Consider the following 100,911-nt stretch of genomic DNA (forward strand, 5'->3'; position numbering starts at 1 on the left):
GGCGCGCCCAGCCCCCGCTGACCGGCACGGGGCGTCGCACGGTGTTGTCCCGGGGTGCGGGGAACGGCGCGCCCAGCCCCCGCTGACCGGCACGGGGCGTCGCACGGTGTTGTCCCGGGGTGCGGGGAACGGCGCGCCCAGCCCCCGCTGACCGGCACGGGGCGTCGCACGGTGTTGTCCCGGGGTGCGGGGAACGGCGCGCTCAGCCTCCGCCCACCGGCACCGGACGTCGCACGGTGTCGTCCCGGGGGTGCGGGGAACGGCGCGTCCAGCCCCCACGCACCGGCACCCGACACCGCAGCCCCCGGGGACCTGGGGCGAAGCCCCGGAGCCGGCGCCCGAGGCCCCCTGAAGGCCCCCCGAAGGCCCCCCGCAACAAATCACCGCCGGACGGCCCCCGCACGCAACGATTCGTTCACCGGCACGCAACGGCTCCTCCTTGTCCACGCCGGCCCGGCGACCGTACCGTCTACCTGGCCCCCCAAACCCGTCCGTACCGGTGAGGAACACGCATGCGCACAGCCCTGCTCCAGAGCTCCGGCCGACCCGGCTCGGTCGTCGAGAACCTCAAGGTCCTCGACGCCGCCGCGGGCCAAGCCGCTGCCGCCGGCGCCGGGCTGCTGGCCGCACCCGAGATGTTCCTCACGGGCTACGCGATCGGCGACGACATCGGGCGGCTGGCCGAGCCCGCCGACGGCGAAGCAGCCGACGCGATCGCCGAGATCGCCACCCGGCACGGCGTGGCCGTCGTCTACGGCTACCCCGAGCGTTCCGGGGAGAAGGTCCACAACTCCGCGCAGCTGATCTCCGCCGACGGCACCCGGCTCGCGAACTACCGCAAGACCCACCTCTTCGGCTGCTTCGAGCGCGACCACTTCACCCCGGGCGACCAGCCGGTGGTCCAGGCCGAGCTGAACGGCCTCCGCGTCGGCCTGATGATCTGCTACGACGTGGAGTTCCCGGAGAACGTCCGGGCGCACGCCCTGGCCGGCACCGACCTCCTCGTCGTACCGACCGCGCAGATGCACCCCTTCCAGTTCGTCGCCGAGTCCGTCGTGCCGGTACGCGCCTTCGAGAACCAGATGTACGTCGCCTACGTCAACCGGGTCGGTGTGGAGGGGGAGTTCGAGTTCGTCGGGCTGTCCACGCTGGCCGGACCCGACGGAGTCGCCCGCACCCGCGCCGGGCGCGCGCAGGAACTGGTCCTCGCCGACGCCGACCCCGCCTTCCTCGCGGCCTCGCGCGAGGCGAACCCGTATCTGGAGGACCGCCGCCCCGGCCTCTACGGGTCGCTCGTCTGAACCCTCAGTCTTCCCCCCGAAGCTTTGTCGCAAGGAGCCCGTACCCCATGACGTCCACGGTGCCCACCGCCGTCCAGCACACCGACGCGCAGCAGCCGCCGATCACCATGTTCGGCCCGGACTTCCCGTACGCCTACGACGACTTCCTCGCGCATCCCGCGGGCCTCGGCCAGATACCCGCGACCGCGCACGGCACCGAGGTCGCTGTCATCGGCGGCGGCCTGTCCGGGATCGTGGCCGCCTACGAACTGATGAAGATGGGCCTCAAGCCCGTCGTGTACGAGGCCGACGAGATCGGCGGCCGGCTGCGCACGGTGGGCTTCGAGGGGTGCGACCCCGCACTGACGGCCGAGATGGGCGCCATGCGCTTCCCGCCGTCCTCGACCGCCCTCCAGCACTACATCGACCTGGTGGGACTGGAGACCCGGCCGTTCCCCAACCCGCTCGCGGAGACCACGCCCTCGACGGTGGTCGACCTCAAGGGCGAGTCGCACTACGCGACCACCGTCGACGACCTGCCGCAGGTCTACCGCGACGTGATGAACGCCTGGAACGCCTGCCTCGAAGAGGGCGCCGACTTCTCCGACATGAACCGGGCCATGCGCGAGCGCGACGTCCCGCGTATCCGTGAGATCTGGGCGAAGCTCGTGGAGAAGCTCGACAACCAGACCTTCTACGGTTTCCTCTGCGACTCGGACTCCTTCAAGTCCTTCCGGCACCGCGAGATCTTCGGACAGGTCGGCTTCGGCACGGGTGGCTGGGACACCGACTTCCCGAACTCGATCCTCGAGATCCTGCGCGTCGTCTACACCGAGGCCGACGACCACCACCGCGGCATCGTCGGCGGCTCCCAGCAGCTTCCGCTGCGGCTGTGGGAGCGCGAGCCGGTGAAGATCGTCCACTGGGCGCCCGGGACCTCGCTGGCCTCGCTGCACGACGGCGCCCCGCGTCCGGCGGTGACCCGGCTGAACCGTACGTCGGGCAACCGGATCACCGTGACGGACGCGAACGGCGACATCCGCACCTACCAGGCGGCGATCTTCACCGCGCAGTCCTGGCTGCTGCTCTCGAAGATCGCCTGCGACGACTCGCTCTTCCCGATCGACCACTGGACGGCGATGGAGCGGACCCACTACATGGAGTCGAGCAAGCTCTTCGTGCCCGTCGACCGTCCGTTCTGGCTCGACAAGGACGAGACGACCGGGCGTGACGTCATGTCGATGACGCTCACGGACCGGATGACCCGCGGCACCTATCTCCTGGACGAGGGCCCGGACAAGCCCGCCGTCATCTGCCTCTCGTACACGTGGTGCGACGACAGCCTGAAGTGGCTGCCGTTGTCCGCGAACGAGCGGATGGAGGTCATGCTGAAGTCGCTCGGCGAGATCTACCCGAAGGTCGACATCCGGAAGCACATCATCGGCAACCCGGTGACCGTCTCCTGGGAGAACGAGCCCTACTTCATGGGGGCGTTCAAGGCCAACCTGCCCGGCCACTACCGCTACCAGCGACGTCTGTTCACGCACTTCGTGCAGGACGCGCTGCCCGAGGACAAGCGGGGCATCTTCCTCGCCGGCGACGACATCTCCTGGACGGCCGGCTGGGCCGAGGGCGCCGTGCAGACCGCGCTGAACGCGGTCTGGGGCGTCATGCACCAGCTGGGCGGAGCGACCGACCCGACCAACCCCGGGCCCGGCGACGTCTACGACGAGATCGCGCCGGTGGAGCTGCCCGAGGACTGAGGGGCCACGGCCGCGGGCCGGGCGGGGCGACCGGGGTTCTCCGACCCCGGCCGCGGTGCCCGGACCTCGGTGGCGGTCCGGACCCCAGTGGCGGTCCGGACTTCGGCGGCGGTGCTCAGACCCCGGCCGCGCGGGCCAGCCCGTACACCTCCGCCGCGACGTCCACGAGTTCCGAGGCGTCACCGAGCGGTGCCTGGAGATCGAGCAGGAACTCCCCGACCCCCTCCACCCTGTGCGCTGCCAGGTCCTCGGCGATCTGTGCCGCGCTGCCCGTGAACAGCGGACGATCGGCGCCCTCGTAGGGCTTGGCCGAGTACTGCGCGTTCACCCGGACGCAGACCTCGATCGGCCGTTGCCTGTCGCGCTCGGCGGCCAGTTCCTGGAGCCGGGTCCACTCCTCGGTGAGCCGGTCGACGCCCTGGGCGACCGGCATCCAGCCGTCGGCGCGGTCGACCAGCCGGCGCAGCGCCCGCGGGCTGTTCGCCGGCAGGTACACCGGGATCGGACGCGCGGGCTTCGGCCCGACCACGGACGGGGCGATGGTGGTGATCTCGCCCTCGTACGACACCGGGTCCGGTCCCCAGACCGCCGCGCAGACGTCCAGGATCTCGTCGAGGACCTTGCCGCGCTTCTCGAAGGGCGCCACGCCCGCCGCCGCGTACTCGTCGTGGGACCAGCCCGTACCGATGCCCGCCACCACGCGTCCGCCACTGGCGGCGTCCAGCGTGGCGAGCGAGCGTGCCAGCTGGAAGGGGATGTGCAGCGGCGCCACCAGCACACTGGTGCCGAGCCGGGCCCGCCCGGTCGACGCGGCCGCCAGGGCCAGGGTCACCAGAGGGTCGGCGACCGAACGGTAGCCGTCGGGCCAGGGCAGCCCCGCAACCCCGTACAGCCCCTGGGTGGCGGGTTCGGGGTAGAGGATCCGCTCGAACACCCACAGGCTCTCGTAGCCGGTCTCCTCCGCCGCGCGGGCCACCGCCGGCACATCGCGCCCGATGTCGTACTGCTTCATCTGCGGAAGGCCGAGTCCGAGCCGGATCGCCATACCAGTCGCTCCTTTGCGCATCGGTGAGCCGTCCGGTCAACGTACAGCGATCACCGGGAGGTTCACCGGCTTACCTTCCACAGTGGCCGGTTCGGTCCCCCAGGGGGGTCAGCATCATCCGTCCGGTCAGGCCCACCGCCGCGTCGAGACGTTCCTCGAACTCCCGGGCGAGGCCGGGGAGTCCGCGCAGCGCCCACAGCGCCCGTGCCGCCGACCAGCCGGCGTCGCGCGCCCGTTCCAGGCTCCACGCGCCCAGCAGGTGGGTGAGCGGGTCGGCGACCTCCAGGAGGTCGGGCCCCGGCATCAGTTCCTCGCGGACGCGCTCCTCCATCGACACGAGGAGGTCGCCCACGCGCTCGAACTCGTCCTCCAGGTCGGCCGGTTCGCAGCCGAGCGCGCGACAGCTGTCCACGACGGCCAGCGCCAGATCGTGTCCGACGTGCGCGTTGACGCCCGCGAGCGCGAACTGAAGGGGGAGTACTCCGGGATGGCGCCGGAACTGCAGCAGCGGCCGCCAGCAGGCGGGCGGGCACCCCTCCTCGGCCACGGTCAGATACCGCTCGGCGAAACGGACGTCCAGGGTGACCGCGGCCGCGGGATCCGGGAACTCCCCGGCGCCCAGACGCCGGTCGATCTCCTCGGTGACGGTGAGGTAGACACGGTTGAAGACCGCGACCCCGTCCCGCTCCGGCAGGGTCGCCTCCAGCGCCCGCATCCGGGAGACGACCGTGTGCACGGGAGTGGTGAACTGTTCCAACTGCGCCATGGGGGAAGGGTCCCAGCCGGGGGCCGGTGGGTGTGCCGCCTGGCCGGGCACGTCCCCAGAACGGGGGAATACGCCCCCGCCGGGAGTGTCGCGAGCGGGAGAGCGACGGGTGTCCGGCGTACGTGTCCCGCGGCGGGCCGCGCACCGGGGGAGCGGGCACGTACGGCCCGGCGCGCGCCGTGGCGGCGGGCGGCCCGGACCGTCGCGGCCGCCTACGAACCGGCGCGCTGGTCCGGGCCGTCGGAGGAACTGTCGTCGTCGTAGGCCGACGTACCGGAGTCGAGCAGCGGCTCCCGGGTCCTGAGATGGGCCGGCGCCATCGCCCGCAGCGCGTGGTACCCGGTGATCACGACGAGGGTGCCGAGCGCGATGCCGCTGAGCGAGAAGGTGTCCGTGAACTTCAGCGTGACGCCGCCGACGCCGATGATGATGCCCGCCGCGGTCGGCACCAGGTTCAGCGGATTGCGCAGGTCGACCCGGCCGTGCAGCCAGATCTGGGCGCCGAGCAGGCCGATCATGCCGTAGAGGATGACGGTGATGCCGCCGAGGACGCCGCCCGGGATCGCGGCGACGACCGCGCCGAACTTGGGGCAGACGCCGAACAGCAGGGCGAATCCCGCGGCGGCCCAGTAGGCGGCGGTCGAGTAGACGCGTGTCGCGGCCATCACGCCGATGTTCTCGGAGTACGTGGTGTTGGGCGGCCCGCCCAACGCCGTGGAGAGCATCGAGGCGGCGCCGTCCGCGGAGATCGCGGTGCCCAGCCTGTCGTCCAGCGGGTCGCCGGTCATCTCGCCGACCGCCTTGACGTGGCCCGCGTTCTCGGCGACCAACGCGATCACGACCGGCAGCGCGACGAGGATCGCCGACCACTGGAACGAGGGGCCGTGGAAGTGCGGCAGCCCGATCCAGTCCGCCCGGCCGACACCGGAGAGGTCCAGTCGCCAGTGGTCGGTGACCTTGCCGCCCGCGTCGACCGAGTGGATCTTTCCGAAGATCCGGTCGAAGAGCCAGGAGATCACGTATCCGAACACCAGGCCGAGGAAGATCGCGATCCGGGACCAGAATCCGCGCAGGCAGACCACGGACAGCCCCGTGAACAGCATCACGAGCAGCGCCGTCCACTGGTCCTGCGGCCAGTACGTGGACGCGGTCACCGGAGCCAGGTTGAAGCCGATCAGCATGACGACGGCGCCGGTGACGACCGGCGGCATCGCGGCGTGGATGATCCGAGCCCCGAACCGCTGCACGGCGAGCCCCACCAGGAACAGGACGACGCCCACGACGAACACCGCGCCGGTCACCGTCGCGCTCGTGCCGCCCTGCGCGCGGATGATCGCGGCGACACCCACGAACGAGAGCGAACAGCCGAGATAGCTGGGCACCCGGCCGCGGGTGGCGAGCAGGAAGACGACCGTCGCGACACCGGACATCATGATCGCGAGGTTCGGGTCTAGCCCCATCAGTACGGGCGCCACGAAGGAGGCCCCGAACATCGCCACCACGTGCTGGGCGCCGAGCCCGACGGTGCGCGGCCAGGAGAGGCGTTCGTCGGGGCGGACGACGGCTCCTGGCGCGGGGTTGCGCCCGTCGCCGTGAAGTTTCCAGCGCACGCCGAGATCCATGGTGCGACTTCGCTTTCTCTGTACGTGAATCGGTCCGCACCATTGTCATGGCTATCTGGCGGTTCTACGCTCGCACGGTCCCACTCATGAACAACGTTCACATGTCTGATCGGAGTGTTCGATGGGTAGAAGACCCCGTGCGGGTGTGGTCCTGGCGGCCGTGGTCGCCCTCGCGGCCGCCGTCGTCCCGACCACCGCCTCGGCCCACGCGGGCCGTCCGGCACCGAAGGCCCCCGCCACCGCGGTCCTCGACGGCGCCCGGCTGCAACGGACGAAGATCCGTCTGGACCACGGCGACGCCGGACTCCGGCACGCGGTCGCGAACCTCACGGCCCGCGCCGACGGCTGGCTGGACCAGGGCCCCTGGACGGTCGTCGACAAGCCGAAGCCCGCCCCCGGCGGCGACGTCCACGACTACCTCAGCCAGGCCCCGTACTGGTGGCCCTCGCGGCCCGCGACCGCCGACAACCCGTGGGGCTGCCCCTATGTCCAGCGCGACGGGCAGCGCAACCCCGAGGTCGACACCGGCACCGACCGCCAGGACGTCGAGAAGGTCTTCGACTCGACGTACGACCTGGCACTCGCCTGGTACTACACCGGCAGGAAGCAGTACGCCCAGAAGGCCGCCACCGTTCTGCGCACCTGGTTCCTCGCCCCGACCACCCGGATGAACCCGAACCTGGACCACGGGCAGTTCATCCCCTGCAAGTACGACGGCCGGGCCATCGGCATCATCGACTTCTCGCAGTCCTACACCAGCGTCCTGGACGCCGTCGCGATCCTCGACACCGGCGCCCCCGGCTGGTCGAGGACCGACCGCACGGCCATGCGCTCCTGGAACACCGACTTCCGCGACTGGCTGGTGGACAGTCCCTTCGGTGTCGAGGAGGGCGCCGCCGCGAACAACCACGGCACCTTCTACGACATGCAGCTCGCCGCCCTGGCGTACGCGACCGGCGACCGGGAACTGGCCCGGCGGACCGTGCTCGACGCGCGGTCCAGGCGCATCGACCCGCAGATCGCCGCCGACGGCACCCAGCCCCAGGAACTCGCCCGCACCCGCAGCTGGCACTACTCGACCTTCGACCTCGTCGCCTACACCCGCCTCGCGGCCATAGGCCGGCACGTCGGAGTGGACCTGTGGGCGTACCGGGGGCCGGACGGGCAGAGCCTGTTCAAGGCGGTCGGCCAACTGCTGCCGGCCGCCACGGGAGCCGCCCCGTGGCCCTACCCGGAACTGGAGTTCCACCGCTTCGCGGCGAGCGACGTCGTGCACGCGGCGGCCGACGCGGGCGACCGGGCGGCGCGCGCCGCCGTGCCGCGGCTGGAGGCACCGCCCGGCGGCGACCTCTGGGCACTGCGGCCGGCGGCGGAGCAGCTCGACTCCATCGCGGGCTGACCCGGCGGTCCGGGCGCGGGCCGACCCGGCGGCGTACGAACACCCTGATCAGGGGCTCCTGAGCGGCTGCTTAGGATGGGGTGCCCCCACCGCCCCTCCCGGCACCCTCAGGAGCCCCGCCCGTGACCGCCGAAGCCCCCGTCGCCCCCGCCCTCCCGTACGGGAGACTGCTCCCCGTCACCGTCCACTTCGACGACCTCGACGCGCTGGGGCTGCTCCACAACGCCCGCTATCCCGTGCTGGTCGAACGCGCCTGGACGGCCCTCTGGAACGAGCACGGCTTCGGCTTCGAGGGCGACTGGGAGGCCGCGGGCGACTTCTGCAACGCGGTCAGGGAACTGCGGATCAGTTACGAGGTGCCGGTCGACCGGCCCGGCGCGTACGCCGTCCACCTGTGGCTGGAGCGGCTGGGCGACACCGGACTGACGTACGGCTTCCGCTTCTGCTCGTCGGACGGCGCGGTCACCTACGCGCGCGGGACCCGGGTCCTGGTCCGGCTCGACGCCGGCACACTGCGCCCGACGTCGTGGAGCGACCGCTTCAGGACCGTGGGCCGGGAACTGCTGCGTTCGGACGACTGACCTTCGGACGGTCGCGCTCGCCCGCGCGCAGCACACCCGCGAACACGGCGAGTCCGCTCGCCAGGACCGTGACCAGTCCGAACGACACCACCAGACTGGTCGCCTGGGCCAGCGAGCCGATCGCGCTCGGCGCGACCAGGCCCGAGGTGTACGTGATGGTGGCGACGCCCGCGATGGCCTGGCTGGGGTTGGGGCCGGCGTGGCCCGCCGCGGCGAAGCAGAGCGGGACGACGACCGCGATCCCGAGGCCCAGCAGGGCGAAGCCGCCCATCGCGACCGCAGGGTTGCCCGCGACGACGACGAGCAGGCCGCCGAGCACGGCCAGCGCACCGCCCGCGCGCACGGTGCGTACCGCGCCGAACCGGTTCACCACGGCGTCTCCCGCGAGCCGGGCCAGCGCCATGGTCAGCATGAAGCCGGTCGTCGACGCCGCCGCGAGCCCGGCCGAGGTGCCGAGTTCGTCCTTGAGGTAGACCGCCGACCAGTCCAGGCTCGCGCCCTCGGCGAACACGGCGCAGAAGCCGATCGCGCCGATGAGCAGCGCCGACTTCGGCGGCAGCGCGAAGCGCGGCGGGGGTACCTCGTCCTCGGTCGGCCGCAGGTCCAGGACCCATCGGCACGCGGTGAGTCCCAGGACCGTCAGGACCCCGGCCGCCAGAACGTGATGCAGACGCGCGTCCGAACCGAGATGCGCGGCGAGGGTGCCGCCCGCCGATCCGACCAGCGCGCCCGCGCTCCACATGCCGTGCAGCCCCGACATGATCGACCGGCCGAGGCGGTTCTCGATCTCGACGCCGAGCGCGTTCATCGCCACGTCCGCCATGCCCGCCGTCGCGCCGTAGACGAAGAGTGCCAGGCACAGGGTGTAGAGGTTCGGCGCGACGGACGGCAGGACCAGCGCCAGCGTCCACAGGGAGATCAGTCCGCGCAGCGCGGCGCGAGCACCGAAGCGGTGGCTGATCCGGCCCGCCAGCGGCATCGCGAGGGACGCCCCGATGGCCGGGAAAGCCAGGGCCAGTCCGAGCTGGCCCGTGCTGACGGACGCGTGGTCCTGGATCCAGGGCACGCGGGTGGCGAACGAGCCCGTCACCGCGCCGTGCACCGCGAACACGGCGGCCACGGCGTACCGGGCCCGCCTCACCTCGGCCGCGTCCTGGACCACGGCACCCGGTGTTCCCGTCGTCCCTGTCATTCCCGCCCTCCCGGCTCCGCTCTCCATGCTGCCGCCGTAAACTATCAGGGACCCTGCCTGATAGACAGGTGAGTTCCCGGCCGTCCGGGCCGGCAGCCGTACGCCCCGGGTCCCGCGCCGGCGGGCCCCGCCGATCAGGGAGGACTCCGTGATCTGGGAAGATCCCGGCATGCCCGCATCTCCGAGCACGGCCCGGGCCATCAACGACCGGCTCGCCCTGCGGTTGCTGCAGCAGGAGGGCCCGCTGACGGCCGGACAGCTGAAGCAGCTCACGGGCCTGTCCCGGCCCACCGTCGCCGACCTCGTCGAACGCCTGACCGCCGCCGGACTGATCTCGGTCGTGGGGGAGTCGGGGGAGCAGCGGCGCGGCCCGAACGCCCGGCTGTACGGGATCGTCGCGGACCGGGCGCAGCTGGCCGCCCTGGACGTGCGCACCGAGGGCGTCACGGTCGTCGTCGCCGATCTGCTCGGCGCGGAGCTCGCGCGGGCGTCGGTGCCCATCACGGACGACGCCGGCACGGGGCCCGCCGTCGAGCAGGCGGTCGCCCTGGTGGAGCGGGCCGCGAAGGAGGCCGGGGCCGAGCGGCTGCACACCGTCGGCATCGGGGCACCGGGTCTCATCGACCCCGCCACCGGTGAACTCCGGGACTCCTCCGGTCTGCCCGAATGGCACCGCCGCCTGGTCGCGGCCCTCCAGGAGCGCCTGCCCGCCCGGGTCATCGTCGAGAACGAGACGAACCTCGCCGCCCTCGCCGAGCAGCGCGAGGGTGCGGCCCGGGACCGGGACACCTTCGTCCTCCTCTGGCTCGGCCACGGCACCGGTGCGGCCGTCGTCCTCGACGGCAGACTCCGCCGCGGGGCCTCGGGCGGCACCGGCGAGATCGGGTTCCTGCCGGTGCCGGGAACCACCACGCTGCCGTCCGCGACGGACTGCGAGGGAGGCTTCCACTCGCTGGCCGGAGCCGCCGCGATCGCCGAACTCGCCGCGGGTTTCGGGCTGGAGGCGGCGGAGTCACCCGGTGAACCACGGGCGGCGGCACTGGTGCGCGCGGCGGTGGCGGCCGTGTCCCGCGCCGGCACCGAACGCTTCCCGCGCGACCTCGCGGACCGATTCCTCGCCGCCCTCGCCGACCGCCTCGCCGTCGGCGCCGCGTCCGTCGTGGCCGTCCTCGACCCCGGCTGCGTGGTGCTCGGCGGTGAGGTGGGGCAGGCGGGCGGGGAGGCGCTGGCCGGGCGGGTCGGCGAGAGGCTGGCCCGGATGTCCCCGCTGCCGGCCGAGGTGCGGGCCGGCTCGCTGGGCGGAGGCGCGGTGCTGCGCGGTGCCCTCCTGACCGCCCGGGAGTCGGCCCAGGACGACCTGTTCGCACCGCATCCGCGGTGATCCACCGCGTCACGCCCCTCGTCCCGGGCGCGCGGCCGGGAGGGAGAAGTCGGGGGCCCGGGAGCGGAGTTCCCGGAGGCGCTCGGCGGAGCGTCTCTCCCCGGTGGGGAGACCCGGCGGCGGGGCAAGGGCCTCCGTCACCGCCGCCGGGTCGCTCAGGGGGCGAGTAGGCCACCTCGGCTTCTGCAAACCTTGATCGCCGACACTAAGAGGACTAGACCAGAGCGTCAATAGGTATGGACCAATATCAGCTCCGCCGTCAAGTATGCGCACCGTCGCGGGAGTTGAGCGCCCCTGCGCCGCGCCAGAAGTCCATTCGGACAACCTGTGAGGCACCCCACAGAACTTCACCCGCATGGGCATGGACAGGGCGTGGCACACTGATGCTGTACCAGAAGCAGCGCACTCCGGGGTCGGTGAAAGTCCGAACCGGCGGTTACAGTCCGCGACCCGGTCGCTTCCAGCGGCCGGTTGACCAGGTGAAATTCCTGGACCGACGGTTAAAGTCCGGATGGGAGGCAGTGCGCGGCGGGCGGGCATTCGTGCGCGCTGCCGGTTGTCGTGACGTGTCCTTCGGGACGGGTCCGCCTTCGGCATCGTTCCCGGTGCCGTAGTCCGTTTCATTCTGTCGTCATCGACAGGCCCCGGAGTCCGTGCCCCATGAGGCAGGAGGACCCGGGAAGTGTTCACCGGAATCGTCGAAGAGCTGGGTGAGGTCACCGCCGTCGAGAATCTCGACGAGGCCTCCCGCTTCCGTCTGCGCGGACCCGTCGTCACGCAGGGCGCACGGCACGGCGACTCCATCGCCGTGAACGGAGTCTGTCTCACCGTCGTCGACCACGAGGGCGACGAATTCACCGCCGACGTCATGGCGGAGACCCTGAACCGCTCCAGCCTCGGTGCCCTCGCCGTCGGCTCCCGCGTCAACCTCGAACGCCCCATGGCCGTGGGTGACCGCCTCGGCGGACACATCGTCCAGGGCCATGTCGACGGCACCGGCACGGTCCTCGAGCGCAAGCCGTCCGAGCACTGGGAGATCGTGAAGATCTCGCTGCCCGCGGACCTCACCCGGTACGTGGTCGAGAAGGGTTCCATCACCGTCGACGGCATCAGCCTGACGGTGGTCGACGCGGCTCCGGACCACTTCACCGTCAGCCTCATCCCCACCACCCTCGACCTGACCACGCTCGGCCGCAAGCAGCCCGGCGACCCGGTCAACCTCGAGGTGGACGTCATCGCCAAGTACGTCGAGCGGCTGCTCGGTGCCCGGGGCGAGCAGCCGGTCGCGCTGCCGGACACCTCCGGGAGCCGGCCGTGAACTGGCTCAACTCCGAGGCGTTCACACTCTTCGGACAGCACATCAAGTGGTCGGACATGATCGGCAACGTGATCGGTCTGATCGCTCTCGCGCTCGGCTGGCGGCGCTCCATCTGGAGCTGGCCCGTACAGCTCCTGTCCGGCGTCATCCTGCTCACCGCCTTCGCCTCGGCCCATCTCTCCGGCAGCGCCGGGAAGCAGCTCGTGGTCATCGTCGTCGCCCTGTGGGGCTGGTGGCAGTGGAACCGCGGCCGGGGTCAGGGCCAGGACGGTTCCATCGCCGTACGGTTCGCCACCTGGCGCGAGCGCGCCTGCCTGGCGGGCGCCGCGGCCGTCGGCACCCTCGCGGTGAGCGCCCTGTTCCACGCGTACCCGTCGCTGTCCTGGGACCCCTGGCCGGACGCCTACATCTTCGTCGGCACGGTCATCGCCATGTACGCCCAGGCACGCGGCGTGGTCGAGTTCTGGTTCGCCTGGCTGCTGGTCGACGTGGTGGGCGTCCCGCTCAACTTCGCCAACGGCTTCGCCTTCTCCGGTTTCGTCTACGTCGTCTACGGCGCGCTCGTCCTGTGGGGCATGCGCGACTGGTGGCTGCGCTCCCGCAAGGCCGGGCAGCCCCTCCTGGAAGGAGTCCCGGCATGACCGCCGCCCCCGTCTGGTACAGCACCGGCCACGAGCAGGACATCTCGGACTTCGCGCTCGACCCGGTCGAGAAGGCCATCGCCGACATCGCGGCGGGCCGGCCGATCGTCGTCGTCGACGACGAGGACCGGGAGAACGAGGGCGACCTCGTCATCGCCGCCGAGAAGGCCACCCCCGAGATCATCGCGTTCATGATGAGCGAGTGCCGCGGACTGATCTGCGCACCCATGGAAGGCGACGAACTCGACCGCCTCCAGCTCCCCCAGATGGTCGAGAACAACACCGAGTCGATGAGGACGGCGTTCACGGTCTCGGTGGACGCCTCCGGCGCCCACGGCGTGACCACCGGCATCTCGGCCGCCGACCGCGCCACCACACTCCGGCTGCTGGCCGGGGGCCAGGCCGGGGCGGGGGACTTCGTCCGGCCGGGCCACATCTTCCCGCTGCGCGCCAGGCCCGGCGGCGTCCTCGTCCGCAACGGCCACACCGAGGCGGCCGTCGACCTGGCCCGGCTGGCCGGCCTGCGCCCCGCGGGCGCCATCGTGGAGATCGCGGGGGAGGACGGCCGCATGCTCCGCCTTCCCGAACTGATCCCGTTCGCCCGCAAGCACGGCCTGACCATCATCTCCATCGAGGACCTGATCGCCTACCGCCGCTCCCCCCAGCTGCCGGCCCCGCTCGACCAGGGGGCACCCCCGGCCGAACCCGCGGTCCGCCGCGAAGCCAGGACGCAGCTGCCCACCGCCTTCGGCGAGTTCACGGCGTACGGCTACCGCTCCACCGCCGACGGGGTCGAACACGTCGCCCTCGTCCACGGCGAGATCGGCGACGGCGAGGACGTCCTCGTCCGCGTCCACTCCGAGTGCCTGACCGGCGACGTCCTCCACTCGCTGCGCTGCGACTGCGGCCCCCAGCTGCAGACCTCCCTGCAGCGCATCCAGGCCGAGGGCCGCGGTGTCGTCGTCTATCTGCGCGGGCACGAGGGGCGGGGCATCGGACTGCTGTCCAAGCTGCGCGCCTACGAGCTCCAGGAACGCGGCCGGGACACCCTCGACGCCAATCTCGAACTCGGCCTGCCCGCCGACGCCCGGGACTACGGCGCGAGCGCGCGGATCCTGGAGGACCTCGGCGTCCACAGCCTGCGCCTGCTGACCAACAACCCGGACAAGACCGACGCGCTCGTCCGGTACGGCCTCCGGGTCACCCGGCGGGAGCCGATGCCCGTCCAGGCGGGCGAGCACAACCTCCGCTACCTGCGCACCAAGCGGGACCGGATGGGGCACGACCTGCCCTGGCTGGAGACGCCCACCGCGTCCGCCTGAGGCAACCCATGACACCCGCGGGAGCCAACACCCGCGGAATCCAGTAACAGCCGGATCCAGCAACAGCCGGATCCAGTGACAACGGCACGACCGGCAACACGGCACAAAAGCACTGAGGAGAGACGTGAGCGGCAAGGGTGCACCCGAACTGTCCGTACGCAACTGCGGCGACCTGCGCGTCGCGGTCATCGCGGCGCAGTGGCACGAAAAGGTGATGGACGGCCTCGTGGACGGCGCGCTGCGCGCCCTGCACGAGCTGGGAATCGACGAGCCGACCCTGCTGAGGGTCCCGGGCAGCTTCGAGCTCCCGGTCGTCGCCAAGGTCCTGGCGGGCCGCGGCTACGACGCCATCGTCGCGCTCGGCGTCGTCATCCGCGGCGGCACACCCCACTTCGAATATGTGTGCCAGGGCGTCACCCAGGGCCTCACCCAGGTCTCCATCGACACCGGCGTCCCCATCGGCTTCGGCGTACTGACCTGTGACACCGAGGAGCAGGCCCTGGACCGGGCGGGCGTCGAGGGCTCCCGAGAGGACAAGGGGCACGAGGCGGTGACGGCCGCCGTGGCGACCGCGGCCACACTGCGCTCAGTATCCGAACCCTGGCGCTGAGGCACCGGCTCGGGCGCGTAGGGTGGGCAGCACCATGTCCAAGAAGACGTTCGAGGAGCTCTTCACCGAGCTCCAGCAGAAGGCCGCCAACGGCGACCCCACCACCTCACGCACCGCCGAGCTGGTGGGCAAGGGCGTCCATGCCATCGGCAAGAAGGTCGTCGAAGAGGCCGCGGAGGTCTGGATGGCCGCCGAGTACGAGGGCAAGGACGCCGCCGCCGAGGAGATCTCCCAGCTCCTCTACCACGTCCAGGTGATGATGGTGGCGCGCGGAATCTCCCTCGACGACGTGTACGCCCACCTCTGAGCCGAGTCCCTCACCCAGCCGGCGTACGAACCAACAGACGTACGCATCAACAAAGGAAGCCGACCTCATGCTGCGCATCGCCGTCCCCAACAAGGGTTCCCTGTCAGGACCTGCGGCGGAGATGCTGCATGAGGCCGGCTACCGGCAGCGCCGGGAGTCCAAGGAGCTCAGGATCGTCGATCCGGGCAACGAGGTCGAGTTCTTCTACCTCCGCCCCCGCGACATCGCGATCTACGTCTCCTCGGGCCGACTCGACATCGGCATCACAGGACGAGACCTGCTCGTCGACTCCGGAGCCAAGGCCGAGGAGATCCTCCCGCTCGGCTTCGCCCGCTCCACGTTCCGTTTCGCCGGCAAGCCCGGCACCGCCAAGAGCGTCGACGATCTCGTCGGCCTGACCGTCGCCACCTCCTACGAGGGCATCGTCGCGGGCCACCTCGCCGCCAACGGCATCGACGCCTCCGTCGTCCACCTCGACGGCGCCGTCGAGACCGCGATCGAGCTCGGTGTCGCCGAGGTCATCGCGGACGTCGTCGAGACCGGCACCTCGCTGCGCAACGCGGGCCTCGAGGTCTTCGGTGAGCCGATCATGAAGTCCGAGGCCGTCGTCATCCGCCGTGTGGAAGCCGACACCGCCGAGGACGCCGAGCCCAAGGTCCAGCAGTTCCTGCGCCGCCTGCAGGGCGTCCTGGTCGCACGCACGTACGTGATGATGGATTACGACTGCCGCGCCGAGCACCTGGAGCAGGCCGTCGCGCTCACCCCCGGCCTGGAGTCGCCGACCATCTCGCCCCTGCACAACGAGGGCTGGGTGGCCGTCCGCGCGATGGTGCCCGCCAAGGAGGCGCAGCGGATCATGGACGACCTGTACGCGCTCGGCGCGCGGGCCATCCTGACCACGGCCATCCACGCCTGCCGCCTCTGAGGACCGCCCGAACCATGCCCGACCTTCCCGAACTCCCCGTCACGTTCCGGCCGTCCCGGACCCGGGCCGTCCTGCTCATCGCGGGCGTCGCCATCTTCGTGGTCATCACGACGGTCGCGATGCTCCTGGAGCAGCTCAGCCCGGGGGAGCGCGTCAGCTTCGTCTTCACCGCCGCGCTGCTTCTCGGCGTCCTCATGCTCCTGTCCCGGCCCAAGGTCGTCGCCGATGAGAGCGGAGTCACAGTCGTCAACATCGCCAGCAGCCGGCACCTGGACTGGGCGGAGATCCTCCAGGTCAACCTGCGCCCCGGCGACCCCTGGGTGTTCCTCAACCTCAGTGACGGCACCAGTCTTCCGGCGCTCGGCATCCAGCCGGGCATCGCCCGACAGCGCGCGATCGACGACGCCCGCACCCTGCGGGCACTGGCCGAAGCCCGCTCGATCGGCGACCCGGAGCAACATCACGGCTGACTCTCGGCCTTCCACCCTGCCCCGCGGGCCCATGTCTTGATTAACCTGTTGGCGGAGGCGTTTTCGTTGCGCCTCCGCCACTGACGTGCCACCCGGTACTCAGAGGCCCCCTGCTACCCGAGGAGTGACTCCCTCCAGCGATGGACGGATCGTCCTGTAGTACCTGCGCCGCCCCCTCCCGACCCATCGAGGCGGCGGCATGACCATCCCCCTGCTGCTTCTCGCGGCTGCGTTCCTGCTGATCCTCGCCAACGGTTTCTTCGTGGCGGCGGAGTTCGGCCTCGTCACGGTCGAGCGACCGGACGCCGAGAAGGCGGCGGCCGAAGGCGACCGACGGGCCCGTACCGTCGTCAACTCGCTCAAGGAGCTGTCCTTCCAGCTCTCCGGCACCCAGCTCGGCATCACCATCACCTCGCTCGTCGTCGGCATGCTCGCCGAACCGGCGCTCGCCGAGCTGCTCCACGGACCCTTCACCGCGCTCGGCCTGCCCGAGGGCGCCGTGTCCGGCGTGGCCGTGGTGACCGGCATGCTGCTCGCCGCGGCCGTGCAGATGGTCGTCGGCGAACTCGTGCCGAAGAACTGGGCGGTCTCCAAGCCGCTGCAGGTCGCCCGCTTCGTGGCGGGCCCGCAGCACGTTTTCTCCAGCCTCTTCCGGCCGGTGATCGCCGCGCTCAACACGGTCGCCAACCGGCTGGTACGGGCACTCGGCGTCGAACCCGCCGACGAGCTGGCGTCCGCCCGCACCCCCGGCGAGCTCGTCTCCCTGGCCCGGCACTCGGCCCAGGCCGGTGCCCTGGAGCAGGACACCGCGGATCTCTTCGTACGGACCATCTCGCTGGCCGGTCTCACCGCGCAGCACGTCATGACACCGCGGGTGAGGGTCAGCGCCCTCCAGTCGACGGCCACGGCGGAGGACGTCGTCAACCTCACCCGGGCCACCGGCCTGTCCCGCTTCCCCGTCTACCGGGAGCGGATCGACGAGGTGGTCGGCATGGTCCATCTCAAGGACGCCCTCGCGGTGCCCTCGCACGACCGGCTGCGCACCCCCGTCGGCCGGATCGCCCAGCCCCCGCTGCTCGTCCCGGAGACGCTGCCCGTGCAGCCGCTCCTGGAACGGCTGCGCAGCGAGCAGCCCATCGCCGTCGTCGTCGACGAGTACGGCGGTACGGCGGGCGTCGTCACCCTGGAGGACATCGTCGAGGAACTCGTCGGCGAGGTCCGCGACGAGCACGACGGACAGGACCTGCCGGAGCTCGCCGTGGCGCCGCCCGAGGAGGGACGGCCCGCCTGGGACGCCGACGGCAGCTGCCGTGTCGACGTCCTGCAACGCATAGGACTGGATGTGCCCGAGGGGCCGTACGAGACCGTGGCGGGTCTCGTCGCCGATCTGCTCGGCCGCATCCCGGCACCCGGTGACAGGGCGGAACTTCCGGGCTGGCGCCTTTCGGTGCGCCAGGTCGGGCACTACCGCGCCGAGCGGGTCCGGCTGGTCCGGATCGCGGACGCGGCCCTCGCCCCGGAGGCCGTCCGATGAGCGTGCTCCAACTCCTCTTCGCCGTTGCCCTGGTGCTCGCCAACGGCTTCTTCGTCGGCGCCGAGTTCGCGCTCGTCTCCGTGCGACGCAGCCAGATCGAGCCGCTGGAGTCCGCCAGGGCCCGCCAGGTCCTGTACGGGTTGGAGCGGCTGCCGCAGATGATGGCCGCGGCCCAGTTCGGCATCACCATCTGCTCACTGACCCTCGGCGCGGTCGCCGAGCCGACCGTCGCCCATCTGCTGGAGCCCGTCTTCGAGGCGGTCCGTCTGCCGGACGGCGTGATCCACCCCCTCGGATACGTCATCGCGCTCGCCCTGGTGGTCTTCTTCCACCTCGTCATCGGCGAGATGGTCCCGAAGAACCTGGCGATGGCCGCGCCGGAGAAGACCGCGCTGTGGCTGAGCCCGGGGCTGGTCGCCTTCGCCCGCCTGTGCCGGCCGGTCACGGTGGCCCTCGGCGCGTGCGCGCGACTGATCCTGAAGCTGTTCCGGGTGGAGCCCAAGGACGAGGTCGAGGCGGTCTTCACGAGCGAGCAGCTCAACCGCCTGGTCGAGGACTCGGGCCAGGCCGGCCTGCTGGACCCGGAGGAGCAGGAGCGCCTCGAGGACGCCCTGGAGCTGGGTTCCCGGCCGGTGACGGACGTCCTCCTGGACCGCGAGTCCCTGGTCACCGTGGGCGCCTCGGTCACCCCCGGCCAGGTCGTCGCCCTCACCGCGCGCACCGGGTACTCCCGTTTCCCGGTGGTCGCGGAGAACGGTGCCTTCATGGGCTATCTGCACGTGAAGGACGTCCTCGACGTGGAGGAGTCGGAGCGCGCGGTGCCCCAGCAGATCTGGCGGCACATGACGACCCTGCGGTCGGAGCTCCCCCTCGACGACGCCCTGACCGTGATGCGCCGCGCCGCCACGCACCTCGCGCAGGTCGCCGACGCGTCGGGGAAGGTACTCGGGCTCGTGGCGCTGGAGGACGTGCTGGAGCTGCTGGTCGGCGAGGTACGCGATCCGGCACACCGGAATGTGACGGTGGTGACCACGGCACCCCTCAGGACGGTGGCGCGCAGCGACGCCACGGAGGAGGCACTGGCGACGTGACCCGGCGGGGGCACCCGGGGGCTCCGCCCCGGGACCCCCGTATCGGCCTGGATCCCGGTATCGGCCTGGATGGCCTCGTCCTCAAGCGCCGGACGGGCTGAAACGCCTGACCTGCCGTCGGCCCTTCGAGGCGCGGGCGCACATCTCCGGTCCGTCCGGGCCCACCGGCGCGGGCGCACATCTCCGGTCCGTCCGGGCCCACCGGCGCAGGCCGGTATCTCCGGTCCGTCCGGGCCCACCGGCGCAGGCCCGGATATCCAGCCCGTCCGGCGTTTGAGGACGAGCCCTTCGGGCGACGGCGGAGATCCGCGCAGGCCCGCATCTCCAGCCCGTCCGGCGTTTGAGGACGAGCCCTTCGGGCGAAGGCGGGGGTCCAGGGGGCGCAGCGCCCCTGGCGGGAGTCCGGGGGCGGAGCCCCCAGGGCAGGGCAGGGGCGACGGGGCACCCCCGGGTCACAGGGCCGAGGGGTCCTGGGGCCCGCGCCCCGACAACACCTCCCCGTACGCCTGCATGAGATCCGGCAGCCGAAGCGTGGACAGATCGTCCCGCGACGGCGTGTTCGGATACCCGGACAGCCGCAGATCCCGGTACGCGCAGCTCTTCTCGTACAGCGTCCGCAGAAACCGCCCGTTGCCGAGCTCGTCGATCCACCCCTGATCGACGACGTGCCCGGCGATCGAGCGCAGCTCGTCCAGCGCCTCCTCGTCCCAGATGTCACCGTTCTCCGCGGCCAGCACCTCGCCGATGGAGGTGAGTTCGAGGGGGCGGTAGGACGGGAAGTCGACGCGGGTGGTGAAGCGCGAGGACAGTCCGGGGTTGGCGGCGAGCAGACGGTCCATGCCCTCCGGGTATCCGGCGAGGATGACGACCAGGTGGTCGCGGTTGTCCTCGGCCCGCTTCAGAAGCACCTGCAGGGCCTCGTCGCCGTACGCGTCGCCCTTGCCGTATCCCGAGTTGGACAGCGAGTACGCCTCGTCCACGAAGAGAACCCCGCCGATCGCGGAGTCGATCAGCTCATTGGCCTTGACGGCGGTCTGGCCCAGATACTCGCCCACCAGATCCGCCCGCTGCGCCTCCACGAGGTGGTCGCCGCCGAGCAGACCGAGCGCGTAGAAGACCCGGCCGAGAATGCGGGCCACGGTGGTCTTGCCGGTGCCCGAGGGGCCGGAGAAGACGAAGTGCCGCTTCGGCGGCTGGACCGGCAGCCCCTGCCCGGTCCGCAGCCGCGCCATGTTCAACTGTGCCGACAGCGCCTTGACCTGGCGCTTCACGGGCTCAAGACCGACCATGCGCTCCAGTTCGGCGAGCGCCTCCTCGAGCAGTGCCGGGTCGGTCGGTCCGGCGGGCAGCGGCCTGACCGGCACCACGGCCTTCTCCCGCACCATGTCGGTCTCCGGTGACACCGCGCCGGGCGGCAGCGGGTCCGCCTCGGGGAGCCGGAGGTCACGGCCCTCTCCTCCCCACAACGGATCCAGGCCGTCCGGGCCGTCCATGACGTCCTGCCCGATCCCTGTGAGCGTGATCGCCGCCAGGTCGGCGGCGGCATCGTCGTACCCGTCGCCCTCGGAGATCGCGGCGAGCCGAGCCGAGGTGTCCATGAAGGCGGGGTCGACTCGGTGCACGGCCCGGTACAGCGGCAGCGCGGCGGCCGACCGGCCGGTGCCCTCGTGTGCCCGGGCCAGCCAGTACCGCAGCTCCTTGCGCTGGGGCTGTTCGCTGCGGCAGCGCATCAGCGCCGATGCCAGCAGCGGCTCCGCCTGCCCGAACATCTCCAGACGGACCCGGGCCATGCCGCCGAAGAGACCGGCCTCTATACCCAGCATCGGATCGTCGATCAGCGGGTCCGTGTGCCGGACCAACTGCTCCCAGTCCTTGACGAGATAGGCCCGGCAGGCGTGCAGGAAGCGCACCTGGGGATCCGCGTCCACCGGCGGCAGCCCGGCCAACGCCCGGTCCAGCTCGGGGACATGGCGGCCGTCCAGCCAGTGCGAGGCGTGCGCGAGCAGCAGATCGCGCGGGCTTTCGAGCACCGGTTGCACCCACCAGCCCAGCCAGTACCAGGAGTTCAGCGTGCGCCGGTGCCGGGAGCGCTGTTCGCCGAAGCGGTCCCGGTGCCGGAACATGCGCAGCAGCGCGGTCGTCGTGTCCACGCGCAGCGCGTGCAGTCCGAGCCAGCCGTCCGCCATGCCGGGGTCCATCCGGACCGCGGTGCGGAACTCCTCCTCCGCCTGCGGATAGGCGCCCATCGTGTAGGCGTCCACACCTCGCATCCAGGCGAGGTCGGCCGGGGCCTCCGGGCCCTGCGTGCCGAAGTCCATCACGTCCCCCACAAACCGTGCCCCCGATGGTTCTCCGAGCGGGCCGGTGCCCGTCGGCAGCTTGGTCGAACCGCTGCGCCGCGGACGGGAGTTGCACCGGTGCGCAGAGCAAGCCGTCCGAAGGTCGCACCGAGAGGCATGGTACCTGCGCCGCATGGGCCTGCCGAAGGGTGCCGACAGCACCGTTGCACGAGGTGGGAGCAGACGGGGCGCACTTCACCCGGTGACCCAGGGTGAGCGAATCGCGGCGCGCGGCGCCCGAAAAGAAAGGGTGTGGGCAGAACGAAGCCCCCGATCACGGGGGAACAACCGGGGGCTTCGCGTCTGCGGGGCGACCCCGGGGGGCCGCACATTCAGAACGTAAGTCCTGTACGGCCCCCCGGTCAAGCCGAGTTGAGGCACTGGCGGAACTTCTCCCGCAAGGGTCTTCACGACTTCAGCACATTGCGGATGGTCCGTCACCGTGCGTGAGGAACTGGTCCGGTCCAAGAGTCCCGGCAGGCCCCGAAAACACCTCGTATCCCTCGGAACACTGCCGCACCAGAAGATCCGCGAAGGGCCTTGAGGGATCCTCGGCGAAATGCCGACGTTCCGCCGCGACCCACTCGGCCCAGAACGCGCTCTGCGCGTCTCCGTCCCGCCGGCGCCCGCGCGTCCAGGCCTCGTCGTGAGGCAGTTCCATCCACAGCAGCCGCGCGAGATGCGGGCGCAGCGCGCGGCGTCCGGCGCCGACGCCCTCCAGGAGGACCACGGGCGCGGGCGTCAGTTCACGCACCGGCCCGAAGGCCCTGGCCGTCCAGTCGTACGGGGCGTAGCGCGCCGCCGTGCCCCGGCCCAGCGGCTCGATCACCTGCTCCAGCAGGCGTGCCGTCCAGTCGAAGAGTTCCCCGTGCGTGGCGATGTCGTCGAGGTGCAGTACGGGCGCGCCGCCCAGCGCCGTGGCCAGCCGTCCGGTGAACGTGGTCTTCCCGGAGCCCGCGTGCCCGTCGACGCCGATCAGGCGGACGGGGCCGGCGGAGGGGGGCAGTCGGCGCAGGTGGGAGGCGAGCTCGTGAATGGGGGGTCCCGGGGTCTGGTGAGGTGTGTGCGGGTATATCCGGGATCATTTTAGGTCGGGTCGATTTCTTCCGGATCAGTGGGCGGAAAGCGCGTGGAGAAGGCGCACGGGACCGGTTGCCGGAAATTCGGGGACAGGCGTGGAAGAGGCGGAGAACAGGCGGAAAAAGAAGAGGGGGAGCTTTGGGCGAAGTCCCGAAGGGCGCCCGGGAAAAGCGGTCGGGAATCCGCGCCGAAAGGGCCGATTCCCGGCCGTTCGGTATGACCGGCGTCGGATCGTCCGTCGGTCTCGCAGGTCACGCCAGTGGTACCGACCAATATTGGTGGGCGTGGCACGGGCCGAAGTGCTGGCAGAAGTCGTCTCACCCTGTCCATAGTTGGGAATTGCCGCATCCGGACGAACGGGGGTCACCCACCCATGACCAGAGCTTCAGAGCCGTCCCGCAGAACCATTCTGGCCGCGGCGGTGGCCGCGGCGGCGACCGGTGCCGCGGCCACTCCGGCCGAGGCGACGGAAGCACGCTCCCGGGAGGCACGCCGAGGGCACGCGCCCGCGCGCGCCGTGGACAACCGCGCCTGGACCTCGTACGCGGACTGGCGCTCCGGTACCGCGAAGGGCGCGCGGGCCGTATCGGGCACCCGGCCGGGTCTCGTGATCGCCTCCCCGGCCGGCACCGTCGCCTACACGGACCCGCACACCGGCAGGACGGCCACCTGGGAGTACGCGACCTGGACCTCACCGGTCCACCGGCTGGCCGTCCCCGCCACCGAGGCCATCGCCTCCTGGAACGCGCGCACCCCCGCGGGCACCTGGCTCCAGGTCGAGCTCACCGGTACCTACTCCGACGGCACCGCCACGCCCTGGTACGTGATGGGACGCTGGGCGTCCGGCGACCAGGACATCAGGCGGACCTCCGTCGACGGCCAGAAGGACGGCAGAAGCAGCGTCTGGACGGACACCTTCGCCATCGACGACGCGGCCTCGGGCCTGCGGCTCGTCTCGTACCGGCTGCGGCTGACGCTGTACCGCGCCCCGGGTTCCGGGGCCACGCCCACCGTGTGGCGGCTCGGCGCGATGGGCTCCGACATCCCCGACCGTTTCACGGTCCCGGCCTCCGCTCCCGGGCTCGCCCATGAGCTGACGGTGCCGCGCTACTCGCAGGAGATCCACGCCGGCCAGTACCCCGAGTACGACAACGGCGGCGAGGCATGGTGCAGCCCCACCTCCTCACAGATGATCATCGAGTACTGGGGGCGCAGGCCGACAGCGGAACAACTGGCCTGGATCGAACCGGGTCTGGCCGACCCGCAGGTGTGCCACGCGGCCCGCTGCACCTACGACTACCAGTACGACGGCTGCGGCAACTGGCCCTTCAACGCCGCCTACGCGGCGACGTACAAGGACCTCCAGGGTGTGGTCACGCGACTTGGCTCGCTCACGGACCTGGAGACCCTGATCGCGGCCGGTATCCCGGCCATGACGTCCCAGTCCTTCCTCAAGTCGGAGCTGACCGGGGCGGGTTACGGCACCTCCGGCCATCTCATGACCGTCGTCGGCTTCACCGCGGGCGGCGACGTGATCGCCAACGACCCGGCCTCGCCCGACGACGCCTCGGTGCGCCGCGTCTACCGGCGGTCCGAGTGGGAGACGATCTGGCTGCGCACCAAGCGGTACAACGCCTCCGGGAAGGTCGTCTCCGGTACCGGGGGCGTCTGCTACCTGTACTTCCCCGCGCAGCCGACGGAGCGCCAGCGCCGGGCGCTCGCGGCGGTCGGCGTCCGGTGAGGAGGGGGCGGCCCCGAAGCGGGCCGCCCCCCCCGGTTCAGCCCTGCACCGGGTCGACCCGCCAGTCCGGGTGGTTCGGCATCGGCGGGGTCCTCGAACCGTGGAGCCACGGGTGCAGGAACCCGTCCAGGTCCTGGCCCGCGACCTTGGAGGCCAGGTCGATGTAGTCCTGGGTGCCGGCGACCCTTCCGCGGTACCGGGTGGCCCAGGCCCGCTCGATCTCGCCGAAGACCGTCCGGCCGACCTTCTCCCGCAGGGCGTACAGGACGAGGGCCGAGCCGTCGTACCGCATCCGCTTGAAGAGGTTCGGTTCGGTCGGCTCGGCCGGGGCGCCGTAGTCGTGCCGCCACTGGTCGTGGGCGGCGTACGCCGTCCTCATCGTGGCCTCGAAGCTGTCACCGCCGTGTTCCTCCGAGTACAGCCGTTCGTAGAAGCGGGCGTGTCCCTCGCTCAGCCACAGGTCGGACCAGGTCCTGATGCCGACGCTGTCGCCGGTCCACTGGTGGGTGAGCTCGTGCACCAGGTCGCGTTCGGCGCTCACCCGGTCGCCGAGCAGGTCGGCCTTCGGGATCAGGGAGAGCGTCTGGGTCTCCAGGGCCACCCCCAGGTCGGTGTCGCCGACGAGCAGCCCGTACCGGTCGAAGGGGTACGGGCCGAGCCGCTCCTCCAGCCACGCGATGTGGTCCGCGGTGAGTTTGCGGTACTGCTCGGTGGCCGCGACCAGGCCGTCCGGGACCACGTCGCGCAGGGGCAGCCCGTGCGGGCCGGTGCTGTCGACGAAGGTGAACCTGCCGATCGCGAGCTGCGCGAGCTGGGTCGCGATCGGCTGTCCGGAGTCGTACGTCCACCGCACGCGCCCGTCCGCCTGTTCGGTGCGGCCGGTGAGCTTCCCGTTGGCCACGGCGGTCAGACCGGGCGGCGTGGTGATGTGGAAGGTGATCGGGGCGCGCCGGCTCGGGTGGTCGTCCGAAGGGAAGATCATCTTGGCGCCGTCGGGCTGCGGATAGAGCACGGTGCCGTCGGGCGTGGGAATCCAGCCGTAGTCCTCGATGGCGTCGTCCCGGTGGCGCAGCTGGGTCGGATCGGCGGTGTAGGTGACCTCGACCGTGAACGGCTTGCCCTGCGCGAGCGGCTTCGCCGGGGTGATCACCAGCTCGTCACCGTCGCGCACGGCCCTGGCCGTCGTCCCGTTCACGGTCACCGAGTGCAGGGTGTTGCCGGCGAAGTCCAGGTCGAAGCGGGACAGGGCCTGGGTGGCCGTCGCCTTGACCGTCGTGGCCGCCTCGAAGGGTGTGCCGGGTGCCCGCCAGTCGAAGTCGAGGAGATAGCGGCCGACCCGGTAGCCGCCGTTGCCGTCGAGCGGGAAGACCGGGTCGCCGAGGCCCGCGGCACCCGGGGAGGGCGCGGCGGAGGGGGAGGGGACGGCGGACGAGGAGGTCGCGGCCTGTGAGACCGGACCCGTCAGGGCTGCTGCCACCGTGATCGCCGCCGCCAGAGCGAGGCGGGCTCGGTGGCGAGGCGTCCGGAACGTGCTCATCGAGGACCTTTCGGTTGGCTGACCACTGTCCTGTGAGGAGACCCACACCTGTGGCACACCGTTGCGGGGATCGGGGCGATTCGACGGTGGTCGAAGTGTCCGGAGCGGCGGGGGGTGACCAAGGTCTCTACCGCTGGAACCCGTTCCGGTGGCAAGGTGGTCGGGTCGGTGGGGAGCCGGTGAGGGGCGGGGACCCGACCGCACCCCTACGTCTGCGAGAAGCCATGACCGCGACCTCCGCCACCGACCCCCGTGTCCGCGCCCGCACCGGCGGCCCCAAGGACGACGGTCCCAAGATCCTCGAACACGTCGTGGGCTGGATCTTTGTCGTGGTCCTGGCGATGCTCGTCACGCAGCTCGGCCTGCTGTGAGCTGATCGCTCCGGCGCCCCGCCGACAGCGGGTCCGGCCAGTCGATCCGAGTCGAACGAGCAGGTGGCATCGTTCTGTCATACTGCCAACGTCCCGCTGGCAGTCGGAGACTAGGGCCGGAATTGAATCATAGTCAACAGCGTGCTGTCGACCGCCCCCGGGCGCGCGGCACCGATCGTTCGCTGGCGCGCCGCACCGAACTGATCGCCATCGGGCGGAAGTTGTTCGCGGACACGTCCTACGACGCACTGTCGATGGACGACATCGCGCGGCAGGCGCACGTCGCCAAAGGGCTGATCTACTACTACTTCAAGTCCAAGCGCGGCTATTACCTCGCGATCGTCGAGGACTCCGTGGCGGACCTGGTCTCCCGGGCGGCGGGCGGCCTCGAACTGCCCCCCGCCGAGCGGGTGCACCGCACCATCGACGGCTATCTCCGCTACGCCGAGCACAACCAGGCCTCGTACCGCACGATCATCACGGGCGGGGTCGGCTTCGACACCGAGGTGCAGGCCATCCGCGAGGGCGTGCGCGAGGTCATCGTCGAGACCATCGCCGAAGGGGCCTACGGCAGGCGCAAGATCGCGCCGCTGCCCCGGATGGCGCTGCTCGCCTGGCTCTACAGCGTCGAGGGCGCGACCCTCGACTGGATCGGCCACCCGACCCTGCCCCGCGACACCATGCGCGAGCTGCTGGTGAAGACGCTGGGCGGCGCGATGCGGGCGGTCGAGGAGATCGACCCCTCCTACCGGGCCCCGCAGTCCGCCCGCCGGGACTCCTGAACAGGGGGCGGGGGCCGGGGGCTCCCGCCCCGGGTCTCCTTGCCCCGACGGCCGGTTGAGCGACCCGCTCGGCTCACCGTTGCGGGTGTAGCCGTCGCGCTCCCGCGCGAGCGTGCCGCCCGGACCCCGCCGGTTCCTGTACGTCAGCCGCGCGGACGGCGCCGTGCTGATCACCGAGGAGGCTGTCCAGGTGACCGGCGGCTCCGGCCGCACGCTGTCGGTGAGAGGGCAGGAGGCCGCAGATCGTCGAGGGCGCCCATCGGGTCCGGCGGACGGTCATCGCCCGTCATCCCGGGGGTCTTGGCCCGCGCCGAACTGGTACGGGCCGGCCGGAGGCGTCGCCAGCCGGACCCACTCCGGGTCGTGCAGTCCCGGCAGCGTGCGGCCGCGATCGGCCCATGTGCGCAGCAGGGCGCGGTAGATGGGGGGATCCGGGACCGGTGGGGGCGGGGGGACCTGCCGAACCGATTCTGCCGACACGGGGGCGAAGATCTGGCGCCCACGCCCGGTCGCCGTATGGCTGAGGGTCATGCCGGGGCAACGTGCGGGTGGCCGGACAGGTCACCGGCCCACGCAATCGGGCGTGAGTTCGCGACCGGCTCGTACGGGGTGCCGCGGCGGGCCGGCGCGGGGGGCGCCGCCTGCCGGTGTGGGTGTGCGGGTCGGGGTACGGCGTCTGGCCCCCGCGCCATATCTGACGTACCGTCAATTTCTCCGCTCTGGGACCGCACCCCCAGCGGAGGTCGACTGCCGTGCCCCCAGGGAGGCCTGACATGTCCGACGACCGCCCCGTCGCCCTCGACGAGTACCCCGTGCACCAGGTGCCCCTGTCCATGAAGCACGTCGCGACCGGCGACCGGAACGCCTACGACCGCTGCATCTTCCACGTCTTCGACCACCAGGGAAGGGCGTTGCTCATCCTGGGACTCGGTGTCTATCCGAACCTCGGGGTGATCGACGCGTACGCCACCCTGCGGCGGGGTGACCTCCTGCACGCGGTGCGGGCGTCGGACGCGCTCGGGGACGACCGGACGGAACTGGCCGTCGGTCCGCTCCGGATCCGCGTGGAACGCCCTCTGAAGGAGTTCGTACTGAGCTGTGCGGCCGATCCCGCCGACCCGGACGGGCTGTCGTACGAGATCACCTGGACGGCGGACTTCCCCGCGCTCTGGGAGCCGCACCACCTCCAGCGGCGCGGCGGCCGCCTCACCCTGGAGGGGAGGCGCTTCGTGCAGGCGGGCCACTGCGAGGGCTGGATCCGCCGCGGCGGCGAGGAGATCCTCCTGTCCCCGGGCCGGTGGACCGGCACCCGCGACCGCAGCTGGGGCGTGCGCCCGGTCCCGGGGGAGGAGGGCGGCAGGTTCGCGGAGGAGAATCCGGCGGAGGGCTTCCACTGGGTGTGGTGCCCGGTCCGGTTCGAGGACCGCTTCCTGATGGTCGTCGTCCAGGAGGACGCCGACGGCCATCGGTCGCTGAACGACGCGACGCTCGTACGCGACGGCGCGCGCGACCTCCAACTCGGCCATCCACAGACCGACATCACCTACCGGTCCGGCACCCGCCTGCCCACCTCCGCCGTCATCCACCTCACCGGCCCACGGGACCGGGAACCGCTGCGGCTGGACGTCGAGGTCCTCACCTCCTCGCCGCTCGCCGTGGGGGCGGGCTATCCGCCCGCCGACGACTGGCAGCACGGCACCTGGCGCGGGCGCGGCTGGACCGACCGCCGCACCTACGACCTCTCCGACCCGGCCGCGCACCCGCGCGCCGCGTACGGGGTCGTCGACCACGCCGCCCGCTGCACGCTGGACGGGCAGGTCGGACACGGGATCTTCGAACACGGCTCGTTCGGCCGGCACGACCCGAGCGGCTTCACCGGATTCGGCTCGGTCGCGCCCTGACACCCGGACGCGCCCCGAAGGGAGTGGACATGGCCACGGCACCCCGCCCGCGCACGACCACCCGCGACCGGGACGACCTCGCCCGGCGACTGACCGCCTGGCTCGGCACACGCCTCCCCGGCGCCAAGGCGGTGCGCGTCACCGCCCCCGCGTCCAACGGCATGTCCAGCGAGACCCTGCTGTTCGACATCGATCACCCCGAACCACCCATGGTCGCCTGTGCGTTGAGACTCGCGGCGGACCCCGCGGCGTACACCGTCTTCCCGGTGTACGACCTGCCCCGCCAGTACCGCACGATGCGGCTGGTCGCCGAGCACACCGACCTCCCCGTGCCCCGGGTGCTGTGGCTGGAGGAGGACCCCGGACCGCTCGGAGCGCCCTTCTTCGTCATGGAACGGGTCGAGGGGCGCGTACCGCCCGACGTCATGCCCTATACGTACGAAGGGAACTGGCTGCACGCGGCGAGCGACCGGGAGCGGGCGCGGCTGGAAGCAGCCTCGGTCGCGCTGCTCGCCCGGCTCCACGACCAAGTGCCCATCGCCGCGGCGGAGTTCCTGGCACTCCCGGGCGACGGCAGCCCCCTGCGCCGGCACGTCGTGGCCCAACGCGCCTACTACACCTGGGTCGTCGACGGACGCGCGCGCTCACCCCTCATCGAGAGCGCCTTCGACCGGCTCGACGAGCTGTGGCCGCGCGACGAGGGCGAGACGGTGCTCAACTGGGGCGACGCGCGCATCGGGAACGTCGTCTACGACGGCTTCGAACCCGCCGCCGTCCTCGACTGGGAGATGGCGGCGCCCGCCCCCCGCGAGGTCGACCTCGGCTGGACCGTCTATCTGCACCGCTTCTTCCAGGACCTCACCGTGAGCTTCGGCCAGCGCGGACTGCCCGGGTTCCTGCGCCGCGACCGGGTGGAGCGACGCTATGCCGAACTCACCGGCCACCCACCGCGCGACATGGACTTCTACACGCTGTACGCGGCCCTGCGGCACGCCGTCGTCATGCTGCGCATCGCCTACCGTCAGGTGCACTTCGGCGAGATCTCCGTCCCCCCGGACGCGGACACCCTGATCCTGCACCACGAGAGCCTGCGGGCCATGGTGCAGGGCGGCTACTGGGAGGGCCCGGAGGCCGGCCGCTGAAGGCTCGCGGGCTCAGGCGGCCTGACGCCGCATCTCGGGGACCCGCATCGGGCGCGAGCCCGGTCCACCGACGTGCGAGAACGGCTGCGTCCGCCAGTCGAGGCCCTGAGGGAGCGTCAACAGCAGCGCGGTGTCCTGCTCCTGAAGCTCCATGGACTCGTCGGCGGACCGGGCGTCCGCCGCGGCGCGGCCCGTACCGGCGCAGACCGTGAGCCCGAACGGGTTCCACGGCGAGGCACACAGCGCGTGCTCCGGCAGGACCTCCTCGTCCGCGAGGAGCGCGATGGGCTGCGCGCAGTCCGGGCAGATCACCCGGACCATCTCGAAGGTGTCGTAGGCGTCGAATTCCTCGCCGTCGACGACGTCCGCGTCGACGCCCTCCGGCTCCGGTTCGACGATGGCCTGCTGCCGCTTGAACGCGGTACGACCTGGGCGCTTGAGACTCTGCATGGATTTCTCCCCCTCGGGTGGGCCGACAAGGCGCTGCGACCTCGACCACAGCAAGCATTTCCCGTCCCGTCTCCGTGGTAATCACGAGAACATCACGGACCCGGTCGTGGCACTGTGTCCTTCGTCACAGACCGCCCGCAGACGCCCCGCACGGTGGATTTGTCCCCCCGAGCGGCCCGCCGCCCGCTCTCCCGCACATCACAAACCGGGTATGACCTGCACTCCTGAGGTATCCGGCGGGATCAAGCGCACTGTAGGTTCTTGCGCCATGGAGGAGCTGGACCGACAGATCGTGCAGCTGCTCGTCGCAGACGGGCGGATGAGTTACACCGACCTGGGCAAGGCCACGGGCCTTTCCACGTCCGCCGTGCACCAGCGGGTGCGCCGGCTCGAGCAGCGCGGCGTGATCCGCGGCTACGCGGCGGTAGTGGACCCGGAGGCCGTCGGGCTGCCCCTGACCGCCTTCATCTCGGTGAAACCGTTCGACCCGAGCGCCCCGGACGACATCGCGGAACGCCTCGCGGACGTACCGGAGCTGGAGGCCTGCCACAGCGTCGCGGGCGACGAGAACTACATCCTCAAGGTGCGGGTCTCGACCCCGCACGAGCTGGAGGAGCTGCTCGCCCGGCTGCGCACCCTCGCGGGTGTGTCGACCCGTACGACGGTGGTCCTGTCGACGCCGTACGAGGCGCGGCCGCCGCGCATCTGACCCACCCGGGCGACGAACGGCACCCGGCAGGCGCGAGACTGTCCCCCATGAGTGAGAGCACCGCCCCGTCCGACACCGTGCTGCTGCGCGGTGGAGAAGTCCACAGCCCCGCCGACCCCTTCGCCACCGCGATGGTCGTCGAACGCGGTCAGATCGCCTGGGTCGGCTCGGAGGGCGCCGCCGACGCCTTCGCCGACGGGGTCGCCGAGGTCGTGGACCTGGAAGGCGCGCTGGTCACCCCGGCCTTCACCGACGCCCATGTGCACACCACCGCCACGGGCCTCGCGCTCACCGGGCTGGACCTCAGCGACGCGCCCTCCCTGGACGCGGCCCTCGCCCTCGTACGCGACTTCGCCGCCGCCCGCCCCGCCGACCGGGTCCTCCTCGGCCACGGCTGGGACGCGGCCCGCTGGCCCGGCGGCCGTCCCCCGACGCGTGCCGAGCTCGACGAGGCCGCCGGCGGCCGTCCGCTCTACCTCTCCCGCATCGACGTGCACTCCGCCGTGGCCACCACCGCGCTCCTGGACCTGGTCCCCGGCGTCACCGGGCGCACCGGATACCAGGACGGCCCGCTGACCCGGGACGCCCACCACGCCGTCCGCGCAGCAGCCCTCGGCGCCGTCACCGCACGGCAGCGCACCGAGGCCCAGCGCGCGGCCCTCGCCCACGCCGCCTCCCTCGGCATCGGCTCCGTGCACGAGTGTGCGGGCCCGGACATCTCCTCCGAGGACGATCTCACCGGACTGCTGCGGCTCGCCGCCGAAGAGCGCGGCCCCCGGGTCGTCGGCTACTGGGCCGAGCAGGGTGAGGAGGGCGTGGCGAAGGCCCGCGAACTGGGCGCGGTCGGCGCCGCCGGCGACCTCTTCGTCGACGGCTCCCTCGGCTCGTACACCGCCTGCCTGCACCAGCCCTACGCCGACGCCGGGCACAGCGGCACCGCGTACCTCGACGACGCAGCCGTGGCCGCCCATGTGATCGCCTGCACCGAGGCGGGCCTCCAAGCGGGCTTCCACGCGATCGGGGACGCCGCCGTGACCTCGGTGGTCGAGGGCGTGCGCGCGGCCGCCGAGAAGGTCGGCCTGGCTCGCGTCCGGGCCGCCCGGCACCGCGTCGAGCATGCCGAGATGCTGACGCCGGAGACGATCGCCTCCTTCGCCGAGTTCGGTCTCACCGCGTCCGTGCAGCCCGCCTTCGACGCGCTGTGGGGCGGGGAGGAGGGCATGTACGCCCAGCGCCTCGGCGCGGAGCGGGCCCGCACCCTCAACCCGCTGGCGGCGCTGCTGCGCACCGGCGTCCCGCTCGCCTTCGGCTCCGACAGTCCGGTCACTCCCCTCGACCCGTGGGGCACCGTCCGGGCCGCGGCCTTCCATCGCACCCCGGAGCACCGGGTGTCGGTGCGCGCCGCCTTCACGGCGCACACGCGGGGCGGATGGCGCGCGATCGGACGCGACGACGCGGGTGTCCTGGTGCCGGGCGCGCCCGCGGACTACGCCGTGTGGGGCACCGGGGAACTGGTGGTGCAGGCCCCCGACGACCGGGTCGCCCGCTGGTCCACCGACCCCCGTTCCGGCACCCCCGGACTGCCGGACCTGAGCCCCGGCGGTGACCTTCCCGTCTGTCTGCGCACCGTCGTGGGCGGGCGGACGGTCTACGTACGGCCGGGCGAGTGATCTCCTGAGGCGGCGGGGTGGTGATCGCCCTCCGCCGTCCCGTCGCGCGACCTGCGCATCCTCCTTGCTGACCTGGTCAAAGGGGGAAAGCCCGCAGTTCAGGCGAGTGTTGACAGCCTGCCGCAGCGGGCCGGTAGGTTCGGCCGGGTCCACCACCGGACGTCCGACCGGAGAACTTCCGGACAGTCGCCGGAGCGCCGCTGGGTCAGGGGCGGTGTGCCGCACCGGCGCACCACCGCTGGGAGCCAGGCTCAGCGGCGGCGCCACGGCGAGGGAACGTTCACGCCTGTCGGCAGGGTGTGACCCGGGTGGGGCCCGGACGTCCAGTAGACAACGGCTTTCGGTCGACCCGCAGCCAGCGGGTGCCTGGTCGGCCCGAAGGGCGCCGGGCCCCCATCCGCAGGCGCGGTGCTCCGGCGCGGGAAGGGTCCTCTTACCCGGCTCTTGTCGAATCGACACCGCTGTCCTGACGCACCGGCGCGTCAGTGCAGGCTGTGGCCACTATGGTGGACCCCTGCGTACGGACTTGAAGGGGCAGTAGTGAACGACGGCGACGGGACCCCCGCGACAGGAGCCCAGGCGAGGCGGTTCGGCCCGCTCGGCACGGCCTTGGTGATCATTCCGACCTACAACGAGGCGGAGAACATCAAGAAGATCGTCGGCCGGGTGCGCGCCTCGGTGCCCGATGCGCACGTCCTGGTGGCGGACGACAACAGCCCCGACGGCACGGGCAAGTTCGCCGACGAGCTGGCCGCCGACGACGACCACGTCCAGGTATTGCACCGCAAGGGCAAGGAAGGCCTGGGCGCCGCCTATCTCGCCGGCTTCCGCTGGGGCCTGGAGCACGGCTACGGCGTCCTCGTGGAGATGGACGCGGACGGTTCGCACCAGCCGGAGGAGCTGCCCCGGCTGCTCACCGCGCTGAAGGGCGCCGACCTCGTTCTCGGCTCGCGCTGGGTGCCGGGCGGGCGGGTGGTGAACTGGCCCAAGTCCCGCGAGTTCATCTCGCGCGGCGGCAGCATGTACTCCCGGCTCCTGCTCGACGTGCCCATCCGGGACGTCACCGGCGGCTACCGGGCCTTCCGGCGGGAGACCCTGGAGGGCCTCGGACTCGGAGAGGTCGCGTCCCAGGGGTACTGCTTCCAGGTGGACCTGGCCCGGCGTGCCGTCAAGGCGGGGTACCACGTCGTGGAGGTGCCCATCACCTTCGTCGAGCGTGAACTCGGTGACTCCAAGATGAGCCGCGACATCCTCGTGGAGGCCCTGTGGCGGGTCACCACGTGGGGTGTGGGGGAGCGGGTCGGCCGGATCACCGGGCGTAAGCCGTCCGCGTAGGGCCTTCAGGGTGGTTCCCGGGGTTCCGTGGACCCTTGTTCCGCCCCGCGGTCGGGGCTGATCATCCGCTTATCCCGTACTGAGCCGTGCCCAGGCACACTGGGTGCATGACGACTGGCGTACCGACTCCCCCGCACCCCGCCCGGCCGCGGCGATCCCGGCTGCGTACGTTCCTGCCGCTCGGCATCGCCGTCTGGCTGGTGCTGGAGATCTGGCTGTTGACCGTGGTCGCGGGGGCGGCGAGCGGTTTCACGGTCCTCCTGCTGCTGGTCGCCGGCTTCGTGCTCGGTTCCGTGATCGTCAAACGGGCCGGCCGCCGTGCCTTCCGCAATCTCAGTGAGACGCTCCAACAGCAGCAGGGCGGCGCGGCCCCCACGAGCGGGGGCGGCGACGGCAACGGGCTGATGATGCTCGGCGGCCTGCTCCTGATGCTGCCGGGCCTCGTCTCGGACGTCGTGGGCCTTCTTCTGCTGATCCCGCCCGTCCAGAAGGCGCTGGGCCGGTACGCCGAGCGCGCCATCGACCGAAAGATCCGCGAGGCCGTCCCCGGCAGCGTCGGAGACGCGTTCCAGCAGGCCCGCATCCATCGCCCGGACGGCAAGGTGGTCCAGGGCGAGGTCATCAGGGACGACACCCCCCGGGAACCTGGCACCGCCTCCCGCCCGGGACCACATCCTCCGCTGACGGGCTGACGGGCTGACGGGCTGACGGGCTGACGGGCTGACGGGCTGACGGGCTGACGGGCTGACGGGCTGACGGGCGCAGGGGCTGGGCGGGCTGACGGGCTGGGCGGGGCAGGCCGCCGCGCGGCGGGTGCGGGTCGACCTGCTCCCGCCTGCCCTTCCGGCGCTCGAGAGTGAACTCTTCCGGGTGACAGTGGCCTGCGGCCGTTCGGCACTGCGCGCCCCGGTCGGTCTCCGGCCAGGGACCCCGCTCCACTCGTCGCGGGACACCGCGCCGAGCCGCCGCCGGGGACGCTCCGCTGGACCGGGCACCCCGGAGAGGCGTCACGCCGGGCTGTCACCAGGGACCGCCCGCGCCGCCTGGCGCCGGGCGACATACGGCGGGGCTCCCGTCGGGGGCGCCTCACTGCGCCGAGCACCCTGAGCACCGGGCCGGGCTCCCGCCGGAGGCCATCCGCTCCGCGGGGCACCCCGCGGTGGATAGCCGGGCCCATCGCCGCCCCACGCCACCCGCGGAGCGCAACGCACGAGACCGCGGGCCCCGTACGGAGAACGTACGGCGCTCGCGGTCTCGGCGTGCGGTGTATGCCACCCAGCCCCCGGAGGGGCTACGCGGACTTGCGGCTGTCCCGCGGATGCACCGCGATGTTCATCGCGCCGGAGCGCAGAACGGCCAGGCGCTCCTCGAGGACCTCTTCGAGTTCCTCTCGGGTGCGCCGCTCCATCAGCATGTCCCAATGCGTACGCGCGGGCTTGGCCTTCTTTTCCTCAGGGCCGTCGCCGTCCACCAGGAGTGCCTGGGCCCCGCAGACCTTGCACTCCCACTCCGGCGGAATCTCCGCCTCGACCGAGAAGGGCATCTCAAACCGGTGCCCCTTCTCGCATGCGTACTCCACGGCCTGGCGCGGGGCCAGGTCGATGCCGCGGTCCGTCTCGTAGCTGGTCACCACGAGGCGCGTGCCGCGAAGAGCTCGCTCACTCATGAATCGTGCCTCCCGGGCTTGTCGCCCACAGGACAGGTGTCGCTGTCGTCGTCATCCGGTCAACGTCCGGTCGGCGGTAAAGATTCCCGTTGCGGGTCATGCGTCGCCGTCGTAGCCGCCCCTTGTTGTACCCACCGGCACCCGGTTTGTCACATCTGGCAGCAGATGTCACCCAACGCTTCAGTATCTTTGACGCGCAGTAACGGTACGCCTGGCAGGCCAAACGCGTACACTACCGTCCTTTGGTCTCCGGTGCTAAATCCTGTCCGGTACGGGATTTCCCGCGTCGCGGATCGCCTGCCCCACCGGAACCCTCGCGAGCAGGGCGAATCCGATGACGAAGAAGACCACGAGCGAGATGATCGCGTCCCGATAACTTCCCGTCAGCTGGTAGGTCAAACCGAACAGAAGCGGGCCCAACCAGCTCATCCCCCGGTCGCTCATCTCGTACGCGGAGAAGTACTCGGCCTCCTTACCGCTCGGTACGAGGTGCGAGAACAGGGAGCGCGAGAGGGCCTGGCTGCCGCCCAGGACGAGGCCGATGCCGGCGGCGAGGACGAAGAACCACACCGGCGCGCCGGCGGGCAGGAAGTACCCGGCCGCGAGTGTCACCGTCCAGGCGACGAGTGAACCGAGGATGGTCCGTTTGGCCCCGTACACGCGTGCCAGCCGCCCCATGCCCAGTGCGCCTCCGACCGCGAGCACCTGCACCAGCAGCACGGCGACGATCAGCGTCGACTGGCTCAGGCCCAGCTCCTCGGACCCGTACACCGACGCCTGCGAGATCACCGTCTGGATGCCGTCGTTGTAGACCAGGTAGGCGAACAGGAAGGAGAGGGTGAGCGGTTTGCCGCGCATGTCGCGCACGGTGGCCGCCAGCTGCCGCCAGCCGTGCGCCGGCGCCCTTGCGCCGGGGGCCGCGCGGCGGTCGCGCAGCCGCTTGAGCGGTACGAGCGTGAAGGCGCCCCACCAGACGCCGGCCGAGGCCAGGCAGATGCGGACGGCCGTCGACTCGGAGACGCCGAAGGAGTCGTGGGCCGTGAACAGCACGAGGTTGGCGATCAGGACCAGCGAGCCCGCCGCGTAGCCGAAGGCCCAGCCGCGGGACGAGACCGCGTCGCGCTCCTCGGGTGGCGCGATCTGCGGCAGGTAGGAGTTGTAGAGAACCATCGACACGGCCACCGAGGCGTTGGCGACGACCAGCAGCAGACCGCCGAGCAGGTAGCGGTCCCCGTCCAGGAAGAACATGCCCGTCGTGGCCGCGGCGCCGAGGTACGCGGACGCGGCGAGCAGCGGCTTCTTGCGTCCGGTGCGGTCGGCCGCCGCGCCGGCCATCGGCATCACGAAGATCGACAGGATGACGGAGGCGGAGACCGCGTAGGCGAAGAAGGAGCCCGCCCGGATCGGGATCCCCAGCGGGTGCACGAATCCGTCCGCGTCCGCCGCGTGCTTGGCGACGGCCGTGAGATAGGGACCCAGGAACACGGTGAGCACGCTCGTCGAGTAGACGGAGCAGGCCCAGTCGTAGAAGTACCAGCCGTGTTGCTCACGGCGTCGCTCGGCGACCTCGTCGGTCGCCCGTGCCCGCACGGTGTCGGTGCCCACCCGTGCCCCTCGCTTCCGGCTGAACTGACCCTGAACCAAACCCGAACGGACCGAACTGACCGAACGGACCGCGCGAGAGGGCTAGACCCAGGTGCCCCGGTCCTCCAGGACCTCGCGCAGCGTGTCGATGTGATCGGTCATGATGCCATCGACACCGAGGTCCAGGAGCCGGTGCATGCGATCCGGGTCGTTCACCGTCCACACGTGGACCTGCAGGCCGCGCGCGTGGGCGGCGCGCACGAAGCGCCGGTCGACCACCGGCACGCCCGACTGGGACTCGGGCACCTGGGCGGCGATCGCCGAGTCGCGCAGCGCGGCCGGTATGCCGTACGACCGCAGCCGCAGCCCCAGGACGCCCTTGGTGCCGTACGAGGTGGCCAGACGCGGACCCGCCAGGCGCTGGGCGCGGAAGACGCGCGCCTCGGAGAAGGAGCCGACGCAGACGCGGTCCCAGGCGTCGGTGCGGCCGATGAGGTTGAGCAGGGGATGGAGGGCCGGCTCCGCCTTCACGTCCACGTTCCAGCGCACCTCGGGAAAGATCTCGAGGAGTTCCTCGAAGAGGGGGACCGGCTCCTTGCCCGCCACTCGCGCGTGGCTCACGTCCTCCCACGGGAGGTCCGCGATGCGGCCCGCGCCGTCCGTCACCCGGTCGAGTGTCGAGTCGTGGAAGGCGACGAGCCTGCCGTCCGCCGTCGCGTGCACATCCGTCTCGATGTAGCGGTAGCCCGTCGCCACCGCCCGCCGGAACTGGGCGACGGTGTTCTCCAGGCCGTCCGCCGCCCCGCCGCGGTGGGCGAAGGCGATCGGGCCGGGGTGGTCCAGGTACGGATGACGTATGCGCGTGCTCACCCTGGAAGTATCGCGCCCTCCGGTTGACCGGTGGCAACGACCGTGCTGCCGGTCGGTGCCCGGCGGACGGCGAACGCCCGAAGGAAGAGCTGGGCGAGGGGGCCGATCGCGACGGCGTACAGCACGGTGCCGATGCCGACGGTGCCGCCGAGCGCGAATCCGGCCGCGACCACGGCGACTTCGAGGACCGTGCGCACCAGGCGGATCGAGCGGTCCGTACGCCGGTGCAGACCCGTCATCAGACCGTCGCGCGGACCCGGACCGAAACGGGCGGAGATGTAGAGGCCCGTCGCGAGTCCGTTCAGCACGATGCCGGCCAGCATCAGGGGGACGCGCACGGCCAGCGAGTGCGTGTCCGGTACCAGGGCGAGCGTGCCGTCCATCGCGATGCCCACCACGAACACGTTCGAGATCGTGCCGAGGCCCGGCCGCTGGCGCAGCGGGATCCACAGGAGCAGCACCGCCGCGCCCACGAAGATCGACACCACGCCGATCGTCAGACCGGTCAGCTCGGCCAGCCCCTGGTGCAGCACGTTCCAGGGCTCCAGGCCGAGTCCCGCCTCCACGAGCAGGGCCGAACTCGCGCCGTACAGCGCGAGGCCCGCGTACAGCTGGGCGAGACGTCGCGGGAGGTGCCGTCCGGCTGCGGGGCGGGCGGGCTCGGTGTGCGCGGGCCGGGCGTGCGGGGATTCGGCGGGGATCGAGCCGTGCGGCGGGGGGACGGGTGGTGCCGGGGCGGGTGGTGCGGAGCCGGTGGCCGAGGGGCCGGCGGCGGGAGCGGGATCGGCCGGCGCGGGATCGGCCGGCGCGGAGTCGGCGGATGTGGACATGACGTGCCCCCCTGGGTGGTGCCTGTGGTGGTGCCAGTGGCCTGGCTCGTGCCATTCTGTGGCTTGATGGAGGACGCCATCCAAGGCCAATCCGGGGAAGGTGGACTGGACATCATGGCGCAGTGGACATCGGCGATGGGTGCCGCGCAGCTCGCCCGGCTGCTCAACTCCCAACAGGAACGCCCCCCGGGGCCGGGCGCCCGGCGTCCGCCCGCCTATCGCGCGCTCGCCGACGGTGTGCGGCTGCTCGTGCTGGAGGGCCGGGTACCGGTCGCCGCGCGGCTGCCCGCCGAGCGGGAACTCGCGTTGGCCCTGTCCGTCAGCCGTACGACGGTCGCGGCGGCCTACGAGGCCCTGCGCGGCGAAGGGTTCCTGGAGTCGCGCAGGGGGGCCGGCAGCTGGACCGCCGTACCCGCCGGGAACCCGCTGCCCGCGCGCGGGCTGGAGCCGCTGCCCCCCGAGGCCCTCGGGTCCATGATCGACCTCGGCTGCGCGTCGCTGCCCGCGCCCGAGCCGTGGCTCACCCGTGCCGTGCAGGGCGCCCTGGAGGAACTGCCCCCGTACGCGCACACGCACGGGGACTATCCGGCGGGGCTGCCCGCGCTGCGCGCGATGATCGCCGAGGGGTACACGAGGCGCGGCATTCCGACCATGCCCGAGCAGGTCATGGTGACCACGGGTGCGATGGGCGCGATCGACGCCATCTGTCATCTCTTCGCCGGGCGGGGCGAGCGCATCGCCGTCGAGTCGCCCTCGTACGCCAACATCCTCCAGCTGATGCGGGAGGCCGGCGCGCGGCTCGTGCCCGTCGCCATGGCCGAGGGGCTCGCCGGGTGGGACATGGACCGCTGGCGGCAGGTCCTGCGCGACGCGGCGCCCCGGCTCGCCTATGTCGTCGCCGACTTCCACAATCCGACGGGGGCCCTCGCGGACGAGGACCAGCGGCGCAGGCTGGTGGACGCGGCCCGTTCCGCCGGGACCGTCCTGGTGGTCGACGAGACGATGAGCGAGCTGTACCTGGAGGACGGACTGTCCATGCCCCGTCCGGTGTGCGGCTTCGATCCCGCCGGGTCCACGGTCATCACGGTCGGGTCGGCCAGCAAGGCGTTCTGGGCGGGGATGCGCATCGGCTGGGTGCGGGCGGCCCCCGACGTGATCCGCAGTCTCGTCGCCGCACGCGCCTACGCCGACCTCGGCACGCCCGTGCTGGAGCAGCTCGCCGTGAACTGGCTGTTCAGCACGGGAGGTTGGGAAGAGGCGGTGGCCATCCGGCGGGAGCAGGCCCGGGAGAACCGGGACGCGCTCGTCACCGCCGTGCGCAGGGAGCTGCCCGACTGGGAGTTCTCCGTTCCGCGGGGCGGGCTGACGCTGTGGGTGCGCACCGGGGGGCTGTCGGGGTCGCGGCTCGCCGAGGTGGGCGAGCGGGTGGGCGTTCGGGTGCCGTCGGGGCCGCGCTTCGGGGTCGACGGGGCGTTCGAGGGGTATGTGCGGCTGCCGTTCACGGTCGGGGGTGCGGTCGCGGACGAGGCGGCGGTGCGGTTGGCAGCGGCGGCGCGGTTGGTGGAGACGGGGGCGAGCGCGGGGACCGAGGGTCCTCGCACGTTCGTGGCCTAGCTTGATCCGGGCGGGTCGGCGTGGCCGGCCCGCCCGGTGTCCGAGGGCGGGGGTCAGCCTTCCGCCGCCGCCGGTTCCGCCGCGGCCGGGACCGGCTCCGGGTCGGCCGGGGCTGTCCGGACCGGCAGGAGGTCCAGGACCGCGCGGCGCTGGGTCTCGCTCGTCGCGTCGTCGTAGGGGTCCGGGGTGGCCGGGACCTGGAGGCGCAGGACGGGGCCCGCGCCCAGCCGGGCGTATCCGCGGCCGGGCGGCACGCTCTGGGGCGGGGTGGTGTGCGGCGGCGCCCCGAGCACGGCCTCCAGTTGCGGGGCCGTCGCGGAACCGAGCACCACGCGCGCGCGGGTGTGCTGGCGGACGGCCTCGCCGAGGGAGTCGAGGCCGTCGAACTGCTCGGCCACGACGACCGTGACGCCCGCCGCGCGCCCGTGCCGCAGCGGCACCTCGAGAAGATCCTGGGGATCCCGGTGGCCGTCGGCGGCGGCGAGGTGCCCGAGCGTGCCCGGACGGTCCAGCAGGATCCAGAGCGGATTCTTGATGTCCTCCGGGGCGGGATGCCCGGCCTGCCGGGCGTGGTTCGCGGAAAGCAGGCGCCGCTCCGTCTCGTGCGCCGCCCATTCCAGACTGGCGAGCGCTCCGGAGAGGCCGGACTCGACGGCGAGCACACCGTCCCGGCCGGTGAGGCACGCGTACTCGCCGGTGCCGCCGCCGTCGACGATGACGACGTCGCCGTACTCGAGGGCCTGCAGGGCGATGGAGCGCACCAGCGTGGACAGACCGCTGCCCGGCTCGCCGGCGACCAGCAGGTGCGGTTCCGTCGAGCGGGCGCCGGTGCGCCAGACGACCGGCGGGACGTCGCGCTGGGCCTCGCCGAAGCCGAGGGGGAGCGTGCGCTGGACGTCGGCCGGGTCGGTGAAGCCGAGGACCGTCTCACCGGGCGCGGTGACGAAGCGCTGGGCGGCGATGTCGGTGGGCAGCGGCGGCAGCACGGTGACCGTGAGTTCGTTGCCCTCCTGCTCCCACGCGAAGTGGTATTCGCGGCCACGGCCCGACTTGGCCTGCAGCAGCTGTTCGATCCGGGCCCGGGAGATCGCCTCCCCGTCCGTGAAGTAGGCCGGATAGCGGACGAGGAGGCGGGACACGCGTCCGTCGGCGTCGAAGTCGTGGGCGGGGAAGGCCTTCTCCCAGTCGCCGCCGTGGGCGTAGAGGGGAGCGGGGTCCTCGGCCACGGAGAAGTACGGGACGAGTGCCTCGTAGAGCGATTGGAGGCGTTTGACCTGAGCCTCGTCGGGGCCGGAGGGCGCCGGCGCGGTGCGGTCGCGGCCGTACCAGGCTGCCGCCGCCATCAGGGTGATGGCGGCGAGCAGCGGTCCGTACGACACCAGTGCCACGACCAGGATCACCGAGGCCACCAGGAACAGCAGCGGCCCGCGCCCGTCCTTGGGGGTCTCGGCCCACTTGCGCTGCCCGGCACCTGCCAGGCGGCGCAGTCCACGGGCGACCGTGATCAGCGGCTGGAGAACGTCGGTGGCGCTGTCGGCTGCCGTCCGGGCCAGCTCCCGGCTTCGGGCGATCTGTGCGCTGCCGTTGCTGAGGATGCGGGGGAGGGGGCGCCGGGCCACTGCTGTCTCCTGAAGGTGCGTGCGAGGGGCGGGGACGTCAGAACTTGATCCCGCCCAGGAGGCTCGCCAGGCTCTCGCCGCCGGCCTTGATGCTCGGCGCGATCGCCGTGCTGGCGAGATAGAAGCCGAAGAGCGCGGACGTCATGGCGTGCGACGCCTTGAGCCCGTCCTTGCGGAAAAAGAGGAAGACGATGATGCCGAGCAAGACGACGCCTGACATGGACAGAATCATTTGTGCTCTCCTGGTTCGCGGGGACAGTCACCATGAGTTGTTCCAGGATCACAGGATGTATCCATACGATAAAAGGTGCAAATGGGTCGATTTCTTGTGATTTCACTCGTTCGGCTGAGCTGGTCCGGTGGGACGGCGAGGGTCTGCCGGCTCCCGTTGTCTCCCGGTTTCTCCCGGTGGAATCGTGGTGATCCTTGCCTCGCCGGCGGCCGGTCATGTGCCGCCGGAGCCAGTACGCTGACGTTTCACCCGTACGGCCGCACCTCCCGCTGTCGTACGAACCTGCGCATGACACTCCGCGCGTTGTCGTAGGCTCCCGCAGTCCGTGGTCGGCCGGTCGTCGGTCGTTGGTCGGTCGTTGTTGTGTTTCCTGTCGTTGTCGCTGTTGTGAGAGGTGGTCCGGCCGATGAGTGAAGTCCCCGACCCCGAGGTCGTGGAGTTGGCAACCAAGATCTTCGATCTGGCACGCCGGGGCGAGACCGAGGCGCTCGTGGCGTACGTGGACGCGGGCGTTCCGGCGAATCTCACCAACGACCGTGGCGACTCCCTCGTGATGCTCGCCGCGTACCACGGTCACGCCGGGGCGGTGCGCGCCCTCCTGGAGCGCGGCGCCGAGGCCGACCGGATCAACGACCGGGGTCAGACACCGCTCGCCGGGGCCGTCTTCAAGGGCGAGGAAGCGGTCATCCGCGCGCTCCTCGACAGCGGTGCCGATCCGGCCGCGGGCACCCCCTCGGCCGTCGACACGGCCCGGATGTTCGGCAGGACAGAACTGCTCGAACTGTTCGGCGCACACTGATCCGACGACGCTGACCAGGCACGACACGGAAAACGGGGGAGGCGGTACGGGGCCGCCGGAAATACGGTCGCGGCAGGAAGAACTGCCGAGTCATCATGACGTCGTGATTCACGGACGCGATGGCTGGGCAGGTGTTGCCGCACCGCGCGGGCCGTGATGCGGCCCGCATGGGCCACCGACGAGAGGCAGAGGAAGATGGTCTACAGCAAGCAAGAAACGGCGGACGCTCCGACGTGTTGTCACGCGGCCAGGTAATGCAGGATCCCGGTTGCGTCGACGCTTGATGTGAGGCTGTTTCCCATGTTCGATCCGGTCATAGCGCCCAGCGGAACGCTGCTCGGCCTGCTCCAGAGGGGCCGCGGCGACGGCACGCTGCACGCGCTCACCGCACCGCGGGCCGAGGCGCTCGCGGCACTGAACCACTGTGTGCTGAGTGATCCCCGCCACGACTGGCAGGTGGAGAACCGCTCCCTGTACTACGCCCGTCTCTACCTCGATCTGAGCGGTGGGCTCGACGAGATCGAGCGGCACCTCTTCGACGCCGAGGACGTCCTCGACGACTGCGAGTCACGCACGGGGCTGGCCCTCGCGGTGCTCGGGCACCTGGCCTCGTACGGCCGACAGGACGCCCTGGAGCTGCTGCGCGGGTACGCCGCCTCAGGCACCAACTGGGCGTGGGCCCTGGACGAGCTGGCCCTGCGCGACGACGACGCGGGCCTGCGGGCCCTCGCCGAGCCCGTGCTCGCCCGCTTCCCGGCCGACCCGGAGGGCGAGGCCGCGCTCACCGCCCAGGTGCGCGACGCCTTCGAACCCCGGCCCTGGCGGCTGTGGGCCGACGATCCCCGCCCGGCGATCGCCGCACGCGTGCGCGCGGCCCAGGAACAGGGCTCCTTCGACCGATGGCAGCGGCAGATGCGGCCGGCCGGTCCCCGCCCGGGGTGGAGCGTACGAGCGGTGTTCGAGTGGGCGCAGCAGGGCCTGGACCGCGGAGCCGCACTCCATGTGCCGGCCGCGCGCTGTCTGACGGCCGTCGCGGCCCCCGAGGACCGGCCCGAGATCGTCGAGTCCGCCCGCGGCGGCGGTGACGGAGCCCGGTGCACGGCCCTGCGCTATCTCGCCGACAGTAACGATCCGGACGCCCTGGCGCTGATCGAGGCCGCCGTGGGAGACGGCACGGCGGCGGTCGCCGAGGCCGCCGTGGACGCTTTCGAACGCATGCGCAGTGTCGCCGCCGTCGACCGGGCGCGCGGCTGGGCGCACCGGCCCGACGCCCTGGGCGCGGCCGCGGGCCGGATGCTCGCCTGCCGCGGCGGCACCAAGGACAGCGAACTGGTCCTGGGCGCGCTGCGGGAGGCCGTGCGCGGCGAAGGCCCCGACGCGCCGACACTGTGGACGCTGGTGGACGGCGCCGGGCGCCTCGGCATCGTCTGCGCGGCCCCCGTACTACGGCACATCTACCGCGAAACCGCCTCGTCCCATCTGCGCGGGCGAGCCGCCAGGGCGCTCGCCGCCACCGATCCCTCCTTCCCCGCGGGCTTCGCCGTCGAGTGCCTGTGGGACTGCGAGGAGTCGACCCGGGAAGTGGCCGCGCGACACGCCGAGACGGGTGACGCCCGCGTGGTGGAGCAGCTGCGCCGGCTCGCGTCGGATCCGGCCGAGGAGGCGGAGGTCCAGACAGCCGTCCGCAGCCGCATCGGGCCCGACGCACCCGCCGTATGAACGCGAAGTGACTCGGGGGTCGTGAGGGCATGGCCGAGAACTGACCTGGACAGGTGTGCGAGACAACGCTCACGGGCCGTTCCCCGGCAGGAAAGATCCACGTTGACGCGACCACGTCCGGCACGGCGAGAACACCGGTATGCGTGTCGTCATCGTGACCGAATCCTTTCCCCCCGATGTGAACGGCGTGGCCCACTGCGCGCTCCAGACCGCCCGGCACCTCGTCGATCGCGGTCACGCTCCCCTTGTCGTCGCTCCGGCCACCTCCCCCAAGTTCGCGGCGTCGTTCGAAGAGGGTGGTGCCCCCGTCGGGGGCGGGCCCGACGCCCTCTCGCCGTGTCCCGTCGTCCGTGTCCCCTCCATTCCGCTCCCGGGCTACCCCCAGGTCCGCGTCGCCCTCCCCAGCCGACGCGTCGCCGCCGCCCTCGCCGAACACCGCGCGGACGTCGTCCACCTGGCCAGCCCCTTCATCCTCGGCGTGCGCGGCATGGCGGCCGCCGCCAAGCTCGGCATCCCCGCCGTGGCCGTCTACCAGACCGACCTGGCCGGATACGCCCGTACGTACATGGGCGCCGGCGAAGCCACCGCCTGGCGGCGTATCCGCTCCGTCCACACCGCCGCCGACCGGACGCTCGCACCCTCCAGCGCGGCCCTGCACGACCTGGAGGCACACGGGGTGCCCCGGGTACGGCTGTGGCCGCGCGGGGTGGACACCGTCCGCTTCCGTCCCGACCTCCGGGACGAGTCGCTCCGGCGTGAACTGGCGCCGAACGGCGAGCTGATCGTCGGCTATGTCGGCCGGCTCGCCCCCGAGAAGCAGGTCGAACTGCTCGCCGGGGTCTGCGGCCTGGACGGCGTACGCGTCGTGGTCGTGGGCGACGGGCCCAGCGAGACCTCGCTGCGCGAGGCGCTGCCCGGCGCCGTCTTCCTCGGGCGGCGCACCGGCGACGAACTCGCCCGGATCTTCGCCTCGCTGGACGTCTTCGCGCACACCGGTCCCTTCGAGACCTTCTGCCAGACCGTGCAGGAGGCCATGGCCAGCGGCGTCCCCGTCGTCGCGCCCGCCGCGGGCGGACCGCTGGACCTGGTGGCACACGGCCGTACGGGGCTGCTGGTGCCGCCCCGCGACGCGACCGCCGTACGCGACGCCGTGGCGGCCCTGGCCGCCGACCCGGCCCGCCGGGCCGAGTACGGCGCCGCCGGGCGCCTCACCGTCGAGGGCCGCACCTGGGCGGCCGTCGGTGACCAGCTCATCGACCACTACGCCGACGTGCTCTCGGCGCGGACGGTGGTGGCGGCATGAGCCTGCGCATCGTACGGCTGGCCAACTTCGTGGCCCCCTCCTCCGGTGGCCTGCGCACCGCCCTGCGGGAGCTCGGTGCCGGTTACCGGGCCGCCGGTCACGAGCCGGTCCTGGTCATCCCCGGGGAGCGGGTGAGCGACACCGACACCGAGCAGGGACGGGTGATCACGCTGCCCGGTCCGCTGCTGCCCGGAACCGGCGGCTATCGCGTCCTCACGGACAAGCGGCGCGTCGCCCGCCTCCTGGAGTCGCTCGCCCCCGACCGCCTGGAGGTCTCCGACCGGACCACCCTGCGCTGGACCGGGGTGTGGGCGCGACGGGCCCGGGTGCCCGCGGTGATGGTCTCCCACGAGACCGCCGACGGCGTCCTGCGGACCTGGGGGCTCTCCGAGGCGATGGCCCGCAGGACCGCCGACGCCCTCAACATCCGTACGGCGCACTCCTACGCACGGGTCGTGTGCACGACGGAGTTCGCGGAGCGCGAGTTCGTCCGCATCGGCGCCCGCAACGTCGTACGGGCCCCGCTGGGCGTCGACCTGGCCGGCCGGCACCCCACGCTGCGGGATCCCGCGGTGCGCGACCGGTACGCGCGCGCCGACCAGGTCCTGCTGGTGATGTGCTCCCGGCTGTCCGTCGAGAAGCGGCCAGGCACGGCGCTCGACGCGCTGGAGGCACTGCTGCGGCGCGGCGAGCGGGCCGTGCTGGTCGTCGCGGGGGACGGACCGCTGCGGGCCCGGCTCGAACAGCGGGCCGCCGAACGGCGACTGCCCGTCACCTTCCTCGGGCATGTCGCCGACCGCGCGCTGCTCGGCGCCCTGCAGGCCTCGGCGGACGTGTGTCTGGCGCCGGGCCCCGCCGAGACGTTCGGGCTCGCCGCCCTGGAGGCGATGGCCTGCGGCACCCCCGTGGTGGCCAGCGCGCTGTCCGCGCTGCCCGAGATCGTCGGGTCCGCCGGGGCCACCGCCGGGGACAGCGGTGACTCCTTCGCGGACGCGGTGCGGCTGCTCCTGGGGCGCACCGAGACCGAGCGCCGGGAAGCGGCACGCGCGCGTGCCGAGTGCTTCGGCTGGGACACCGCCGTGAAGGCATTCCTCGCGGCGCACGACGCGACCGTCGAGGTGCGGCCCAGGCTCCAGGAGGGCGTCGGATGAGACCCCTTCGGTTCGTGGCCCTCGGGGACTCACTGACCGAGGGCGTGGGAGACCCCGTGGGAGATGCCTGGCGGGGCTGGGCGGCGCTGCTCGCCGACGGGTTGTCCGGCGGGATGCCGGAGGCGGTCCCCGCCGAGGTGGTGCCCGACGTGGTGCCCGAGGCGGTGCCGGTCGGGGCCGCCGCCGGGCTCGGCCGCGGACCGGTTGACGGGTTCGCCGACGGGGCGGGCGGTGGGCCGAAGGGTGCGGTCGCCGACGGGGCGGGCGGTGGGCCGAAGGATGCGGTCGCCGACGGGGCGGGCGGTGGGCCGAAGGGTGCGGTCGCCGACGGGGCGGCCTTCGAGTCGTCCGGTGGGCGGGCCGGCGGGTCCTCGGGACGGCCCGTCGGCGGACCGTCCGATCGGCCCGCGGCGTCCGTGGAGTTCACCAACCTCGCGGTGAGCGGCGCCCAGACCCGCGACGTCCTGGAACGGCAGACGCCGCAGGCGCTGGCCCTGTGCCCGGACGTGGTGTCCGTCGTGATCGGGGTGAACGACACTCTGCGGTGCACCTTCGACATCCACGCCGTGGCCGCCCGGCTCGACCAGGTGTACGCGGCCTTCCGGGACCAGGGCGCCGTGCTCCTGACCGCCTGTCTGCCGGACCCCGGTGCGATGCTCGGACTGCCGGGGGCGCTCGCCCGTCCGCTGGCCCGGCGCCAGCGGGCCGTCAACGCGGTCGTGCACGCGCTGTCCGAACGCTACGGCGCGGTGCACGTGCACGCGGCGGAGGGCGCCTGGCTGACGGACCGCGCGTTGTGGAGCGCGGACCGGCTGCACCCGGGGGAGCGCGGACACCGGCAGCTCGCCCAGCGCTTCCACATGTCCCTCGCACAACAGGGCGTCGCCACCGGGCCCGCGCCGTCGGCCGAGCCCGAGTTCCCCGCGCCCACCCGCTCGGCGAGCCTGTGGTGGCTGGCCACCGCCGGGACGGGATGGGTGGCCCGGCGGTGCACCGACCTGTTGCCGCAACTGCTCACCCTGGCGGCCGCCGAGATCCGCCACCGGGCCCGCGGCACCAGCGCCCGGCTCGACCTCGGTGCCTCGCACGCCGTGGCGTCCGCGCTGGCCGCCCTGTCCGGGGGCGAACAGCCGGACGCCGCATGAGGAAGCGGGGCGGACCGCCGCCGCCTCAGCGGCGGCGTACGGCCAGGAAGCGGACCGGCGTGCCCGCGACCGCCTGAGCGGCCGCGGAGAGGTCGGCCGTACGGACCACCGCGATCACCGGGTAGCCCCCGGTGGTCGGATGGTCGGCGAGGAACACCACCGGTCTGCCGTCGGGCGGCACCTGCACGGCGCCCAGCACCATGCCCTCACTGGGGAGTTCGCCGGGAACGGCCCTCTCCAGTGGGGGCCCTTCCGTACGCAGCCCGATACGGTTGCTCGCAGAGGAGACCCGGTAGGCGGCCGTCGTCAGGGTGCGCAGGGCGGAGGCGGTGAACCAGTCGTCGCGCGGACCCGGTGTCACCCGCAGGACGAGCTCGGCGGGCGGACCCGGGTGCGGAACCACGTCCACGCGCGCGGGGACGTCGCCGGGATGCCCCAGCGGCAGCACCGTACCGTCCGTGAGGGGCGGCGGGCCCAGGCCCGAGAGGAGGTCCGTGGAGCGGCTGCCGAGGACCGGGTCCACGGCGACTCCGCCGGACACGGCCACATAGCTGCGCAGTCCCGCGCGAGCGGCGCCGACGTCGAGCAGCGCCCCGGCGGGGACACGTACCGGCGCACCCCAGGCAGCCGGGCGTCCGTCCACCGCGACCGGGCAGGGCGCGCCCGCGACCGCCACCGTGACCGCCGAACGCGGGCGCAGGCCACAGCCGTTGAGGGTGGTCTCCAGGACGGCCGCCTCGACGGGGTTGCCGACGAGACGGTTGGCCAGCGCCGCCGCGGGCGCGTCCAGCGCGCCGGAGCGGGGGACACCGAGGTGCGCGTGGCCGGGGCGGCCCTGGTCCTGGACGGTGGTCAGGGCCCCGGCGCGCACGACGGACAGGGCCCGGTCGGTCATCAGCACCCCGCCGCTACGAACCGGACCCGGGTGCCCGGGGCGAGCAGCGCGGCCGGCACGCGCGCGTGGTCCCACAGCACCGCGTCCGTCGTGCCGATCAGCTGCCAGCCGCCCGGCGACGAGCGCGGGTACACGCCCGTGTACGGGCCCGCGAGGGCCACGGAACCCGCCGGGACCGAGGTACGCGGAGTCGGCCGGCGCGGTACGTCGTACCGGGAGGGCAGTCCGGTGAGGTAGCCGAATCCGGGTGCGAACCCGCAGAAGGCGACGCGGAACTCGGCCGCCGCGTGGATCTCCGGCACCTCGTGCTCCGGCACTCCCCACCGCGCCGCGACCTCGGCCAGGTCGGGGCCGTCGTAGCGTACGGGGATCTCGACCGCGTCCTTCGCGCGCGCGGGCAGCGGCGGGATGTCCCAGGCGGGGAGCCGTGACGCCAGCCGCACCGGGTCGTCCAGGCCGTCCAGCAGGACCGTACGGGCCGCCGGGACGATCTCCTGGACGGTCAGGGAACCGTCCGCGCGGCGGCGCAGCAGCTCGGCGTGCAGGGACTGGGCCTCCTCGCCGGAGGCGACCTCGACGAGCAGGGCGTGTTCCCCGACCGGCGACACCCTCATACGAAGGCCTCCACGCGGACGCCCGAGGACTCCAGACGGGCGCGGACCCGGCGCGCAAGCTCCACCGCGCCCGGGGTGTCCCCGTGCAGGCACAGCGAGCGGGCGCGGACCGGGACGGGCTCCCCGGTGCGGGACGTCACCGTGCCGGACCGGGCCAGGCCCAGGGAGCGTTCGACGACCTCCTCGGCGTCCGTGATGACCGCGCCCTCCAGGGTGCGCGGCACGAGGGTTCCCTCCGCGGTGTAGGCGCGGTCAGCGAACGCCTCCGTGACCGTGGGCAGTCCGGCCCGCTCCGCCAGCTTCAGGAAGCGGGAGGACGGCAGACCGAGGACGGGCAGCGCGGCGTCCGCGAGCAGGACGCCCTCGACGACCGCCGCCGCCTGTTCCTCGTCGCGCACCACGCGGTTGTAGAGCGCCCCGTGCGGCTTCACGTACGCCACGCGGGCGCCCGCCGCACGCGCGAAGACCTCCAGGGCGCCGATCTGGTAGGCCACTTCGGCCGCCAGTTCGTCGGGCGGCACGTCCATCGCACGCCGCCCGAAACCCGCCAGGTCGCGGTAGGAGACCTGGGCTCCGATCCGCACGCCCCGTTCGGCCGCCAGCTCGCACACCCGCCGCATGGTGACCGCGTCACCGGCGTGGAATCCGCAGGCCACATTGGCGCTGGTGACGACGGACAGCAACCGCTCGTCGTCGGTGAGCGTCCAGCGGCCGAAGCCCTCGCCGAGGTCGGCGTTGAGATCGATCGGGGTCATGAGGCGCAGTCTCTCCTTTCCGGGCCGCTTCAGGCCACGCGGTACTGCTCGTCACGGGCGTCGGTGAGGAACATCTGCCCGGGCGCGTGGGTGATCGCGAACGGTGGGCGGGACGCCATCACGGCTGCCTGGGGAGTCACCCCGCAGGCCCAGAAGACGGGGATGTCGTCCGGTTCGGTGTCCACCGCGTCACCGAAGTCGGGGTGGGCGAGACTGCGGATGCCGAGCCCCGAGGGTTCCCCGCAGTGCACGGGGCTGCCGTGCACCGCGGGCATGAGGCTGGTCTCCCGGATCGCCGCGGCCAGGTGTTCGGGCGGGACGGGACGCATCGACACCACCATGGGGCCGTGCAGCCGCCCGGCCGGCCGGCAGCGGCGCGCGGTCACGTACATGGAGACGTTGCGGCCCTGCTCGATGTGACGCAGGGGGACGCCCGCCTCGGTGAGCGCCCACTCGAAGGTGAAGCTGCACCCGATCAGGAACGAGACCAGGTCGTCGCGCCAGCGGCCGACGACGTCGGTGGGCTCGTCCACCAACTCGCCGTTCTCCCAGACCCGGTAGCGCGGCAGATCGGTGCGCAGGTCCGCGCCGTCGGCGAGCGGGGTCGTCCAGGAGCCGGCGTCGGTGACGTCGAGGACCGGACAGGGTCCTGGGTTGCGCTGGCAGAACAGCAGCATGTCGTACGCCCAGTCGGCGGGCACCGAGATCAGGTTGGCCTGGGTGTGCCCCGCGGCGATCCCGGCCGTCGGGCCCGACACGCCCGAACGGAACCTGGCCCGTGCCTTTTTGGGGGTCCACGCGCGTGCGTGCTCGCCGAGCGGGTGCAACGGGCGCTCCTGGAAGGGGCGTTGTGCGGGGGCCGCGGGAGTCGCCGCTCCTGCGGCAGCCGCGGAGGTCGCGGAGGACAGGGGTGCCGGGGAGGGCGGGGAAGCCACGGACGTCACAGGAGTTCCTTTCCACGGGTCTCGGGGAGGCCGATCAGCGCCAGGGCGGCGAGCGCGTAGCCGATCGCGCCGAAGACCAGGGCGCCGCCCACGCCCCAGCTGTCGGCCAGGAAGCCGACCAGGGTGGGAAAGACGGCGCCCACGGCGCGCCCGGTGTTGTAGGTGAAGCCCTGCCCGGTGCCGCGCACCGCCGAGGGATACAGCTCGCTGAGGAACGAGCCGAAGCCGCTGAAGATCGCCGACATGCAGAAGCCGAGTGGGAAACCGAGTACGAGGAGAAGCGTGTTGGCGCCGCTCGGGAGGTTGGCGTAGACGAGGACGCAGACCGCGGAGAGGATCGCGAAGAGCAGGATGTTCCGCTTGCGGCCCAGCCTGTCGGTGAGACAGCCGCCGGTGAGGTAGCCGATGAAGGCCCCGGAGATCAGGAACGTGAGGTAGCTGCCGGTGCCGACCACGGACAGACCCCGTTCCGTCTTCAGGTACGTGGGTACCCAGGTGGCCAGCGTGTAGTAGCCGCCCTGGACTCCGGTGGAGAGCAGTACCGCGAAGAACGTGGTGCGCAGCAGACCGGGGCCCCCGGCCGTGGCCGGCTTGAAGATCGCTGTGAACGAGCCCTTGTCCGCGCTCCTCTCGCGCTCGGCGGCCGCCTCGGGGGCGTCCTGCACCCGGCGGCGCACCCAGATGACCAGCAGCGCGGGCAGCGCGCCGGTCCAGAACATCACGCGCCACGCGAGGTCGTCGCCGAGGAACTGGAAGACGAGGGTGTAGACGAGCACCGCCAGTCCCCAGCCGACGGCCCAGGAGCTCTGGATCGCGCCGAGCGTGCGACCGCGGTGCTTCGGGCTCGCGTACTCGGCGACCAGGATGGCGCCGACCGCCCACTCACCGCCGAACCCGAGGCCCTGAAGGGCGCGGAAGACCAGCAGCGTCTCGTAGTCGGGCGCGAATCCGCAGGCCACGGTGAACACCGCGTACGTGATCACGGTGATCATGAGTGCCTTGACGCGCCCGATCCGGTCCGCGACCACGCCGGCGATCGCTCCGCCGACCGCCGAGACGACCAGGGTGACGGTGGTGAACAGACCGGTCTGGCCGCTGTCCAGACCGAAGTACGCCGCCAGGGCGACCATGCTCAGCGGCAGGGTGAAGTAGTCGTACGAGTCGAGGGCGTAGCCGCCGAACGCGCCGGCGAAGGCCCGGCGGCCCCGTGGACCGAGGGCGCGCAGCCAGGCGAACGCGCCTTCCTGGGAACCGGGTTCACCCGCGCCCCGGCGGGGGCCGGCGGTCAGGGCCTGAGAGGGAGGGGTCGTGCTCATGGGCACCTCGCAGTGAGGGACGAAGGGTGCGTGTGGACTGAGCCGTGCCGTGCCGTGCCGTGCCGTGCCGTGCCGTGCGGAAGGGACGGGCGCCGCGTTCGAGCGGGCGGTGCGGACCGTGCGGCGCCGTCTGACCGCCAAGGTAGAGGATCGTTGAACGATCCTTCAATACCCGTGTTGTTTCGTTCCTGTATCTACGATTGAATTCCGGCTATGGCAGAGCTGACCGGACTGGCCGACGACCGCGCCCTGCTGGGCCGCACCAGCACCGCCGAGCGGGTGGCGGACATCCTCAGGAGCCGGGTCGCCGAGGGGTACTTCCTGCCCGGGACACGGCTGTCCGAGGACAGCATCGGCGGGGCGCTCGGTGTGTCGCGCAACACACTGCGCGAGGCGTTCCGGCTGCTCACGCACGAACGGCTGCTCGTCCACGAGCTCAACCGCGGGGTCTTCGTACGGGTGCTGACGGTCGAGGACGTCGAGGACATCTACCGCACCCGCACCCTCGTCGAGTGCGCCGTGGTCCGAGGGCTGGGTGAGCCGCCGTACGCTCTCGACGACCTCGCCCACGCCGTCGGGGAGGGGCAGCGGGCGGCCCGCGAAGGCGACTGGAAAGCCGTGGGCACGGCCAACATCCACTTCCACCGGGAGCTCGTCGCACTCGCCGGGAGCTCCCGCACCGACGAGGTGATGCGCAGTGTCTTCGCCGAACTGCGGCTCGCCTTCCACGTGGTGGACGACCCGCGGCGACTGCACGAGCCGTACCTCGCCCGTAACCGTGAGATCCTGGAGACGCTCCGGGCGGGCGACCGCGACCGGGCCGAGCACCTGCTCGCGGTCTATCTCGGCGACTCGCTCGAAAGGGTTGTCGAGGTCTACGCGCGGCGGGTGGCGGACGGCGCGCAGGGCATCGACTGAGGCACGGGCGGCCCGTCGGCGCACGGCGGGCGCGAGCGCGCCGCGAACCCGGTGACGGGCGGTCGCTTCTGCGCCGTTTCGACCGTTGTCAGACGGAGGACCTAGTCTGTGCACCGTGACTTCGCCTGCACCGACGGACCGTGTTCCGCCCCAGCTCAGCGCGGCGCCGCGCCTCGCTCCGGGTCCGGCCGCCGACGAGGGCCTGGCGCGGCGGCTGCGCGCGCTCGCCTGCACCGCGCCGCTGCACGACCTGGACGTGCGCAAGGCGAATCTCGCGGGCGAGTACACGGTCTACGGCATGGCCGAGGTGGCCCTCGCCGTCATCGACCTCGTCACCCTGAACATGGACTTCGACACCGGAGCCGACCACGACCAGATAGTGGCCCGGCTCCTCCCGCGCATCGCCGCGCAGGCACCCCGGCGTCCCGTCGCGGAGCACGAGCGGGTGGCCCGCTGGGTCCTGGAGAACCTGATCAACGTCGGCAGCGTCGACCGCGGCTTCCGGGCCGTGTACGGCACGTTCGCGCCCGACGGCTCCTATGTGCGCCGCGACTACGACTTCAAGCTGATCGAAGAGGTCCCCGGCTACGGGGGCACCGTCTACCTCCGTACGACGGACGAGGCGGTCAACGTCCTCGTCGGCGCCCTCGACACCGACGTCACCAGCGCGCAGATCGCCGCCGAGGTCAAGCTGGAGGTGCTGATCAGCCGCGGCCGGCTCGCGGACGCCCAGCTCGCCGCCGAGCAGGCCCGCTACCGGACCGTGCAGTACGCGGAGACGCTCCGCAGGGCTCTCGACGCCACCCGGCGCAATGTGCGGGCCGTCGACTGGCTCCAGGCCGTGCCCGACATGATCGCCGAGGCCCTCGACCACGTCGCGGACCGCTATCGCCACGAGAACGCGATCCTCACCAACATCCGCAAGGCCCGCGACGAGTCGGAGGACCCCGAGCAGAAGCGCCGCGCCGCCGAGCTCGTCGACATCGTCAAGGACTGCATCCGCCGGCACACACAGCTGCAGTCCAGGCTCCTGGAGGCCGGCCCGCTGTTCCGCGCCGAGCAGGACCGCCAGGCCTTCGCCACCCCCATGACGACCGCCGGCATCGACCTCTACGGCCATCTCGTCGCCCCCCTGCTGCCGCTGCCCGTCGAGCAGGCGCGGCGCGTGACCGACGCCTTCTTCGCGCGCGGCACCGGTCTGCGCACCCCCGTGTCCGTCCGCGTCGCGGACCTCGTCGACCTCCTGCTGACCCCGCCCGTGGAGCGGGAGCACCTCGGCGCCGAGATGCCCGAGCCGGACCTGATCGCCACCCCGGACGACAGCCGCTTCAGCGAGGAGCAGCTCGCGAGCGCCATGGAGCTGCTCGACCTGCCCGCCGACGCGCCGCGGCGGCTGTCCGGGCTGCTGGCGGAGGCACGCGACCGCGATTCCGAACTGCCCTATCTGGTAGCGCTGTTGGCCATCCACGCGGCCAGCCCGCCGGTCGGTACCGCCTACCGGCAGGGCGAGGAGAAGCTGCTCTTCGCCGTGGACGACGGCACCGAACTGGACGATCCGGAGTTCGGCGGCGCCGATCTCATCGTGGGCATGGCCCTGCTGGACGCGGCGGGGATGGCGGCGGACCGGAAGTGAACACCTCGCCGCACGCACCGGGGAGCCGCGAGCCGTCCACGGCCCGCCGGCCGGCCCTGGCCGGCCACGCGGTCCGCCGCACCCCGCACCCGGGCGTCCCCGCCCCCGTACCTCTGAACAAGGAGCCCCTTCCGTGACCGATCAGCACGTCGAGTGGAGCGAGCCGGACGTCGTCGCCGCGCCGGCGAACGCCCCCGTCACGCCCGCCGACGCCGCCGACGCGGCGCGGCTCGTAGCCTTCGGACTGCAGCCCAAACTGCAGCCCGCGCGCGACCAGGAGTACGCGGAGCTGCTGCGCCGCCACCGCGAGGACCCGCCCTTCGCGCGCCTGGCCGACGCCGTGGCCGCCGGGCTCGGACTGGTCGTCCTGGAGGTGTCCGCACGCGCGGGGATGGCGGTCACGGCCGCCGAGGACTCCGTCTTCGCCGTCCGCATGGGCGACTACGCCCGCCGTACCTCCGCCGACTCCGTGGACCGCTTCCTGCACGGCCTCGCCCACCTTGCCGTGGCCGCCCTGGCCTTCCCGCGGCCGGAGGACCTGGCCGACGACGGATACATCGGGCGCGTCTCGGTCAACGGCGTCGACGCGTTCGTACGCCAGGCCTGCCGCCGTCTGGAGGAGCGGGCCGAGGAACTGGGCGAGAACACCGACCCGGCGACCGGGTCCCCGGGGCTGGAGGCGGCCTGGCGGACCTGGGCGCGGCGCAGCTCCACCGGCGCCACCAAGGACGCGCGAAGACTCGCCGGCTCGACCACAGGCATCGTCGGCAAGGCCGTCGTGTTCCTCACCGACTCCGGCTTCCTGCAGCGCACCGGCGACGACGCGGGCGGCACGTACCGGACGACGGCCCGCTACCAGCTCCAGGTCCGGGACATGGCGGGCAGCGCCGCGATGACCGAGCTGCTGGAGCTGGGCGTCGTCCCGGTGACCGACGGCTCCGCGAGCCTGCTGCCCGCCGAGGACGGCGACGATCTGGAGCCGGTGGCCGGCGCCGGACTGCCGTTCCACTCCTGACCGCCGCGTATCCGAAGAACCCCCTCACGTATCCGAAGACTGACGACGAGAGTCCGCCGCCATGTACGAGCTGTCCCGGGTCCGCCTCTACTCCATCGGGCCGGCCGGTGCGCGCTACGCCGACACCGTGCTGGACCTGCGGGGTGTCGGCGAGCCCGTGCCCGACCCCGCGCCCATCCAGGCGGAGTTCTTCGCGGACGAGCCTGTCGGGCCGCCGCGCCGGCCCGCGCCCGCGGGCGTGCTCTTCCTGGAGAACGGCGGCGGCAAGTCCGTACTGCTCAAGCTGATCTTCTCGGTGATGCTGCCGGGTCACCGCAACACACTGGGCGGCGCCAGCTCCGGTGTGCTGCGCAAGTTCCTGCTCGCCGACGACTGCGGCCATGTCGCGCTGGAGTGGCAGCACACCCTGACCGGCGAGTGCGTCGTGGTCGGCAAGGCCAGTGAGTGGCGTGGACGACAGGTCTCGAACGACCCGCGGAAGTTCGCCGAGGGCTGGTACTCCTTCCGCCCCGGACCGGGCCTGAGCCTGGACAGCCTGCCCGTCGCCGAGGCCACGACCGTCCGCCCGGCCGTCGAGGGGGCGTCCGGCGCGCAGGGACGCCGCCGCACCATGAAGGGCTTCCGGGACGCCATCACCGAGGCGGGCAAGGCATACCCGCACCTGGAGGTGCACTGGGAGGAGATCCACGACCGCTGGAACGAGCACCTCGGCGACCTCGGCCTCGACCCCGAACTCTTCCGCTACCAGCGGGAGATGAACGCCGACGAAGGCGAGGCCGCCGGTCTCTTCGCCGTCAAGAAGGACTCCGACTTCACCGACCTGCTGCTGCGCGCGGTCACCGACACCCGCGACACGGACGGCCTCGCCGACCTGGTCGGCGGCTTCGGCAACAAGCTGGGCCGGCGCTCCGAACTGATCGCCGAGCGGGACTTCACGGCCGGCTCCGCGGACCTGCTCGGACGCATCGTCGAGGCCGCCGACGCCCGCTCCCGCGCCCGTGACATCCACGCGGCCGCCGAGCGGCGCACCCGGACACTGGCCCGGCGCCTGTCCGCACGGGCCGTGCGGGAGCGGGTACGCGCCGGAGAGCTCGCGCAGCGCGTCACCGCCGCCGCGTACGCCGTCACCCATGCCGAGGGCGCCCGCGAGCGCAGTGCGCTGATCGCCGCGGAACTCGCCTACCGGCATGCCTCGTTGGCGCTCGCCGGGGCCGAGAAGTCGGCGGCCGCGCAGAAGCGCGAGCTCGCCGACGCGCGCACGCTGCACGCCTCCTGGCAGGCCGCCGAGCTCGTCCTGCGCCACCGGGCCGCCGCCGACCGCTCCGCGCGCGTGGCCGCCGCGATCCTCGAGGCCGAGCGGGACGCCGCACCCGCGCTCGCCGCCCGCGCCCGGGCCGCCGTCGACCTCGTCCGCGCCCTGCACCGCGCCGCCGAGGGCGCCGAGACACTCGCCAACGAGGAGGAGGAGCGCTCCGCCGGACTGCAGGAGGTCGGCGAGACCGCGTACGCCGACTCCACCGCCGCGGCCACCGCCGCCCAGCGTGCCCGCAGCGAGATCGGGCACCTGCGCCAGCGGCTCAGCGAGGTCGAACAGGAGACCGCCGAGGCGGTCCGCGCGGGCTGGCTCGACGACACCGCCCCCGACGCCGACCCGGCGCGCGCCGCGCTCGCCGCCAGTGACGCCGAGAAGACCGCCGTCGCGGCCTGGGACACCGCCCGCGAGGTCTCGCGCCGGGCCACGGAGCACGCCAGGGAAGCGGCGTCCACCGAGTCCCGCGCCGAGCTGACGGCCGCCCGCGCGGCGGACGCGGCGGCGGCGGCCGACCGGGCGTACGACGGGGAGCGCCGCACCGCGGAGGGGCTGGCGGACGAGGACAGGCTCGCCGAACTGCTCAGCCTGCCGGGCGCCGGGGCCAGGGCACGCGGCGGGGTGCCACTGCCCCGGGCGGGCACGGACACCGCCGGCGCGACGACCGGCCGCCTCGGCCGGCAGGCGGGCGCGGGCGACGGCACGGCCGGGCGCACCGGACACTCCGCGTCCGGCGGCCACGGCGGAGCCGGCGGCGACACCGTCGCCGAACCCTGGACCGCGGCCGAAGGCGCCCTCACCCCCGAGGAGCTGGACCAGTACGCCGACGAGCTGCGCACGCTCCTCGACGACGGTGTGTCCTCCGCCGAACGCCAGCTGTTCGAGCTGCGCACCGCCGCGGCCGACGACGCACGCATCCTCGGCGCCCTCGGCGACGGCGGGCTGCTGCCGCCGGGCCCGGACGTGCTGGCCACCGTCGAGTACCTCGGCGAGCACGGCATCCCCGCGCTGCCCGGCTGGCGCTATCTCGCCCAGGCCGTCGATCCGGTCGACCACGCGCGGGTGCTCGCCGCCCGTCCGGAACTCGTCGACGGCGTGATCATCACGGACCCGGACACGCACGCACGGGCCCGCGAGGCGCTCGCCGAGGCGGCGCTGCTGCCCCGCTCCGCCGTCGCCGTCGGCACCGCCGCCGCACTGCTGGCCCCGACCCCCGCCACCGACGGGGGAGACACCGGGGTGTTCCTCGTCCCCCCGAACCCGGCCATGCACGACGAGCACGCCGCCGACGAGGAACGGCAGACGCTGCGCGCCCGCGCCACCGGCCGTGACGAGGAGATCCGCGCCCTGGCCGGCCGGCTCGCCAAGGACCGGGAACTGGCGGCGCGGCTCGCGTCCTGGCGCACCGGATGCCCGTCCGGCCGGCTCGTCGAGCTGGCCGGGGCCGCCCGGGAAGCCCGCGCCTTCGCCGAGGAGGCCGAGGCCGAACTCGCCGAGGCGCGCACGGTACGGGCGGAGGCCGACGAGACCGCCGCCGAGGCCGCCCTCGTACGCGACGAACGCCAGGACACCGCCCAGCGTGCCCGGCGCGCCGCCGACGCGCTCGCGGGCCTCGCCTTCCGGCTGCGCGAACGCGCCGGCTGGCAGGTGAAACTACGCGAACTCGCAGACGACGCAACGGAGTCGGAGGCCCGCGCCCAGACCTGCCTGGAGCGCGCCCGAGCCGCCGACGAGGACCGCCGCGCCACCCAGCGTGCCGCCGACGACGCCCGCCGCACGGCCCGCGCACTGCGCGCCGAGCGCGCGGAGATCGCTGGCGCCCCCGACGACGTACCGCAGGACGCGCCTGACACCACGAAGGCGTCGCTGCCGGCTCTGCGCGAGGCATACCGGGCCGCCTCGCAGCTGTACGAGAAGGTCGGCGTCGGCGCCGACCTGCGGGCCGAACAGGCGCGGGCCGAGAGCGACGAGAGCGCGGCGCTGGCCGAGCTGGACCGGCTCAGCAACAAGGTGCGCACGCGCGCCGCGCAGCTGCTGGAGTCCCCGGACGGGTCCGACGGGCCGTCCCGGCAGGCCGCAGCCGCCCGTGCCGAGGACTTCGTACAGCTCCTGGAGACCCGGGTGTCGACCGCGAGTGAGCAGCTCGGGCGGCTGCGCGGCGAGGCCGAGCGGCACGCCCCGCAGGACGGCGGCGCCCACACGGAACTGTCGGAGGAACTGGTCCCGCGCGACGCCGAGCACGCCCAGACCCTGCTGCGCACGGCCACCGGTGAACTCGCCTCCCGCGCCGAGGCGTTGAACCGGACCCGGGCGGCGCACACCGAACTGCTCGACGCCCACCGCACCGCCGAGGACGCGGCAGGCGGCTTCGACGAGACGGCGGCCCTCCTGCGGGACCTGCTGCGCGAGCACTCCGACGAGGAGCAGGAGGAGCAGGAGCCCTACCCCGGCAGCCTCGAAGAGGCACGGCACGCCGCCGCCGAGACCCGGCGCTCCCTGCGCGGCTGCGCCGCCGACCTCTCCGCCGCCGAGGGCACGGTCCGTGAGGCCGGCGACATCCTCGTACGGCACGCCAACTCCACGCGCTACGAGCAGGTGCGCACCCCGGCCCGCCAGCAGATCCGCGAGCTGCCCGCGTCCGCGCTGCCCGAGCACGCCCAGAGGTGGGCGGACGCCTTCGCGCCCCGACTGCGGGTCCTCACGGACGAGTTGGAGCAGCTGGAGCGCAACCGGGACTCGATCGTCGACCGGCTGCGCGGGCTCGTGGAGTCCTCCCTCGCCACACTGCGTTCCGCCCAGCGGCTGTCCCGGCTGCCCGAGGGGCTCGGCGAGTGGTCAGGACAGGAGTTCCTGCGGATCCGCTTCGAGGAGCCGGACCAGGCCACGCTGACCGAACGGCTCGGTGAGGTCGTCGACGAGGCCACCCGCGCGGCGGTCAAGAAGAACTCCGACATGCGCCGCGACGGCATGTCGCTGCTGCTCAGGGGCGTCGGCGCCGCGCTCCGGCCCAAGGGTGTCGCGGTCGAGATCCTGAAGCCGGACGCCGTGCTGCGAGCCGAGCGGGTTCCCGTCGGACAGATGGGTGACGTGTTCTCCGGCGGGCAGCTGCTGACCGCCGCCATCGCGCTCTACTGCACGATGGCCGCGCTGCGCAGCAACGACCGGGGCCGCGACAAGCACCGGCACGCTGGCACGCTCTTCCTCGACAACCCCATCGGCCGCGCCAACGCGACGTACCTGCTGGAGCTGCAGAGGGCCGTCTCGGACGCACTCGGTGTCCAACTCCTCTACACCACGGGCTTGTTCGACACGACCGCACTCGCGGAGTTCCCCCTCGTCATCCGGCTGCGCAACGACGCCGACCTGCGCGCCGGGCTGAAGTACATCAGCGTGGAGGAACACCTCCGGCCGGGACTGCCGCGCGAGGCCCCCGCCGGGGAGGCCGTGCACACGGAGATCACGGCGACACGGATGTTCAAGCGCCCGGCGCCGACCGCCCCGTAGGACGGACGGCCCCGGGGAGCAGTGTGCTGCTCGGGGCCGTCCGTGCCCACCGGGTGGGGCCGCATGCCACCACGGCCCCGCGCGCCTTGTGGGCTGCTCCTACACGTCCTCCTTCACCAGGTCCGCGCATTTCTCGCCGATCATCATCGTCGTGACGCAGGGATTGACGGAGATGAGATCGGGCATCACCGAGCCGTCCGCGACCCGCAGACCCTCGATCCCCTTGACCCGCAGCCGCGCGTCGAGCGGGGCGGAGGAGTCGTCGTCCGCGCCCATCTTCACGGTGCAGGACGGGTGGTAGACGGTGTTGTGGGTCTTGTGGATGTAGTCGAGCAGTTCGTCGTCCGTCCGGACGTCCGCACCGGGAGCCAGTTCGGCCCCCGCCCACCCGCTCAGCGCGGGCTGCGCCACGATCTCCCGGGCCAGCTTCAGCCCGTACGTCATCACGCGCACGTCGTGCTCGTGGGTGAAGTAGCGCGGATCGACCCTCGGCTTGTCCCGGTAGTCGCGGGTGCGCAGCCGCACGGTGCCGCGTGACTTCGCGCGGGTGACGTTCGGGGTGAGGCAGAAGGCGTTCTCGGTCGTGGGGAAGCCGTGCCGCGCGGTGTTCATGTCGAACGGCACCGAGCCGTAGTGGTACATCAGGTCCGGCCGGTCCAGGCCCGGTTCGGTGTCGTAGAAGATGCCGGCCTCCCACCACTGGCTGGAGGTGGTGGTCATCGGCTGCCGGGCCTCCCACATGATGACGCCCTCGGGATGGTCCTGGAGGTTCTCGCCGACACCCGCCGAGTCCACCACGACGTCGACGCCGACCTCGCGCAGATGCGCCGCGGGCCCGATGCCCGACAGCATCAGCAGCTTGGGCGTGTCGATGGACCCGCAGGACACGATCACCTCGCGGCGGGCGCGCACCGTCCGCGTGTGGATCAGGTCCGGGTCCAGGTACTCGGCGCCCACGCACCGCCGTCCATCGAGGACGAGCTTCTTGGCGCGCACCCCCGTCCGTACCGAGAGGTTCGGCCGCTTGCCCATGACCGGGTGCAGATACGCGACCGACGAGGACTGGCGGACGTTGTTCTCGTCGGAGTTGATCTGGAACCAGTTGGCTCCGCGGACCACGGTCGTGCCGGTGTTGAAGGCCGTGGTCGCAATGCCCGCCTGCGCGCACGCCTCGAGGAGCGCGGTGCCGCAGGGGTCCTCGCCCTTGAGCGTGCGCAGTTTCACCGGGCCGGTGCGGCCGTGGTGGTCGCCGGGAGCGTCGTTGGACTCCAGCCGCCGGTAGAGCGGGAAGAGTTCGGCCGCGCTCCACCCCGTACAGCCCGCCGCGGCCCAGTCGTCCAGGTCCTCGGCGGGGGCCCAGAACGCGATGCAGGAGTTGTGCGAGGAGCAGCCCCCGAGCACCTTGGCGCGGGCGTGCCGCATGAAGCTGTTGCCGCTGGCCTGCGGTTCGACCGGGTAGTCCCAGTCGTAGCCGGACTCCAGCAGTCCCATCCAGCGCTCCAGCTTCAGGACGTTCTCGTCGCCGACGTCGCTGGGGCCCGCCTCCAGCACGCACACGGTGACGGAGGGATCCTCGGAGAGCCGGGCCGCCACCACGTTGCCCGCCGTACCGCCGCCGACCACTACATAGTCGAACTCATCGACACTCATGGAGAGTTGACCTCCTCGGGTTGCTCTTCGGCCGGTTGTCCGCCGGTCCTCACTCGGCGGCGGGGGCGATCAGGGGAGAGGCGGCGGAAGTGTCGGACCGGAGCTGGTGCTCGGCGAGCACCCCGGTGCGGTGCCGCTGCACGAACCAGTAGTAGGCGAAGCCGCCGCCGGCGACGACGGCCACGAACAGGACGGCGCCCCAGCGCAGGTACCAGTGGTACGGGGCGGCCGCGTTGTAGACCGCGGAACGCGGCCAGATGAGGTTGACCGTCATGGCCGCGCCCCAGACGACGGCGACGATGTTGACGAGCAGCCCCCAGCGGCCCAGCGAGAACTTGCTGTCGCCGGCGGGCTGCCACCTGCCGCGCAGCCGGGCGACCAGCATGGGCCCGGTGACCATGAGGTACGCCAGGTAGATCATGATGATGCCGATGCTGGTGACCACGGTGAAGATCTGCGGCTGGCGGATGTTGACCACCAGGATCGCCAGCGCGAGGACACCGATGATCACCGTGGGCAGCACCGGTGTCCGGAACCGCGCGTTGACCTTGGCCAGCTTCGAGGAAGCGGGCAGGTTGTTGTCGCGGGCCATCGCGAAGGCCAGCCGGACCGCCGCCGTGTGCACGGCCAGCGCGCACACCGTGACCGCGATCAGCACACACCACAGCATCGCCTTGCCGGCCGTGGGGCCGAGCACGTCGAGGACGATGTACTGCAGCCCGTCCGTGGAGAGCTTCTCGCCCTTCAGGCTGGAGACGCTCATCAGCGCGAGGAGCAGTACGAGCCCGCCCAGGACGAAGGAGGCGACGATGGCCCGGATGATGGCGCGCGGCGCGTTCCGTGAGGGGTCGAGGCACTCCTCACCGAGCGACGAGGCCGTGTCGAATCCGTACATCACATAGGCGGACGCCAGCGAGGCCACCAGGAACGCGCCGAGGTAGCCGAACGACTGTCCGTCGCCGGTGCCCTGGGTGTCCATCACCACCTGGGGGCCACGCGTGATGTGCACCGCGAACAGGATGATCAGCACGACGGTGGCGATCAGTTCGATGAAGACACCCGCGGTGTTGATGGTGGCCATCAGCTTCACGCCGAAGGCGTTGACCAGGGTGGTGAACAGGATCAGCACGGCCGCCAGCAGCACCGCGTTGGTGGCGACGTCGTACTTTCCCGTGCCGTCGCCCACGAACTGGAAGGCGGGGGAGATCTGCGGGAGCGTCAGCTGATAGGCGAGGGCGACGGCCGCGATCGTCACGATCGACGCGAGCAGCATCATCCAGCCCGCGAGCCAGCCGATGTGCGCGTTGCCCACTTTCTTGGACCAGTTGTAGACGGAACCGGCCACCGGGTAGCGGGCGGCGAGTTCGGCGAAGCAGAGCGCGACCATGAACTGGCCTATGAACACCATCGGCCAGGACCACCAGTAGGCGGGGCCGCCGCTGCCGTAGCCGAAGTAGAAGAGCTGGAAGGTGCCGGTGAGGATGGAGATGTAGCTGATGCCCGCGGCGAAGGTGTGGAAGTTGCCGAGGGTGCGCTTCAGTTCCGGTTTGTAGCCGAACTCGGAGAGTTCGGCGTCGTCGTTCTGGTCGACGGTCGGTGGACGGGTGGTCATGAGCGGCCTCCTGGATCGGGGAGAGGGGCGCGGCTCGTGCGGGTGGAGTCGGGGGGTGGCGGCGGTCGGGTGAGGGATTCGGGAGGTGGCTCGGGTGACCGTCAAGGGATGACGGGGGATTACCTGAAATCAGCGGTGACTACAAGGGATTGCCGGGGATCATCGGGGGTTGCCCGGGATCACCGGTGATCACGCGAACCAGCCCTGTGGGGACGGATCGGTGTTGCGCCAGATGTGCTTCGCCTCGCGGTACTCGGCGAGACCGGCCGGTCCGAGCTCGCGCCCGGAACCGGACTGCTTGAAACCGCCCCATTCGGCCTGCGGGACGTAGGGGTGGTAGTCGTTGATCCAGACCGTGCCGAGCCGCAGCCGCGCCGCCACCCGGTGCGCCTTGGCCTCGTCCGTGGTGAACACGGCGCCCGCCAGGCCGTAGATCGTGTCGTTGGCGAGCCGCACGGCGTCCGCCTCGTCCCGGAAGCGTTCCACGGTCAGCACCGGACCGAAGGACTCGTCCTGGACCACGGACATGTCGCCCGTGCACTCGTCGAGCACGGTGGGCAGGTAGTAGAACCCCTCGCCGAGCCCCTCGGGACGCCTGCCGCCGCAGCGCAGCACCGCACCCTCGGCGACGCCCCGCTCGACGTACGCCTCGACCTTGGCGCGGTGGGCCGCCGAGACCAGCGGCCCGGTCTGCGCATGCTCGTCGAACGGTCCGCCGAGCCGGATCAGTTCGGCCCGGCGGACGAGCTCGTCGACGAACCGGTCGTGCAGCGAGTCCTCGACCAGCAGCCGGGCCCCGGCCGAGCAGACCTGCCCGGAGTGCAGGAAGACCGCGGTCAGCGCCAGGTCGACCGCGGTCTCGAAGTCGGCGTCGGCGAAGACGATGTTGGGGTTCTTGCCGCCGAGCTCCAGGGCGACCTTCTTCACCGTCCCGGCCGCCGCGGCCATCAGCCGCCGCCCGGTGTGCAGGCCACCGGTGAACGAGACGAGGTCCACGTCCGGGTGGTCGGCGAGCGGCGCGCCCGCCTCGGGTCCCGCGCCCAGCACGAGGTTGGCCGCGCCGGCCGGCAGCCCGGCCTCTTCGAGGAGCCGCATCAGATGGATCGCCGTGTGCGGGGTGAGCTCGCTCGGCTTCAGCACGAAGGTGTTGCCCGCCGCGAGCGCCGGAGCGACCTTCCAGGCCGTCTGCAGCAGCGGATAGTTCCAGGGCGTGATCAGCGCGCAGACCCCGACGGGCTCGTACACGACCCGGCTGTCCACGCTCGCCGTGCCCGTGTCCACGACCCGGCCCGTCTCGGCGGAAGCGGCCCGGCCGAAGTAGCGGAAGCAGTTCGCGATGTCGTCGATGTCGTACTCGCTCTCGACGAGCCGTTTGCCGGTGTCGAGCGACTCGGCGCGGGCGAGCGCGTCCTTGTCCCGTACGAGGAGGTCGGCGACGCGCAGCAGCAGGTCGCCGCGGTCCGCCGCCGGGGTCGAGGGCCAGGGACCCTCGTCGAAGGCACGGCGCGCCGCGGCGATCGCCTCCACCGTGTCCTTGCCGCCCGCCTCGTCGACGACCCCGACCAGGGAGCCGTCGGCGGGGCAGCGGATCTCGCGGGTGCGCTCGTCGAGAGCGCCCCGCCACGTACCGTCGATGAACAGGTCAGGCACTGGGGCCTCCCAATCGCCGGATCAGCCACTCGTGGAAGATCCCGATGTGATGCTCGGTGGGCACCAGGACACCACCCTTCCGGTACGCCCGCGACGCCATCGCCGGCTGCGTACGCTCGCAGGCCTCGAAATCCTGTTCGTTGACCCGGTGGAAGAGTTCGACCGACCTGGACACGTCGGCGCCTGACTCCACGACCTCCGGCGCGTAGAGCCAGTCGCACTCGACGACCGTGCGGTCCTCGGCGAGCGGGAACATGCGGTGCAGGATGACATGGTCCGGGACCAGATTGACGAAGACCGTCGGTTTCACCGTGATCGCGTAGTAGCGGCGGTCCTGGTCGTCCGTCAGGTCCGGCAGCCGGCCGAAGCCCTCGCTGCCGTCGACCGTGAACCCCCGGACGTCCGCACCGAACTCGGCGCCGTGCCCCACGTAGTACTGGGCGGCGTACCCCTCGGCGAACTCCGGGAGCACGTCGGTGAGCTCGGGGTGGATCGTGGCGCAGTGGTAGCACTCCATGAAGTTCTCGACGATCAGTTTCCAGTTCGCCCCCACGTCGTACCTGACGCGCCTGCCGAGCGCCAGCTTCTCGGTGCCGTAGTGCTCGATCGCGGCCGCGTCGCCCAGCCGCTCGACGGCCGCGCCCAGCACCGTCTCCTCGAAGGAGGGCGGCTCGTCGGCCAGGCACACCCAGGCGTAGCCGAGCCACTCGCGCAGCGCCACCCCGATCAGGCCGTAGGCGACGCGGTCGACGTCCGGCATCTTCACCAGGTTCGGCGCGGCGACCAGCTTCCCGTCGAGGCCGTAGGTCCAGGCGTGGTAAGGGCACTGGAGGTTGCGGCGGACCTCGCCCGACTCCTGCGTGCACAGCCGGGCCCCGCGGTGCCGGCAGACGTTCAGGAAGGCCCGCAGCTCACCCGTGCGTGTGCGGGTGATCAGGACGTTCTCCCGGCCGACCTGCACGGTCCTGAAGGCACCGGGCCGCACGAGATCCGCGGAGCGGACGGCACAGAACCACATCGACTCGAACAGGGATTCCTGTTCCTGCCGGAAGATCTCCGGGTCGGTGTAGTAGTGGCCGGGCAGGGTGGCGAGCAGGCTGGGGGAGAGGGGGGACCGGGAGACGGGGGTCGTCGTCACGTGCGTACTCCTCGGGCGGGCGCGGCGGCGAGGCGGTGGGGGTCGAACAATCCGATCGGGTGATCGGTGGTGCCGGTCAGCGCGAGGTCAGCGAGGATCTCGCCGACGACCGGCACGAACTTGAAGCCGTGCCCGGAGAATCCGCAGGCCACGGTCACGGTCTCCGGATGCGCCGGATGGCGGGCGATGACGAAGTGCTCGTCGGGGGTGTTGGAGTACATGCAGGTGGCGGCCTTGAGGAAGGTGCCGGGCAGGTCGGGGATGCAACGGGACATGTGTTCGGCCATGGCCTGGATCTCGTCCTCGTGGACCGTCCGGTCGATGGTCTCCGGGGTGGTCACGGCGCCCTTGCGGAAGAAGGCGACCTTGGCGCCCAGCTCCGGCCCGTCGATGGACGGGAAGCCGTACACCTGGACTCCGGCGTCGTCCTCCCAGATGTAGACGGGATGCTCCCCGGGCAAGAACGGCCGGACCCCGCCCTTCGGCTGGAACCAGTACATGACCTGCCGCTCGATGGTGAACGGCACCCCGAGGTCGGTCAGGAGCCGCGGCGCCCAGGCGCCTGGGCAGATCACCAGCCGGCCCGCGGTGTAGGTGTTCTCGGCGGTGTGGACCCGCACCCCGTCCCGGTAGGGCTCCCAGCGGGTCATCGGTTCCTCGAAGTGCAGGTCGGCGCCCTGCCGGGTGGCGAGCTGGAGATGCGCGGCGACGGTGTTCTCGGGGCGGACGAACCCGGCCCGTGCCTCGTACAGCGCGACCTCGTCGTCGCCCGGGTTCAGGGTCGGGAAGCGACGGCGGATCTCCGGGGCGTCCAGCATCTCGTGGGGCAGGTCCCACCGCTCGGCGGAGAGCAGTGAACCGGCGACCGTCCGCGAGTCGGGACGGCCGATCATCACACCGCCGCAGAGGGTGGCGATCTCACGGCCCGTCGCCCTCTCCAGCTCCTCGTACAGCTCGTAGGAGCGCAGCAGCAGGGGTACGTACGCCGGGTCCTCGAAGTAGGACTGCCGGGTGATGCGCGAACCGCCGTGGCTGGAGCCGCGGTTGTGGACCGGGCCGAACTTCTCCAGGCCGAGCACGCGGGCGCCGCGTGCCGACAGATGGTGGGCGGCGGCACTGCCCATGCCGCCGAGACCGATCACGATCACGTCGTAGGTGGGGGACACCGGGACCTCCTGGGCGCGTTGGGGCGTGTCCGGGTTTCTCAGCGGCGGATGCGGGTCATCCCCGGGTCGAAGAGCGGCTCCTCCGCGACGGTGGCCGGAACCTTCTCGCCGAAGTACTCGATGTGCACGCCCGTGCCGGCCGGGAGCGCGGGCAGCCAGGCGTAGGCGACACAGTGGCCCAGCGTGTATCCGTACGAGGCGCTGGTCACGTACCCCGCGGGGGCGCCGTCGACGTGGACGGGCTCCTTGCCCAGCACGACGGAGGCCGGGTCGTCCAGGAGCAGCGGGGTCAGTCTGCGGGCCGGTTCTGCCGTCGCGAGGTCCCGCAACGCCTCCTGGCCGACGAAACCGTCCTTGTCCATACGGACCGCGAAGCCGACGCCCGCCTCGAACGGGTTGTGCTCGTCGGTCATGTCGGTGCCCCAGGCGCGGTAACCCTTCTCCAGCCGGAGACTGTTGAAGGCCGACCGGCCCGCCGCGACCACGCCGTGCGGTCGTCCCGCCTCCCACAGGGTGTCCCAGAGCCTGAGCCCCAGATCGGCGGTGGTGTACAGCTCCCAGCCCAGCTCACCCACGTACGACAGCCGCATCGCCGTCACCGGGACGTGTCCCAGGTACGTCTCCTTCGCGCGGAAATAGCCGAAGCCCTCGTGCGAGAAGTCGTCGCGCGTCAGCGGCTGGACGAGGTCCCTGGCGAGCGGACCCCAGACACCGACGCAACAGGTACCGGAGGTGATGTCCCGGATGTGCACGTCGCGGGGGGCGTGCCGGGTCAGCCAGTCCAGGTCGGCGGGGGAGTTGGCGCCCACCTGGAAGCGGTCGGGGGCGAGACGCGCGACGGTGAGGTCGGAGCGTATGCCGCCCGTCCCGTCGAGGAGCAGGGTGTAGGTGACCGCGCCGGGCTTCTTGCGGAGGTTGTTGCTCGTCATGCGCTGGAGGAAGTCCAGGGCACCGGCGCCGGTGACTTCCAGGCGGCGCAGCGGGGTCATGTCGTACAGCGCGACCCTCTCGCGGGTCGCCCTCGCCTCGGCCGCCGCGATCGGTGACCAGAAGCGCGACGACCACGCGTCCCGCCCGGGGAGTTCCAGACCGTCCAGCAGGGGGGCGTTCGTCTCGTACCAGTGCGGGCGCTCCCAGCCGCCGCCCTCCAGGAAGTACGCGCCGAGCTCGTGCTGCCTCGCGTGGAAAGGGCTGACGCGCAGCGGGCGGGGGTCGTCCATCGGCTGGAGCGGGTGCAGGACGTCGTACACCTCGACGAACTGCCGCGCACCGCGCTCGCGTACGTACGACGGTGAGCGCTGCGCGTCCTCGAAGCGCGTGAGGTCGCATTCGTGGAGGTCGAGAGAGGCACGACCGTCGACCATCCACTCGGCGACGGCCTTCGCCACCCCCGCGGAGTGGGTGACCCAGACGGCCTCGGCCAGCCAGAAGCCGCGCAGGGCGCGCGATTCGCCGAGCACCGGCATGCCGTCCGGAGTGAAGGAGAAGACGCCGTTGAAGCCCTCCTCGATCTCCGTCGCGCGCAGGGCGGGCAGCAGCCGGCGGCAGTCTTGCCAGCTCGGCGCCCAGTCCTCCTCGGTGAAGGGGTACGAGGACGGCATCGGCATGTCGTTCGCGCGCGCCTCGTCGTAGGGGAGGATGCCGAACGGGTCCACGGGCAGCGGCTTGTGGGCGTAGCTGCCGATGCCGATGCGGTCGGTGTGCTCGCGGAAGTAGAGGTCGCGGTCCTGGAAACGGAGGATGGGCCTCGATGCCTCGGCGGTGGCGCCGGCCAGCTCGGGGAGCCGCTTGGTCTTCGCGTACTGGTGCGCGAGCGGCTGCAGGGGTACGTCGACACCGGCCATGCGCCCGATGACCGGTCCCCAGAATCCGGCCGCCGAGACGACGTGGTCGGCGGGGAAGACGCCGCGGTCGGTGACGACGGCGGTGACCCTGCCCTCCTCCCGTTCGATGCCGACGACCGTGTGGCGGTCCAGGAAGCGGGTGCCTCGCGCGGTGGCGCGCTCCAGCTGGGCGCGGGCCGCGAGCAACGCGCGGGCCAGGCCGTCGTCGGGGGTGTGGAAGCCCCCGAGCACGGCCGAGCGGTCGATGAGCGGCCACAGTTCCGCGCAGCGCGCCGCGCTGACGATCTCGCCGCGGATGCCCCAGGCGGTGGCGTAACCGGCCCTGCGGTGCAGATCGGCGAGGCGCTCGGGCGTGGTCGCGAGCTCCAGACCGCCGACCGGGTCGAAACAGGGGACACCGTCGACCTCGAGGGAGGTGAACTTCTCCACGGTGTAGCGGGCGAACGCCGTGAGGGTCCTGGACGGGTTGGTCTGGAACACCAGGCCCGGCGCGTGCGAGGTGGAGCCGCCCGGGGCGGGCAGCGGCCCCTGTTCGAGAACGGTGACGTCGGTCCAGCCGCGGGCGGTCAGCTCGTCGGCGAGGGAGCAGCCGACGATGCCGGCGCCGATGACGACCACACGGGGACGGGTTGCGGGTGTGCTGGACATGCCCCTCCTTGCCGGGGTGGGGAGCGAACGCGCTGAGGGTGCGGGCCGGGGCGCGCCCCGCGGGAGCGGGCGCGGACCGGGGAGCGGCGTGGACGTCGGGAGCGTGCGGGGAGGCGGAAACGGGCGGGGAGGCGGGGAGCGAGCGGGGAGGCGGGAGCGGGCAGGACCTATGAGCGGGACCTACGAGCGGGACCTACGAAGCGAGGGCGTCCGACCGTTCGGCGGTCGCGGCGGTCACAGGACCACCACCGAGCGCAGCACCTCACCCCGCCGCATCTTCGCGAACGCCTCCTCCACCTGGTCGAGAGCGATGGTCTCGGAGACGAACGCGTTGAGGTCCAGCAGTCCGTACAGGTACTGGTCGATGAGGTACGGGAAGTCCCGGCTCGGCAGACAGTCCCCGTACCAGGACGACTTCAGCGCGCCGCCGCGCGAGAACAGGTCGATCAGCGGAAGATCGATCTTCATCTCGGGATCGGGGACGCCGACCTGGACGAGCACACCGGCGTGGTCGCGCATGTAGAAAGCCTGTCTGTACGTCTCCGGGCGGCCCACCGCGTCGATGGCGATGTCGACCCCGAAGCCGCCGGTGAGGGCCCGCACGGCCTCGACCGGGTCCGTGCCGCGCGAGTTCACCGTGTGGGTCGCGCCGAACTTCTCCGCCTGGTCGAGTTTCTTGTCGTCGATGTCCACGGCGATCACCTTCATGGCGCCGTTGAGACAGGCGCCGGCGATCGCCGCGTTGCCGACACCGCCGCATCCGATGACGGCGACGGTGTCGCCGCGGCCCACGTTGCCGGTGTTGACCGCGGCGCCGTATCCGGCCATCACACCGCAGCCGATCAGGCCCGCGGCCTCCGGGCGGGCGGCCGGGTCGACCTTCACCGCCTGCCCGGCCGCCACCAGGGTCTTCTCCGCGAAGGCACCGATACCGAGTGCGTTGGTGAGCGGAGTGCCGTCGAGGAGTGTCAGGGGCTGGGTGGCGTTGCGGGAGTCGAAGCAGTACCAGGGGCGGCCACGGCGACAGGAGCGACAGGTCCCGCAGGGTGCCCGCCACGCGAGGACGACGTAGTCGCCGGGGACGAGGTCGGTGACGCCCTCCCCGACCGCCTCGATCGTGCCGGCCGCCTCATGGCCGAGGAGGAAGGGGAAGTCGTCGGTGATCGCGCCCTCCCGGTAGTGCAGATCCGTGTGGCAGACCCCGCAGGCCTGGACGTCGACGAGCACCTCGCCGGGGCCAGGGTCGGGGACGACGACGGTCCGCACCTCCACCGGTGCGCCCTTCTCGACAGCGACTACGGCACGGACCTCGTGTGGCACGACAAGCTCCTCTGCTGTTGCGCATTGCACTAAGGGTTGCGCGATGAGGAACATCTTGAGAACGCCGTCAGCGAGCCGTCAAGGGGTGGGAGTTAACCCTTGGCAAAAGGAACGGGGTGCCCGAAACGTGACGGACACACGAGTCGGCGGGGCCCCGGATCGCCCCGGGCCCCGCGTCGTGGTGAGGCGACGGATCGGCTCGGTTCCGCCGCGACGCACACCCCGAGGGGGCGCGTGCGGGCCGTGTCCGGGTGAGAAACGGAGGGTGGGGAACGGAGGGTGAGGAAAGGCAGTTGAGAAAGAGCAGGTCAGGAAGAGCAGTTGAGAAAGAGCAGGTGGGGAAAGGCAGTTGAGGGGCGGTGGCGGAATCGGCCCATGTCGCTGTCGCTGTCGCCGTCGTAGGTTGCCCCGTCGTCGCGACGGTCCCGCCGGCGCCGCCCTCGGCGGCTCTCAGAAGCCGTAACCCATCCGCCGTGACAACTCGGCCCCCGCCGCCACCGTCCGCTTGGACAGCTCCGGCAGGCGGCCGGCGTTCAGCCGGTAGACCGGCCCCGACACGCTGATCGCCGCGATCACCTTGCCGTCGTGCGCGCGGACCGGCGCGGCCACGGCCGCGAGGCCGAGTTCCAGCTCCTCGACCGTGATGCCGTAGCCCTGCTCGATCACGGCCTCCAATTCCGCGCGCAGGGTGGAGGGGCCCGTGACCGTCCGCTCCGTGAAGCGCGGCAGCGGCCTCGCGAGCAGGCCTTCGCGCAGCGTGGGCGGCATGTGCGCGAACAGCACCTTGCCACTGGAGGTGGCGTGCAGCGGGGTGCGTCTGCCGAGCCAGTTCTGCGCGGTGACCGAGGCGGTCCCGCGGGCCTGCATGATGTTGACCGCCGCGTCGTCGTCGAGGACCGCGATGTTGACCGTCTCGCCCACCTCGTCGGCGAGTTCGCGGCAGACCGGGACGCCCTCCTGGGAGATGTCCAGGCGCACCGCCGCCGCTCCCGCCAGGCGCAGTACGGCGGCCCCCAGGTAGTACTTCCCGCGGTCCTTGGCCTGGGCCACCAGACCGCGGTTCTCCAGGACACCGAGGAGGCGGAAGGCGGTGGACTTGTGCACGTCCAGCTCCTCGGCGATCTCGGTGACACCGGCCTCGCCGAGCCGGGCGAGGATCTCCAGCACGCTCACGGCGCGGTCCACCGACTGGACGGCACTGCCCGCGCCCCTGCCGTTCCGCTTCTCGGGAAAGTCCTCGGAGTGCTCAGCCTGCTTCTGCGTGCGGGTCATAGCTCAACTCTCACCACTTGGCAGCCCTGTTTGGGCCGCATCTGCGGGAAGCCCTTGACGTGACGGGACACCCGCACGGATTCTGTTGCGCATAGCGCTCCCTCGTGCGCCATGCGAAACATCATGTTACCGAAGCGTCCGGAACCGGAAAGGTGTCCGGACCACCTGGACCAGGAGGTCCCGGACGGAGAGTCCCGGACCGAGAGGGGGGCCCATGATTCCCGTCTGCCGCCTTGCCGACCTCCCCGCGGGCGCTTCCGTCCGTGTCGACATCACCCCGCCCGTCGCCGTGTTCAACGCCGACGGCGAGCTCTACGCCATCGACGACACCTGCACCCACCAGGACGCCTCCCTCTCGGAGGGCTGGCTGGAGGGCTGTCTGGTCGAGTGCCCCTTGCACGCCGCCTCCTTCGATCTCCGTACGGGGCAGCCGACATGTCTTCCGGCTCGGCGCCCCGTCCGCACCCACCGCGTCACCGTCGACGACGGAGTCATCCACGTCCACCTGGCCGTGGAGGAGGGCACCGCCGCATGAGGACCGTGACCGTCGTCGGTGCCTCGCTCTCCGGTCTGTACGCCGCCCGGGAACTACGGGCCCAGGGCTTCGACGGCCGCCTGGTGATCGTCGGCGACGAGATCCACGAACCGTACGACCGTCCGCCGCTGTCCAAGGACTTCCTCACCGGCCGCGCCGACGAGTCCCGACTCGCCCTGACCGACGCCGAGGAGAGAGCCGGCCTCGACGCCGAGTGGCTGCTCGGCATCCGCGCCCACGGCCTCGACGCCCGTGACCGCGCCGTCCTCCTCGACGACGGCCGTACCGTCTCCACGGACGGCGTGGTCATCGCCACCGGCGCCTCGGCCCGCCGGCTTCCGGGTGACGGCCTGACCGGTGTGCACACCCTGCGCACCCTCGACGACGCCCGCGCCCTGCGCGCGGAACTCGTCCACGGACCGCGCCGTGTCGTCGTCATCGGCGGCGGCTTCATCGGTGCCGAGACCGCTTCCTCCTGTGCCGGGCTCGGTCACGACGTCACCGTCGTCGAGGCCGCGCCGCTGCCGCTCGTCCTCCCGCTCGGCCCCGAAATGGCCGCCGTGTGCGCCGCGTTGCACCGACGTGGCGGCGTCGAGCTGGTGACCGGCACCGGGGTCGCCGCGCTGCGGGCCGGCGGGGCCGGCGGGGCCCGCGCGAGCCGAGGCCGCGACGCGACCGGCCCTGAGCGAGCCCCGGACGGCCCGGCCGTTCCCGCCGTCACCGGAGTGGAGCTCTCCGACGGCCGGATCCTGCCCGCCGACGTCGTGATCGTCGGTATCGGCGCGACCCCCAACACCGGTTGGCTGGCCGGTTCGTCGCTCGCTCTGCGCGACGGCGTCCTGTGCGACGAGGGATGTGTCACCCGCCTGCCCCAGGTGGTCGCCGTCGGCGACGTCGCCCGGGTCGGTGGCACCCGGGCCGAGCACTGGACCTCCGCCACGGAACAGCCCCGCGTCGCGGTGGGCAACCTGCTCGCCGGACGCACCATCGGGACCGTACGCGCCCTGCCCTACTTCTGGTCCGATCAGTACGGCGCGCGCATCCAGTTCGCGGGACGCCGACAGAACTCGGACACCGTCCGGATCGCCGAGGGCACCATCGAGGACGGCGCACCGGGCGAGGGCGGCCTCCTCGCCCTGTACGAACGCGATGGCCGCACCACCGCCGTGCTCTCCGTCGACCGCCCGCGCCCGTTCATGAAGGCGAGGCGTCAACTCGCTTCCTGCCAGGGCCCGGTGGAGTCGGCCGAAGCCGCCGTCGCGAACCTCTGACGTCGTCTCGGCGACGACTTCGAGGGCGACCCGACGAGCGCGAGGCGCTAGGCGGTCCGACGCGCTGGGCCCGGACCGGCGTCCCGGACGCGACTCCGGGAGCGTGAACCCCCGGAGTCCGGCGTCGGGACAGTCGGCCTCGAAGCGCCGCACCGAGAGACGTCGACGACGCTGCTCTCGGGGCGGCGCCCTCAGAAATCGTCGACGACGCCGACCTCAGGCCTTCGGCCTCACGGGTGCGACAACCGCCCGGCGCCGCCCCGCCGCTGTATCCGCTCCTGCGCCCGCTGCGTCGCGCGCGCCTGGCGTCGCGCCCGACGGCGCTCGCGCCGCAGGGCCCGGGCGGTGCTGCTCGGCTCCGACACCACCCCGTTCCGCTGGTTCCACACCTGACGTGTGACCCAGACGTCGAGGACGGCCCAGGTCGCCACGACCGTGCTGGCCACGCTGCTCAGGACCATGGGGAAGGCCAGCCAGGAATCCGCCATCGTGGCCAGGAAGGCGGTCACCGCCTGGATCAGCGTCACGGAGATGATGATGACCGCCCGCACGGCCGCCGTCCGCACCGGGTCGGGCAAGCGCCGACGCCGCGCCGGCTCCTCGATCCACAACGGCCGGTAGTACGACTGCTCTTCGTGCGCGGCGACGCCCCGGCCGACCGCACCGCGCCGACTCGCCGCCCCCTGCGCACCGGCGGCCGCTCCCGTCCCCTCCACATGCCGGTGCCCGTCGGACGCACCGCCCGGCCTGCCCGCGTGGTCGTGCTCACGGGGCGCCGCGGCAGAGCCGCTCCGTCGTGCGTATTCACCGCCCACGCTGGTGCGGGCACCTCCGTCCCGCGCGGCGGCCTGCCGCCCGATCTTGGGGTCCTGATCCTGATTCGCGGCGCCCCGCCCGCTCGCCGGCTCGCGCTCGGTCGTGACAGCTTTCTGTCCGCCCCCTTCGCCGGGTCCGCCCGCCGCAGCGTGCCGCCCGTCCACTCGATCGCGCCCGTCCACCGGGCTGTCGCGATCCGGTGCCTGTGCGGTTCCGCGCTCCGCCACCGGTGCCGCAACACCGCTCCCGGACGCCCCGTGCCGCTCCGCCGTGCCCATCAACTCGTCACTCCCCACCGCCCAGCAGACCTTTCGCACGGGTGCCGTACGGCACCTGCTCCCCAGTGGCTGCCCGGCTTGCGCTGCTTTACGCCGCCTGGACGCGTCATGCGACCCCTGTGGCCGATTCCGCCCCCATCTCCCATACAGAAAGACGAACGGAGTGCCCCGAAGATTCCCAACCAGCGAAAAAATCCGGCCAACTGACCAAGTCCGCCGGTCCGATGCGATTCGCTCACGCGTGCCGGAATCAGGGAGGCAATCTCCCCCAATGGACGGACAACTGCCCATCCCCGGTTCCCGCGAGCGCGTAGGTTCAGCGACCTTCACGCCGGGCGGCCGCCCGGACAGCCCTTCGAGTTACCTGTGAGTCAGTAGTAGGCTCACGCCGTTTGTTGACGCACAGGTGTGCCCCCGGGCCGGAGGGGGCCGAGCTGGGGGAGGCCATGCGCTTTCGCGGGAAGTCCATCCGCCGGAAGATCGTGGCGCTGCTCCTCGTGCCGCTCCTCTCCCTGACGGGTATCTGGGCCTTCGCGACGGTCATCACCGGGCGCGAGGCGAACCAGTTGTTCCACGTGTCCGACGTCGTCGAGAAGATCGGCTACCCCACCGAGGACGCCGTCGGCGTCCTCCAGCAGGAGCGCCGCCAGACCCTCGTGTATCTCGCCGATCCCCGCGCGTCCGACGCGCTCGAGGCGCTGCGGCACAGCCGGACCGCCACCGACCGGGCCGTGGCGAAGGTCCGCGGGAACGCCAAGAGCGACGGCATGCCCGAGGAGATGGGCGCGGGCACCGCGGAGCGCCTCACCATCATGCTGGACGCCCTCGACGGCATCGACTCGTTGCGCCGCAGCGTCGAGGAGGGCACCGTCGACCGGGCCCAGGCCCTCGACCTCTACAACCGTCTCGTCGACCCCTGCTACACCCTGGTCTCCAACCTCCACCTCGTCGACAACGTGGAGATGGACAAGCAGGGCCGCGCCCTCGTCAACATCGACATCGCCCGCGAGCTGCTCTCCCGGGAGGACGCCCTCCTCGGTTCCGCGCTGGTCGCGGGCCGCGTCACCGGAGACGACATCCGTGACATCTCCGATCTCGTGGCCCAGCGCACGCTGCTCTACGACGTCAGCCTGCCGCTGCTGCCCGACTCGGAGAGCGAGCGCTACGAGAGCTACTGGAAGAACGCCGACACGGCACCCCTGCGTGTGGCCGAGCAGGCCGTCGTCACCTCCCCGGCCGGTTCGCCCCACGGCGTCACCGCGAAGAGCTGGGACCGGGCCGCCGGCCATGTGCTCGACGAACTCGGCGACCTCGACAACAGGGCGACCGACCGCTACCACGACCGGATCCGGCCCGTGGCCACGGGCGTCGTCGTCAAGGCGGCCATCGCGGGCGTCCTCGGGCTCGTCGCCCTGCTGGTCTCGCTCATCATGTCCGTCCGCATCGGCCGGAGCCTCATTCGCGACCTGGGCCGACTGCGTCTGGAGGCCCACGAGGCGTCCGGCGTCCGGCTGCCCAGTGTGATGCGCCGGCTCTCGGCGGGTGAACAGGTCGACGTCGAGACCGAAGCCCCGCGCCTGGAGTACGACAGGAACGAGATCGGCGAGGTCGGCCAGGCCCTCAACACCCTCCAGCGCGCCGCTGTCGAGGCCGCGGTCAAGCAGTCCGAACTCCGCGACGGAATCTCCGAGGTCTTCGTCAACCTCGCCCGCCGCAGCCAGGTCCTGCTCCACAAGCAGCTCACCCTCCTCGACACCATGGAACGAAAGACCGAGGACACCGACGAACTCGCCGACCTGTTCCGCCTGGACCACCTGACCACGCGTATGCGCCGGCACGCCGAGGGGCTCGTCATCCTCTCCGGCGCCGCCCCCTCCCGGCAGTGGCGCAAGCCCGTTCAGCTCATGGACATCGTCCGGGCCGCCGTCGCCGAGGTGGAGGACTACGAGCGCATCGAGGTGCGCCGGCTGCCCCGCGTCGCCGTCACCGGGCCGGCGGTGGCCGACATCACCCACCTCGTGGCCGAACTCCTGGAGAACGCCACGGTGTTCTCGCCCCCGCACACCGCCGTGCAGGTCATCGGCGAACGCGTCGCCAACGGCTTCACCCTGGAGATCCACGACCGCGGCCTCGGCATGGCGGCCGAAGCACTCCTCGACGCCAACCTGCGGCTCGCCGAAACCCCCGAGTTCGAGCTCTCCGACACCGACCGGCTCGGTCTTTTCGTCGTCAGCAGGCTCGCCCAGCGGCAGAACGTGCGCGTCTCCCTCCAGCCCTCCCCGTACGGCGGCACGACCGCCATCGTCTTCCTCCCCGACGCGCTGCTCACGGACGACGTCCCGGACACCAACGGCATCGGCTTCCGCCTCGACCGCATGCTGCCCTCGAAAGAGGGCAAGGTCGAGGCGGACCGCAAGGCGGCACTGTCCGAGGTCCCGGTGCGTCTCCCCGGTCTGCCCGCCTCGATCCTGGACGGCCCGGTCGAACTGGAGGCCCCGGTGGAGCTGGACGCCCTCAGCGGGTTCCCGGACGCCCTCGACGAGGACACCTCACAGGACGGTCTGTTCGGTCCGCGCCGCTCCATCGCCGGCGGACCGGTCGAGCACCACCAGCCGGTCCGTGAGGAGCAGGACGAGACGGCCCGCGCCGGAGACGACCGTCCGGGCGCCCCGGTGCCGCTGCCGCGGCGCAGGTCCCCCAAACTCGTCAGCTCGCACGGCCGTCCCGTGACCCGGACACGGCCCCGGCGCGGCGAGACGGACGAGCGGACCGCCGAGGCTCCGGAACCGGCCAAGGGCCTGGAGCCGGTGGAACTGCTCGGTGTCGCCGGCGCGGCCGACCGCGAGAGCGCGAAACCGTCGGCCGTCCGGCGCGCCGATCGCACCGACACCCCCGCGCGTCGCAACGGCGAACGCGCCCAGGGCGCGGCGCCCCGCTCCGGCGTTCCGGGCCCCCGGTCCGAGACGCCTGGCCCCGGCCAGGCGTCATCCGCGCTTCCCAGACGCACCCGTCGCGCTTCCCCGACGGGCACGGCGGGGACCGGCCCGAGCCCCGACACCACGGCCGAAGGGGCGGAACCGGCTACGGGCCCCCTGCCCCGCCGCGTCCGGCAGGCGCATCTGGCCCCGCAGTTGAAGGACGGCCCCGAGCGGCGCGGGGAGCGCGAGGGGGCCGGCGCCGTCCGCGGGCCGGATCCCGCCGAACGTGACGCCGAAGAGGTTCGCAACCGGATGGCCTCGCTCCAGCGCGGCTGGCGGCGCGGCCGCGAGGAGAACGCCGCGGGCGACCAGGCCCAGGACGGCACAGCACCAGGAACCACAGAGGGGGACGGCCGATGACCGCGCCGAAGACAACAGGACCCACCGAGACCGGCACGGCGTCGGGAGAGCTGAACTGGCTCCTCGACGATCTGGTCGACCGCGTCGCCAGTATCCGCAAGGCGATCGTGCTCTCCGGCGACGGCCTGCCCACCGGGGCGTCCAAGGACCTGACCCGGGAGGACAGCGAGCACCTGGCCGCCGTCGCCTCCGGCTTCCACAGCCTGGCCAAGGGGGTCGGACGACACTTCGAGGCCGGTGGCGTCCGGCAGACCGTCGTCGAACTCGAGAACGCCTTCCTCTTCGTCACGGCCGCCGGCGACGGCAGCTGCCTCGCCGTGTTCTCGGACGCCGACTCCGACGTCGGGCAGGTCGCCTACGAGATGACACTCCTGGTGAAGCGGGTCGGCGCACATCTGGCCGCCGCTCCGCGCACCGATCTGCCCTCCGGCGGGTAGTGGGATGGCATGAGCGGAGACGGTCAGGGAACAAGCCACTGGTTCGACGACGACGCCGGACCGGTGGTCCGGCCCTATGCCATGACGCGCGGCCGCACCACCAGCCCGGCTCAGCATCGCCTCGACCTGATCGCCGTGGTCGTCGCCGAACCCCACGCGGACGACCCCGAAGCGGACCACAGCCTGTCCCCGGAACACGTGGACATCGTGGAACTCTGCCGCGACACGCCCCAGTCGGTCGCCGAACTCGCCGCCGAGCTCGACCTGCCCATCGGAGTGGTACGGGTCCTGATCGGTGACCTCGTGCACGAGGAAATGGTCCATGTGACACGTCCCGTACCCCCTGCCGAGCTGCCGGACGAGAGTATTCTGCGCGACGTGATCAACGGCCTCCGAGCGCTCTGAGCTGGGCGGAAGCGGGGAACATAAGTGACTGGCTGGCAGTTCTGGGTCGATCGGGGCGGCACTTTCACCGACATCGTCGCGCGACGCCCGGACGGCCGTCTGCTCACGCACAAACTGCTGTCCGACAATCCCGCCCGGTACACCGACGCGGCGGTGGCTGGCGTACGCCAACTCCTCGGCGACGACGGCCGGGATCCCCGGGACACGCCCGTCGACGCCGTCCGTATGGGCACCACCGTCGCCACCAACGCCCTCCTGGAACGCAAGGGAGAACGCACCCTTCTCGTCATCACCCGCGGTTTCCGGGACGCCCTGCGCATCGCCTACCAGAACCGCCCGCGCATCTTCGCCCGCGCCATCGAACTGCCCGAGCTGCTGTACGAGCGCGTGATCGAGGTCGACGAGCGGATCGCCGCCGACGGCACCGTCCTGCGTGCCCCCGACCTCGAGGCCCTCGCCGTCCCCCTCCAGGAGGCGTACGACTCCGGCATCCGCGCCGTCGCCGTCGTCTGCATGCACAGTCACCTCCACCCCACCCACGAACAGGCCGTCGGTGAACTCGCGACCACGGTCGGATTCCCGCAGATCTCGCTGTCCAGCGAGGTCAGCCCGTTGATGAGGCTGGTCCCACGGGGCGACACGGCGGTCGTGGACGCGTACCTGTCTCCGGTGCTGCGCCGCTACGTCGAGCACGTCGCCGACGAACTCCGCGGTGTGCGGCTGATGTTCATGCAGTCCAACGGAGGACTCACCGAAGCCGGCCGGTTCCGCGGCAAGGACGCCGTCCTGTCCGGGCCCGCGGGCGGCATCGTCGGCATGGCCCGGATGTCGCGGCTCGCCGGCTTCGACCGCGTCATCGGCTTCGACATGGGCGGCACATCCACGGACGTCTCGCACTTCGCGGGCGAGTACGAACGCGTCTTCACCACGCGGATCGCCGGGGTCCGGCTGCGCGCGCCCATGCTGGACATCCACACCGTCGCCGCCGGGGGCGGCTCGGTGCTTCACTTCGACGGCTCCCGCTACCGCGTGGGACCCGACTCGGCCGGCGCCACTCCCGGCCCCGCCTCCTACCGCGGTGGCGGCCCGCTCACGGTCACCGACGCCAACGTCGTGCTCGGCCGCATCCAGCCCGCGTACTTCCCCCAGGTGTTCGGCCCCGACGGCGACCAGGCCCTCGACGACACCCTCGTCGCCGGCCGGTTCGGCGCTCTCGCGCGCGAGATCCGCGAGAAGACCGGCGACGACCGCACCCCGGAGCAGGTGGCCGAGGGATACCTGCAGATCGCCGTGGCCAACATCGCCAACGCCGTCAAGCGGATCTCGGTCCAGAAGGGCCACGACGTCACCCGGTACGCACTCACCACCTTCGGCGGCGCGGGCGGTCAGCACGCGTGCATGGTGGCCGACTCGCTCGGCATCCGCACGGTCCTCGTCCCGCCCATGGCCGGTGTCCTCTCCGCCCTCGGCATCGGGCTCGCCGACACCACGGCCATGCGCGAGCAGTCCGTGGAGGCACCCCTCGAACTCTCCTCGATGCCCGGCGTGCTCGAGACCGCCGACGACCTGGAGGGCGCGGCGCGTGCCGAACTCCTCGCCGAGGACGTGCCAGGGCACCGCATCCGCGTCACCCGCCGCGCCCAGCTCCGCTACGACGGCACGGACACGGCGCTCACCGTCGAGCTGACGCGGCCCGACACCATGACCCGGGCCTTCGAAGAACTCCATCGCGCCACCTACTCCTTCACCCTCGAACGGCCGGTCGTCGTGGAAGCCCTGTCCGTGGAAGCCACCGGTCTCACCGAACCCCCCGATCTCTCCGCCCTCGGCACCCCTACCGCCGCCCCCGCCGTGCCGGAGACGGTCAGCCTCCACACCGGTGGTGTCCGGCGCGACGTGCCCCTGCACCGCCGCGACCGGCTGCCCCCGGGGCAGACCGTCACCGGACCCGCGATCATCACGGAGTCCAGCGCGACGACCGTCGTCGACGACGGCTGGCGGGCCGCGGCGACCGACGACGGGCATCTGCTCATGGAACGCGTGGCGGTTACGCAGAGTTCCGATCCGGGCACGGAAGCGGACCCGGTCCTCCTGGAGGTCTTCAACAACCTCTTCATGTCCATCGCCGAGCAGATGGGCGCCCGTCTGGAGTCCACCGCCCAGTCGGTCAACATCAAGGAGCGCCTGGACTTCTCCTGCGCCCTCTTCGACCCCGACGGCAGCCTGGTGGCCAACGCACCCAACATCCCGGTGCACTTGGGCTCCATGGGCACCAGCGTGCAGGAGGTCGTCCGGCGGCGCGGTGGCAGCATGCGGCCCGGCGACACGTATGCGGTCAACGACCCGTACCACGGTGGCACCCACCTGCCGGACGTCACCGTGATCACCCCGGTGTTCGACACGGAGGGTGACCGGATCCTCTTCTACGTCGCCTCACGCGGCCACCACGCCGAGATCGGCGGCATCGCGCCGGGCTCCATGCCCGCGGACAGCCGCACCATCGACGAGGAAGGCGTCCTCTTCGACAACTGGCTGCTCGTCGAGAACGGCCGGTTCCGCGAGCCGGAGACACTGGCCCTGCTCACCGGGGCGCCCTACCCCTCGCGCGATCCGCGGACCAACCTCGCCGACCTGCGCGCCCAGATCGCCGCCAACCAGAAGGGCGTGGACGAAGTCGCCCGCATGATCGGGGAGTTCGGGATCGACGTCGTACAGGCGTATATGCGCCATGTGCAGGACAATGCCGAGGAAGCCGTGCGACGCGTCATCGACGCACTGGACGACGGCGAGTTCGCCTACGAGACCGACTCGGGGGCCGTCATCCGGGTCAGCGTGCGGGTGGACCGCCGCGAGCGCTGCGCGACCATCGACTTCACGGGTACGTCCGCGCAGCTCACCACCAACTTCAACGCGCCCTTCTCCGTGGTCGACGCCGCGGTCCTGTACGTCTTCCGCACCCTGGTCGACGACGACATCCCGCTCAACGAAGGCTGCCTGCGTCCTTTGAACATCGTGGTGCCGCCCGGCTCGATGCTCGCCCCCGAGCCCCCGGCCGCCGTGGTCGCCGGCAACGTGGAGACGTCCCAGGCGATCACCGGAGCGCTGTACGGAGCCCTGCGTGTGCAGGCCGAGGGCTCCGGCACGATGAACAACGTCACGTTCGGCAATGAACGCTGCCAGTACTACGAGACCGTGGCCTCCGGATCGGGCGCCGGTGACGGCTTCCCCGGCGCGTCCGTCGTGCAGACCCACATGACCAACTCGCGGCTCACCGACCCCGAGGTGCTGGAATGGCGACTGCCGGTCCGGCTCGACGAGTTCGCGGTCCGGCACGGCAGCGGAGGCCGGGGACGCTGGAACGGCGGGGACGGCGCCGTGCGCCGGATCCGTTTCCTCGAGCCGATGACCGTCTCCACGCTCTCCCAGCACCGCCGGATGCCGCCCTACGGCATGGCGGGCGGCGGGCCGGGGGCACTCGGCGCGGGCCGGGTGGAACACGCCGACGGCACGGTCACCGAACTTGGCGGAAGTGCTACGACGGATGTCGGCCCCGGCGACGTACTCGTCATCGAGACCCCCGGCGGCGGAGGCTACGGCCCACCGCCGCACGACCCCCCAGCAAGCAGGAGTAGAGATCGATGATCTTCGGGCGTACTGAGCGCGGCAAGCCTCCGGTCGAGCCCGTCACGCTCAAGATCCTGGTGGCCGGCGGTTTCGGCGTGGGCAAGACGACCCTGGTCGGCGCGGTCAGCGAGATCAAGCCGCTGCGCACCGAGGAGGTGCTCACCGAGGCGGGCCGGCCCGTGGACGACACCAGCGGCGTGGAGGGCAAGAACACCACCACCGTCGCCATGGACTTCGGCCGCATCACCCTCCGTGAGGACCTGGTGCTGTACCTCTTCGGGACGCCCGGACAGGACCGCTTCTGGTTCCTGTGGGACGAACTGGCCACCGGTTCGCTCGGTGCGATCGTGCTCGCCGACACCCGGCGACTGGAGGACTGCTTCGCCGCCGTCGACTACTTCGAGCGGCGTTCCATTCCGTTCGTGATGGGGGTCAACTGCTTCGAAGGAGTGGCCCGCCACCCGGTCGAGGAGGTGCGGCAGGCCCTGGACCTCGACGACGACGTGCCGCTCGTCCTGTGCGACGCACGGGACCGGGAGTCGGCCAAGGAGGTGCTCATCGAGGTCGTCCAGCACGCGCTGGCGACCACGGCCGCCCGACGCGAACCGGTCACGACCTGACCCGGACCCCTGGGCGGCGCGGTGGACACGGCCCGTACCCCCGCCGACCGGGGTACGGGCCGTGGTCCCGCACGCGCGCGTACGCCTCACGCGGGCCACGCGCGCGTGGACCTCGTTCTCAGCCGACGTCGTCCGTGTGCCAGCCGAAGCTCTTCTCCACCGCCTTGCGCCAGTTGTGGTACTCGCGGTCGCGTACGGAGGACTCCATGGCCGGTGTCCACTCGACGTCCTTCTGCCAGTGCGACTTCAGTTCGTCGAGGTCGTTCCACACTCCGGTGGCGAGCCCGGCCGCGTAGGCCGCTCCCAGGCAGGTCGTCTCGGAGACCTTCGGGCGGATCACGGGCACGCCGAGGACATCCGCCTGGTGCTGCATCAGCAGATTGTTCTTGGTCATGCCGCCGTCCACCTTCAGGGTGGTGATCTGCACCCCGGAGTCCTGGAACATGGCGTCCACCACCTCCCGGGTCTGCCAGCTCGTCGCCTCCAGGACCGCGCGGGCGAGGTGCGCCTTGGTGACGTACCGGGTCAGGCCGGTGACCACACCGCGGGCGTCGGAGCGCCAGTACGGGGCGAACAGACCGGAGAACGCGGGCACGATGTAGGCGCCGCCGTTGTCCTCGACGCTCGCGGCCAACGGCTCGATCTCGTCGGCGCTGCGGATGATGCCGAGCTGGTCGCGGAACCACTGCACCAGGGCGCCGGTGATCGCGATCGACCCCTCGAGGCAGTAGACGGGCGCCTCACCGCCGATCTTGTAGCCCATGGTGGTGAGCAGCCCGTTCTTCGAGGGGACGGGCCGGTTGCCGGTGTTGAGCAGCAGGAAACTGCCCGTGCCGTACGTGTTCTTGGCCGTCCCCACGTCGTAGCAGGCCTGCCCGAAGATCGCCGCCTGCTGGTCACCGAGCGCCGACGCGACGGGGACGCCCGCGAGCTGGCCCACGGCGGTGCCGTACACCTCGGCGGAGGACCTGATCTCGGGCAGTACCGCTTCGGGGACGTTCATCGCGGAGAGGATGGACGGGTCCCACTGGAGGGTCTCCAGGTTCATCAGCATGGTGCGCCCGGCGTTGGTGACGTCGGTGACGTGCCGTCCGCCGTTCGTGCCGCCCGTCAGGTTCCAGATCAGCCAGGAGTCGATGGTGCCGAAGGCGATCTCGCCGCGTTCGGCACGCGCGCGCAGGCCCGGCACGTTGTCCAGCAGCCAGGCCGCCTTGGGCCCGGAGAAGTAGCTGGCCAGCGGCAGGCCGGTCTGGTCGCGGAAACGGTCCTGGCCGTCCGTCCCGCCCAGTTCGTGGCAGAGCGCGGAGGTCCGGGTGTCCTGCCAGACGATCGCGTTGTGGACGGGCTTGCCGGTGGCGCGGTCCCACAGGACCGTCGTCTCGCGCTGGTTGGTGATGCCGAGCGCGCTCAACTGGTCGGCGCGCAGACCGGCCTTGGCGATCGCGCCCGCCACCACCGCCTGCACCTTGGACCAGATCTCGGTGGCGTCGTGTTCCACCCACCCCGGCTTGGGGAAGATCTGGCGGTGCTCGCGCTGGTCGACGGCGACGATCGCGCCACCCCGGTCGAAGATGATGCAGCGGCTCGATGTGGTGCCCTGGTCGATTGCGGCGACGTACTTCTCGGCGTTGTCCGTCATGACGTCCCCTTCGTCAGAAGGCTGCGTTGTAGATCGCGGCCCCGATGGCGGCACCCGCGATCGGGCCTACCACCGGGATCCAGGAGTAGCTCCATTGCGAGGTGCCCTTGTTGGGAATCGGCAGCAGTGCGTGGACGAGGCGTGGTCCCAGGTCGCGTGCCGGGTTGATGGCGTACCCGGTGGGGCCGCCCAGCGAGAGGCCGATACCGACGACCAGGAACGCGATGAGCTGCACCGGTAGTCCCGCGTCGCCGATCCCCGCCACGTGCCTGTGCCCGCCGACCATGGCCAGAATGGGCAGCATCAGGCCGGCGGTGGCGATGGTCTCGGTGATGAGGTTCTGCACCGGGTTGTCGATCTCGGGCCGGGTCGAGAAGATGCCCAGCGTCTCGATGGCGTTGTCCTCGTCCGCGTTGAGGTTGAACTGCCCGAGGTAGAGCAGCCAGCAGAGCGTGGCGCCGATGGCGGCGCCGGCGAACTGCCCCAGGACGTAGAAGGGCACGTCCTCCCACTTGGTCGTGCCCTCGATGGCGAAACCGATGGTCACGGCCGGGTTGAGCTGTCCCCCGGACAGCGGTGCGGCGGTGTACGCGCCGGCGAGCACGCCGAATCCCCATCCGAAGGCGATGACGACCCAGCCGGCGCCCTGCGCCTTGGACTTGTCGAGTGTGACGGCGGCGCAGACGCCCGCGCCGAACAGGATCAGAATCGCAGTGCCGATCAACTCGCCGACGAATATGTCGCCGTTGCTCATGGCGGCTCCTAGGCCTCGCCCGGAGCGGACCGCCCCGGGCCACCGTGCAGGGTGCGTTTCCCATGGCCACTTCAGCCGAGGGCAGGGAGGTCCCACGCCCCGCCCGGCGTCCGTGACGAGCGTGCCGTCGCAGCGGAATCGCCCGTGGGGGACGGCCTTCGGTACAGGTCGGGAACCCGGGCGGCGCGGTGCCTGGAGACGCCCGAATGCGGCGATGCCGACTGACACCCGGAAGTGTTCACCGGTGCCCAGGGGGCGTCAAGGTCGGCGACGGGAACGGTTGAGGGCCTTGAACGAGCCAAGATCTACACGCGACACGGGGCTCCCGGCCCCCTCGTCAGGGGGCGACCGCCCCCGGAGCACCGCCCGTCGCAGGGCTCCCGTGTCTCCCCGCGCCACGCGGCTTCGGTGTCCCCGCCCGACCACGCCGTTCCGGTGTACCCACGCTTCATGCGGGTCCCTTGTCCCCGCGATTCACCCGGTACCCGGCCGTCGCACCCACCCGTGCGAATCGGTAGGCGCGGGCCCATGCCGCTCAGCCCGCCTGCGCCTGCGCCGCGCCCGAACCGCGGCGGACCTCATGGCCCGGCAGACCCGCACACCCCAGCACCCAGCTCGCCCCGCTCAGTGACTTCGCCGCCTGCTTGAGCGGTGCCAGACAGGCAGCCGCCTGCCGGTGGTCGCTCACGCTTCCCGGCGCGCAGAGGATCGTGGCCAGTGACAGCGTGACGGGCCGGCCGCCCGCCGACCAGGGCGCGTCGAGCACGGAACTGGCCAGTGGGTCGAGCGTGTCCGGGTCCGCCAGGACCAGAAAGTCGTCCCCGCCGATGTGCCCCACCCGGGTCGCCTCGGACGCCGCGAGCTGCAGAGCCCGCCCGACCGCGCGGATCAGTTCGTCGCCCGCCGCGAACCCCGCGCCGTCGTTGACCTGCTTGAAATGGTCGACATCGAGCCAGCTGAGCGCGAACACCCGGCCGTGCGCGATCCGCCGGTCCACCTCCGTGGTGATCACGTCCGAACCGGGCAGGCGCGTCAGCGGGTTGAGCCCCGCCGCCTCCTCGACCCGGCTCTCGGAGAGCGCTCGTACGAGATCGGCCAGGCGTACGACCCCCACGCACCGCCCGTAGCGGTCGACGACCGCCACGTCGTCGGACGTACGGTCCCGTTCCCCGTCCGCCACCACGTCGAGGACCTCCCACGCGGTGGCGTCCACGCCGACCGTGCGCGGCGGATCCCCGAGCTTGGCGGCCGGGCGGTCGGCGTACAGCGCGTGCCCGTAGGGACCCGACATGGAGAGCAGGAATCGTGACCGGTGGACCGAGCGGACCGGGATCCCCGCGGAGTCCACGAGCAGCACCCCGGACACGTCGGGCGACCCGGTGAGCAGCGCGCGTACCCGTCCAGCGGACGCTGTCGCGGGCAGCAGTGCGGCGGGCCGCACGAACTGCAGCACTGAAGGCCCGGACGGGGGCGTCTGGGCGACGCCGGGGGAGAGGGCCGGAACGTATACGTCCGCCGCGGGCAGCCGGGCGGGCGGCGCGAACAGGTCGCCCTGCGCCAGTTGAGCGCCCGCCGACACCGCGGCCGCGCACTGCAGCTCCGTCTCGACGCCCTCCACGGACAACAGCGCGCCCAACTGCTCGCACAGCGTGCGCATCGCCCGCACGGCCGCGGGGCGCGCCAGCAGGGACACGTCGAGCTTCACCAGCTCGGGTGCGAGATCCGTGAGCAGGCGCAGCGGTACGTCGCCGTCGCCCACGCCGTCCGCGCAGATCCGGAAGCCGTCGCCGCGCATCGTGGCGACCGCCTCCAGCAGGGCGTGCTGCGGCACATGCGTGTACGGAGGCCCGATGTCGACCGTGACCTCCCACGGCAGCCGCCCGGCCGCGCGGACCGCACCGCGCAGCGCCGCGAGTCCGCCGAGATCGGCCAGGGTCCCGGCGAACACGTTGACGTGCAGGGGCAGGGTGGTCCCCTTGCGGGCCGCCGACTGGATCGCCAACGCGGCCAGCCGGCCGTCGAGTTCGGGATCGCGACGGGCCTGCGCGAGGATGTCCCCGGCCTCCGGGCGGGCGAGTATCTCCAGCGCCGCGACCCCTCCGGTCGTCAGGTTGACGACCGGCTGGAAGGCGAAGCGGACAGTATCCGTCCAGGAGGGCACGGAAGCATACTGGCGCCGTCCGCGCACACCCGGGCGCGATTCACGAGCTGTTCACGCGGGATTCCCGACTCGTCACAGAGAGTGCGCAGATCTGCCGGCTCAGCGGACGGCGACCACCGACGACCCGTGTCCGAACAGCCCTTGGTTCGCGGTGATCCCCACGCGTGCTCCCCTGACCTGCCGGTCGCCCGCGTGGCCCCGCAGCTGCCAGGTCAGCTCGCACACCTGGGCTATGGCCTGCGCCGGTACGGCTTCACCGAAGGAGGCCAGGCCGCCGCTGGCGTTGACCGGTATCCGGCCACCGGGCCCAGTGGCCCCTTCCCGCAACAACTTCGCCGCCTCGCCCTCCGTGCATAGCCCGAGATCCTCGTACCACTGCAACTCCAGCGCCGTGGACAGGTCGTACACCTCGGCCAGCGACAGATCCTCCGGGCCGATGCCCGCCTCCTCGTAGGCCGCCCGCGCGATCGAGGCGCGAAAGGTGTCCGCCGCGGGGTCCACCGCGGCCGCGGAGTCCGTGGCGATGTCCGGCAGATCCAGCACGGTGTTGGGATAGCGCGGCGTCACCGTCGACACCGCGCGGATCCGCACGGGGTCGGCTGTCCCGTGCCGTCGTGCGAACTCCATGCTCGACAGCACCAGGGCGGCTCCTCCGTCGGAGGTCGCGCAGATGTCGAGCAGCCGCAGCGGATCGGCGACGACCGCGGAGCCGGCCACCTCCTCGGCGGTGACCCTCTTGCGGTACCGCGCGTTCGGGTTCAGCGCCCCGAAGGCGGCGTTCTTCACCTTGACCTGCGCGAAGTCCTCCAGGGTGTCTCCGTGCACGGCCATCCGCCTGCGCGCGTACAGCCCGAAGTACGTCGGATTCGTCGCCCCGAGGACACGGAACCGCAACCAGTCGGGATCGTCCGGCCGGTCCCCGCCCGCCGGACGGAAGAACCCCTTGGGCGCCGCGTCCGCGCCCACCACGAGCACCAGGTCCGCGAGACCCGACAGGATCTGCGCCCGCGCGGTGCCGACGGCCTGCGCCCCGGAGGCGCACGCCGCGTACACGCTCGTCACCCGTGCTCCCTGCCAGCCGAGCGCCTTCGCGAAGGTCGCGCCCGCCACGTGTCCGGGGTAGCCGCCGCGCACGGTGTCCGCGCCCACGACCGAGTCCACGTCACGCCAGTCGACCCCCGCGTCGGCCAGCGCCGCGCGGGCCGCCGCGACCCCGTACTCGACGAAACCGTGTCCCCACTTGCCCCAGGGGTGCATGCCCGCGCCGAGCACCGCCACCTCGCCGCTCATGTCGTCACCCCCGTGCCCCGCATGCTCCTCATGCCGTCACCCCCGTCGGCCGCCAATGCCATGTCGTCCACGTCGTCTCCTCGTCCTCGTTCAGCACACCGGGGACGACCTCCACCTCCATGCCCACCGCCAGATCGACGGTGGAGACACCGGGAACCGTCTGACCGAGTACGACGATCCGCTCGGATTCCAGCTCCACAGCGATCAACGCGTAGGGCTCCCAGGAGAGTTCCGGATCGGTCACATACGGTGACGGTGGCCGGTACCTGCTGTCCGTGTAGGACCAGATGCGACCGCGCCGGGAGAGCGGGACCTCGTCGAGGTCTCCGCCCGGGCAGCCGGGATTGCGGCAGAAGCCGTCCTCGCGGGGGAAGAAGACCGAGGCGCACGCCGAGCAGCGCGTACCGATCAGATGGAACCCGTCCCCGTCTCCGGCGAACCACCCGGCGACCACAGGTGTGTGCGTACGCGACAAGACCCCTCCATGGCGTGGATCTGACGGAACGTCAGAAGTGTGTCACGGGCAACGGAAAATGGGCAGCTCCGGAAGAGAACCACGCGGACCTCCGGGGCGTCGGAGTACAGGAAGGGCGGCCGGGGCCCACGGGGGTGGTTCCGGCCGTCCTTCCGGCAGTGACGCCCGTCCCGCGGCGAAACGGTCGAGCGAACCGGTCGCTCGACACCGGCCTCGAAGGCCCCCGGCTCATCACATACGGACCGAGGACGGAGGCGCCCGAAGCCGGGGCCGGGTGATCGGCTACAGTCCCGGCGTGTCCGAAACCCCGCACCCGCCCGCCGACTTCGCCCCGAACTCGCACTGTTCGAGTTGCGGAGCACCCTACGGAGAGGGCATCTCCGACTGGCCCCGCACCTGCGCGGCCTGTGGCACCGTCGCCTACCGCAACCCCTTGCCGGTCGCGGTGGCCCTGCAGCCCGTCTACGACGCGCAGGGCACCGCCCTGGTCGTCATCACCCGGACCATCGCCCCCGCGCGCGGGGGCATCGCATTGCCCGGAGGCTTCATCGACGACCGGGAGGACTGGCGGCACGCCGTCGTCCGGGAGCTCAGGGAGGAGACGGGCATCGACGCCGCCAGCCGCGAGGTACGCCTCGCGGACGCGATGAGCTCTCCCGCCGGCCACCTGCTGCTCTTCGGCCTCCTCCCGGAGCGCCCGGCGACCGACCTGCCGGCCTCCGCGGCCACGGACGAGACCGAGGGCTGGCACCTGCTGCGCCGACCGGCCGAACTCGCCTTCCCGCTGCACACCCTGGCGGCCGGGGCATGGTTCGAGGGACGGTACTGAAGGGACTCGCGGGGCCCCACGGGGCCCTTCAGAGCGTCCCGAGACCCCGTATCCGAACGGGACGCCCCGGCTCGCTCGCGCCGTTGTCCCCCTCCCGCCGGACGACCACGTGCTCTCCCTCCCAGCGCGTCACATAGCGTTCCACCTCGGGCTCGTCCCAGCCGTCGCCCCCGTCGGGCACCACGAGGCCACCACCGGCCCGCCCGCGCGCGGGAGCCCACACCTCCAGCTCCAGAGTTCCGTCGTCGCCCCGGACGGGCAGAACGGCACCCGCGCGTGCCAGGACCGGAATCCGCGACAAGGGGGCGTCGAGCAGCACCTGGGCCGGCCCCTCGTGGACCTCTTCGGTGACGGTGTCGTACCAGCGCCCCCGCGGCAGCTGGACGGCACGCCGGTCTGCCCCGTGGTCCAGCACCGGCGCCACGAGGAGACAGTCGCCGAGCAGGAAGGTGTCCTCGCAGTCGCGCAGCGCCCGGTCCTCGGGCGCCCCCCACCACACCGGACGCACGTACGGCGCTCCGGTACGGGCCGCCAGATGCGCGAGCGTCAGGAAGTACGGCAACAGCCGCCGCCGCTCGACGAGCGCCACGCGCGCGTGCTCAAGAACGTCGGCACCGAACTCCCAGGGCTCCCGGCGCCCCGCCCGCAGACTCGCGTGCGTACGGAACAGCGGGAGATACGCGCCGAGCTGGAACCACCGCAGATACAGCTCCGGCGACGGACTCCCGTCGAAGCCGCCCACGTCAGGACCCGAGTACGGCACCCCGGACAGGCCGAGCCCCAGCACCAACGACAGCGACGCCCGCAACCCGGGCCAGCCGGTGGCCACGTCCCCGGACCAGGCCCCCCCGTAGCGCTGCATTCCGGCCCACCCCGAGCGTGAGAAGAGGAACGGTCGCTCCTGGGGGACCAGTTGGCGCAGACCCTCGTACGCCGCACGTGCCATCCCCAGGGCGTACACGTTGTGCGCCTCACGATGGTCACCCCCGCGGCCCTCCAGGGAGTGCCGCGCCGACCGCGGCAGCGTCGACTCCCCGAAGGCCGTGAACGACGTCGGTTCGTTCATGTCGTGCCAGAACCCCGCGAAGCCCTGTGCGAGCCGCTCCTCGTAGAGACCGCCCCACCACTGCCGCACGCGGGTGTCCGTGAAGTCCGGATGGACCGAGTCCCCGGGCCACACCACGCTGCGCACGGGCCGTCCGGTGGCATCCCTCACGAAGGCGTTCTCGGCGACGCCGCTGTCGTACACCGCGTTGCCCGGCTCGGCCTTGACGGCCGCGTCGACGATCGACACCAGCCGGATACCGTCACGACGCAGATCCCCGGCGAGCGCCGGCAGTTTCGCGAAGCGCTCCCGGTCGACCGTGAACACCTGGTGCGCGTCGTAGTGGTCGATGTCCAGATGAACCGCGTCGAGCGGAAGATCACGCTCCTGGTAGCCCGCGACGATCCGCCGCACCTCCTGCTCGCTGCCGAAGCCCCAGCGCGCGTGATGGTGCCCCAGCGCCCAGGCGGGCGGCAGCGCGGGGGCCCCGGCCAGCGACACCCAGGCGTGCAGCACGCGCGCGGGAGTGCCCACTATCACCCAGCAGCGCAGGGGCCCGCCGTCCATCCGCAGCTCGCACGTCCCGGCCCGGTCGTGTCCGGAGCCCGCACCCTCCTCGCCCTCGCGCAGAACCACCGTGCCGTCCCACGAGGAGTCGTGGAACACGAGATGGGTGGCAGCGTCGGCGACCACCATCTGCACGGGCATGGTGATGTACAGCGGGTCGTCGCCGGGCGTGAAGGCATGCCCCGGATCGGTGTTCCACAACCGGTACGTACCGTCGCGCAGCCTGGGACCCGCCGCCCGCCCGCCCAGACCGAAGAACCGAGCGTCGGCGGCCACTTCCGAACGCTGCATCCACCGTGCCGCGCCCCCGCCGACCGGCTCCCACCAGCGGGGCGGCAGATCGCGGCGCAGGATCACCCCGCCAGGGGTGCGCACCTCGACGGCGCCGTGCCGCGAGACGACGACCGTCACCCGTTCGGCCACCACCCGCCACCCGCCGTCCTTGTCGGGCTCCAGGACGGCCCGCGGGTCCGGCTCCGGACAACGGCCGGCGAGCCCGTACGAGGGCTCCGGACCGACACCGTCCCAGCCCCAGAACACCGCGCCGCTCACCGCGACCATGATCCGCAGTTCGGATCGGCTGAACCGGACGACACCACCGCCGGGCCCCGGTTCCACGGCCTGCACCGGGCCCGGCACCCGTGCACGCTCGGCCCCCCGTCGCGGCAGCCCGGCGGCATCCGCACGCCGCCTGCGCCATGCGGCACGCACGGTCCGCAACCCTTGGGCCGCCCCCGTCGAACCGACCGCCTTCACCGAACGCACCAGGTCACGACCATCCATGCTGCTCACCCTGCCATTGCCTCCATCGAACGGGTGAGTCGTTCAACTTCCGTTCACCCGTGGTGAGGGCACATCTTCACGTCGCCGACTATGTGTGGCGCGCCCTGGTGCTGAAGTCGATCACATGGCATCGTCCGTGTCAGCCGCGCGACGCGCACACCCCAGCTCGTGCGCGACCGACGCACACGACGCGCACAGTCCGGGAGCCGCCCCATGTCCACCGCGAACCCCTCACCGCTCTGGCAGCCCGCTCCAGAGCGCATCGCCCAGGCACAGATCACCAAATTCCAGGCATGGGCGGCCGAGCACCACGGAGCCCCGTCCCACGGCGGCTACGCGGCACTGCACCGCTGGTCGGTGGACGAACTGGACACCTTCTGGAAAGCCGTCACCGAGTGGTTCGACGTAGACTTCTCGACCCCCTGCACGCGGGTGCTCGGCGACCGGTCGATGCCTGGCGCGGAATGGTTCCCCGGAGCGACCCTCAACTACGCCGAGCACGCCCTGCGCGCGGCCGCGACCCGCCCCGACGAACCGGCGCTCCTCCACGTCGACGAGACCCACGAGCCGACCCCCGTTAGCTGGTCCGAGCTGCGCCGCCAGGTCGCCTCCCTGGCCGCCGAGCTGCGCGCCCTCGGCGTACACCCGGGCGACCGCGTCAGCGGCTATCTCCCGAACGTTCCGCAGGCCGTGGTCGCCCTGCTCGCCACGGCCGCCGTGGGGGCCGTGTGGACCTCCTGCGCCCCCGACTTCGGAGCCCGCAGCGTCCTCGACCGCTTCCAGCAGGTCGAACCCGTCGTGCTCTTCACGGTCGACGGCTACCGCTACGGCGGCAAGGAGCACGACCGCCGCGACGTGGTCGCCGAACTGTGCGGCGAACTGCCCACCCTGCGCGCCGTCGTCCACATCCCGCTGCTCGGCACCGAGGCCCCCGAAGGCGCCCTGGACTGGTCCACGCTGACCTCCGCCGATGTGGAGCCGGTCTTCGAACCGGTGCCCTTCGACCACCCCTTGTGGGTGCTCTATTCGTCGGGAACCACCGGACTGCCCAAGGCGATCGTCCAGTCCCAGGGCGGCATCCTCGTCGAGCACCTCAAGCAGCTCGGGCTGCACTGCGACCTGAGCACCGAGGACCGCTTCTTCTGGTACACGTCCACCGGCTGGATGATGTGGAACTTCCTCGTCTCGGGCCTGCTCACGGGCACCACGATCGTCCTGTACGACGGCAGTCCCGGCTACCCGGACACCGGTGCCCAATGGCGTATCGCGGAACGTACGGGAGCGACCCTCTTCGGTACGTCCGCCGCGTACGTCATGGCGTGCCGCAAGGCGGAGGTGCACCCCGCCCGCGACTTCGACCTCACGCGCGTGCGGTGCGTCGCGACCACCGGCTCGCCGCTGCCGCCCGACGGATTCCGCTGGCTGCACGACGAGGTGGGCGAGGACCTGTGGATCGCCTCGGTCAGCGGGGGGACCGACGTGTGCTCCTGCTTCGCGGGAGCCGTGCCCACCCTCCCGGTGTACATCGGCGAGCTCCAGGCGGCGGGACTCGGCACCGACCTCCAGTCCTGGGACCCCAGCGGCAAACCCCTCATCGACGAAGTCGGTGAACTCGTGGTCACCAACCCGATGCCGTCCATGCCCATCCGCTTCTGGAACGACCCCGACGGCAGCCGGTACCACGACAGCTACTTCGACACCTACCCCGGAGTGTGGCGTCACGGCGACTGGATCACCCTCACCTCGCGGGACTCCGTGGTCATCCACGGCCGATCCGACTCCACGCTCAACCGCCAGGGCGTGCGCATGGGTTCGGCCGACATCTACGAAGCCGTCGAACGCCTCCCCGAGATCAAGGAGTCGCTCGTCATCGGCATCGAACAGCCCGACGGCGGCTACTGGATGCCCCTCTTCGTCCACCTCGCCCCCGGAGCCGCACTCGACGAAGCCCTGCTGAAGCGCATCAAGCAGACCATCCGCGAACAGCTCTCGCCGCGCCATGTCCCCGACGAGGTCATCGAGGTCCCCGGCGTCCCTCACACGCTCACGGGCAAACGCATCGAGGTCCCGGTCAAGCGCCTCTTGCAGGGCGCTCCTCTGGACAAGGCGGTCAACGTCGGCTCCGTGGACAACGTCGAACTGCTGAGGTTCTACGAGGACCTGGCCCGCGAGCGCGGCTGACCGGCTTCCGCGGCCAACCCGCTCGGGCGGCCGCGGACCCGCACCGTCCGCCCGGCCCGGCACCGATCCACCCGCCGTCACCGCGACGGTCGAGTCGCGTCGGCGCCTGGACCGTCCCGGGCGCCTCCGCCCCCGTGACGTGCTTGTTCCCTCGCAGAGCGGCCCGCGAGCACCTTGCCCGCGGGCCGTTGTCAGTGCTCCCGGTTACTGTGAGTGAGCATTGATCGACTGTGCACAGGGGGAAACAATGGCGCACACGGAACACCAGACCATGCGACGCGTCCTGCGCCGTGAGATCGCCGGCACGATCGGTCTGCTGACCGACGCCCACGACTTCACGGCGATGCGGCGCTACCGCACCTTCACCTTCGACGACCACACGGCCTACCTCCAGCAGGTGGAATCCCTGCTGCGGACCCTCTCCGCCCAGGGCAGCCACACCACGGTGGCACTCTTCGACCCCGAGGAGTACGCGGAGTTCTGCGTCCACAACGGACTGGAACCCGACGCCGCCGCCAGCCGCACCCGCTTCACCGCCGAACTGGCCGCCACCGGCTCCACCGTTCCGTACCAGGGCCAGCCCCTCGCCGACCTCGTTCCGGACCTGATCGACGAAGCCGTCCGCAAAGCGACCTGGGAGTACGCGACGACACTCCTGGCCCGCGTCGGCAACTGCGCGTCCTGCGGCGAGGACATCGGACGCGCGTCCTTCGCCCGGGCCTCCCGCCTCCTCGCCCGGGTCCTCGACACCGCGGGTCCCGGCGAGCGCCACCTCGTCTGCAGTGTCTCGACACCCCCCGAACCACTCGTCGCCGCGCTCCGGGCCCACGACGACGCCGGGGGCACCGCTCTCCTCGACGAAGCCGAAGCCCTGGAATTCACCACGGTCCTCGCCCTGGGCATCGCCACCCGAAGCGCCGGCGGTCTCGTCATGCGCACCACCGCCCCCGGCACGGCCGACCGCGTCTACGGATGGCGCCTGCGCGCAGACGGACTGGAACCCCTCACCGCCGGCGAGGTCTTCGACGCCTACTGCACCGACGTCGCGTCCGGAGACCTCGTCTCCCCGGAATCGGGCGTCGACTACTGCGTACCACCCGACCTCGGACCCGAAGCGGGGACGACGGACCACACCCACTGAAGGAAGGCGAAGGGGCGCCCCACCCGCAGGTGGAGCGCCCCTCAGCAGACGGCCCTCGCTCGGCGAGGAGCCACGTCACTCGCCCGAGAGCACCGCCTGAGCCGCCGTGCGCGCCTCTTCGGCCGTATCCGCGGCACGTGCGGCCGCGGCCGCACGTTCGCACTGCGCGAGCGTGTACTTGGCGAGCGCCGCCCGGACGTAGGGAATCGACGCGGCACCCATCGACAGGGAGGTGATCCCCAGACCGGTCAGCACACACGCGAGCAGCGGGTCCGACGCGGCCTCACCGCAGACGCCACAGCTCTTGCCCTCGGCCTTCGCCGCCTCGGCGGACAGCGCGACCAGGTCGAGCAACGCAGGCTGCCACGGGTCCTGCAGCCGGGACACCGCGCCCACCTGCCGGTCCGCGGCGAAGGTGTACTGCGCGAGGTCGTTCGTGCCCAGGGACAGGAACTCGACCTCCTGGAGGATCGACCGCGCCCGCAGGGCGGCCGACGGGATCTCCACCATGGCACCGAACTTCGCCCGCAGTCCGGCGGCACGGCACGCGTCGGCGAACGCCTTGGCGTCGATGCGGTCCGCGACCATCGGAGCCATCACTTCGAGGTGGACCGGCAGTCCTTCCGAAGCCTTCGCCAGCGCCGTCAGCTGCGTGCGCAGCACGTCGGGGTGGTCGAGCAACGTGCGCAGACCCCGCACACCCAGCGCCGGGTTCGGCTCGTCGGCAGGAGTCAGGAACTCGAGCGGCTTGTCCGCGCCCGCGTCCAGCACCCGCACCACGACACGTCCCTCGGGGAACGCCTCGAGCACCTGCCGGTACGCCTCGACCTGCTTCTCCTCCGAGGGCGCCTGCTTGCTGTCGTCCAGGAAGAGGAACTCGGTACGGAACAGGCCGACGCCTTCGGCCCCGGCTTCCACGGCGGCCGGCACGTCGGACGGTCCACCGACGTTGGCCAGCAGTGGCACCTTGTGCCCGTCGGAGGTGGCACCCGGACCGGTCGACACGGACAGTGCCGCCTTGCGCTCCGCGGCCGCGGCCCGCAGCTGTGCCTTCTTCTCGGCACTCGGCTCCACGAAGATCTCACCGGTGCTGCCGTCCACGGCGATCACGGTGCCCTCGGCGAGTTCGCCGGCGCCGGGCAGCGCGACCACGGCGGGTACACCGAGCGCCCGCGCCAGGATCGCGCTGTGGCTGGTCGGCCCGCCTTCCTCGGTGACGAAGCCGAGCACGAGAGTGGGGTCGAGCAGCGCCGTGTCCGCGGGGGCGAGGTCACGGGCGATGAGTACGTAGGGCTCGTCACTGTCCGGGACACCCGGCATGGGCACGCCGAGCAGCCGGGCGACAATACGGTTCCGCACGTCGTCGAGGTCGGCCACACGACCGGCGAGGTACTCACCGGCACCCGCCAACAGAGCCCGGTACGAGGCGAACGCGTCGTAGACCGCGCGCTCGGCCGTGCTGCCGACGGCGATCCGCCGGTCGACGTCCGCCATCAATTCGGGGTCCTGGGCCATCATGGCCTGCGCCTCGAGCACGTGCTGGGCCTCGCCGCCCGCCAGATTGCCGCGCGCAGTGAGGTCGGCCGCAACCGCCTCGACGGCCTTGCGGGCACGCCCCTGTTCGCGCTCCGCGTCCTCCGCCGGGATCTGCTTGGCAGGCGGTTCGAGGACCGCCGTTCCCATGTGCCGAACCTCGCCGATCGCCACACCGTGGCTCACGCCGACGCCTCGCAGCGTTGTCTCCATCTCACCCGTCTCCGATAGTGCGGCGGGTCCCGCCGCCGCGGTGGTTGTGCGATGTGCCGTCGCGGACGGCACGGAGGTCACTGCCAGGCGAAGAGAGTGTCGCCGGACTTCACGTCGCCGTCCTCGCGGACCTCGGAGAGGGAGTCGGCCGTGGCCTCGAGCGCCACGACCGGGCAGATCGGCGACTTGCCGGCCTGCTCCACGGCGGCCGGGTTCCAGCGCAACACGGCCTGACCGCGCGTGACGGTGTCTCCCTTGTTCACGAGCAGCTCGAAGCCCTCGCCGTTGAGCTGCACGGTGTCGATGCCCAGGTGCGTGAGCACGCCGTGACCCTGTTCGTCGACGACGACGAAGGCGTGGGGGTGGAGGGAGACAATCACCCCGTCCACGGGAGCGACAGCCTCCGAGGGCTCACGCACGGGATCGATGGCCGTGCCGGGGCCGACCATCGCCCCGGAGAAGACGGGATCCGGTACCGCGGCGAGTCCGATGGCGCGTCCTGCAAGAGGGGACGTAACGGTGGTCATGGGAAGCCTCCCAGAGGTGGAGATTCATGAGGGGCCGTCACTGCCTGTCCGGGACGGCGCACTGTTTGAGCAGGGTATGTCATATGAAGTGCCGGTTCTGCACGAGAGGTTCGGGTTGACAGACGTAGAGCACGGCGCAAACGATTTGCGCCCGCTCCGAGGCCCCCTGTACAGTCGTACTCCTGCTTGAGGCTGAGCGGCGCGTCCAAGCGTCGTTGCCTGGCAGCACCCAACTTGTCAGATCCTATCTCGGGGTCTCCTTCCGCATGTCTGCAGGATGGTGGTCAGGGAGACGGAAAATCGCTGATAGTGTTTGGACCGCCGGAAAGGGAAACGCGAGAGCGGAAACCTGGAAAGCGCCGAGGAAATCGGATACGGAAACGGTCTGATAGAGTCGGAAACGCAAGACC

The 100,911-nt window shown here is 72.0% G+C and carries 78 protein-coding genes, 2 pseudogenes and 1 riboswitch; of the genes and pseudogenes, 44 read left to right on the forward strand and 36 right to left on the reverse strand.

Features of this window, described 5'->3' with window-relative positions; translation table 11 throughout:
• Positions 1 to 512 precede the first annotated feature (512 nt).
• Together ACFVTC_RS36305 and ACFVTC_RS36310 are read left to right on the forward strand one after the other, a co-directional pair.
• Positions 513 to 1,301, forward strand: a complete 789-nt coding sequence (locus ACFVTC_RS36305; protein ID WP_390133044.1) for a carbon-nitrogen hydrolase family protein — start codon at positions 513 to 515, stop codon at positions 1,299 to 1,301.
• A 47-nt stretch (positions 1,302 to 1,348) separates the two neighbouring features.
• The gene (locus ACFVTC_RS36310; protein ID WP_168527147.1) at positions 1,349 to 3,043 is read left to right on the forward strand and encodes an NAD(P)/FAD-dependent oxidoreductase; all 1,695 of its coding nucleotides are present in this window, start codon (positions 1,349 to 1,351) and stop codon (positions 3,041 to 3,043) included.
• A 115-nt stretch (positions 3,044 to 3,158) separates the two neighbouring features.
• Here ACFVTC_RS36310 and ACFVTC_RS36315 read toward each other — a convergent pair whose 3' ends face one another.
• The 3 genes from ACFVTC_RS36315 to ACFVTC_RS36325 all read right to left on the reverse strand — a co-directional run bounded on the left by ACFVTC_RS36315 (position 3,159) and on the right by ACFVTC_RS36325 (position 6,476).
• Positions 3,159 to 4,088 (reverse strand): LLM class F420-dependent oxidoreductase, encoded by a 930-nt coding sequence (locus ACFVTC_RS36315; RefSeq protein ID WP_390133046.1) that lies wholly within the window; start codon positions 4,086 to 4,088, stop codon positions 3,159 to 3,161.
• A 70-nt stretch (positions 4,089 to 4,158) separates the two neighbouring features.
• A complete protein-coding gene (locus tag ACFVTC_RS36320; protein WP_390133048.1) occupies positions 4,159 to 4,854 on the reverse strand; it encodes a DUF5995 family protein in 696 nt (231 codons plus the stop codon).
• A 212-nt stretch (positions 4,855 to 5,066) separates the two neighbouring features.
• Positions 5,067 to 6,476, reverse strand: coding sequence for a uracil-xanthine permease family protein (locus tag ACFVTC_RS36325; RefSeq protein WP_390133049.1), 1,410 nt, complete (start codon positions 6,474 to 6,476; stop codon positions 5,067 to 5,069).
• Positions 6,477 to 6,597: 121 nt separating this feature from the next.
• Between ACFVTC_RS36325 and ACFVTC_RS36330 the strand changes: the two genes are divergently transcribed.
• Both ACFVTC_RS36330 and ACFVTC_RS36335 read left to right on the forward strand, forming a co-directional pair.
• Positions 6,598 to 7,875: an alginate lyase family protein gene (locus tag ACFVTC_RS36330; RefSeq protein WP_390133051.1), complete on the forward strand. Its 1,278-nt coding sequence runs from the start codon at positions 6,598 to 6,600 to the stop codon at positions 7,873 to 7,875.
• A gap of 122 nt (positions 7,876 to 7,997) precedes the next feature.
• Positions 7,998 to 8,456: an acyl-CoA thioesterase gene (locus ACFVTC_RS36335; protein WP_390133053.1), complete on the forward strand. Its 459-nt coding sequence runs from the start codon at positions 7,998 to 8,000 to the stop codon at positions 8,454 to 8,456.
• Here the strand turns inward: ACFVTC_RS36335 and ACFVTC_RS36340 are convergent.
• The gene (locus tag ACFVTC_RS36340; RefSeq protein ID WP_390133055.1) at positions 8,416 to 9,648 is read right to left on the reverse strand and encodes an MFS transporter; all 1,233 of its coding nucleotides are present in this window, start codon (positions 9,646 to 9,648) and stop codon (positions 8,416 to 8,418) included. The genes ACFVTC_RS36335 and ACFVTC_RS36340 overlap by 41 nt on opposite strands.
• Positions 9,649 to 9,817: 169 nt before the next feature.
• Between ACFVTC_RS36340 and ACFVTC_RS36345 the strand changes: the two genes are divergently transcribed.
• From ACFVTC_RS36345 to ACFVTC_RS36390, 10 genes are all read left to right on the forward strand, one after another.
• Positions 9,818 to 11,029 (forward strand): ROK family transcriptional regulator, encoded by a 1,212-nt coding sequence (locus tag ACFVTC_RS36345; protein WP_390133057.1) that lies wholly within the window; start codon positions 9,818 to 9,820, stop codon positions 11,027 to 11,029.
• Positions 11,030 to 11,427: 398 nt separating this feature from the next.
• Positions 11,428 to 11,558, forward strand: a riboswitch (FMN riboswitch).
• A gap of 153 nt (positions 11,559 to 11,711) precedes the next feature.
• Entirely contained in the window at positions 11,712 to 12,347 is a 636-nt protein-coding gene (locus tag ACFVTC_RS36350) for a riboflavin synthase (protein ID WP_390133059.1), read from the forward strand.
• Positions 12,344 to 12,988 (forward strand): nicotinamide riboside transporter PnuC, encoded by a 645-nt coding sequence (locus tag ACFVTC_RS36355; RefSeq protein ID WP_390133061.1) that lies wholly within the window; start codon positions 12,344 to 12,346, stop codon positions 12,986 to 12,988. Before ACFVTC_RS36350 ends, ACFVTC_RS36355 begins: the two co-directional genes overlap by 4 nt.
• Entirely contained in the window at positions 12,985 to 14,310 is a 1,326-nt protein-coding gene (locus ACFVTC_RS36360) for a bifunctional 3,4-dihydroxy-2-butanone-4-phosphate synthase/GTP cyclohydrolase II (protein WP_390133063.1), read from the forward strand. Before ACFVTC_RS36355 ends, ACFVTC_RS36360 begins: the two co-directional genes overlap by 4 nt.
• A gap of 124 nt (positions 14,311 to 14,434) precedes the next feature.
• Entirely contained in the window at positions 14,435 to 14,920 is a 486-nt protein-coding gene (gene ribH / locus ACFVTC_RS36365; RefSeq protein WP_390133065.1) for a 6,7-dimethyl-8-ribityllumazine synthase, read from the forward strand.
• 34 nt (positions 14,921 to 14,954) lie between these two features.
• Positions 14,955 to 15,227 carry a phosphoribosyl-ATP diphosphatase gene (locus ACFVTC_RS36370; protein ID WP_355904837.1) on the forward strand — a complete coding sequence of 91 codons (273 nt, stop codon included), beginning with the start codon at positions 14,955 to 14,957 and terminating at the stop codon, positions 15,225 to 15,227.
• Between the two features lie 67 nt (positions 15,228 to 15,294).
• A complete protein-coding gene (gene hisG / locus ACFVTC_RS36375; RefSeq protein WP_390133067.1) occupies positions 15,295 to 16,152 on the forward strand; it encodes an ATP phosphoribosyltransferase in 858 nt (285 codons plus the stop codon).
• Positions 16,153 to 16,166: 14 nt separating this feature from the next.
• Entirely contained in the window at positions 16,167 to 16,622 is a 456-nt protein-coding gene (locus tag ACFVTC_RS36380) for a PH domain-containing protein (RefSeq protein ID WP_390133069.1), read from the forward strand.
• Between the two features lie 199 nt (positions 16,623 to 16,821).
• Positions 16,822 to 18,156, forward strand: a complete 1,335-nt coding sequence (locus ACFVTC_RS36385) for a hemolysin family protein (RefSeq protein WP_390133071.1) — start codon at positions 16,822 to 16,824, stop codon at positions 18,154 to 18,156.
• On the forward strand, positions 18,153 to 19,247 hold the full coding sequence (locus tag ACFVTC_RS36390) for a hemolysin family protein (RefSeq protein ID WP_390133073.1): 1,095 nt from the start codon (positions 18,153 to 18,155) through the stop codon (positions 19,245 to 19,247). Before ACFVTC_RS36385 ends, ACFVTC_RS36390 begins: the two co-directional genes overlap by 4 nt.
• A 452-nt stretch (positions 19,248 to 19,699) precedes the next feature.
• Here the strand turns inward: ACFVTC_RS36390 and ACFVTC_RS36395 are convergent, their stop codons facing one another.
• Positions 19,700 to 21,565, reverse strand: a complete 1,866-nt coding sequence (locus tag ACFVTC_RS36395) for an AAA family ATPase (protein WP_390133075.1) — start codon at positions 21,563 to 21,565, stop codon at positions 19,700 to 19,702.
• A gap of 436 nt (positions 21,566 to 22,001) precedes the next feature.
• Positions 22,002 to 22,622 carry a uridine kinase gene (locus tag ACFVTC_RS36400; RefSeq protein ID WP_390133175.1) on the reverse strand — a complete coding sequence of 207 codons (621 nt, stop codon included), beginning with the start codon at positions 22,620 to 22,622 and terminating at the stop codon, positions 22,002 to 22,004.
• A gap of 417 nt (positions 22,623 to 23,039) precedes the next feature.
• Between ACFVTC_RS36400 and ACFVTC_RS36405 the strand changes: the two genes are divergently transcribed.
• Positions 23,040 to 24,407, forward strand: coding sequence for a peptidase C39 family protein (locus ACFVTC_RS36405; RefSeq protein WP_390133077.1), 1,368 nt, complete (start codon positions 23,040 to 23,042; stop codon positions 24,405 to 24,407).
• Between the two features lie 37 nt (positions 24,408 to 24,444).
• Here ACFVTC_RS36405 and ACFVTC_RS36410 read toward each other — a convergent pair whose 3' ends face one another.
• Positions 24,445 to 25,944: a M1 family metallopeptidase gene (locus ACFVTC_RS36410; RefSeq protein ID WP_390133079.1), complete on the reverse strand. Its 1,500-nt coding sequence runs from the start codon at positions 25,942 to 25,944 to the stop codon at positions 24,445 to 24,447.
• Between the two features lie 224 nt (positions 25,945 to 26,168).
• Between ACFVTC_RS36410 and ACFVTC_RS36415 the strand changes: the two genes are divergently transcribed.
• The 4 genes from ACFVTC_RS36415 (at position 26,169) to ACFVTC_RS36430 (ending at position 30,140) form a co-directional block, all read left to right on the forward strand.
• Positions 26,169 to 26,315 carry an SCO1431 family membrane protein gene (locus ACFVTC_RS36415; RefSeq protein ID WP_168527128.1) on the forward strand — a complete coding sequence of 49 codons (147 nt, stop codon included), beginning with the start codon at positions 26,169 to 26,171 and terminating at the stop codon, positions 26,313 to 26,315.
• A 122-nt stretch (positions 26,316 to 26,437) separates the two neighbouring features.
• Positions 26,438 to 27,097, forward strand: a complete 660-nt coding sequence (locus tag ACFVTC_RS36420; protein ID WP_390133081.1) for a TetR/AcrR family transcriptional regulator — start codon at positions 26,438 to 26,440, stop codon at positions 27,095 to 27,097.
• A gap of 773 nt (positions 27,098 to 27,870) precedes the next feature.
• Complete coding sequence (locus ACFVTC_RS36425) at positions 27,871 to 28,998, forward strand: hypothetical protein (RefSeq protein WP_390133083.1); 1,128 nt, start codon at positions 27,871 to 27,873, stop codon at positions 28,996 to 28,998.
• A 29-nt stretch (positions 28,999 to 29,027) separates the two neighbouring features.
• Positions 29,028 to 30,140, forward strand: coding sequence for a phosphotransferase family protein (locus ACFVTC_RS36430; RefSeq protein ID WP_390133085.1), 1,113 nt, complete (start codon positions 29,028 to 29,030; stop codon positions 30,138 to 30,140).
• Positions 30,141 to 30,152: 12 nt separating this feature from the next.
• Here ACFVTC_RS36430 and ACFVTC_RS36435 read toward each other — a convergent pair whose 3' ends face one another.
• On the reverse strand, positions 30,153 to 30,590 hold the full coding sequence (locus tag ACFVTC_RS36435; protein WP_390133087.1) for a hypothetical protein: 438 nt from the start codon (positions 30,588 to 30,590) through the stop codon (positions 30,153 to 30,155).
• 268 nt (positions 30,591 to 30,858) lie between these two features.
• Between ACFVTC_RS36435 and ACFVTC_RS36440 the strand changes: the two genes are divergently transcribed.
• The 4 genes from ACFVTC_RS36440 (at position 30,859) to fxsA (ending at position 34,996) form a co-directional block, all read left to right on the forward strand.
• Complete coding sequence (locus ACFVTC_RS36440; RefSeq protein WP_168527124.1) at positions 30,859 to 31,299, forward strand: Lrp/AsnC family transcriptional regulator; 441 nt, start codon at positions 30,859 to 30,861, stop codon at positions 31,297 to 31,299.
• Positions 31,300 to 31,346: 47 nt separating this feature from the next.
• On the forward strand, positions 31,347 to 32,969 hold the full coding sequence (locus tag ACFVTC_RS36445) for an amidohydrolase (RefSeq protein WP_390133090.1): 1,623 nt from the start codon (positions 31,347 to 31,349) through the stop codon (positions 32,967 to 32,969).
• 540 nt (positions 32,970 to 33,509) lie between these two features.
• Positions 33,510 to 34,304, forward strand: a complete 795-nt coding sequence (locus ACFVTC_RS36450; RefSeq protein ID WP_168527123.1) for a polyprenol monophosphomannose synthase — start codon at positions 33,510 to 33,512, stop codon at positions 34,302 to 34,304.
• A 107-nt stretch (positions 34,305 to 34,411) separates the two neighbouring features.
• Positions 34,412 to 34,996 (forward strand): FxsA family membrane protein, encoded by a 585-nt coding sequence (fxsA, locus tag ACFVTC_RS36455; protein ID WP_390133092.1) that lies wholly within the window; start codon positions 34,412 to 34,414, stop codon positions 34,994 to 34,996.
• 599 nt (positions 34,997 to 35,595) lie between these two features.
• Here the strand turns inward: fxsA and ACFVTC_RS36460 are convergent.
• The 4 genes from ACFVTC_RS36460 to ACFVTC_RS36475 all read right to left on the reverse strand — a co-directional run bounded on the left by ACFVTC_RS36460 (position 35,596) and on the right by ACFVTC_RS36475 (position 39,035).
• Entirely contained in the window at positions 35,596 to 35,970 is a 375-nt protein-coding gene (locus ACFVTC_RS36460) for an RNA polymerase-binding protein RbpA (protein WP_003977404.1), read from the reverse strand.
• Between the two features lie 255 nt (positions 35,971 to 36,225).
• Positions 36,226 to 37,575, reverse strand: a complete 1,350-nt coding sequence (locus ACFVTC_RS36465; RefSeq protein WP_390133094.1) for an MFS transporter — start codon at positions 37,573 to 37,575, stop codon at positions 36,226 to 36,228.
• A gap of 81 nt (positions 37,576 to 37,656) precedes the next feature.
• Complete coding sequence (locus tag ACFVTC_RS36470; protein ID WP_390133096.1) at positions 37,657 to 38,424, reverse strand: glycerophosphodiester phosphodiesterase; 768 nt, start codon at positions 38,422 to 38,424, stop codon at positions 37,657 to 37,659.
• Positions 38,421 to 39,035, reverse strand: coding sequence for a YitT family protein (locus ACFVTC_RS36475; RefSeq protein ID WP_168533422.1), 615 nt, complete (start codon positions 39,033 to 39,035; stop codon positions 38,421 to 38,423). Before ACFVTC_RS36475 ends, ACFVTC_RS36470 begins: the two co-directional genes overlap by 4 nt.
• Before the next feature lie 333 nt (positions 39,036 to 39,368).
• Between ACFVTC_RS36475 and ACFVTC_RS36480 the strand changes: the two genes are divergently transcribed.
• Positions 39,369 to 40,868, forward strand: coding sequence for a PLP-dependent aminotransferase family protein (locus tag ACFVTC_RS36480; RefSeq protein WP_390133098.1), 1,500 nt, complete (start codon positions 39,369 to 39,371; stop codon positions 40,866 to 40,868).
• A 53-nt stretch (positions 40,869 to 40,921) separates the two neighbouring features.
• On the opposite strand, the gene ACFVTC_RS36485 is transcribed toward ACFVTC_RS36480, so the two are convergent.
• Together ACFVTC_RS36485 and ACFVTC_RS36490 are read right to left on the reverse strand one after the other, a co-directional pair.
• Complete coding sequence (locus ACFVTC_RS36485) at positions 40,922 to 42,487, reverse strand: hypothetical protein (protein ID WP_390133100.1); 1,566 nt, start codon at positions 42,485 to 42,487, stop codon at positions 40,922 to 40,924.
• Between the two features lie 37 nt (positions 42,488 to 42,524).
• A complete protein-coding gene (locus ACFVTC_RS36490) occupies positions 42,525 to 42,719 on the reverse strand; it encodes a hypothetical protein (RefSeq protein ID WP_168527119.1) in 195 nt (64 codons plus the stop codon).
• 406 nt (positions 42,720 to 43,125) lie between these two features.
• On the opposite strand from ACFVTC_RS36490, the gene ACFVTC_RS36495 reads away from it, so the two are divergent.
• The 6 genes and pseudogenes from ACFVTC_RS36495 to ACFVTC_RS36520 all read left to right on the forward strand — a co-directional run bounded on the left by ACFVTC_RS36495 (position 43,126) and on the right by ACFVTC_RS36520 (position 48,836).
• Positions 43,126 to 43,518, forward strand: coding sequence for an ankyrin repeat domain-containing protein (locus tag ACFVTC_RS36495; protein WP_153291738.1), 393 nt, complete (start codon positions 43,126 to 43,128; stop codon positions 43,516 to 43,518).
• Positions 43,519 to 43,818: 300 nt separating this feature from the next.
• Positions 43,819 to 45,237, forward strand: a complete 1,419-nt coding sequence (locus ACFVTC_RS36500; protein WP_390133102.1) for a HEAT repeat domain-containing protein — start codon at positions 43,819 to 43,821, stop codon at positions 45,235 to 45,237.
• Between the two features lie 139 nt (positions 45,238 to 45,376).
• Complete coding sequence (locus ACFVTC_RS36505) at positions 45,377 to 46,540, forward strand: glycosyltransferase family 4 protein (RefSeq protein ID WP_390133104.1); 1,164 nt, start codon at positions 45,377 to 45,379, stop codon at positions 46,538 to 46,540.
• Positions 46,537 to 47,691 carry a glycosyltransferase gene (locus tag ACFVTC_RS36510; RefSeq protein ID WP_390133106.1) on the forward strand — a complete coding sequence of 385 codons (1,155 nt, stop codon included), beginning with the start codon at positions 46,537 to 46,539 and terminating at the stop codon, positions 47,689 to 47,691. The genes ACFVTC_RS36505 and ACFVTC_RS36510 overlap by 4 nt, the downstream gene beginning before the upstream one ends.
• Positions 47,688 to 47,795: pseudogene (locus ACFVTC_RS36515) on the forward strand (SGNH/GDSL hydrolase family protein); the annotation flags it as partial. The gene ACFVTC_RS36510 and the pseudogene ACFVTC_RS36515, both read left to right, overlap by 4 nt.
• Positions 47,796 to 47,804: 9 nt before the next feature.
• On the forward strand, positions 47,805 to 48,836 hold the full coding sequence (locus ACFVTC_RS36520; RefSeq protein WP_390133177.1) for an SGNH/GDSL hydrolase family protein: 1,032 nt from the start codon (positions 47,805 to 47,807) through the stop codon (positions 48,834 to 48,836).
• 25 nt (positions 48,837 to 48,861) lie between these two features.
• On the opposite strand, the gene ACFVTC_RS36525 is transcribed toward ACFVTC_RS36520, so the two are convergent.
• From ACFVTC_RS36525 to ACFVTC_RS36545, 5 genes are all read right to left on the reverse strand, one after another.
• The gene (locus ACFVTC_RS36525) at positions 48,862 to 49,731 is read right to left on the reverse strand and encodes a biotin-dependent carboxyltransferase family protein (protein WP_390133108.1); all 870 of its coding nucleotides are present in this window, start codon (positions 49,729 to 49,731) and stop codon (positions 48,862 to 48,864) included.
• Positions 49,731 to 50,345, reverse strand: coding sequence for an allophanate hydrolase subunit 1 (locus ACFVTC_RS36530; protein WP_390133110.1), 615 nt, complete (start codon positions 50,343 to 50,345; stop codon positions 49,731 to 49,733). The genes ACFVTC_RS36525 and ACFVTC_RS36530 overlap by 1 nt, the downstream gene beginning before the upstream one ends.
• Entirely contained in the window at positions 50,342 to 51,100 is a 759-nt protein-coding gene (locus ACFVTC_RS36535; protein ID WP_390133111.1) for a LamB/YcsF family protein, read from the reverse strand. The genes ACFVTC_RS36530 and ACFVTC_RS36535 overlap by 4 nt, the downstream gene beginning before the upstream one ends.
• 29 nt (positions 51,101 to 51,129) lie before the next feature.
• Positions 51,130 to 51,927 carry a putative hydro-lyase gene (locus tag ACFVTC_RS36540; protein ID WP_329529059.1) on the reverse strand — a complete coding sequence of 266 codons (798 nt, stop codon included), beginning with the start codon at positions 51,925 to 51,927 and terminating at the stop codon, positions 51,130 to 51,132.
• Positions 51,928 to 52,040: 113 nt separating this feature from the next.
• Positions 52,041 to 53,360: an MFS transporter gene (locus tag ACFVTC_RS36545; protein WP_390133113.1), complete on the reverse strand. Its 1,320-nt coding sequence runs from the start codon at positions 53,358 to 53,360 to the stop codon at positions 52,041 to 52,043.
• Positions 53,361 to 53,573: 213 nt separating this feature from the next.
• Here ACFVTC_RS36545 and ACFVTC_RS36550 point away from each other — a divergent pair, with 213 nt between their 5' ends.
• From ACFVTC_RS36550 to ACFVTC_RS36565, 4 genes are all read left to right on the forward strand, one after another.
• Positions 53,574 to 54,278 carry a GntR family transcriptional regulator gene (locus ACFVTC_RS36550; protein WP_390133115.1) on the forward strand — a complete coding sequence of 235 codons (705 nt, stop codon included), beginning with the start codon at positions 53,574 to 53,576 and terminating at the stop codon, positions 54,276 to 54,278.
• A gap of 115 nt (positions 54,279 to 54,393) precedes the next feature.
• A complete protein-coding gene (locus tag ACFVTC_RS36555; protein WP_390133117.1) occupies positions 54,394 to 55,911 on the forward strand; it encodes a hypothetical protein in 1,518 nt (505 codons plus the stop codon).
• Between the two features lie 133 nt (positions 55,912 to 56,044).
• The gene (locus ACFVTC_RS36560) at positions 56,045 to 56,926 is read left to right on the forward strand and encodes a hypothetical protein (RefSeq protein WP_390133119.1); all 882 of its coding nucleotides are present in this window, start codon (positions 56,045 to 56,047) and stop codon (positions 56,924 to 56,926) included.
• 61 nt (positions 56,927 to 56,987) lie between these two features.
• Positions 56,988 to 61,739 (forward strand): hypothetical protein, encoded by a 4,752-nt coding sequence (locus ACFVTC_RS36565; protein ID WP_390133121.1) that lies wholly within the window; start codon positions 56,988 to 56,990, stop codon positions 61,737 to 61,739.
• A 99-nt stretch (positions 61,740 to 61,838) separates the two neighbouring features.
• Here the strand turns inward: ACFVTC_RS36565 and ACFVTC_RS36570 are convergent, their stop codons facing one another.
• The 8 genes from ACFVTC_RS36570 to ACFVTC_RS36605 all read right to left on the reverse strand — a co-directional run bounded on the left by ACFVTC_RS36570 (position 61,839) and on the right by ACFVTC_RS36605 (position 74,039).
• Positions 61,839 to 63,389 (reverse strand): GMC family oxidoreductase, encoded by a 1,551-nt coding sequence (locus tag ACFVTC_RS36570; RefSeq protein ID WP_390133123.1) that lies wholly within the window; start codon positions 63,387 to 63,389, stop codon positions 61,839 to 61,841.
• A 49-nt stretch (positions 63,390 to 63,438) separates the two neighbouring features.
• Positions 63,439 to 65,001, reverse strand: coding sequence for an APC family permease (locus ACFVTC_RS36575; RefSeq protein ID WP_390133126.1), 1,563 nt, complete (start codon positions 64,999 to 65,001; stop codon positions 63,439 to 63,441).
• A gap of 189 nt (positions 65,002 to 65,190) precedes the next feature.
• The gene (locus ACFVTC_RS36580; protein ID WP_390133128.1) at positions 65,191 to 66,651 is read right to left on the reverse strand and encodes an aldehyde dehydrogenase family protein; all 1,461 of its coding nucleotides are present in this window, start codon (positions 66,649 to 66,651) and stop codon (positions 65,191 to 65,193) included.
• Positions 66,644 to 67,789: an aromatic ring-hydroxylating dioxygenase subunit alpha gene (locus tag ACFVTC_RS36585; RefSeq protein ID WP_390133130.1), complete on the reverse strand. Its 1,146-nt coding sequence runs from the start codon at positions 67,787 to 67,789 to the stop codon at positions 66,644 to 66,646. Before ACFVTC_RS36585 ends, ACFVTC_RS36580 begins: the two co-directional genes overlap by 8 nt.
• Entirely contained in the window at positions 67,786 to 68,955 is a 1,170-nt protein-coding gene (gene solA / locus ACFVTC_RS36590; protein ID WP_390133132.1) for an N-methyl-L-tryptophan oxidase, read from the reverse strand. Before solA ends, ACFVTC_RS36585 begins: the two co-directional genes overlap by 4 nt.
• Before the next feature lie 38 nt (positions 68,956 to 68,993).
• A complete protein-coding gene (locus ACFVTC_RS36595; RefSeq protein ID WP_390133134.1) occupies positions 68,994 to 71,447 on the reverse strand; it encodes an FAD-dependent oxidoreductase in 2,454 nt (817 codons plus the stop codon).
• A gap of 234 nt (positions 71,448 to 71,681) precedes the next feature.
• Positions 71,682 to 72,767, reverse strand: coding sequence for an S-(hydroxymethyl)mycothiol dehydrogenase (locus tag ACFVTC_RS36600; RefSeq protein ID WP_390133136.1), 1,086 nt, complete (start codon positions 72,765 to 72,767; stop codon positions 71,682 to 71,684).
• A gap of 450 nt (positions 72,768 to 73,217) precedes the next feature.
• On the reverse strand, positions 73,218 to 74,039 hold the full coding sequence (locus ACFVTC_RS36605) for an IclR family transcriptional regulator (protein WP_390133139.1): 822 nt from the start codon (positions 74,037 to 74,039) through the stop codon (positions 73,218 to 73,220).
• 214 nt (positions 74,040 to 74,253) lie between these two features.
• Between ACFVTC_RS36605 and ACFVTC_RS36610 the strand changes: the two genes are divergently transcribed.
• Together ACFVTC_RS36610 and ACFVTC_RS36615 are read left to right on the forward strand one after the other, a co-directional pair.
• Positions 74,254 to 74,574: a bifunctional 3-phenylpropionate/cinnamic acid dioxygenase ferredoxin subunit gene (locus ACFVTC_RS36610; RefSeq protein WP_390133141.1), complete on the forward strand. Its 321-nt coding sequence runs from the start codon at positions 74,254 to 74,256 to the stop codon at positions 74,572 to 74,574.
• Positions 74,571 to 75,845: an NAD(P)/FAD-dependent oxidoreductase gene (locus tag ACFVTC_RS36615; RefSeq protein ID WP_390133143.1), complete on the forward strand. Its 1,275-nt coding sequence runs from the start codon at positions 74,571 to 74,573 to the stop codon at positions 75,843 to 75,845. Before ACFVTC_RS36610 ends, ACFVTC_RS36615 begins: the two co-directional genes overlap by 4 nt.
• Positions 75,846 to 76,075: 230 nt before the next feature.
• Here the strand turns inward: ACFVTC_RS36615 and ACFVTC_RS36620 are convergent, their stop codons facing one another.
• The gene (locus tag ACFVTC_RS36620; RefSeq protein ID WP_390133145.1) at positions 76,076 to 76,660 is read right to left on the reverse strand and encodes a hypothetical protein; all 585 of its coding nucleotides are present in this window, start codon (positions 76,658 to 76,660) and stop codon (positions 76,076 to 76,078) included.
• A 725-nt stretch (positions 76,661 to 77,385) separates the two neighbouring features.
• Here ACFVTC_RS36620 and ACFVTC_RS36625 point away from each other — a divergent pair.
• From ACFVTC_RS36625 to ACFVTC_RS36645, 5 genes and pseudogenes are all read left to right on the forward strand, one after another.
• Positions 77,386 to 80,277, forward strand: a complete 2,892-nt coding sequence (locus tag ACFVTC_RS36625) for a nitrate- and nitrite sensing domain-containing protein (protein WP_390133147.1) — start codon at positions 77,386 to 77,388, stop codon at positions 80,275 to 80,277.
• A complete protein-coding gene (locus ACFVTC_RS36630; protein ID WP_153291761.1) occupies positions 80,274 to 80,714 on the forward strand; it encodes a roadblock/LC7 domain-containing protein in 441 nt (146 codons plus the stop codon). The genes ACFVTC_RS36625 and ACFVTC_RS36630 overlap by 4 nt, the downstream gene beginning before the upstream one ends.
• Positions 80,715 to 80,723: 9 nt before the next feature.
• Positions 80,724 to 81,119 (forward strand): DUF742 domain-containing protein, encoded by a 396-nt coding sequence (locus ACFVTC_RS36635; protein WP_168527102.1) that lies wholly within the window; start codon positions 80,724 to 80,726, stop codon positions 81,117 to 81,119.
• 24 nt (positions 81,120 to 81,143) lie between these two features.
• Positions 81,144 to 84,777: pseudogene (locus ACFVTC_RS36640) on the forward strand (hydantoinase B/oxoprolinase family protein).
• The gene (locus ACFVTC_RS36645) at positions 84,758 to 85,363 is read left to right on the forward strand and encodes an ATP/GTP-binding protein (protein ID WP_390133150.1); all 606 of its coding nucleotides are present in this window, start codon (positions 84,758 to 84,760) and stop codon (positions 85,361 to 85,363) included. The pseudogene ACFVTC_RS36640 and the gene ACFVTC_RS36645 overlap by 20 nt, the downstream one beginning before the upstream one ends.
• A gap of 118 nt (positions 85,364 to 85,481) precedes the next feature.
• Here the strand turns inward: ACFVTC_RS36645 and glpK are convergent, their stop codons facing one another.
• From glpK to ACFVTC_RS36670, 5 genes are all read right to left on the reverse strand, one after another.
• The gene (glpK, locus tag ACFVTC_RS36650) at positions 85,482 to 87,002 is read right to left on the reverse strand and encodes a glycerol kinase GlpK (RefSeq protein WP_390133152.1); all 1,521 of its coding nucleotides are present in this window, start codon (positions 87,000 to 87,002) and stop codon (positions 85,482 to 85,484) included.
• A 13-nt stretch (positions 87,003 to 87,015) separates the two neighbouring features.
• Complete coding sequence (locus ACFVTC_RS36655) at positions 87,016 to 87,756, reverse strand: MIP/aquaporin family protein (RefSeq protein WP_390133154.1); 741 nt, start codon at positions 87,754 to 87,756, stop codon at positions 87,016 to 87,018.
• A gap of 535 nt (positions 87,757 to 88,291) precedes the next feature.
• The gene (locus ACFVTC_RS36660; protein WP_390133156.1) at positions 88,292 to 89,917 is read right to left on the reverse strand and encodes an EAL domain-containing protein; all 1,626 of its coding nucleotides are present in this window, start codon (positions 89,915 to 89,917) and stop codon (positions 88,292 to 88,294) included.
• Between the two features lie 99 nt (positions 89,918 to 90,016).
• Complete coding sequence (locus ACFVTC_RS36665; protein WP_390133158.1) at positions 90,017 to 91,207, reverse strand: lipid-transfer protein; 1,191 nt, start codon at positions 91,205 to 91,207, stop codon at positions 90,017 to 90,019.
• A 28-nt stretch (positions 91,208 to 91,235) separates the two neighbouring features.
• Positions 91,236 to 91,661, reverse strand: coding sequence for a Zn-ribbon domain-containing OB-fold protein (locus tag ACFVTC_RS36670; protein WP_390133179.1), 426 nt, complete (start codon positions 91,659 to 91,661; stop codon positions 91,236 to 91,238).
• Positions 91,662 to 91,977: 316 nt separating this feature from the next.
• On the opposite strand from ACFVTC_RS36670, the gene ACFVTC_RS36675 reads away from it, so the two are divergent.
• Entirely contained in the window at positions 91,978 to 92,511 is a 534-nt protein-coding gene (locus ACFVTC_RS36675) for an NUDIX domain-containing protein (RefSeq protein WP_390133160.1), read from the forward strand.
• A gap of 28 nt (positions 92,512 to 92,539) precedes the next feature.
• Here ACFVTC_RS36675 and ACFVTC_RS36680 read toward each other — a convergent pair whose 3' ends face one another.
• Positions 92,540 to 94,906: a TIM-barrel domain-containing protein gene (locus ACFVTC_RS36680; protein WP_390133162.1), complete on the reverse strand. Its 2,367-nt coding sequence runs from the start codon at positions 94,904 to 94,906 to the stop codon at positions 92,540 to 92,542.
• A 213-nt stretch (positions 94,907 to 95,119) separates the two neighbouring features.
• On the opposite strand from ACFVTC_RS36680, the gene ACFVTC_RS36685 reads away from it, so the two are divergent.
• Positions 95,120 to 97,087: an acetoacetate--CoA ligase gene (locus tag ACFVTC_RS36685; protein ID WP_390133164.1), complete on the forward strand. Its 1,968-nt coding sequence runs from the start codon at positions 95,120 to 95,122 to the stop codon at positions 97,085 to 97,087.
• A 247-nt stretch (positions 97,088 to 97,334) separates the two neighbouring features.
• Entirely contained in the window at positions 97,335 to 98,228 is an 894-nt protein-coding gene (locus ACFVTC_RS36690) for a hypothetical protein (protein ID WP_390133166.1), read from the forward strand.
• A 75-nt stretch (positions 98,229 to 98,303) separates the two neighbouring features.
• Here the strand turns inward: ACFVTC_RS36690 and ptsP are convergent, their stop codons facing one another.
• Both ptsP and ACFVTC_RS36700 read right to left on the reverse strand, forming a co-directional pair.
• Entirely contained in the window at positions 98,304 to 99,974 is a 1,671-nt protein-coding gene (ptsP, locus tag ACFVTC_RS36695; protein ID WP_390133168.1) for a phosphoenolpyruvate--protein phosphotransferase, read from the reverse strand.
• A gap of 77 nt (positions 99,975 to 100,051) precedes the next feature.
• Complete coding sequence (locus tag ACFVTC_RS36700; protein ID WP_153291774.1) at positions 100,052 to 100,501, reverse strand: PTS glucose transporter subunit IIA; 450 nt, start codon at positions 100,499 to 100,501, stop codon at positions 100,052 to 100,054.
• Between the last annotated feature and the right edge of the window lie 410 nt (positions 100,502 to 100,911).

The sequence above is a fragment of the Streptomyces sp. NPDC057950 genome, assembly GCF_042887295.1.
Lineage (GTDB): Bacteria > Actinomycetota > Actinomycetes > Streptomycetales > Streptomycetaceae > Streptomyces > Streptomyces kaempferi.

Bases quoted from the DNA above. Each gene is read 5' to 3' on its own strand.
- ACFVTC_RS36305 (WP_390133044.1), top strand. From the start codon at position 513: ATGCGCACAGCCCTGCTCCAGAGCTCCGGCCGACCCGGCTCGGTCGTC.
- ACFVTC_RS36310 (WP_168527147.1), top strand. From the start codon at position 1,349: ATGACGTCCACGGTGCCCACCGCCGTCCAGCACACCGACGCGCAGCAG.
- ACFVTC_RS36315 (WP_390133046.1), bottom strand. From the start codon at position 4,088: ATGGCGATCCGGCTCGGACTCGGCCTTCCGCAGATGAAGCAGTACGAC.
- ACFVTC_RS36320 (WP_390133048.1), bottom strand. From the start codon at position 4,854: ATGGCGCAGTTGGAACAGTTCACCACTCCCGTGCACACGGTCGTCTCC.
- ACFVTC_RS36325 (WP_390133049.1), bottom strand. From the start codon at position 6,476: ATGGATCTCGGCGTGCGCTGGAAACTTCACGGCGACGGGCGCAACCCC.
- ACFVTC_RS36330 (WP_390133051.1), top strand. From the start codon at position 6,598: ATGGGTAGAAGACCCCGTGCGGGTGTGGTCCTGGCGGCCGTGGTCGCC.
- ACFVTC_RS36340 (WP_390133055.1), bottom strand. From the start codon at position 9,648: ATGACAGGGACGACGGGAACACCGGGTGCCGTGGTCCAGGACGCGGCC.
- ACFVTC_RS36345 (WP_390133057.1), top strand. From the start codon at position 9,818: ATGCCCGCATCTCCGAGCACGGCCCGGGCCATCAACGACCGGCTCGCC.
- ACFVTC_RS36360 (WP_390133063.1), top strand. From the start codon at position 12,985: ATGACCGCCGCCCCCGTCTGGTACAGCACCGGCCACGAGCAGGACATC.
- ACFVTC_RS36370 (WP_355904837.1), top strand. From the start codon at position 14,955: ATGTCCAAGAAGACGTTCGAGGAGCTCTTCACCGAGCTCCAGCAGAAG.
- hisG (WP_390133067.1), top strand. From the start codon at position 15,295: ATGCTGCGCATCGCCGTCCCCAACAAGGGTTCCCTGTCAGGACCTGCG.
- ACFVTC_RS36380 (WP_390133069.1), top strand. From the start codon at position 16,167: ATGCCCGACCTTCCCGAACTCCCCGTCACGTTCCGGCCGTCCCGGACC.
- ACFVTC_RS36385 (WP_390133071.1), top strand. From the start codon at position 16,822: ATGACCATCCCCCTGCTGCTTCTCGCGGCTGCGTTCCTGCTGATCCTC.
- ACFVTC_RS36390 (WP_390133073.1), top strand. From the start codon at position 18,153: ATGAGCGTGCTCCAACTCCTCTTCGCCGTTGCCCTGGTGCTCGCCAAC.
- ACFVTC_RS36395 (WP_390133075.1), bottom strand. From the start codon at position 21,565: ATGGACTTCGGCACGCAGGGCCCGGAGGCCCCGGCCGACCTCGCCTGG.
- ACFVTC_RS36405 (WP_390133077.1), top strand. From the start codon at position 23,040: ATGACCAGAGCTTCAGAGCCGTCCCGCAGAACCATTCTGGCCGCGGCG.
- ACFVTC_RS36410 (WP_390133079.1), bottom strand. From the start codon at position 25,944: ATGAGCACGTTCCGGACGCCTCGCCACCGAGCCCGCCTCGCTCTGGCG.
- ACFVTC_RS36415 (WP_168527128.1), top strand. From the start codon at position 26,169: ATGACCGCGACCTCCGCCACCGACCCCCGTGTCCGCGCCCGCACCGGC.
- ACFVTC_RS36425 (WP_390133083.1), top strand. From the start codon at position 27,871: ATGTCCGACGACCGCCCCGTCGCCCTCGACGAGTACCCCGTGCACCAG.
- ACFVTC_RS36430 (WP_390133085.1), top strand. From the start codon at position 29,028: ATGGCCACGGCACCCCGCCCGCGCACGACCACCCGCGACCGGGACGAC.
- ACFVTC_RS36435 (WP_390133087.1), bottom strand. From the start codon at position 30,590: ATGCAGAGTCTCAAGCGCCCAGGTCGTACCGCGTTCAAGCGGCAGCAG.
- ACFVTC_RS36440 (WP_168527124.1), top strand. From the start codon at position 30,859: ATGGAGGAGCTGGACCGACAGATCGTGCAGCTGCTCGTCGCAGACGGG.
- ACFVTC_RS36445 (WP_390133090.1), top strand. From the start codon at position 31,347: ATGAGTGAGAGCACCGCCCCGTCCGACACCGTGCTGCTGCGCGGTGGA.
- fxsA (WP_390133092.1), top strand. From the start codon at position 34,412: ATGACGACTGGCGTACCGACTCCCCCGCACCCCGCCCGGCCGCGGCGA.
- ACFVTC_RS36460 (WP_003977404.1), bottom strand. From the start codon at position 35,970: ATGAGTGAGCGAGCTCTTCGCGGCACGCGCCTCGTGGTGACCAGCTAC.
- ACFVTC_RS36480 (WP_390133098.1), top strand. From the start codon at position 39,369: ATGGCGCAGTGGACATCGGCGATGGGTGCCGCGCAGCTCGCCCGGCTG.
- ACFVTC_RS36490 (WP_168527119.1), bottom strand. From the start codon at position 42,719: ATGATTCTGTCCATGTCAGGCGTCGTCTTGCTCGGCATCATCGTCTTC.
- ACFVTC_RS36495 (WP_153291738.1), top strand. From the start codon at position 43,126: ATGAGTGAAGTCCCCGACCCCGAGGTCGTGGAGTTGGCAACCAAGATC.
- ACFVTC_RS36500 (WP_390133102.1), top strand. From the start codon at position 43,819: ATGTTCGATCCGGTCATAGCGCCCAGCGGAACGCTGCTCGGCCTGCTC.
- ACFVTC_RS36505 (WP_390133104.1), top strand. From the start codon at position 45,377: ATGCGTGTCGTCATCGTGACCGAATCCTTTCCCCCCGATGTGAACGGC.
- ACFVTC_RS36510 (WP_390133106.1), top strand. From the start codon at position 46,537: ATGAGCCTGCGCATCGTACGGCTGGCCAACTTCGTGGCCCCCTCCTCC.
- ACFVTC_RS36520 (WP_390133177.1), top strand. From the start codon at position 47,805: ATGCCGGAGGCGGTCCCCGCCGAGGTGGTGCCCGACGTGGTGCCCGAG.
- ACFVTC_RS36525 (WP_390133108.1), bottom strand. From the start codon at position 49,731: ATGACCGACCGGGCCCTGTCCGTCGTGCGCGCCGGGGCCCTGACCACC.
- ACFVTC_RS36530 (WP_390133110.1), bottom strand. From the start codon at position 50,345: ATGAGGGTGTCGCCGGTCGGGGAACACGCCCTGCTCGTCGAGGTCGCC.
- ACFVTC_RS36535 (WP_390133111.1), bottom strand. From the start codon at position 51,100: ATGACCCCGATCGATCTCAACGCCGACCTCGGCGAGGGCTTCGGCCGC.
- ACFVTC_RS36545 (WP_390133113.1), bottom strand. From the start codon at position 53,360: ATGAGCACGACCCCTCCCTCTCAGGCCCTGACCGCCGGCCCCCGCCGG.
- ACFVTC_RS36550 (WP_390133115.1), top strand. From the start codon at position 53,574: ATGGCAGAGCTGACCGGACTGGCCGACGACCGCGCCCTGCTGGGCCGC.
- ACFVTC_RS36565 (WP_390133121.1), top strand. From the start codon at position 56,988: ATGTACGAGCTGTCCCGGGTCCGCCTCTACTCCATCGGGCCGGCCGGT.
- ACFVTC_RS36570 (WP_390133123.1), bottom strand. From the start codon at position 63,389: ATGAGTGTCGATGAGTTCGACTATGTAGTGGTCGGCGGCGGTACGGCG.
- ACFVTC_RS36575 (WP_390133126.1), bottom strand. From the start codon at position 65,001: ATGACCACCCGTCCACCGACCGTCGACCAGAACGACGACGCCGAACTC.
- ACFVTC_RS36595 (WP_390133134.1), bottom strand. From the start codon at position 71,447: ATGTCCAGCACACCCGCAACCCGTCCCCGTGTGGTCGTCATCGGCGCC.
- ACFVTC_RS36605 (WP_390133139.1), bottom strand. From the start codon at position 74,039: ATGACCCGCACGCAGAAGCAGGCTGAGCACTCCGAGGACTTTCCCGAG.
- ACFVTC_RS36610 (WP_390133141.1), top strand. From the start codon at position 74,254: ATGATTCCCGTCTGCCGCCTTGCCGACCTCCCCGCGGGCGCTTCCGTC.
- ACFVTC_RS36615 (WP_390133143.1), top strand. From the start codon at position 74,571: ATGAGGACCGTGACCGTCGTCGGTGCCTCGCTCTCCGGTCTGTACGCC.
- ACFVTC_RS36625 (WP_390133147.1), top strand. From the start codon at position 77,386: ATGCGCTTTCGCGGGAAGTCCATCCGCCGGAAGATCGTGGCGCTGCTC.
- ACFVTC_RS36630 (WP_153291761.1), top strand. From the start codon at position 80,274: ATGACCGCGCCGAAGACAACAGGACCCACCGAGACCGGCACGGCGTCG.
- ACFVTC_RS36635 (WP_168527102.1), top strand. From the start codon at position 80,724: ATGAGCGGAGACGGTCAGGGAACAAGCCACTGGTTCGACGACGACGCC.
- ACFVTC_RS36645 (WP_390133150.1), top strand. From the start codon at position 84,758: ATGATCTTCGGGCGTACTGAGCGCGGCAAGCCTCCGGTCGAGCCCGTC.
- glpK (WP_390133152.1), bottom strand. From the start codon at position 87,002: ATGACGGACAACGCCGAGAAGTACGTCGCCGCAATCGACCAGGGCACC.
- ACFVTC_RS36655 (WP_390133154.1), bottom strand. From the start codon at position 87,756: ATGAGCAACGGCGACATATTCGTCGGCGAGTTGATCGGCACTGCGATT.
- ACFVTC_RS36665 (WP_390133158.1), bottom strand. From the start codon at position 91,207: ATGAGCGGCGAGGTGGCGGTGCTCGGCGCGGGCATGCACCCCTGGGGC.
- ACFVTC_RS36680 (WP_390133162.1), bottom strand. From the start codon at position 94,906: ATGGATGGTCGTGACCTGGTGCGTTCGGTGAAGGCGGTCGGTTCGACG.
- ACFVTC_RS36685 (WP_390133164.1), top strand. From the start codon at position 95,120: ATGTCCACCGCGAACCCCTCACCGCTCTGGCAGCCCGCTCCAGAGCGC.
- ACFVTC_RS36690 (WP_390133166.1), top strand. From the start codon at position 97,335: ATGGCGCACACGGAACACCAGACCATGCGACGCGTCCTGCGCCGTGAG.
- ptsP (WP_390133168.1), bottom strand. From the start codon at position 99,974: ATGGAGACAACGCTGCGAGGCGTCGGCGTGAGCCACGGTGTGGCGATC.
- ACFVTC_RS36700 (WP_153291774.1), bottom strand. From the start codon at position 100,501: ATGACCACCGTTACGTCCCCTCTTGCAGGACGCGCCATCGGACTCGCC.